Origin of the sequence: Corallococcus sp. BB11-1 (genome assembly GCF_026626625.1) — a bacterium.
Classification (GTDB): domain Bacteria; phylum Myxococcota; class Myxococcia; order Myxococcales; family Myxococcaceae; genus Corallococcus; species Corallococcus soli.
The window spans coordinates 230,687-346,029 of record NZ_JAPNJY010000007.1 but is presented as its reverse complement, the minus strand read 5'-3'; the positions used below and the strand labels follow the sequence as shown (position 1 = coordinate 346,029).

The 115,343-nt window shown below is 70.0% G+C and carries 72 protein-coding genes and 1 tRNA gene (2 of these 73 running past the window's edge); 39 read left to right on the top strand and 34 right to left on the bottom strand.

The window, feature by feature from the left end; genetic code table 11:
• Positions 1 to 15,426 carry the 3' portion of a non-ribosomal peptide synthase/polyketide synthase gene (locus OV207_RS08280; RefSeq protein ID WP_267554010.1) on the top strand. It extends 4,701 nt beyond the left edge of the window, so the window shows 15,426 of its 20,127 coding nt (coding positions 4,702–20,127); its start codon lies off the left edge, out of view; its stop codon occupies positions 15,424 to 15,426.
• Between the two features lie 85 nt (positions 15,427 to 15,511).
• Entirely contained in the window at positions 15,512 to 17,110 is a 1,599-nt protein-coding gene (locus OV207_RS08275) for an MBL fold metallo-hydrolase (protein WP_267554008.1), read from the top strand.
• 32 nt (positions 17,111 to 17,142) lie between these two features.
• Here OV207_RS08275 and OV207_RS08270 read toward each other — a convergent pair whose 3' ends face one another.
• Both OV207_RS08270 and OV207_RS08265 read right to left on the bottom strand, forming a co-directional pair.
• On the bottom strand, positions 17,143 to 18,978 hold the full coding sequence (locus OV207_RS08270) for an ABC transporter ATP-binding protein (protein WP_267554006.1): 1,836 nt from the start codon (positions 18,976 to 18,978) through the stop codon (positions 17,143 to 17,145).
• The gene (locus OV207_RS08265; protein WP_267554004.1) at positions 18,975 to 22,016 is read right to left on the bottom strand and encodes a hypothetical protein; all 3,042 of its coding nucleotides are present in this window, start codon (positions 22,014 to 22,016) and stop codon (positions 18,975 to 18,977) included. Before OV207_RS08265 ends, OV207_RS08270 begins: the two co-directional genes overlap by 4 nt.
• An 826-nt stretch (positions 22,017 to 22,842) precedes the next feature.
• Here OV207_RS08265 and ffh point away from each other — a divergent pair.
• Positions 22,843 to 24,498, top strand: a complete 1,656-nt coding sequence (ffh, locus tag OV207_RS08260; protein ID WP_267554002.1) for a signal recognition particle protein — start codon at positions 22,843 to 22,845, stop codon at positions 24,496 to 24,498.
• 206 nt (positions 24,499 to 24,704) lie between these two features.
• On the top strand, positions 24,705 to 26,825 hold the full coding sequence (locus OV207_RS08255) for an Ig-like domain-containing protein (RefSeq protein WP_267554001.1): 2,121 nt from the start codon (positions 24,705 to 24,707) through the stop codon (positions 26,823 to 26,825).
• Positions 26,826 to 26,898: 73 nt separating this feature from the next.
• Here OV207_RS08255 and OV207_RS08250 read toward each other — a convergent pair whose 3' ends face one another.
• The 12 genes from OV207_RS08250 to OV207_RS08195 form a co-directional block, all read right to left on the bottom strand.
• Entirely contained in the window at positions 26,899 to 27,999 is a 1,101-nt protein-coding gene (locus OV207_RS08250) for a TIGR04552 family protein (RefSeq protein ID WP_267553999.1), read from the bottom strand.
• A gap of 102 nt (positions 28,000 to 28,101) precedes the next feature.
• On the bottom strand, positions 28,102 to 28,584 hold the full coding sequence (locus tag OV207_RS08245) for a toxin-antitoxin system YwqK family antitoxin (RefSeq protein ID WP_267553997.1): 483 nt from the start codon (positions 28,582 to 28,584) through the stop codon (positions 28,102 to 28,104).
• A gap of 230 nt (positions 28,585 to 28,814) precedes the next feature.
• Complete coding sequence (locus OV207_RS08240) at positions 28,815 to 29,708, bottom strand: hypothetical protein (protein WP_267553995.1); 894 nt, start codon at positions 29,706 to 29,708, stop codon at positions 28,815 to 28,817.
• Between the two features lie 234 nt (positions 29,709 to 29,942).
• Positions 29,943 to 32,039 carry an adventurous gliding motility protein GltJ gene (gene gltJ / locus OV207_RS08235; RefSeq protein ID WP_267553994.1) on the bottom strand — a complete coding sequence of 699 codons (2,097 nt, stop codon included), beginning with the start codon at positions 32,037 to 32,039 and terminating at the stop codon, positions 29,943 to 29,945.
• Positions 32,040 to 32,175: 136 nt separating this feature from the next.
• Positions 32,176 to 44,451: a tetratricopeptide repeat protein gene (locus OV207_RS08230; RefSeq protein WP_267553992.1), complete on the bottom strand. Its 12,276-nt coding sequence runs from the start codon at positions 44,449 to 44,451 to the stop codon at positions 32,176 to 32,178.
• A 107-nt stretch (positions 44,452 to 44,558) separates the two neighbouring features.
• On the bottom strand, positions 44,559 to 46,244 hold the full coding sequence (locus tag OV207_RS08225) for a tetratricopeptide repeat protein (RefSeq protein WP_267553990.1): 1,686 nt from the start codon (positions 46,242 to 46,244) through the stop codon (positions 44,559 to 44,561).
• Positions 46,245 to 46,276: 32 nt separating this feature from the next.
• Positions 46,277 to 46,450 carry a hypothetical protein gene (locus OV207_RS08220; RefSeq protein WP_267553988.1) on the bottom strand — a complete coding sequence of 58 codons (174 nt, stop codon included), beginning with the start codon at positions 46,448 to 46,450 and terminating at the stop codon, positions 46,277 to 46,279.
• 34 nt (positions 46,451 to 46,484) lie between these two features.
• The gene (gene cglE / locus OV207_RS08215) at positions 46,485 to 47,123 is read right to left on the bottom strand and encodes an adventurous gliding motility protein CglE (RefSeq protein ID WP_267553986.1); all 639 of its coding nucleotides are present in this window, start codon (positions 47,121 to 47,123) and stop codon (positions 46,485 to 46,487) included.
• 114 nt (positions 47,124 to 47,237) lie between these two features.
• Positions 47,238 to 49,184, bottom strand: a complete 1,947-nt coding sequence (gene gltG, locus OV207_RS08210) for an adventurous gliding motility protein GltG (protein WP_267553983.1) — start codon at positions 49,182 to 49,184, stop codon at positions 47,238 to 47,240.
• 79 nt (positions 49,185 to 49,263) lie between these two features.
• Complete coding sequence (gene cglF / locus OV207_RS08205; RefSeq protein ID WP_120540633.1) at positions 49,264 to 49,527, bottom strand: adventurous gliding motility protein CglF; 264 nt, start codon at positions 49,525 to 49,527, stop codon at positions 49,264 to 49,266.
• A gap of 136 nt (positions 49,528 to 49,663) precedes the next feature.
• A complete protein-coding gene (gene gltE, locus OV207_RS08200) occupies positions 49,664 to 51,103 on the bottom strand; it encodes an adventurous gliding motility TPR repeat lipoprotein GltE (RefSeq protein WP_267553981.1) in 1,440 nt (479 codons plus the stop codon).
• A complete protein-coding gene (locus tag OV207_RS08195) occupies positions 51,103 to 54,693 on the bottom strand; it encodes a tetratricopeptide repeat protein (protein WP_267553979.1) in 3,591 nt (1,196 codons plus the stop codon). The genes gltE and OV207_RS08195 overlap by 1 nt, the downstream gene beginning before the upstream one ends.
• A 304-nt stretch (positions 54,694 to 54,997) precedes the next feature.
• Here OV207_RS08195 and OV207_RS08190 point away from each other — a divergent pair, with 304 nt between their 5' ends.
• Positions 54,998 to 55,648 (top strand): hypothetical protein, encoded by a 651-nt coding sequence (locus OV207_RS08190; RefSeq protein ID WP_193348154.1) that lies wholly within the window; start codon positions 54,998 to 55,000, stop codon positions 55,646 to 55,648.
• A gap of 67 nt (positions 55,649 to 55,715) precedes the next feature.
• The gene (locus OV207_RS08185; RefSeq protein WP_267553978.1) at positions 55,716 to 56,672 is read left to right on the top strand and encodes an ATP-binding protein; all 957 of its coding nucleotides are present in this window, start codon (positions 55,716 to 55,718) and stop codon (positions 56,670 to 56,672) included.
• Between the two features lie 90 nt (positions 56,673 to 56,762).
• Here OV207_RS08185 and OV207_RS08180 read toward each other — a convergent pair whose 3' ends face one another.
• Both OV207_RS08180 and OV207_RS08175 read right to left on the bottom strand, forming a co-directional pair.
• Positions 56,763 to 59,351, bottom strand: a complete 2,589-nt coding sequence (locus OV207_RS08180; RefSeq protein WP_267553977.1) for a N,N-dimethylformamidase beta subunit family domain-containing protein — start codon at positions 59,349 to 59,351, stop codon at positions 56,763 to 56,765.
• A 168-nt stretch (positions 59,352 to 59,519) separates the two neighbouring features.
• Positions 59,520 to 60,713, bottom strand: coding sequence for an aspartate kinase (locus OV207_RS08175; RefSeq protein WP_267553976.1), 1,194 nt, complete (start codon positions 60,711 to 60,713; stop codon positions 59,520 to 59,522).
• A gap of 42 nt (positions 60,714 to 60,755) precedes the next feature.
• Here OV207_RS08175 and OV207_RS08170 point away from each other — a divergent pair, with 42 nt between their 5' ends.
• Genes OV207_RS08170 through OV207_RS08155 form a run of 4 tightly spaced genes read left to right on the top strand, consistent with a single transcriptional unit; the run spans position 60,756 to position 65,389 of the window.
• Positions 60,756 to 61,499 (top strand): ABC transporter ATP-binding protein, encoded by a 744-nt coding sequence (locus OV207_RS08170; protein ID WP_267553975.1) that lies wholly within the window; start codon positions 60,756 to 60,758, stop codon positions 61,497 to 61,499.
• A gap of 40 nt (positions 61,500 to 61,539) precedes the next feature.
• Positions 61,540 to 62,343: an ABC transporter permease gene (locus OV207_RS08165; RefSeq protein ID WP_267553973.1), complete on the top strand. Its 804-nt coding sequence runs from the start codon at positions 61,540 to 61,542 to the stop codon at positions 62,341 to 62,343.
• Between the two features lie 2 nt (positions 62,344 to 62,345).
• Entirely contained in the window at positions 62,346 to 63,914 is a 1,569-nt protein-coding gene (locus tag OV207_RS08160; RefSeq protein WP_267553971.1) for a GldG family protein, read from the top strand.
• Entirely contained in the window at positions 63,911 to 65,389 is a 1,479-nt protein-coding gene (locus tag OV207_RS08155; protein WP_267553969.1) for a DUF4340 domain-containing protein, read from the top strand. The genes OV207_RS08160 and OV207_RS08155 overlap by 4 nt, the downstream gene beginning before the upstream one ends.
• A 4-nt stretch (positions 65,390 to 65,393) precedes the next feature.
• On the opposite strand, the gene OV207_RS08150 is transcribed toward OV207_RS08155, so the two are convergent.
• Together OV207_RS08150 and OV207_RS08145 are read right to left on the bottom strand one after the other, a co-directional pair.
• The gene (locus OV207_RS08150; protein ID WP_193348245.1) at positions 65,394 to 66,098 is read right to left on the bottom strand and encodes a metallophosphoesterase family protein; all 705 of its coding nucleotides are present in this window, start codon (positions 66,096 to 66,098) and stop codon (positions 65,394 to 65,396) included.
• Entirely contained in the window at positions 66,082 to 66,939 is an 858-nt protein-coding gene (locus OV207_RS08145; protein WP_415835057.1) for a nucleotidyltransferase, read from the bottom strand. Before OV207_RS08145 ends, OV207_RS08150 begins: the two co-directional genes overlap by 17 nt.
• A 208-nt stretch (positions 66,940 to 67,147) precedes the next feature.
• Between OV207_RS08145 and OV207_RS08140 the strand changes: the two genes are divergently transcribed.
• The 8 genes from OV207_RS08140 to OV207_RS08105 all read left to right on the top strand — a co-directional run bounded on the left by OV207_RS08140 (position 67,148) and on the right by OV207_RS08105 (position 75,704).
• Positions 67,148 to 68,149, top strand: coding sequence for a hypothetical protein (locus OV207_RS08140; protein WP_267553967.1), 1,002 nt, complete (start codon positions 67,148 to 67,150; stop codon positions 68,147 to 68,149).
• A 28-nt stretch (positions 68,150 to 68,177) separates the two neighbouring features.
• Complete coding sequence (locus OV207_RS08135) at positions 68,178 to 68,720, top strand: RNA polymerase sigma factor (protein ID WP_267553966.1); 543 nt, start codon at positions 68,178 to 68,180, stop codon at positions 68,718 to 68,720.
• A complete protein-coding gene (locus OV207_RS08130; RefSeq protein ID WP_267553965.1) occupies positions 68,717 to 69,511 on the top strand; it encodes a DUF4384 domain-containing protein in 795 nt (264 codons plus the stop codon). The genes OV207_RS08135 and OV207_RS08130 overlap by 4 nt, the downstream gene beginning before the upstream one ends.
• Entirely contained in the window at positions 69,508 to 71,181 is a 1,674-nt protein-coding gene (locus OV207_RS08125; RefSeq protein ID WP_267553963.1) for a caspase family protein, read from the top strand. Before OV207_RS08130 ends, OV207_RS08125 begins: the two co-directional genes overlap by 4 nt.
• An 11-nt stretch (positions 71,182 to 71,192) precedes the next feature.
• Positions 71,193 to 72,152 (top strand): hypothetical protein, encoded by a 960-nt coding sequence (locus OV207_RS08120; RefSeq protein ID WP_267553961.1) that lies wholly within the window; start codon positions 71,193 to 71,195, stop codon positions 72,150 to 72,152.
• A 114-nt stretch (positions 72,153 to 72,266) separates the two neighbouring features.
• On the top strand, positions 72,267 to 73,562 hold the full coding sequence (locus tag OV207_RS08115; protein ID WP_267553959.1) for an AmpG family muropeptide MFS transporter: 1,296 nt from the start codon (positions 72,267 to 72,269) through the stop codon (positions 73,560 to 73,562).
• 145 nt (positions 73,563 to 73,707) lie between these two features.
• Positions 73,708 to 75,345 carry a phosphoglucomutase (alpha-D-glucose-1,6-bisphosphate-dependent) gene (gene pgm, locus OV207_RS08110; RefSeq protein ID WP_267553957.1) on the top strand — a complete coding sequence of 546 codons (1,638 nt, stop codon included), beginning with the start codon at positions 73,708 to 73,710 and terminating at the stop codon, positions 75,343 to 75,345.
• A gap of 2 nt (positions 75,346 to 75,347) precedes the next feature.
• Positions 75,348 to 75,704, top strand: coding sequence for a DoxX family protein (locus OV207_RS08105; RefSeq protein ID WP_267553956.1), 357 nt, complete (start codon positions 75,348 to 75,350; stop codon positions 75,702 to 75,704).
• A 6-nt stretch (positions 75,705 to 75,710) separates the two neighbouring features.
• Here OV207_RS08105 and OV207_RS08100 read toward each other — a convergent pair whose 3' ends face one another.
• Positions 75,711 to 76,592 carry an SDR family oxidoreductase gene (locus tag OV207_RS08100; protein WP_227027043.1) on the bottom strand — a complete coding sequence of 294 codons (882 nt, stop codon included), beginning with the start codon at positions 76,590 to 76,592 and terminating at the stop codon, positions 75,711 to 75,713.
• Between the two features lie 358 nt (positions 76,593 to 76,950).
• On the opposite strand from OV207_RS08100, the gene rpoZ reads away from it, so the two are divergent.
• Positions 76,951 to 77,190 (top strand): DNA-directed RNA polymerase subunit omega, encoded by a 240-nt coding sequence (gene rpoZ, locus OV207_RS08095; RefSeq protein ID WP_120531319.1) that lies wholly within the window; start codon positions 76,951 to 76,953, stop codon positions 77,188 to 77,190.
• Between the two features lie 3 nt (positions 77,191 to 77,193).
• On the opposite strand, the gene OV207_RS08090 is transcribed toward rpoZ, so the two are convergent.
• From OV207_RS08090 to OV207_RS08080, 3 genes are read right to left on the bottom strand one after another with little or no spacing between them, the layout of a single operon-like run.
• Positions 77,194 to 77,700 (bottom strand): NUDIX hydrolase, encoded by a 507-nt coding sequence (locus OV207_RS08090; protein WP_193348140.1) that lies wholly within the window; start codon positions 77,698 to 77,700, stop codon positions 77,194 to 77,196.
• A 37-nt stretch (positions 77,701 to 77,737) separates the two neighbouring features.
• The gene (locus tag OV207_RS08085; protein ID WP_193348241.1) at positions 77,738 to 78,379 is read right to left on the bottom strand and encodes a hypothetical protein; all 642 of its coding nucleotides are present in this window, start codon (positions 78,377 to 78,379) and stop codon (positions 77,738 to 77,740) included.
• A gap of 19 nt (positions 78,380 to 78,398) precedes the next feature.
• On the bottom strand, positions 78,399 to 78,998 hold the full coding sequence (locus OV207_RS08080; protein ID WP_193348139.1) for a hypothetical protein: 600 nt from the start codon (positions 78,996 to 78,998) through the stop codon (positions 78,399 to 78,401).
• 424 nt (positions 78,999 to 79,422) lie between these two features.
• On the opposite strand from OV207_RS08080, the gene groES reads away from it, so the two are divergent.
• The 6 genes from groES (at position 79,423) to OV207_RS08050 (ending at position 85,228) form a co-directional block, all read left to right on the top strand.
• Entirely contained in the window at positions 79,423 to 79,713 is a 291-nt protein-coding gene (groES, locus tag OV207_RS08075) for a co-chaperone GroES (protein ID WP_120600169.1), read from the top strand.
• Between the two features lie 47 nt (positions 79,714 to 79,760).
• Positions 79,761 to 81,416, top strand: a complete 1,656-nt coding sequence (groL, locus tag OV207_RS08070) for a chaperonin GroEL (protein WP_193348138.1) — start codon at positions 79,761 to 79,763, stop codon at positions 81,414 to 81,416.
• 197 nt (positions 81,417 to 81,613) lie between these two features.
• Positions 81,614 to 81,871: a glutaredoxin 3 gene (gene grxC, locus OV207_RS08065; RefSeq protein ID WP_193348137.1), complete on the top strand. Its 258-nt coding sequence runs from the start codon at positions 81,614 to 81,616 to the stop codon at positions 81,869 to 81,871.
• A gap of 100 nt (positions 81,872 to 81,971) precedes the next feature.
• Positions 81,972 to 82,370, top strand: coding sequence for a hypothetical protein (locus tag OV207_RS08060; protein WP_267553949.1), 399 nt, complete (start codon positions 81,972 to 81,974; stop codon positions 82,368 to 82,370).
• A gap of 202 nt (positions 82,371 to 82,572) precedes the next feature.
• Positions 82,573 to 83,955, top strand: coding sequence for a sigma 54-interacting transcriptional regulator (locus OV207_RS08055; RefSeq protein WP_267553947.1), 1,383 nt, complete (start codon positions 82,573 to 82,575; stop codon positions 83,953 to 83,955).
• 55 nt (positions 83,956 to 84,010) lie between these two features.
• Positions 84,011 to 85,228, top strand: coding sequence for a hypothetical protein (locus tag OV207_RS08050; RefSeq protein WP_193348134.1), 1,218 nt, complete (start codon positions 84,011 to 84,013; stop codon positions 85,226 to 85,228).
• Positions 85,229 to 85,334: 106 nt separating this feature from the next.
• Here the strand turns inward: OV207_RS08050 and smc are convergent, their stop codons facing one another.
• Positions 85,335 to 88,943: a chromosome segregation protein SMC gene (gene smc / locus OV207_RS08045; protein ID WP_267553944.1), complete on the bottom strand. Its 3,609-nt coding sequence runs from the start codon at positions 88,941 to 88,943 to the stop codon at positions 85,335 to 85,337.
• A gap of 359 nt (positions 88,944 to 89,302) precedes the next feature.
• Here smc and OV207_RS08040 point away from each other — a divergent pair, with 359 nt between their 5' ends.
• Positions 89,303 to 89,956 carry a hypothetical protein gene (locus OV207_RS08040; protein WP_267553943.1) on the top strand — a complete coding sequence of 218 codons (654 nt, stop codon included), beginning with the start codon at positions 89,303 to 89,305 and terminating at the stop codon, positions 89,954 to 89,956.
• A 31-nt stretch (positions 89,957 to 89,987) separates the two neighbouring features.
• On the opposite strand, the gene OV207_RS08035 is transcribed toward OV207_RS08040, so the two are convergent.
• Positions 89,988 to 91,358 carry a hemolysin family protein gene (locus OV207_RS08035; RefSeq protein WP_193348131.1) on the bottom strand — a complete coding sequence of 457 codons (1,371 nt, stop codon included), beginning with the start codon at positions 91,356 to 91,358 and terminating at the stop codon, positions 89,988 to 89,990.
• A 12-nt stretch (positions 91,359 to 91,370) separates the two neighbouring features.
• On the bottom strand, positions 91,371 to 92,186 hold the full coding sequence (locus tag OV207_RS08030) for a tetratricopeptide repeat protein (RefSeq protein WP_120531330.1): 816 nt from the start codon (positions 92,184 to 92,186) through the stop codon (positions 91,371 to 91,373).
• 62 nt (positions 92,187 to 92,248) lie between these two features.
• Here OV207_RS08030 and OV207_RS08025 point away from each other — a divergent pair, with 62 nt between their 5' ends.
• The 5 genes from OV207_RS08025 to OV207_RS08005 all read left to right on the top strand — a co-directional run bounded on the left by OV207_RS08025 (position 92,249) and on the right by OV207_RS08005 (position 97,600).
• Positions 92,249 to 93,526 (top strand): CapA family protein, encoded by a 1,278-nt coding sequence (locus OV207_RS08025; protein ID WP_267553938.1) that lies wholly within the window; start codon positions 92,249 to 92,251, stop codon positions 93,524 to 93,526.
• A gap of 283 nt (positions 93,527 to 93,809) precedes the next feature.
• Positions 93,810 to 94,901, top strand: a complete 1,092-nt coding sequence (gene prfA, locus OV207_RS08020) for a peptide chain release factor 1 (RefSeq protein WP_193348129.1) — start codon at positions 93,810 to 93,812, stop codon at positions 94,899 to 94,901.
• The gene (gene prmC / locus OV207_RS08015; protein ID WP_193348128.1) at positions 94,898 to 95,761 is read left to right on the top strand and encodes a peptide chain release factor N(5)-glutamine methyltransferase; all 864 of its coding nucleotides are present in this window, start codon (positions 94,898 to 94,900) and stop codon (positions 95,759 to 95,761) included. The genes prfA and prmC overlap by 4 nt, the downstream gene beginning before the upstream one ends.
• 39 nt (positions 95,762 to 95,800) lie before the next feature.
• Positions 95,801 to 97,072, top strand: coding sequence for a UDP-N-acetylglucosamine 1-carboxyvinyltransferase (gene murA, locus OV207_RS08010; RefSeq protein WP_193348127.1), 1,272 nt, complete (start codon positions 95,801 to 95,803; stop codon positions 97,070 to 97,072).
• Positions 97,073 to 97,204: 132 nt separating this feature from the next.
• The gene (locus tag OV207_RS08005; protein WP_267553935.1) at positions 97,205 to 97,600 is read left to right on the top strand and encodes a zf-TFIIB domain-containing protein; all 396 of its coding nucleotides are present in this window, start codon (positions 97,205 to 97,207) and stop codon (positions 97,598 to 97,600) included.
• A 33-nt stretch (positions 97,601 to 97,633) separates the two neighbouring features.
• Here the strand turns inward: OV207_RS08005 and OV207_RS08000 are convergent, their stop codons facing one another.
• The gene (locus OV207_RS08000) at positions 97,634 to 98,479 is read right to left on the bottom strand and encodes a discoidin domain-containing protein (RefSeq protein WP_267553933.1); all 846 of its coding nucleotides are present in this window, start codon (positions 98,477 to 98,479) and stop codon (positions 97,634 to 97,636) included.
• A 191-nt stretch (positions 98,480 to 98,670) separates the two neighbouring features.
• On the opposite strand from OV207_RS08000, the gene OV207_RS07995 reads away from it, so the two are divergent.
• Together OV207_RS07995 and OV207_RS07990 are read left to right on the top strand one after the other, a co-directional pair.
• On the top strand, positions 98,671 to 100,611 hold the full coding sequence (locus OV207_RS07995; RefSeq protein WP_267554407.1) for an ABC transporter substrate-binding protein: 1,941 nt from the start codon (positions 98,671 to 98,673) through the stop codon (positions 100,609 to 100,611).
• A gap of 58 nt (positions 100,612 to 100,669) precedes the next feature.
• Positions 100,670 to 100,742 (top strand) — tRNA-Gly (locus tag OV207_RS07990).
• A 71-nt stretch (positions 100,743 to 100,813) separates the two neighbouring features.
• On the opposite strand, the gene OV207_RS07985 is transcribed toward OV207_RS07990, so the two are convergent.
• Positions 100,814 to 101,263, bottom strand: coding sequence for a hypothetical protein (locus tag OV207_RS07985; RefSeq protein WP_267553932.1), 450 nt, complete (start codon positions 101,261 to 101,263; stop codon positions 100,814 to 100,816).
• 165 nt (positions 101,264 to 101,428) lie between these two features.
• Between OV207_RS07985 and OV207_RS07980 the strand changes: the two genes are divergently transcribed.
• The 3 genes from OV207_RS07980 to OV207_RS07970 all read left to right on the top strand — a co-directional run bounded on the left by OV207_RS07980 (position 101,429) and on the right by OV207_RS07970 (position 104,007).
• Entirely contained in the window at positions 101,429 to 102,526 is a 1,098-nt protein-coding gene (locus OV207_RS07980; protein ID WP_267553931.1) for a hypothetical protein, read from the top strand.
• A gap of 43 nt (positions 102,527 to 102,569) precedes the next feature.
• The gene (locus tag OV207_RS07975; protein WP_267553929.1) at positions 102,570 to 102,761 is read left to right on the top strand and encodes a hypothetical protein; all 192 of its coding nucleotides are present in this window, start codon (positions 102,570 to 102,572) and stop codon (positions 102,759 to 102,761) included.
• 163 nt (positions 102,762 to 102,924) lie between these two features.
• Positions 102,925 to 104,007, top strand: a complete 1,083-nt coding sequence (locus OV207_RS07970) for a helix-turn-helix domain-containing protein (protein ID WP_267553927.1) — start codon at positions 102,925 to 102,927, stop codon at positions 104,005 to 104,007.
• A 115-nt stretch (positions 104,008 to 104,122) separates the two neighbouring features.
• Here the strand turns inward: OV207_RS07970 and OV207_RS07965 are convergent, their stop codons facing one another.
• Both OV207_RS07965 and OV207_RS07960 read right to left on the bottom strand, forming a co-directional pair.
• Positions 104,123 to 104,833 carry an iron-containing redox enzyme family protein gene (locus OV207_RS07965; RefSeq protein WP_267553925.1) on the bottom strand — a complete coding sequence of 237 codons (711 nt, stop codon included), beginning with the start codon at positions 104,831 to 104,833 and terminating at the stop codon, positions 104,123 to 104,125.
• Between the two features lie 80 nt (positions 104,834 to 104,913).
• Positions 104,914 to 105,720: a GNAT family N-acyltransferase gene (locus tag OV207_RS07960; protein WP_267553924.1), complete on the bottom strand. Its 807-nt coding sequence runs from the start codon at positions 105,718 to 105,720 to the stop codon at positions 104,914 to 104,916.
• Between the two features lie 247 nt (positions 105,721 to 105,967).
• Between OV207_RS07960 and OV207_RS07955 the strand changes: the two genes are divergently transcribed.
• Positions 105,968 to 106,504: a hypothetical protein gene (locus OV207_RS07955; RefSeq protein WP_267553923.1), complete on the top strand. Its 537-nt coding sequence runs from the start codon at positions 105,968 to 105,970 to the stop codon at positions 106,502 to 106,504.
• Positions 106,505 to 106,637: 133 nt separating this feature from the next.
• On the opposite strand, the gene OV207_RS07950 is transcribed toward OV207_RS07955, so the two are convergent.
• Positions 106,638 to 107,570, bottom strand: a complete 933-nt coding sequence (locus OV207_RS07950; RefSeq protein WP_267553921.1) for an alpha/beta fold hydrolase — start codon at positions 107,568 to 107,570, stop codon at positions 106,638 to 106,640.
• Between the two features lie 162 nt (positions 107,571 to 107,732).
• A complete protein-coding gene (locus tag OV207_RS07945; protein ID WP_267553920.1) occupies positions 107,733 to 109,727 on the bottom strand; it encodes a S8 family serine peptidase in 1,995 nt (664 codons plus the stop codon).
• 232 nt (positions 109,728 to 109,959) lie between these two features.
• Between OV207_RS07945 and OV207_RS07940 the strand changes: the two genes are divergently transcribed.
• On the top strand, positions 109,960 to 111,186 hold the full coding sequence (locus tag OV207_RS07940) for an erythromycin esterase family protein (RefSeq protein ID WP_267553918.1): 1,227 nt from the start codon (positions 109,960 to 109,962) through the stop codon (positions 111,184 to 111,186).
• A 35-nt stretch (positions 111,187 to 111,221) separates the two neighbouring features.
• On the opposite strand, the gene OV207_RS07935 is transcribed toward OV207_RS07940, so the two are convergent.
• Positions 111,222 to 111,998 carry an SDR family NAD(P)-dependent oxidoreductase gene (locus tag OV207_RS07935; protein ID WP_267553917.1) on the bottom strand — a complete coding sequence of 259 codons (777 nt, stop codon included), beginning with the start codon at positions 111,996 to 111,998 and terminating at the stop codon, positions 111,222 to 111,224.
• A complete protein-coding gene (locus OV207_RS07930) occupies positions 111,998 to 112,672 on the bottom strand; it encodes an SDR family oxidoreductase (RefSeq protein WP_267553916.1) in 675 nt (224 codons plus the stop codon). Before OV207_RS07930 ends, OV207_RS07935 begins: the two co-directional genes overlap by 1 nt.
• Positions 112,673 to 112,977: 305 nt before the next feature.
• On the opposite strand from OV207_RS07930, the gene OV207_RS07925 reads away from it, so the two are divergent.
• Positions 112,978 to 113,982: an Ig-like domain-containing protein gene (locus OV207_RS07925; protein ID WP_267553914.1), complete on the top strand. Its 1,005-nt coding sequence runs from the start codon at positions 112,978 to 112,980 to the stop codon at positions 113,980 to 113,982.
• Between the two features lie 302 nt (positions 113,983 to 114,284).
• On the opposite strand, the gene OV207_RS07920 is transcribed toward OV207_RS07925, so the two are convergent.
• A protein-coding gene (locus OV207_RS07920; protein WP_267553912.1) for an MFS transporter crosses the window boundary here: on the bottom strand, positions 114,285 to 115,343 show its 3' portion. Its footprint extends 168 nt past the window's final position; only the last 1,059 of its 1,227 coding nucleotides appear in the window; its start codon lies off the right edge, out of view; it ends in the stop codon at positions 114,285 to 114,287.

Here is a 115,343-nt window from a genome sequence, read left to right as displayed (position 1 = left end):
TTGCAACAGGCGGGCTCCGACGTCGAGGACCTCTACCCGCTGTCCCCCACGCAGCAGGGCATGCTCTTCCACACCCTGCTCGCTCCCGACTCCGCCGCCTACTTCGAGCAGCTCTCCTGGACCATCACCTCCGCGCTGGATGAGCCGGCCTTCCTGCGGGCCTGGGAGGCCTGCCTCCAGCGCCACACCATCCTGCGCTCCTCCTTCCACTGGGAGGGCCTCCCCACGCCGCTCCAGGTGGTCCACTCGCGGGTGGAGCTGCCCTTCGAGCAGCTCGACTGGAGCACCCTGAGCGAGGCGGATCAGCAGCACCGCATCGGACAACTGCTCGTCCAGGACAAGCAGCGGGGCTTCGAGCTGCGTCGCGCGCCGCTCATGCGTCTGACCGCCGTGCGTCTCGGGGAGAACTCCGTGCGCTTCCTGTGGAGCCACCACCACCTGCTGGTGGATGGCTGGAGCCTCGGCATCCTCATGCAGGAGGTCTTCTCCCTCTACGATGCCCTCCGCTCGGGCCTCCCGCTCCAGCCCGCGCCCAGGGCGCCCTTCCGCGACTACATCACCTGGCTGTCCCGCCGCGACGCTTCCGCCGACGCGTCCTTCTGGCGCACCTACCTGGACGGCTTCGCTTCGCCCACGCCGCTGCCGGCGGACACCCATGCCAGCGTGCTCCCGGGACAGCAGTCCGAACACTTCATCCTGGAGGTGGACCTGTCCGTCGAGGCCACCGCGACGCTCCAGGCCTTCGCGCGCCAGCACCAGCTCACGCTGCACACGCTGGCCCTCGCGGCCTGGGGGCTCGTCCTCTCGCACTACTCCGGCGAGCAGGACGTCGTCTTCGGCAACACCGTCGCGGGCCGCCCTCCGGAGCTGCCCGGCTCCGACACCCTCGTGGGCATCTTCATCAACACCCTGCCCACGCGCGTCCGTCTGCCTTCGCAGGCATCCCCCCTGCTGCCCTGGCTCCAGTCGCTCCAGGCCCAGCAGCTCGAGCTGCGCCAGCACGAGCACTCCTCCCTCGTCGACATCCAGTCGCTCAGCCAGGTGCCCCGGGGCGCCTCGCTCTTCGACTCCCTGCTCGTCTTCGAGAACTACCCCGTCGATGCCTCGCTGCTCGACTCCTCCTCCGCCACGCTCCAGGTGAGGGACGTCCAGGGCTACGAGCGCACCAACTATCCGCTCACCCTCTCCGTCCTCCCCGGACGCCCCCTGCGCCTGCGCGCCTCACATGACGCGCCCCGCTTCCAGACCGCCTCCGTGCAACGGCTGCTCGAGCACTGGCGCAGTGCGATGCTCTCGCTCACGTCCGCCGCGAGCCTGGGCAATGTCTCCCTGCTCTCCGACGCCGAGCGCCGCCAGTTGCTCGTGACGTGGAATGACACGACCGCGGAGTTCCCGGCCGACAGCTGCATCCATCACCTCCTTGAAGCCCAGGCCTCGCGCACGCCGGACGCGCCCGCCCTTGGGTTCGAGGATGTCTGGCTCTCCTACCGCGCTCTGGAGGAAGGCTCGAATCAACTGGCGCACCACCTGCGCTCGCTCGGCGTCGGCCCCGAGGTGCGCGTCGGCCTGTACGCGGAACGCTCCCTCGAACTGATCGTCGGCCTCTTCGCCGTCCTCAAGGCGGGCGGTGCCTACGTCCCCCTCGATCCCGCCTACCCGCGCGAGCGCCTGGAGTGGATGCTGGAGGACTCACGTCCCGCCGTCATCCTCGCCCAGCCCGCGCTGCGGACGCGCCTCCCGGAATCCTCGGGCGCCACCGTGGTGCCCCTGACGCTCGGTGACGAGGCCCTGCGCGCCCTGCCCACGCACGCGCCGGTCTCGCTCTCCACCGCGGACCACCTCGCCTACATCATCTTCACCTCGGGCTCCACCGGCCGCCCCAAGGGCGTCATGGTCGAACACCGCTCGGTGCTCAACCTCCACCGCGCCCTGCGAAACACCGTCTACGCCGGCCTGCCGCTGGGCTCGCGCGTCACGCTCAATGCTCCGCTGGCCTTCGACGCCTCCGTCCAACAGCTCGTCCAGCTCCTCGATGGCCACTGCCTCCTCATCGTCCCGGAGGCCCTGCGCAAGGAGCCACGCGCCTTCGTCGACTGGCTGGGCCAGCAGCGGGTGCAGGCGCTCGACTGCACGCCTTCGTTGCTGCGGCTGCTCCTGCGGGAAGGCCTGCTGGAGGGCGCCCACGTGCCTTCGTTGCTGGTGTCCGGCGGCGAGGCGCTCGACGAGACCACCTGGGAGCAGCTCGCTGTTTCCGAGCGCACGCGCACCTTCAACGTCTACGGCCCTACCGAGGCCACCGTCGACGCCACCACCTTCCGCGTGCGCTCCGGCACCCGTCCCACGCTGGGCGGGCCGCTCTCCAACGTGCGCGCGTACCTGCTGGATGCGCACCTCCAGCCCGTGCCGCTGGGCGTTCCCGGTGAGCTCTTCCTCTCGGGCAGGGGCCTGGCCCGGGGCTACGTGCGCCGTCCGGAGCTCACCGCCGAGCGCTTCATCCCCCATCCCTTTGCCTCCGAGCCCGGCGCCCGCCTCTACCGCACCGGAGACAAGGCCCGCTGGCTGCCGGACGGCACCCTCGAACACCTGGGCCGCCTCGACTTCCAGGTGAAGCTGCGCGGCTTCCGCATCGAGCTGGGCGAAATCGAGGTTGCCCTGGAGAGGCACCCCCAGGTGCGCCAGGCCCTCGTCGTCATGCGCGAGGAAGCGCCCGGTGACCAGCGCCTCGTGGCCTACGGGGTGCCGCCCCCGGGTGGGCAGTCGCCGTCCACCGCCAACGTGCGCGACTTCCTCAAGCAGCAGCTGCCCGAATACATGGTGCCCGCGGCCTTCGTCCCGCTGGAGGCCCTGCCCCTCACCTCCACCGGCAAGGTGGACAGGAAGGCCCTGCCCACGCCGCAAGGCCTCGCCCTCTCCTCGGCCTCCGAATACACCGCGCCTCGCAGCGACACCGAGGCGCGTCTGGCCTCCATCTGGGGGGAGGTGCTCCGCGTCGAGCGGGTCGGCCTGCATGACGAGTTCATGGCCCTGGGTGGCCACTCCCTGCTGGCCATCCAGGTCGTCTCCCGCATCCGCGCCGCCTTCGGCGTGGAGTTCCCCCTGCGCTCGCTCTTCGAGGCCCCCACCCTCGAAGCGCTCGCCACCGCCGTCGAGTCCTTCACCCGCTCCGCCCAGGCCCCCGCGATGCCGCCCCTGCGGCCCGCTTCGCGCGAGCTGCCGCCCCCTCTCTCCTTCGCCCAGCAGCGGCTGTGGTTCCTGGAACAGCTGGAGCCGGGGACCGCCCGCTACAACCTGCCCGTGGCCGTGCGGCTCTTGGGGACGGTCGACGCGAAGGTGTTCGAGCGCGTCTTCCATGCGCTGATCCGCCGCCACGAGCCCCTGCGCACGACGTTCCGGACCGACGCGGACACGTCGTTCCAGGTCATCGCCGCCACGACGGACTTCCGGCTGCCCGTGATGGACCTGACCGCGCTGCCCGCCTCCGCGCGCGAAGCCGAAGCCCTGCGGCTGATCTCCGAGGAGGCCCAGCGCCCCTTCGACCTGGAGCGCGGTCCGCTGCTGCGCGCCACGCTGTTGAAGCTCGACGAGCAGGAGCACGTGGTGCTGCTCAACATGCACCACATCGTCTCCGACGGCTGGTCCATGGGCATCCTGGTGCGCGAGGCGGGGTTGCTCTACGCCGCCTTCTCACAGCGCCAGCCCTCGCCCCTCCCCGAGCTGCCCGTGCAGTACGGCGACTACGCGGCGTGGCAGCGCCAGTGGCTCCAGGGCGAGGAGCTGGAGCGTCAGCTCTCCTTCTGGCGGCAGCAGCTCGCCGGGGCCGCGCCCGCGTTGGAGCTGCCCACCGACAGACCGAGGCCCGCGGAGCAGACCTTCCACGGCGCCGTGCTGAACATGTCGCTTCCCCTGGAGCTGAGCGAGGCCCTCAAGGCCCTGTGCCAGCGGGAGGGCGTCACGCCCTACATGCTCCTGCTGTCCGCCTTCCAGACGGTGCTGCACCGCTACTCGGGCCAGGAGGACTTCTGCGTCGGCTCGACGATCGCAGGCCGCGACCGCGCGGAGTTCGAAGGCCTCATGGGCTTCTTCGTCAACACGCTGGCGCTGCGCGCCCGGCTCGGGGGCAATCCCACCGTCCGTGAGCTGCTGGGGCGTGTGCGCGAGACCACGCTCGGCGCCTTCGCCCACCACCACCTGCCCTTCGAGAAGCTGGTGGAGGAGTTCGACCCCGAGCGCAACCTGGGCCGCTCTCCCATCTTCCAGGTGCTGTTCGCCTTCATGAACATACCCACGGGCGAGCTGAACCTGCCCGGACTGGCGCTGCGGCCCATGGACGCCGCGACGAACGTCTCCAAGTTCGAACTGGAGCTGTCCGTCGGCGACAGCCCCACGGGCTTCCAGGGCACCTTCGTCTACAACACGGACCTGTTCGACGCGTCCACCATCGCCCGCATGGCGGAGCACCTGCGCGTGATGGTGGCGGGCATGGTGGCCGCGCCGGAGTCGCGCCTCTCGGAGCTGCCGCTGCTCACCCCCACCGAGCGCCAGCAGGTGCTGGTGGACTGGAACCAGGAGCGGCGCGAGCTGTCGGAGCCCCCGCTCGTCCACCGCCTCTTCGAGGCCCAGGTGCGCCGCGCGCCCGACGCGCCCGCGCTGTGCTTCGGTGCGGAGACGCTCACCTACGAAGGACTCAACGCCCGCGCCAACCAGCTCGCCTGGCACCTGCGCCGGCTGGGCGTCGGCCCCGAGGTCCTCGTCGCGCTCTGCCTGGAGCGCTCACTGGACCTGGTGGTGGCCATGCTCGCCATCCTCAAGGCCGGTGGCGCCTGGCTGCCCCTGGATCCCACGCTCCCCTCGGAGCGCCTGGACTTCATCGCCTCCAACGCCCTCGCCCCCGTCCTCCTCACGCACTCGTCCCTGGAGCACCTGCTCGACCGCCGGGGCTACGTCTTCCTGATGGACGAGCACGCGGAACGCATTGAGCGCGAGCGCACCGACGACCTGGGAGTCCAGGTGGACGGCGACAACCTCGCCTACGTCATCTACACCTCGGGCTCCACCGGCCGCCCCAAGGGCACGCTCCTGCGCCACCGCGGCCTCTGCAACACCGCCCTGCGGACGCTCGACTTCATGGACCTGGGGCCCGGCCGCCGCCTGCTCCAGTTCTTCTCCTCCGCCTTCGACGCCTCCGTCTCCGAAGTCTTCCCCGCACTCCTCTCCGGCGCCTGCCTCGTGCTCGCCTCCCGCGAGGAGCTCATGCCCGGCGAGCCCCTCCTCAAGCTGCTCGCGGAGCAGCAAGTCACCACCCTCAAGCTCACCCCCTCCGTCCTCGCCCAGCTTGAACCCGAAGGCCTGCGCGGCATCCAGACGCTCATCACCGCTGGCGAGGCTTGCTCCCCGGAGCTCGTCGCCCGCTTCCAGCCCGGACGCCGCTTCGTCAACGCCTACGGACCCACCGAGGCCACCGTCTGCGCCACCGTCAACACCGCCGTGGACTCCCGCCGCGTCTCCATCGGCCGGCCCTTCCACAACGTGCGCGCCTTCGTCCTCGACGCGCACCTGCGCCCGGTGCCCGTCGGCGTCCCCGGTGAGCTCTTCATCGGCGGCGTGGGCCTCGCCCGCGGCTACCTGCACCGTCCGGAGCTCACCGCCGAGCGCTTCATCCCCAACCCCTTCGCTTCAGAACCCGGGGAGCGCCTCTACCGCACCGGCGACAAGGTGCGATGGCTCGACAGCGGCGAGCTGGAGTACCTGGGCCGCACCGACTTCCAACTGAAGCTGCGCGGCTTCCGCATCGAGCCGGGCGAAATCGAGTCCGTCCTCACCTCCCACCCCTCCGTGCGCGAGGCCGTGGTGACGCTGCGCGAGGACACGCCGGGCCACAGGCGACTGGTCGCCTACGTCGTGCCTGCCACCGACACGCGGACGCTCGACGCCAGCACGCTGCGCGACGTCCTCAAGCTGACGCTGCCCGAGTACATGGTGCCCTCGGCCTTCGTCACCCTGGAGGCCCTGCCCCTCAACGCCAGCGGCAAGCTCGACCGCAAGGCCCTGCCTGCTCCGGACGTCTCCCGCTCGGAGTCGAAGCCCGCCTACGTGGCGCCCCGCAACGACGTGGAGCAGCGTCTGTGTGACATCTGGGCCCTCGTGTTGGGCCTGGATCAGGTGGGCATCCACGACAACTTCTTCGAACTGGGCGGCGACTCCATCATCAGCATCCAGGTCGTCGCGCGGGCACGCCGGGCCGACCTCGTGCTGGCCACCCGCCAGCTCTTCCAACACCAGACGGTGGCGCAGCTCGCCCTGGTGGTGAAGTCCACCACCGAGCCGCTGGGTGAACAGGGGCCTGTCACGGGCCCGGTGCTGCTCACGCCCATCCAGCACCACCTGCTGGCGCACGACGCGGCGCACGCCCACCACTTCAATCAGTCCGTGCTGCTGTCCGTCCGTCAGCCCCTGGAGCACGCGCGGCTGGAGAAGGCCCTCCAGCACCTGCTGGCCCACCACGACGCCCTCCGCCTGCGCTTCCGCCAGGACGAAGGCGCGTGGCACCAGGAGAACGTGAGCCCCGACGAGGCGCCCGTCCGCCTGATCCAGGTGGACCTCTCCGCCCTGCCCGCCTCCGAGCAGCTCGCCGCGCTCGACGCCGAGGGCGCGCGGTTGCAGGCCAGCTTCGTGCTCTCCCAGCCGCCCCTGCTGAAGGCCGCGCTCTTCCAGCTCGGTGATGGCCAGCAGCGCCTGCTCCTCGTCGCGCATCACCTGGTGGTGGATGCCGTCTCCTGGCGCGTGCTGATGGAGGACCTGGAGTCCGCCTACCAGCAGCTCCAGCACGGCCCGCAGGCCTCGCTGCCGGCGAAGACGTCCTCGTTCCAGTCCTGGGCGCGCCGCCTCCAGGTCCATGCCCGCTCCGAGGCCATGAAGTCGGAGGCACCGCTCTGGCTGGACGAGGCCCGTACGCAGGTGGCGCCGCTGCCCACCGACAGCTCCGGCGCCAACACGCAGGCGTCCCAGCACGCCATCTCCATCGCGCTCGACGCCGAGGAGACGAAGCTCCTGCTCCAGGAGGTGCCGTCCGCCTGGCGCGCGCAGATCAACGACGTGCTGCTCACTGCCCTGGCCCAGGCCGTCTCCGAATGGACCGGCCAGCCGCGGGTGCTCGTCAACCTGGAGGGCCACGGCCGCGAAGAACTCTTCGACGACGTGGATGTCTCGCGCACCATCGGTTGGTTCACGTCCTTCACCCCCGTGTTGCTGCCCGTGCCCACGAACGGTTCAGTGGGTGAGCGCCTGCGCGCCGTGCGCGACTCGCTGCGCCGGATGCCCCACCGGGGGCTCGGCTTCGGCCTGCTCAAGTGGCTCGGGCCGACGGAGGTGGCGCAGCGGCTCCAGGCCCAGCCCGTGCCCCAGATTGCCTTCAACTACCTGGGCCAGCTCGACGCCGCGGCGGCGTCCAGTCAGCTCTTCTCCTTGAGCACCGACCCGTCGGGCCCGTCCGTCTCACCATCGGGCACGCGGCTGCACGTCCTGGAACTCAACGGCTCCGTCTTCCAGGGCCGCCTCCAGTTCTCCTTCGGCTACAGCACCCACCTGCACCACGCGGCCACCATCGAATCGCTGGCCCAGCGCTTCCTCCACCACCTGCGCGCGCTCATCGCCCTGCGCGCGTCCGAGGACGCCCACCGCTTCTCTCCGGGCGACTTCCCCCTCGCGGCCCTCACCCAGCCGTCGCTCGACACCGTGCTGCGGCAGGCCGGCGCGGACGTCGAGGACGTCTACCCGCTGTCCCCCACCCAGCAGGGCATGCTCTTCCACGCCCTGCTGTCTCCGGACTCCTCGGCCTACTTCGAGCAGCTCTCCTGGACGGTCACCTCCGCGCTGGATGAGCCCGCCTTCCTGCGGGCCTGGAGGGCCTGCCTCCAGCGCCACACCATCCTGCGCTCCTCCTTCCACTGGGAGGAGCTGCCCACGCCGCTCCAGGTGGTCCACTCGCGGGTGGAGCTGCCCATCGAGCAGCTCGACTGGAGTGACGTCCCGGCCGACGAGCAACAGCGCCGCTTCGAACAGCTCCTCGCCCAGGACCGGCAGCGCGGCATCGAGCTGTGCCGTGCGCCCCTCGTCCGGCTGACGGCCATCCGTCTGGCGGAGGCCTCCGTGCGCTTCCTGTGGAGCCACCACCACCTGCTGGTGGATGGCTGGAGCCTCGGCCTGCTCATCAGCGAGGTCTTCTCCCTCTACGAGTCCTTCCGCTCCGGCGTCACGCCGCAGACCGCGCCCAGGGCGCCCTTCCGCGACTACATTGCCTGGTTGCAGCGCCGCGACGCGTCCGCCGACGCGTCCTTCTGGCGCACCTACCTGGACGGCTTCGCTTCGCCCACGCCGCTGCCGGCGGAAACCCACGCCAACGTGGCTCCGGGCCAGCAGACCGAGCACCTCACCCTTGAAGTGGACCTCACCGCGGAGATCACCACGGCCCTCCAGGCGTTCGCGCGCCAGCACCAGCTCACGCTACACACGCTGGCCATGGCCTCTTGGGGCCTCGTCCTCTCGCACTACTCCGGCGAACAGGACGTCGTCTTCGGCAACACCGTCTCGGGTCGTCCTCCGGAGCTGCCCGGCTCCGACACCCTCGTGGGCATCTTCATCAACTCGCTGCCCGCGCGCGTCCAGCTGCCTTCGCACGCCTCGCCCGTGCGGCCCTGGCTCCAGTCGCTCCAGGCCCAGCAGCTAGAGCTGCGCCAGTACGAGCACTCCTCGCTCGTCGACGTCCAGTCCTTCAGCCAGGTGCCTCGCGGCGTCTCGCTCTTCGACTCGCTGCTCGTCTTCGAGAACTACCCCGTCGACGCCTCCATGTCGGGTTCGACGTCCTCGCTCCAGGTGAAGGACGTCCACGGCTTCGAGCACACCAACTACCCGCTCACCCTCTCCGTGCTGCCCGGAGCGTCCCTGCGGCTGCGGGCCGTCTACGACTCGCCCCGCTTCGAGCCCGCGGCCGTGCAGCGCCTGCTCAAGCACTGGCGCAATGCCCTGTGCTCCCTGGCCTCCGCCTCCCGCCTGGGCGACGTCTCCCTGCTCTCCGAAGCCGAGCGCCAGCAGGTGCTCGTGGAGTGGAACGACACGGCCGCCGACTTCCCGGCGGACGCCTGCATCCACCACCTCTTCGAGCAGCAGGCGGCCCTGCGCCCCGACGCCATCGCCGTCGAGTTCGGCGACGCGCGGCTCACCTACCGGGAGCTGGACGCGCGAGCCAACCAGCTCGCCCACCTGCTGCGCTCTCACGGCGTGGGCCCCGACACCCTCGTGGCCCTGTGCCTGGAGCGCTCGCTGGAGCTCATCGTCTCCCTGCTGGGCATCCTCAAGGCCGGTGGCGCCTACCTGCCGCTGGACGCCTCCTATCCCGCCCAGCGCCTGGCCTTCATGCTTGAGGATGCGCCGCCCCGCCTCCTCATCACCTCGGCCGCCCTGCGCTCGCGGCTCCCCGTTCCCGAGCACCTCACGTCGCTCCTGGTCGAGGAGCTGGGCCTCGAAGGACGGCCCACGTCCGCGCCGGCCTCCGGCGTCACCTCGCGCAATCTCGCCTACGTCGACTTCACCTCCGGCACCACCGGCCGTCCGAAGGGCGTGGCCATCGAGCACCGCTCCGTCCAGCGCCTCTTCCACGGCATCCACTACGCGCACCTGGGGCCCGAGGAGACCTTCCTCCTCATCGCGCCCGTGTCCTTCGACGCCTCCACCCTGGAGCTCTGGGGCCCGCTCCTCTTCGGTGGCCGGCTCGTCGTCTTCCCGCCGGAGTCCCCCAGCGACCTGGAGCTGCTGTCGCAGGTGCTGACGCGCCACCGCGTCACCACCCTGCACCTCACCGCGGGCCTCTTCTCCCAGGTGGTGGAGCACAAGCCCGACTGCCTGCGCGGCCTGCACCAGCTCCTCACCGGTGGTGACGTCGTGTCCGCGCCCCACGTCCACCGCGTGCTGGAGACCCTCGGCATTCCCGTCACCGCCTGCTACGGCCCCACCGAGAGCACCCTCTTCACCTCCTGCTTCCGCATGACGAAGCCCGAGCAGGTCGGCGCCGCCGTCCCCATCGGCACGCCCATCGCGAACACCCAGGTGTACCTGCTGGACGCCGCCTTCCTGCCCGTGCCCCCCGGTGTCCCCGGTGAGCTCTTCATCGGTGGCGAGGGCCTCGCGCGCGGCTACCTCTCCCGCCCGGAGCTCACCGCCGAGCGCTTCGTCCCCGACCCGTTCGCCTCCAGGGCCGGAGCCCGCCTCTACCGCACCGGCGACCTCGCGCGCTGGCGCCCGGATGGCGTGCTGGAGTTCCTGGGCCGCCGCGACAACCAGGTGAAGGTGCGGGGCTACCGCATCGAACTCGCGGAGGTGGAGGCCGCCCTGCGGGCCCACTCCGCCGTGAGCGAGGCCCTGGCCCTCGTGCGCGAGGACGTGCCCGGCGACAAGCGGCTCGTGGCCTACGTGGTGCCCCAGCCCTCGGGACAGGCGACCTCGTTCGACCTCGCGGAGCTGCGGGCCTCCCTGCGGCAGCGGCTGCCCGAGTACATGGTGCCCTCGGCCTTCGTCGCGCTGGAGGCCCTGCCCCTCACCGCCAACGGGAAGGTGGACCGCAAGGCCCTGCCCGTACCCGACGGGGCGCTCGCCTCCGCCTCCGAGTACGTCGCCCCCCGCGACGCGACGGAGCAGCAGCTCGCCGCCCTCTGGAGTGAGGTGCTGCGCGTGGAGCGCGTGGGCCTCCACGACAACTTCTTCACCCTGGGCGGCCACTCGCTGCTGGCCACGCGAATCGTCTCCCGCATCCGAGCCGTCTTCGACGTGGAGCTGCCCCTGCGCACGCTCTTCGAGGCCCCCACCCTGGATGCGCTCGCCAGGGCCGTGGACGCCGTCACCCGTTCGGCTCGGACATTGGCCCTGCCGCCGCTGCGTCCGGCGGACAGGACCCGCGCCCTGCCGCTCTCCTTCGCCCAGCAGCGCCTGTGGTTCCTGGACCAGCTCGTCCCCGACAGCGCGCTGTACAACATGCCCGCGCCGCTGCGCCTGGAAGGCACGCTGGACCTGTCCGCGCTGGAGCGCTGCCTCACGGAGCTGGTGCGCCGTCACGAAGTGCTGCGCACGTCCTTCCCCTCAGAGACGGGGCAGCCCCTCCAGTCCATCGCGCCGCCCGGGCCCCTGCCGCTGGAGCGCGTGGACCTGAGCGCCCTGCCGCTCGACGAGCGCGAGGAGGAGGCCCGCCGCCGCATCGAGGCCGAGGTCCGCAAGCCCTTCGCGCTCGCCCACGGCCCCATGCTGCGTGCGCTGCTGCTGAAGCTCGACGAGCAGCAGCACGTCCTGGTGCTCAACCTGCACCACATCATCTCCGACGGCTGGTCCATGAGCGTGCTCGCGCGCGAGGTGGCCGCCCTCTACGAAGCCTTCTCGCAAGGCCTGCCCTCACCGCTGCCCGAACTGCCCGTGCAGTACGCGGACTTCGCGGCCTGGCAGCGCCAGTGGCTCCAGGGTGAAGCGCTGGAGGCCCAGCTCTCCTACTGGCGCCAGCAGCTCGCGGGCGCGCCCCAGGTGCTGGAGCTGCCCACCGACCGGCCCCGTCCCGCGACCCAGTCCTACCGGGGCACCAACCTCACCCGGCGGATGCCCAAGGCGCTGTCACAAGCGCTGGAAGCGCTCTGCCAGCGCGAGGGCGTCACGTCCTTCATGGCCCTGCTCGCGGGCTTCCAGTCACTGCTCGCGCGCTACTCCGGCCAGACGGACGTCGTCATCGGCACGGACATCGCGGGCCGCACGCACGCTGACACCGAAGGCCTCATCGGCTTCTTCGTCAACCAGCTCGTCATGCGCGGCGACCTGTCCGGGGACCCGACCTTCCGTGAGCTGCTGGCCCGCACGCGCCAGGTGGCACTGGGCGCCTACGCCCACCAGGACGTCCCGTTCGAGGAGCTGGTGCGCGTAATCAACCCCGAGCGCAACCTCGCGCACGCCCCCATCTTCCAGGTGAAGCTCGTCCTGCAGAACGCGCCCGTCGCGGAGCTGCGCGTGCCGGGGCTCACCTTCCGGGGCACGGAGAACGACACCGGCTCGTCGAAGTTCGACATCACGCTCTCCATCCAGGACGGCGCCGAAGGCCTGGAGTGCGTGAGCAACTACAGCACCGACCTGTACGACGCTGGCACCATGGCCCGCATGCTTGAGCACCTTCAGGTGCTCCTGGAAGCAGCCGTCGCCGCGCCGGACACGCGCCTGTCCACCCTGTCCCTGCTCACGGAGACCGAACGCCGCCAGGTGCTCGTCGAATGGAATGACACGCAAGCGGAACTCACGGACCCGAGCGTCCATGCCCTCATCGAGGCCCAGGCCCAGCGCACCCCGGACGCCCTCGCCGTCCAGTGGGGTGAGCGGACCCTGACGTACAGCCAGCTCGACGAGCGCGCCAACCAGCTCGCCTGGCACCTGCGCTCGCTCGGCGTCGGCCCCGAAGTCCTCGTCGCACTCTGCGTCGAGCGCTCCCTGGAACTCGTCGTCTCCATCCTCGCCATCCTCAAGGCCGGCGGTGCCTGGCTCCCACTCGACCCGTCCTACCCCGCCGAGCGCCTCGCCTTCATGCTGCGCGACGCCCAGCCCCCCGTCGTCCTCGCCCAGGAGCACCTCGCCGACGAGCTGCCCCTCCAGAACGAGCTGCTCGTCCTGCTCGACTCGGAGTGGGACTCCCTCATCGCCCGTCGCCCCACGCACGCCCCCGACACGCGCGTGCTGCCCGACAACCTCGCCTACGTCATCTACACCTCGGGCTCCACCGGACGCCCCAAGGGCACCCTCCTGCGCCACCGCGGCCTCTGCAACACCGCACGGCGCACCATCGACGCCATGCGACTGCGCCCGGGCAGCCGCGTCCTCCAGTTCGCCTCCATCGGCTTCGACGCCTCCGTCTGGGAGATGGTCCCCGCCCTCATCGCGGGCGCAGAGCTGCACCTCGCATCGCGTGACGAGCTGATGCCCGGAGCGCCGCTGCACCAGCTGCTCCGGCAGCGGGGCATCACCGCCGCCACCCTCACCCCCTCCGTCCTCGCCCAGCTCGACCCACAGGGCCTGGAAGCACTGGAGACCCTCACCTCCGCAGGTGAGGCGTGCACCTCCGAGCTCGTGGCCCGCTGGAAGCCGGGGCGGCGCTTCATCAACGCCTACGGCCCCACGGAGACCACCATCTGCGCCACGCTCGACGCCGAAGTGGAGGCCGGGCGCATCACCATCGGCCGGCCCTTCCAGGGCGTGCGCGCCTACGTGCTGGACGCCTCGCTGCGGCCGGTGCCGGTGGGCATGCCGGGAGAGCTGTGCATCGGGGGCGCGGGCCTCGCGCGCGGCTACCTGGGGCGTCCGGAGCTCACCGCCGAGCGCTTCATCCCCCACCCCTTCGCCTCCGAACCCGGTGAGCGCCTCTACCGCACCGGCGACAAGGTGCGCTGGCTGGCCGACGGCAACCTCGAGTACCTGGGCCGCATCGACTTCCAGGTGAAGCTGCGCGGCTTCCGCATCGAGCTGGGAGAAATTGAATCCGTCCTCGCCTCCCACCCGGCCGTGCGCGAGGCCGTCGTGGCGCTGCGTGAGGTACGGGGCGGCGACAAGACGCTGGTGGCCTACGTGGTGCCCAGGGAAGGCGACCTGTCCGACACGGGCGTCCTGCGCGCCTTCGTCGGAGAGAAGCTGCCCGAGTACATGGTGCCGGCGGCCTTCGTGGTGCTCCCGGCGCTCCCCCTCACCTCCAGCGGCAAGGTGGACCGCGCGGCCCTGCCGGCGCCCACGCTCGAGGAGCGTCGCGGAAGGAAGCCCTACACCCCGCCGGGCACGCCCACGGAGGAGGTGCTCACGCGGCTGTGGGCCCAGGTCCTGGGCCTGGAGCAGGTGGGCATCCACGACAACTTCTTCGAGCTGGGTGGCGACTCACTGTTGTGCGTGCGGCTGGTGGCCATGGCCGCGCATGCGGGCCTCACCTTCCAGGTGAACCAGATGTTCCAGCACCAGACGGTGGCGGAGCTGGCCCCCGTCGTGCGCATCGCGGAGCCGCCATCCCAGGCCGAGCAGGACACCGGGCCGCGGACGCCGCGTGTCGATGAGCAGCTTCCCCTGCTGCCCCACCACCAGTGGCTGGTGGAGACGTTCGACATGGAGACGCAGATCTGGGCCAGCACCATGGTCTGGGACGTGCCTCCAGAGACGCGCGCGGAGCTGCTCCGCGCCAGCGTGGCGCACCTGGGCGAACAGCACGACGTGCTCCGGCTGCGGCTGCACCGCGAGCCCGAAGGCTGGACGGCGCGGATGCTCGCCTCCGCCGGAGCGCCGCACGTCGAGGAGCATGACTTCACCGGGCGCGCGCCCCAGGCCCAGCGCGAGGCCATGATGGAGGTGGGACGCCGACTCCAGTCCCACCTGAGCATCACGCGGGGACCGGCGCTGGCGCTGGCGCTGTGCCGGCTGGGTGGCCCTGGCGCGGACAAGCTCATCCTCTGCATGCACCACTGCATCTACGACGGCTTCTCGCTGCCCATGCTGCTGGCCGACCTGCACGGCACCTACGAGCGGCTCGCCACCGGGCAGCCGCCGCGCCCGCCCGCGGTGAGCGCCACCTACCGTCAGTACATGCTCGCCGTGGCGGCCCACGGTCGGTCCCCGGAGGCCATGCGGGAGGCCCGCGCCTTCTGGCTCGATGAGTCCCGGCTGCGTCCGGGCGCGCCGATGCCGGTGGACCTGGGAACCGGGCCGCACACGGACCTCAACTCGCGGCGGCTCTTCATGCCCATCCCGGAGGGGCTCGCCGGCCGCCTGGCGGACTACGTCCGGACCCACGAGGACGTGTACCTCAATGACCTGCTGCTCTTCGGCCTGGCGCGGGCCTGGGCCCGGTGGTCGGGAGACCAGCCGCTGCGGCTGGACGTGGAGCACAACGGCCGCGCGGGCGTGGTGCCCGGCGTGGACCTGTCGCGCACGCTGGGGCCCAGCACGCTCAAGTTCCCCATGCGCTTCGAGCAGCGCGGCGCGGAGCCGTCGAAGGTGGCCTTCGCCACGGCGAAGCGCATCGTGCGCGAGACGATGGCGCGGGCGCTGGACTTCGGGCTGCTGCGCTACGGCCCTGACGAGGCCGTGCGTCAGCGGCTGGCGGCCTGCGGCTCACCGCAGGTGTTCTTCAACAACCGGGGCGCCACGCTGGGACAGGCGCCACGCAAGGCCCAGGGCCCTGAAGGCGTCGAGTCCTTCGCCTTCCCCCGGCCGGATGGCAAGCCGAGCATCGTCTCGTACGACCTGATGATCGAATGCGACGGCGCCGGACCCGCGATGCAGCTCACCTGGGTGTACAGCGGGGACATCCACCGGGAGCAGACCATCCGCACCCTGGCCGAGGACCTCTACGCCCAGCTCGCCGCGCTGCTCGACGCCTCCTGAACCACCCTCCCATCCCGCCCTGGCGAGCCCCGCCTGAACCTGCTTTCCTGAACCTCCATCCCCCTGCCCCGCCACCGACCCAGTCATGTCCGAGACCCTCTACCGATTGGCAGACCACACCTGTGTTGCCCCGCTCGTCCAGGGCTGGACGGCCTGGTGGATGACCGTGGCCCCCGTTCCGGCCAGCCTGCACGTGCACAAGGCCCAGCTGCCGCTGCTCCAGGCCTACCTGCAGAGCCCGGAGTTCCACGCGCGGGCGTCGAAGGACGCGGCCCTGAGTGGGGGCACCTTCGTCGGCATCGCGCCCGAGCGGGCCGGTGAGGTGAAGGCCCTGCTGCAACAGATGCAGGAGTCGCAGGTGGACCGGGTGCGCTTGGCCGAAGCCCTGGAGGAGTTCCAGGGCTGGCTGGTGGAGGAGGCGAAGGGCCAGTCCCTGGAGCCCCTCTACGAGAAGCTACCGGAGCCCCTGCGAGGCCTGGTCGAGCTCTCGTACGACTACATCAACCGGCCCTTCGTCCGGGTGATGGAGGGGGCGCTGTACCGCGCCGGCTACCACAAGCCCCAGCTCCAATCGCTGCGCCTGCTCCCGCTGGAGTCGGACGCCAGCCGTCCCCACCTCTTCACGACGCCCTACCTGATGGAGCCCGGTCAGATTGACTGGGCGGTGCCCTTCTCCGAGGAGCGCATCAGCCGCCTCTTCGAGACGGACCTGTCCCCCCGCCCGCTCGGCCACCTGCGCGACGTGATGGGCCCCGCCGTCACCCGTGACGAACAGCTGCTGCCCCTGCTCACCGACGCGCCGCCGTCGCGGTACACGCCGTGGGAGGGCCCGGGGCCGCGCGTCCGCTACCTGGGCCATGCCTGCGCGCTGGTGGAGTGGAAGGGCATCACCATCCTCGTGGATCCGGTCATCAGCGCGCGTCCGACCAGCGGGGGCATGCAGCGGCTCACCTTCCACGAACTGCCGCCGCGCATCGACTACGCCCTCATCACGCACAGCCACCCGGACCACCTCGCCATCGACACGCTGCTGCGGCTGCGCCACCGCATCGGCCAGCTGGTGGTGCCCCGCTGCAACGGCTTCCTGGTGGGGGACTACTCCCCCAAGCGGCTGGCCCACTCGCTGGGCTTCCAGAACGTGCTGGAGCTGGACACCTACGAGTCCGTCCCCCTGCCGGACGGTGAGCTCATCTCCGTGCCCTTCCTGGGCGAGCACGGCGACATCGGTCACGCGAAGTCCTCGTACGTGGTGCGCACCGGGAAGCAGCAGCTGCTCTTCGCCGCCGACTCCATGTGCGTGGATGACGCCATCTACCGGCACATGCGCCAGAACCTCGGCCCCATCCAGACGGTCTTCATGAACACGGAGATCGAAGGCGCCCCGCACACCTGGACGCTCGAAGCGCTCTTCCCCAAGAAGCGCGACCGCAAGCTGGAGAAGAACCGGCGCTGCCGGGGCAGCAACACGGGCGAGGGCCTGCGCATCCTGGAGCTGGTGGGCGCCTCGAAGCTGTACAACTACGCCATGGGCCTGGAGCCCTGGATGGAGCACATCATCGGCCCGCCCTGCGCCCCGGACGCACCGCGCATGAAGGAGTCCGACCGGCTGCTCGCCGAGGCCCGCGCCCGGGGCCTGGGCGCGGAGCGGCTCTACGGCGTCACGGACCTCGTGCTGGAGTCCTGAGCGTGGGCCCCGCGCGCCACGCGGGGCTCCGTTCAGCGGTAGCGGGAGGCCTGGGTCTCGTACATCGTCGCGTAGCGGCCACCCCCGGCGAGGAGCAGGTCATGCGGCCCCTCCTCCACGATGCGGCCGCCCTCCAGCACGAGGATGCGATCCGCCATTCGCACCGTCGAGAAGCGGTGGGAGATGAGCAGCGCCATCTTCCCCGCGGACAGCTCACCGAAGCGGTTGAAGACGTCCTGCTCCGCCTTCGCGTCGAGCGCCGCCGTGGGCTCGTCCAGCACCAGCATCTGCGCATCGCGCAGGTAGGCCCGAGCGAGCGCGATCTTCTGCCACTCCCCGCCTGACAGGTCCACGCCGCCCTCGAAGCGCCGGCCCAGCATCTGGGCGTAGCCCAGCGGGAGCTGTTCGATGACCGTGTTCGCCAGGCTCTTCTGCGCGGCCTGCGCGATGAGCTCGGCGTCCTCGGACCGGTCGATGCGCCCCACCGCGATGTTGTGCGTGGCCGTCATCTCGTAGCGCGCGAAGTCCTGGAAGATGACCCCGACCTCGTGCCAGAGGTCCTCCAACGCGTAGTCCCGCAGGTCCACGCCATCCAGGAGGATCTGCCCGCCGGTGGGGTCGTAGAGCCGCATCATCAGCTTCACGAGCGTCGTCTTGCCCTGCCCGTTCTCCCCGATGAGGGCGAGCCGTTCGCCCGGCGCGATGTGGAAGCTCACGCCCTGGAGCGTGGGCTGCGTCCGCCCCGGGTAGGTGAAGGTGACGTCGCGGAACTCCAGCCCCCGGCGGATCGGCCGGGGGACCGGCAGCGCGTCCGGCTTCGAGCGGATGCCCGGCGCCAGCGAGAAGAACGCCAGCATGTCGCGGATGTAGAGCGCCTGGTCCGCGATGCCCGCCCCGGTGACGGACAGCTCCTGGAGGCTGCGATTCGCGCCCGCGATGGCGCCCGCCAGGAACGTCAGCTCGCCCACCGTCAGCTCGCCCCGCGCCGCCTTGTAGACGACGAAGGCATAGGCGCCGTAGTAGCCGAAGGTCCCCACGACGGACAGCACCGACAGCCCGCTCAGCGCCCTCGCCGACAGGGCCACCACGTCGGTGAGCAGCTCGCGCGACAGCGAGTCGTAGCGGCGCATGAGGAAGCTGCTCAGGCCGAAGATCTTCAGCTCCTTCGCGCTCTCCTTGCTGGCGCCCAACTGGCGCAGGTAGTCCAGCTCGCGGCGCTTGGGCGTGTGCCGGAAGTTCAGCGCGTAGACCATCGCGCCGAAGTACGCCTCGCCAATGGCCGCGGGCACCAGGCACACCACGATGTTCAGGAGGATCCACGGAGAGAACACCAGGATGCCCACGCAGAGGCTCACCGTGGTCAGCCCCAGTTGCAGGAAGCGCGCGATGGCAGCGACCATCACCAGCCGGTCCGTCGCCTGCACCCGCGCCCGCTCCAGGCGATCATAGAAGGACGGATCCTCGTACGTGGCCAGGTCCAGCCGCGACGCCTGCTCCATCAGCTTGAGGCTGATGTGGCGCGTGTAGTTCTCCCGCAGGACGACGCCCAGGTAGTCGATGCCGCGCAGCAGCACCGCGCCCAGCACCGCGAGCCCGAACTCGATCGCCACCCAGCGCCACAGTTGCGGGGTCATCCCCGTACCGGCCGCGGAGCTGGCCACCACGTCGTCGACGATCCACCGCGCCACGACGAGCACCGCCACCGGCACCAGCGCCGCCAGCACGCGCAGCACCAACGACCCCAGCACCGTGCGGGGGCCGGACTCCCACACCATCTGGAGCACGGGCAGGATGTTCTTGAGCGCCGCCAGCCGCCCCTGGCGCCGCACCAGCTCCTGGGGCTGGACCTTCGCTTCCGGGCTGCTCATGAGACGTCCTTCATTTCGTAGACCAGGGTCTCCACCCACGCCGTCTGTCGGTGCTGGTGGAAGTGTTGCGACAGGACGTCGTCGCACAGCCGGTTCGTCAGCGCCAGGAACGTCACCCCCAGCGCCCGCCGGTCCGCCGCGTCCACCCCTCGCACCAGCGACTCCGCGGACAATTCAGGCCGGAAGCGCAGCGCCAGCGCCTGGACCTCCACCGGAGCCTCCGCCGCGCACGCCGCGTCCAGCACCGTGCGCGCACCGTCCGCCAGGAGGGTGTTCACGGGAAAGGCAAGGAACAGCGAGGGCAGCAGCTGCGCCCGCGCCCCGGAGACGCCCACCGGCCCCCGCCCTTCGGCGCGCGTCCTCCGGTCCGCGTCCAGCAACGCGGCCCAGTGCTGGAGTGGAAGCTGGCGCATGGCGATGCCCACGAAGCCCGCCAGGACCCCGCCTGACGCAAGAAGCGTCTCGTGCGACGTGGCGTCAGGGCCCGTCCTCAGCAGTCCGGCCCCGGCGTCGTAGCACCCGGCGAAGTCCATCGCCTCGCGTGACTCCCGCGCGCGGGAAGCGGCCCGTTCCAGGCGGGAAATGACTCCGGCGTCCTGGGAGGTGGACGCCCCCCGTGTCACGGCACGCAGGCCCTGCTCCAGCACCACCAGCGCCGCGGCCAGCACCCCATTCTCCGCCGTGTCCACGCCTCGCGGCTCCAGGGGTTGTCGCGTGCGGGTGTCATCGCTTGCGGCCCCCTGTTGCCCGTCCCGGGAAAGGCTCGCGGCCGAGTCCTGCACGGCCTCCAGGCGGTCGCCCAGCGCGGCGGCGTCGAGCAGGCCCAGGTGGTAGGCCGCCAGGGGAGCCACCAGCTCCAGCGCCAGGTCCGTGGGGGTGAGGACGTCATCCCCCACGGGCTTCGCGGAGGCCTCGAAGCGCTCCCAGACCCGCTTCGCCAGCGCGCGGTCGCCGTCCGCCGCATGCGAAGGGAGCGCACGAGGAGCGCGGGCCGTGCGGGCGAAGGCCGCCAGGGGAATCCAGCCGAGCAGCAGCGGCGCGGCCCACGGCAGCGCGGCGGGGTTCGCCCGCCACAGCGCTCCGCCAATGAGCAGCGTGAGCACCGTCGAGCCCCACACCTCCGGAAGCCTGAACGACGAGAGCGCCCGCACCTGGCGGGTCGCCTGCGAATGCGTCGTCCAGTCGAGGATGCGCGAGCGGTCCACGCCCATGCGGTAGAGCGCCCGGACGATGGCGTCGAGCACGATGGTGGTGAAGGGCAGCACGGTCGCCACCGTCATCAGGGTGCCCATGAGGAGGTGACCGGTCCTCCGCCGCACGAAGTGCAGGGCCTCCGTCAGAGAGGACGTGCGAAATGCATCGCGCACCATGGCGCCCACGCCGAGCAACAGCAGGTGCCGGCACAGCCACAGGAGCGTCGCCAGCGCCCAGAACGAGGGCTGGGTCCCTCCGGGGCTCGTCACCCAGCCGTAGGTGATCACGGCCAGCGCGGAGGGAAAGCTCAGGGGGGCGCGCAGGTCGCGCAGCAGCTTCCAGCGATCCAACACGGAGAGCGGCGTGGGCGTGAAGCGCCCGTCCCGTCCCGGCACCCAGGGGAGGATCCACGGCATGAGCTGATAGTCGCCCCGCACCCAGCGGTGCCAGATGCGCGCGGTGCCGGCGAGGTCCGGCGACCGTCCCTCCAGCACGGTGATGTCCTGGGCGAACGCGACCCGTGAGAACATCCCCTCCAACTTGTCGTGGCTCAGGACGGCGTTCTCCGGGATTCGCCCGTCGAGCGCGCGGTGGAACGCGGCCACGTCGTAGATGCCCTTGCCCACGAAATCGCCCACGCCGAACAGGCTCTGGCCCATATTGGGCAGCGCCTGCTTGAGCTCCCGCACGAGCGACACCGGCCAGCCTCCTGACGCACGCCAGGACATGCGCGTGGGGGCCTCTCCCAGCGCGGGCTGGAGCATCGAGTACCCGGACACGACCCGGAGGCCCGCCGCGTCGAAGCGGGCGCGGTTGAGCGGATGGTGCAGCGTCGCGACCAGCCGGGCGGCACTGCCGGGCAGCAGCTGCGTGTCCGCGTCCAGCGTGATGGCATAGCGCGCCGAGCGGACGACGTCGGGGACCTCGCCCACGTAGCTCGTGTCGTGAGCCCCCAGCACCAGCCGGTTGAACTCCTCCAGCTTGCCGCGCTTGCGCTCCCAGCCCATCCAGCGCCGCGACACGGGATTCCAGCGCCGCTCACGGTGCAGCCAGTGGAAGCGGTGCGCCTCCTGGAAGCCATGGCGGGCGTTCAGCTCGCGCACGCCCGCTTCCAAGCGCGCCAGCAGCTCGTGCTCGCCAGGCAACTCCTTCGCGTCCGCGTCGGGGAAGTCGGTCAGCAACGCGAATGACAGCGCTGGCGCGTCATTGCCCAGGAAGTGGTTTTCCATCCGCTGGAACTGGGCGTCGATGTCCTCCCCGCTCGCCACCAGCAGCGGCGTGATCACCAGGGTGCGCGTTTCGGCGCGGAACACCCGCTCAGGGTCCAGCTTCGGCAACACCGGAGGGCGGCGCACGGAGGCGGCCAACAGCCGGTCGACCAGCTCCTGAATCAGCTCGACGACCGGCAGCACCAGCAGCGCCAGCAATCCCAACCGCTGCGACACCGGCAGGCCCTGCGCCGCGAGGAAGCGCTCCAACGCCACGAGCGCGAGCACCGAGGAGCCGATGAGCCCCCCCACGTAGAGGTTCGCCGCGCGGCGCCGAAGCCCTCGTCCGAGCCGCGATGCCCAAGAACGCCGGTAGCCCAATGCCGCTTCGAGCCGGGGCAGTCCCTGGCCCAGCAGGAACATCCCGACGTGCTCCTGGCTCGCGCTTGCCTGGTTCACCGCCTCACGGGCGACCTCCTCCGGGGTTCGCGCCGTGGAGCCCGCGAGCGCCACGCAGACCTCCCGGTAGCGCGCACGCGTGGGCGCATCCATCACCGCGTAGACGCGCGCAGGATCCGTTTCGAGGACGCCGTCCAGGGCATCGGGGACGGAATGGCCCACCGACGGCTGCGACACGGAGACAGGCGTTTCCGGAGGGAGGGGACGACGAACGGGGGACAGCACGTTGGACTCCAGGCCTCTCCCCGGACGCGGCCCCGACCTCCACACCGGGAGAGCGCATCCCACGGGGGGGGAAAACTCCACGCGCCCAGGCAGCCAAGGTGCAGGAGCCGACGCGACCGGCATTTTCATCAGGAGCGGCAATAAACGCAAGACGCGCCAGACGTATCATCCCTGGATAATTGATGCCGGCTTGCAGCAGCAATGATGAGCCATGGAACACGGGTCTACCTGGCTGCCCGGAGCAAGCCTGACGGCGATTTCTGTCATGCAATCAGGCTGCATCTGTATTCCAGAGACATATTGATGCATTGAGTGAACCGCGATGCGGGCCTGCGCGGGACGGGCGGTTCGCGACCCGACATCCTGCCGGGCGAAGCCGGCGAGGACGCCACGGCGCTGGCGTCCCGCGCGGACCGGGCGCGTCAGGCTGGCGCCGCATCCCGGGACCGTGGACGGGAGGGCCTGCCAGGCCCCGGGAATGGTCGAACCACCCGCAGGAGCCAACACGGCTGGAGCCCCGTCCGCCAGGGCCCGACACGGCCCCGGGACCCGCTGGAAAGGCCGTCCCGGGGACGCGGCCAGGGGGGAAGCCAGGGGGAACAGCCCGGTTGGACCGCCGCGGAGGGCCTTCCGCGCCCTGGCGCAGGGAACGCGGGGCCCTGGAGGCACTCCTGGGGGCCCGGGGAGCAGGGGGAAGCCCCCCGATTCCTCCACTGCTGGACGGCCGGGGCTTCCGTGGGCGTCGCATCCGGCGAGGCCCTGTTATAAAGCGCCCCCCATGCTTGAGACCGTCACCAAGGGCTTCCGGGCCGCCAAGAACCGCCTCGCCGGCAAGAGCGAACTCACCCCCGACCTGGTGGACGAGTCGCTGCGAGACATCCGCGTCTCCCTGTTGGAGGCGGACGTCGCCTTCGACGTGGTGAAGAAGTTCGTCGCCCGCGTTCGCGAGAAGGCCGTGGGCGAGGTGGTGCAGACCACCGTCACGGACGCCGGGGGCCAGAAGCGCCGCGTCAGCGCGATGGACCACTTCGTCAAGATCTGCCACGACGAGCTGCAGGCCCTGATGGGTCCGGTGGACACCAGCCTCCACCTGAAGCCCAAGGGTCAGCTGTCCGGCATCATGATGGTGGGCCTCCAGGGCTCCGGTAAGACGACGACGACGGGCAAGCTCGCCAGCCGGCTCCTCCAGGAAGGGCGCAAGCCGTTGCTGGTCGCGGCGGACATCTACCGTCCTGCCGCCGTGGATCAGCTCAAGGTGCTGGGTGAACGGCTGAAGGTCCCCGTCTACCACGAGCCCGGCGTGCCGCCCCCGGAGCTGGCGAAGCGAGGCTACGCGGCCGCGCGCGAGCAGAAGTGCGACGTGGTGCTCATCGACACCGCCGGCCGGCTCGCCATCGACGAGACGCTGATGACGGAGCTGGAGGCCATCAAGGCCAACGTGCAGCCGGACACCATCCTGCTGGTGTGCGACGCGATGATTGGCCAGGACTCGGTGCGCACGGCGGCCGAGTTCGACCGGCGGCTCACGCTGGACGGCTTCATCCTGACGAAGCTGGACGGCGACGCGCGTGGTGGCGCGGCGTTGTCCATCAAGGAGGTGACGGGCAAGCCCATCAAGTTCCTCGGCATGGGCGAGTCGATGGACAAGTTGGAGGAGTTCCGTCCAGAGGGCCTCGCGGGCCGCATCCTGGGCTTCGGCGACATCGTCGGCCTGATGAAGGACTTCGAGAAGGTCGTCGACGAGAAGAAGGCCGAGGACGACGCGCGCAAGCTCCTGTCCGGCCAGTTCTCGATGAAGGACTTCGTCGAGCAGATCCGCATGGTCCGCAAGATGGGGCCGCTGAAGGACCTGCTGGAGAAATTCCCGCTCTTCGGCGACCTCACGGAGCACCTGAACCCGGACGAGAAGGAGCTCACGAAGATCGAGGCGATGTACGACTCGATGACGCAGAAGGAGCGCCTGCGTCCGGACCTCATCAACGCCAGCCGCATCAACCGCATCTCCAAGGGCAGCGGGCGCAAGCCGGAGGAGGTGCGCGAGCTGCTGCAGAAGTTCGGGATGATGCAGCAGGTAATGGGCACCATCGGGCAGAACCCGGGCCTGCTGGGCCGCATCCCCGGCTTCAAGCAGTTGGGACAACTGGGCCAGATGAAGAACATGGACCTGGGCAGCATGTTCGGGAAGGACCCGAAGGCGCTGGAGAAGGCCATGGCGGGATTGGGAGGCATGGGGGGCATGGGAGGTGGAATGCCCATGCAGCTGCCCCAGATTGCGCCGGGCTACACGCCGCCCATGGGCCAGGCCGCGATGGCCAAGGCCCGCCTGATGGGCTACGCGCCGCCCGCGGTGGGCAAGACGGAGGATCGCGACGCACTCAAGGAGCGGCGCAAGAAGGAGAAGGAGAACAAGAAGAAGAACCGCAAGAAGAAGTAGTCCGCTTCCAGCGGTGCCCGAAGTCCCCCTGCCCGTCCGTCCCCACCGAAGCCCGGGGGCCGGCGGGCAGACGCATTTCCAGGTCCGGCGAGACAGGCGAAGCACTCGGCCATCCCGCAGGCCGGACGCCCATCCTCCCTTCAGGACGGCCGTGCCAATCTGTCGGGTAGGGACCGACCGGAACATCCCTTGCAGAAAGTGCCCCCATGCCCCGTTTGAAACTCCTGATGTTGTTGAGCTGCATCGGCTTGTCCCCCGCGTGCATCGAAATTCCGCCCCTTGAAGCCCCCGTGGACGACGTCCAGCCGGATCCCAACGCCGACTTCACGCTGTCCGTGAGCACCTCGCAGGAGCAGGTCCTGCCCGGCGGAACCCTGGGCTGTGAGGTCCAGTTGGCGTGGGCGGGGGTGAAGGGAGGAGACGTCACGTTGAGCCTCCTCAATCCCCCGAAGGGCGTCGAGTTCCAGCCCACCACCCTGCGCGCCGAAGAGACGCGCAAGGCGTTGAGCATCCGCATCGGGGCTGACACGCCGCCGGGCCCCCATACCGTGACGCTTCAGGGAAGGAGCGGCGCGGTCACGAAGGAGGCCACGCTGGCGATGACGGTCGGGAAGGCCGGTGACCTGATGGTGAACTGGGTCGTCCCGACGCCAGGCAAGGCCTATACGAACGGGCCGCTGCTGCTCCAGTTCACGGTGGAAGGAGGCTCCGCGGAAGCGGTGGAGATCCTGAAGGACGCCAGCGTGCTGGCGAAGCCGACGGGAACCCCCTTCGCGTACACCTGGGACACGACGCAGGAGGCAGAGGGCTCCTACCAGCTGTCAGTCCGGGCCATCCGCGGAGGGGCCACGTTCATCAGCGCACCGCGCACGGTCGTCGTGGACCGTACGGCGCCCACGGTGAGTTCCTTCCTGCCCGCCAGGAACGCGGCAGCGGTGGGAGTGCACGAGTCGATTCAAGTCACGTTCAGCGAGCCCATGAATCCGCGCACGCTGACGGATGCGTCCGTGCAGGTCACGGCAAGCGACAGCGCTCCCATCGACAAGTCCGTCAACCTCTCAGCAGACGGAAGGACGCTGACCGTCACGCCCATCAATCCACTGGTCGCCCCCAATACCCTCCACGTGGAGTTCACGAACCTCGTGGGCCTCGTCATCACGGACCTCGCAGGCAACGAAGTGGTCGATATGCCTGCGTGGTCGTTCTCGGTGCCGACGTGGCTACCCCTGGGAGGGGCCATCAGCGCGGTCCCAGGCAACACGTCGGCGGAAGGTGTCGTCTTGAAGATGGACCGCAACGATCGACCCGTGGTCGCCTGGGCTGAGTCAGATGGCGCGACCAAGAACATCTACGTTGCGCGCTGGACGGGAAGCAATTGGAGCATTCTGGGAGGAGCGTTGAGCGGCATGGGCACGGTGGGTACGAATGCAACCCGCCCGACCCTGCTCATCGACAATGCCAATCAACCAATCGTCGGCTGGCAAGAGGAGGCCGGGCCTGGCCTGGACGATTCCATCTTCGTCCGCAGGTGGACTGAGAGAGGATGGGAGGCACTGCCATCTATTTCCCTCTTCCCTGGGGACTTTGCGATATCCACCCCTTCCCTTGCTTTCGAGTCGAACGCGACGTTGCATCTCTACGCGCTCAACAGCGGTGATGCGATCGCACAAATCGGCCACTATCAATTGACGACTGGAAACTCAGCCTGGACGCGAACTTCTCTCCCTAGGCCCAGTGAATCTCCGCGTGTCTACTCACTTTCCACAACCTTTTCGGGCTCCAAGGCCTTTATCGCATACAGCGTCCTTGACCTTTCGGGGACAGGCGATGGTCGCAGGGGTGTCGCCGTCTCTGAAAACGATGCGCCACCGCTAGGAGATGGAGTGCTTGGCGAGACAGCGTGGTCTCCTTCCGTCTCACTCGATAGCAACAGCCGCCCTTGGATCACATGGGCTGAATCGGCTTCGAGCCCTGAGTCCGATGGATTGATCTACTGGGCTCGATGGGAGGGCACGGCGTGGACCACACCCGTAGCCATCAGCTCAACATCGACGGGCAACCACGAGCCAGCATTGGGCATGAGCACTGGGGCTCCGCATGTTCTCGCGTGGAGTGGAATCATCAACGCAGAAAGGAGCATTTTCGTCAGCCGATGGATTGGCAATCAGTGGCACGGCTTTGACCGTCCGATTGATGCCCTGGCGGACACGGGCACCCCTGCATTCTCGCCCTCGATTGCCATGGATGCAGACGGCCAGCCACTGCTTGCATGGGTCGAACAAAGCGCGCTGTCAGCAAGCATCTACGTTTCCCGACTCAACCACTAAGGTCCATCAAAGCCACTACGGAGAGCATCGTTTTGGCAGCAGCGCGTGCCTTTGCAATCGGTGGCGGCACGAATCATCCCTGGCGCTTGGGCACGACCAGTCCTCGACTCAATCGGTTGAGGACCCGTCGTTTCTGCCTGCGCTTGTAGCTCTCGTGGGCATTGTCCCCGGCCTCGTTGCGGCGGGCCGTTTCCTCATCCGCAATCTGGAACTCCACCAATGCGAATGTCACCCGCCCCTTTCGAAGGCGGGTGTCGTTTTCAGGAGGAGGGAGGTACGGGTCCATCCGCAGAGGGAGGTCCACGACGAAGTTGAGGACCTGATAGGAGCTGCCCGAGAAGGCATTCCCTGTACGGTCCTCGCGATCCTCGAAGTCACGGTCGAGATGAAGCTGGGGGATGAACTGCTCGAAGTGGGGGTTCTCCGCGAGCAGTCCCTTGAAGGGCAGCAGGGTGTTCTCGGTCTGCCCCGGAACGACGAAGTTGAATGGGAACAACCGCTGCGTGAGGAAGTAGAGCACCGGGAGCAGGTCGGCACGCGCACGGGTGATGACCCGGAACCGCGTACGGTCATACACCTGGGCCGCGACGGTCTCCTTCTTCGCGATCAGCTTCGTGACCAGGGAGTCACGGGTCTTGATGGAATGGGCGAACTCCACGACGGGAAGACCCAGTTCCTGCATCTCGCGCGCAACGCCCAGCACCTTTTCCGTAACCATCTCCGCAAGTTCGGCTTCGGAAGCCGCCAACCGGAAGAGCAGGTCACGCCCTTCGATGTGCTGGATGACGTGCATCACCTTCAGGACGATGCAGGCGATCCGCCGGTAGCGCGCGAGGCCCTTCGCCCCGGAGGCGAACAGGAAGAGGTCATGGATTTCCTGGGGCTGGGCCACCGCGTCAGCGACCCGGTAGTCAAAGGTCTTGCGGAGGTACTCCACTGCATCCGCGAGCACCGTTCGGGCCCAGGCGTCGTCGTAGGACCGCGACACGTCCAGCTGACAGAGGCGAAGAAACCGGTCCACCTCATCCCGGGTCTGGAAGTGCATACGCCGCCAGTCAATGACGGAGCCACCTCGCAGGATGAGCCGGATGCGCTCAAGTTCACGCAATCCCATCTGCGGCACCGGGCAGACAGGAATGGCGGAGAGGACGGGAACGAGGGAAGGGGCCTTCACGATGCTGTTCCTAGCCGGCTGGAGCCCCAAGGGAAAGCCCCGCAATGCGAAGGGCCCCAGCCTGGGAGCAGGCAGGGGCCCTCGCTGCCGCATCCTGCTCGGCTACTTGACCGCGACTTCCTTGCCGTTCTCGAAGCGGGCCTGGTGGACGATCTTCCCGTCCTCGCTCAGTTCCTGCACCACGCCGTTCTTCAACCCGTTCTTGTACTCCTCGACGAACTGGGGCTTGCCGCTGGCGAAGTAGAGAAAACGCTTCCCGTGGTAGTTGCTCTCACGGAACTCCGTCTTGCCGTACTCCTTGCCGGCCTCGTCAAAGAAGGACCAGGTGCCGGTCTTGAACCCGTTCGCATACTGCCCCACCGACGCCTTCTTCCCGTTGGCGTGGAACGAGCGGTAGGGGCCGTGCGCGACGAAGCTGCCTCCCGCGAGCTCCTGCTTGCGGCAAAAGAGTCCCTCCTCCTTGGAACCGGACTGCCGGGTCCCTTCGGGGCAGGTCAACTGGGTCGTGGTCTCGCCAGCAAAAGCGACAGGAGAAGCGAGAGCCAACCCCAGGGTGAACATCCGCATCAGCTTCTTTGACTGCATGGAGTCTCCTTTTGAAGTCGCCGGAATGCCCGTGCGCGCACCCGACAAGACGAGGAAGCGCTGAACGAAATTCATCTCGAACCCACTCGCGTTCCCGAAGGATGAACCGAAGCCTTCGTGAGTACCGTGATGGACTCAAACGAAGAGCCCCGCCCCAAGATTCCTGGGCGGGGCTCCATGGTGCTGCAGGTGATGGACGACTCGAACCTCAGCCCTCCATCACTCAGTGCTTAGTAGTTGGACTGGAAGCAGAAGAAGTTGCCGCCCGTGAAGTAGTAGCCCAGGGAAGCCGTGTTGGACGCAGGCAGCACGCAGAGGTTGGCAACGATGTCCGCGCGGTCACGGTTCGTGCCGGTGACCGTGTAGTTGCCCGAAGAGGAGCTGATCGACACACTGGTCGGCTGACCATCGACGAGAACGTAGAAGAACCCGTTCAGTTCGGCGGCGGTGGCCGGGAAGGGGGTGCTCGAGTACGCAGAGATGTTGATCTTCACGCGCTTGGTGGTCGAGGAGCCGCAGAAAGTCGTATCCGTCGTCACAGCGCCGGTCCCGACCTTGAAGATGATCGGACCCGTGGTGCCCAGCGCCGCCTTGTTGGAGAACTTCTCGTAGTTCACGCAGGTCGGGGCCGGAGGCGGCGAGCAGGTGCCGCTGTAGCAGGCCGAGCCGTACGCGCAGGTCGCCTTACCCTCGCCGTTGCAGGTGGCCGGAGCGGGGCTGCACACGCCGGTGGACGTGTTGCAGGTCTCGCCCGTGGCGCAGTCGGTGTCCTTGGTGCAGCCCGTATTGGAGCCGGGCTCTTCGCAGCGCTTGGACACGGTGCCGCAGACCTGGCCCGTGGTGCCGTTCTGCGAGTTGCAGAGCTCAGAGGTCGCGCACTGGCAGACCTTCGCCGTGTTGGTCGAACCCTGGAGCGGGGCGCAGTTCTTCTCCGCGTCGGGGCAGTCCGAGCCGCTTTCGCAGGTGTCCATGCACACGCCCGCGGCCGTGTTGCAGAAGCCGGAGGCGCAGTCGGTATCGGACGTACACGACTCGGTCGTCGTCGCGTCATCGCCACAGGCGGTCAGCGCCAGGCTCATCGTGCTCACCGCGGCGAGCATCACCATCATCTTGCGAAGCTGCATTCGGAACTTCCTCCTGGATTGGTACGTCGCCCGGTGCCTCCGGCCACAACTCCAGGCACCGGGTATTGAAGTCGAGCGGGCTTTAGTCCTCTCGCTCCAGACGTGTCAACGAGTGTCGACCGACCTTCCTACGACACCGCCCCAGAGAAATTCACTGTTCACAAAAGCGCACAAACCCACCGCACGCCACAGCGACATCGCCGTCATATCTGGCGGCGATGTCGCGCTTCCATTTCAGAACGTGAACGGGAAGTCGATGGGGTCGCCCTGCTTCTGGTGCTTCGGGAAGGACCACCCCTTGATGAGGCCGGTGATGCAGGTCGCCATGTGGCTCGTGCGGAACTCATCCGTGCGGCACGACACGCTGCTCGTCTTGCCACTCGGCTGGACCGTCCAGCGCATCACCAGCTTGCCGCTGAGCGACGGGTCCTTCTGCTTCTGCTCGTTCACGCACTTCACGATGGCCGGCTTGTTGTTCAGCACCACCTGCATGATGTCCGACTGCTGGAGGCGATCCAGCGTGCCACCCCCCGGCTCGGGCGGGATGTAGGCGGTGGTCGTCGTCTTGCCCGCCGGCTTCGTGCTGGCCGGCGTCTTCTTCGTGCCGAACAGCTCGTCGAAGTCGTCGTCCCCTGAAGCCGCGGCAGGCGCGGCCGAGGGCTTCGACACGGTGATCGCCTCCCCGTCATCCTCACGCTGGCGACTGCCACTGTTGCCAGAACCAGGACGCCGCTGGTTTCGCGGCTCCACCTTCGCCACCACCGTCGCCGTGTTGGGCGGGGTCGCGGGAGGCGGCGTCACCACGGCGGGAGGCGGCGTCGCTGCGGCCGGGGCCGCTGCCACGGCGGGCGCGGTGGCTGGAGCGGCCCCAGCAGCGGGCGCACCCGCGGCAGGCGTTCCCGCCGCCGGAGTGCCTTCCACCGGCGCCGCGGCGGGCGCGGTCGCCGCGACGGCCGCGGGTGGAGGCTGCGCCACCACGGGAGGCGGCGGCATGGGCGGCAGCTCCGCCGGGCGCGTCGCCACCTGGGCCGGTGCCTCCGGGGGGCGCTCGGTCGAAGAGCCTCGCGTGAGGGCGACGACCGCGGCCACCGCGATCACCAGCACCCCCGCCGTCACAGCGACCAGCATCCCCGTGCGGCCCTTGGAGCCCGTGGGAGCCGCCGCGGGCGGCGGATAGGCCGCGGGATAGCCCGGAGGCGGGTAGCCCTGGGGCTGCTGCCCGTAGGGCATCTGCGCCTGCTGCTGGGGATAGCCCTGGGGCTGCTGCGCGTACTGCGGCACGGGCTGCTGCGGCGCGTAGCCCTGCGGCTGCGGCGCGTAGCCCTGCGGCTGCGGCGCGTAGGCGGCGGGCGCGGCCATCCCCGGAGCCGCCCCCATCATGGCCGGAGACGACTTCGGCTCCGGCGGCGGCATGGGCACGTCCAGCAGACGTGACTGCGACAGCGGCTCGCGATCCAGCGAGGGCGCCGGACGCGGAGGCGGCTTGGTGAGGGCGTCGTTCTCCTCCTTCACCAGCGAGGCCAGCACGCTCGCGGCAGAGGGCTTCCAGCCCACCGGTTCATCCGGTGCGGTGGAACCGCCGCCCAGGCCTGGACGGGTGCTGCCCGCGCTGAAGGCGGACTCCACCGGTCCCGCGGCAATCGTCGGCGACGACGTGGAGACCGGCGCGGGCGCGACGATGACCGGCTTCGCTGGACGCGGCGCCAGCACCGACGCCAGCTCCGCCGTCTCCGAGAGGGGAATCCAGTCGCTGAAGCTCGAACGCCAGCAGAGGTTGTCGGGGCCCACCTCGCCCCGGTCCCAGGCGTCCTTCACCTTCTCCACCGACCAGGGGCCCACCTGCTTCTCGTCGATGGCGACGTACCACTCGTGCGACGCCGCGGCCTTCGCGTCGTCCGGCGAGGGCTCGGCCGCCTCGGCTTCCGCGAGCTTGCGCACCGTTTCGGCCTTCGCGGCCTTCACGGCTTCGGCTTCCGCGTCGCGGGCCTGCGCCTTCTGCGAACCCGTGCTCAGGACCTGGTCGAAGACGGCGCCAATCTCGTCCTCTTCCACGTCCGTGAAGAGGCCGCCTTCGGGCGGCGTGCCCAGTGTGGCGGGCAGCCCCGTTCCGGACGACTCGACGATGCGGGGCGCGTTGGAGTCCGCCGCGCCAGCCTTCGCTTCCGTGGCCGCGGGGGTGTCCGCCCCTCCCTCCTTCCCCGCCGATGCTCCGGCGGGCCTCACCAGGATGGTGTGACCACACTTCTTGCAACGAAGCTTGACCCCCTTGGGGCCAATCTTGTCGTCGCTGATCATGTACTGCGCGCGGCAGCTGTCGCAGACGAAACGCATCGTTCCCGTAAGCCTCAGAAATGACGGGCGAAATCCCGTCGGAATCGTAGAAGTGGCCACCGGGTGAGATCAAGGACACCCGCCTTGAACGCCCGCCTGCTTTCAACGCTTGAACCCTCGCGCCGGTCTGAGGGCACTATTTTCGAGCCTGCACTTCCACGTGTGTGCCTACAGCCACACGCAGCTCCTGCAAGTCTTCGGACGTCGCAAACACCAACAACTCCCGCAGCTTGGTGCGGGAGGGGACGCGGAACGACGACCCCGTCTCCCCCTGGACCATGCGGCGCACGGGCTCCAGTTCGCCCGCGGCGAAGAGGCCCGCGCGCGACGCGGTGAGCTCCGCGCCCTCCAACCAGTTGCGCACATCCTGCGGCGTCGCCGTGGGCAGGTAGGCCCTGGCGACCTTGGCCAGGGCGGCCCGGTCCGGCTCGCTCAGGCTCTTGTGGAGCAGCTGCCGCTCCACGTCCACCAGCCGCGGATCCACCGTGAAGCGCACATTGCCCACCACCAGGCTGAGCGCGGCCTGCACCACCGCCTCCAGCCGCTCGGGGGCGACGCGCTGGCTGAACGCCAGCTCCGGACGGGCCAGGGCCAGCGTCCGACCCAGGAGGTAGTACACCTCCTTCTGTCCCTGCTCCGCGAAGTACTTGCCGCCCACACGCACGCACGCGGGATGCGTCTGGAGCAGGTCCACGTTCACGAGCGGCTCGGGGGCCGGTTCGTTGGAGCGCTTCGCCAGCCGCTCGCGCGTGGCCACGAGGAAGGGCGAGTACAGCTCCACCGCCTCCATGTTGAAGAGCCGCGCGACGTAGCGGTAGTGGTTGACGTGGTACTCCTGCGCCGTCGCCACGTCGATGCGGTGGCGCTTCGGGACCAGCTGGTACTGCGGGAAGGGCACCGCGTACAGGTGTCCCGCCTTCTCGAAGAGCAGCCCCAACAGCTCCGACAGCGGTCCCCGCACCTTCGGGTGGAAGAGCGCCGTCTGCCACAGCCGGTCCGTCAGCGGACGCTGCGCCAGTTCCTTCTTCTTCGCGTAGGGCCCCAGCTTGGTGAGGATCTCCTGCTCGTCCTCCCCTGCCTCGCCCAGCAGCCCCGACACGGCCTGCGCCGCGAGCCACGCGGCGTCGTAGTCCTTGCGCACCGCGGACAGCCGCACCAGATGGCCCACCACCTTGCGCGGGTTCTCCGTGTTCGGCAGCGCGCGGCGCAGCGCGACGATGGCCTCTTCCTCGCGGCCCGGCATCTGGCCGGCGACCTCCGCGAACGTCTCCTGGATGCCCGCGTCGTCCGGCATGCCCTTCGCCGCGACGCCGTAGGCGGCCACCGCGCCCTCCGGGTGCTTGAGCACCTGGAGGTACAGGTCGCCCAGGGCGCGCCACAGCGTCATGCGAGCGGGGTGCGTGTCCGGCGTCTTGGGCAGACGCGAGAGCATGCGCGTGTAGTTCTCCTCCAGCACCTTCCACTGGCGCGCGCCACCGAGCAGCGCCTCCAGCGCGCTGAAGGCCTCCACGAAGCGATGGTCCAGGTCGAGCGCGGCGTTGAAGGCCTGCGTCGCGCCCTCCACGTCCTTCAGCTCGTCGCGGCGGATCTCCCCCAGCGCGAACCACACGCGCTTGGCCTTGTGCGGCTCGGACGCGAGCTCGGGCAGCGACAGCATGCGCCCCAGCACGTCCGCGGCCTTCTGGCCCTGACGCGTCTCACGCAGCAGGCGGTAGAGCGCGTCCATCACCTCCGGCGCTTCCGGATGCGTCTTGAGGGCGCCGCTGAACGCGTCGATGGCCATGTACGGGTCGTGCAGCTCGTCCCGCGCGATGCGCCCCAGCTCCAGGTAGACCTTGACCTTCGCCTCGCCCTCCAGGCTGTTGACGAGGTCCTGGCGCAGCTCCGCGGACTTCTCGTAGCGGCCCGCCTTGTCCATCAACGCCACCAGCGCCCGCAGCGTCGGCTCGTGCTGCGGGTCGATGGCGATCGCCTTCTCGAAGTGGTTCTGCGCGCGGTCCGCCTGGCCGAGCGCGGCGTGCACGTCACCCAGCTGCCAGTAGACCTCCACCACCTCCAGGTCCGTCAGCTCCTCGCGGTGATGGATGAGGATGGTCTGGAAGACCTTGAGCGCGTCCTCGTACCGCTTCGCCTGCACCAGCAGGTTGCCGTAGCCCTCCAGCGCGGGCAGGTACGTGGCGTCCAGGCCGTAGGCCTTCTCGTACGAGCTGAGCGCCTTGTCGCGCCGGCCCAGCTTCTCCGTCACGTAGCCCAGCCGGTACAGCTGGCGGCAGAGGTCCTGGGCGACGGCGGCGTCCTTCTCCGCCATGGCCTTCTCCGCCATCTTGCGCGTGACGATGTCGAGCATCCGCTCCGCGGACGACCAGTCCTCGCGCGCGATGTAGACGTCCGCCAGGGGGCGGGCCGCCTCCAGGCTGTCCGGGATGTGCTTGAGGGCCTCTTCCCAATAGTGGGTGGCCGCCTCGCGGTCCTCGCGCGTCTCCGCGTGGTAGCGCGCGACGTCCAGCAGGGCGCGGCCCTTGGCGGCCGGATCATCCGTCTGCTGCGCTTCCTGCAGCAGCGTCTGCTCGTAGCCGCCCCAGTCCTTCTCCTGCTCCTGGATGCCCTTGAGGGCGCGGATGGTGGGCAGGTGGCCCGGGTCGATGGCCAGCGCCTGCTGGTACGCGTTCCGGGCGCTGGACATGTCCGACAGCATGTCCTCGTTGATCTTCCCCAGGCGGTGCCACAGCTCCACCGCCACCGGGTCGGTGCCCACGACCTGCGCTTCCTTCTGCAGCATCTCCAGCGCGAAGGGCCAGTTGCCGCTGCGCTCGTAGAGGTTGCCCAGCGCGTGCAGGGCCTGGCGGGACTCGGGGTCCGTGGCGAGCGCCGCGTGGTAGCTGTTCACCGCGCGGTCCACCACCTTGAGCTGCTGGTACTGGACGTTGCCGATCTCCACGTACAGCTCCGCCTGCTCCTGCGGACTGGTGGCGAGCGCGAGCTGCCGCTCGTACGCGGAGATGAGGTCCTCCCACCGGGCCTGCGCGCGGCGCAGCCGGATGAGGGACTTGATGGCCGGCACGTTCTGCGGGTCGATGGAGAGCACGCCCTCCACGCACGCGTCCGCGTTCGCCGGGTTCTGGTACGTGTCCTCCCAGATGGTCGCGCTGCGGAACAGGACGCGGACCTTCTCGCGGTAGTCCTGGCTCAGCTCCAGCATCCGCTCATAGATGGCGAGCAGGTCCGCTGGCTGATCCAACCGGATGTGCAGCCGCTCCAACGATTCCAGCGCCTCGCGGTTGACGGGGTCGAACTCCAACGCCATCCGGAACGCGGAGACCGCGGACTCGTCGTCCTTCAGGTCGCGCTCGTAGACGGTCGCCACCTCCACCTGGATGCGCGCCCGCTCCTCGGCGGACGACGCGAGGTCGCGCGCCCGCAGCAGCGTGGTGGCCACGTCGCGGTGGGCCCCGCCCCGCCGGTACAGGCGGGTGAGGACGCCAAGCGTCTCCTGGTCCGGCTCCAGCTCCAGCGCGCGCAGCAGGGCGCTGGCCGCTTCGATGGGGTCCTCCAGCGTCTCGTCCCAGACGCGGGCGATCTCCTTGAGGATGCCCTTGCGCGCCTCGATGGAGCCCGCCGCTTCCAGCTTCTGCTCCAGCGCGACGACGTACTCGCGGTCCCGGCCGCGACGCTGGAACACCGCCGCCAGCCCGTCCAGCGCGGTGGCGTTGGTGGGGTCGAACTCGAGGATCTTCCGGAACGCGGCCTCGGCGGCCTGCGGGTCATCCAGGCGCGTGTCGTGGATGCGCGCCAGCGTGACGTACAGCCGCTCCGCGAGCGGTCCGCGGGGCAGCTCGTCCGCGACCTCCTCGTACACGGCCGCCAGCTCCTCGTGGCTGCCCGTCTCGTCCGCGAGGCGCTCCACCTCCTCGCGCAGGCCGTCCTCCGTCGCGTCCAGTTGCAGCGCGCGGCAAAGCGCCAAAAAGGCCACGTCCTTCTGGCCCAGGCGCTCTTCCTGCACCCGGGCGATCTCGCGCAGGGCCGCCAGCTTCTCCTCGTCGGTGACGAGGTGGGGCATGTAGCGGTCCATCACCGTCGCGTACGCACGCCAGTCGTTGTGCGTGCGGTACAGCGTGCACACGCGCTCGTAGGCCGTGCGGTTGGCCGGATCCAGCTCCAGCACCTTCTCCAGCGCGCCGGCGGAGAGCTCGGGCTTGCCGCCCTGCCCTTCCCACAGCTCCGCGACCGTGAAGTACGCGGCGATGGCCGGGTCACGCTCCTCGGTCTGCAGGTGCACCTGGACCTTGAGCTCCAGGGCCCGCACCGCGTCGTTCCACGCGCGCAGCGACACGGACAGCGCGTAGACGCGCTCCAGGTCGGCGACCACGTGCGGCTCGACCTCCAGCGCGCGGCGGGCCGCGTCCAGCGACTCCTCGCGCCGGCCCATGCCCGCGAGCACCTCCGCCAGCCGCAGGCGCAGCGCCTTCACGCCCTCGCTGTTCTCCTGCAGCGGGATGAGGCGGCGCAGCACGCCCACCAGCTCCTCGCGCTGGCCCGTCTCGTCGTACAGCTCGCGCAGCGTGTCCAGCACGCCCCGGTGCCGCGCGTCGCGGTCCAGCGCCGCCTTGAAGTACGGCACCGCCGCTTCCGGCTGCTTGAGCAGGCGGTACACCACGCGGCCCAGGCGCTCGTTGAGGCGCACAACCTCGCGCGGATCCAACGTCAGGGCCAGGCGGCCTTCGAGCAGCTCGCGCAGGTCCTGCGGACGGTCGGCCCGCTCGTACAGCGACTCCAGCGCGGAGAAGACCTGCTCGTTGCGCGGGTTCTTCGCCAGGAGCTCGCGGTACAGGTCGATGGAGCGGCCCAGGTCCGACAGCCCCTCGGCCGACACCTGCGCCATCTTGCCGAGCACGCGGTCGCGCTCACTGCCGACGACCTTGTCCGCCTGGAGCTTCAGGATGCCGTAGAGCTTCTCGGACGCACCCGCGCCCTCGTAGATGCCCTCCAGCAGCCGCGCCGACGCCAGGTGTCCCGGCTCCAGCGCGAGGATGGCCTCGTAGGCGCTCGCCGCGCGGTCCGGGCTGTCCAGCCGCTCCTGGTAGAGCTGCCCCAGGCGGAAGAGGAAGCCCAGCTTGTCCGCCGTGGTGGTCGCCCCGGTCGCCAGCGCTTCCAGCACGCCGGCCAGCTCCGGCCACGCCTCCAGGTGCAGGTAGAGCCGGTCCAACGCGACGAGCGAACGCTCCTGCACGGAGGCGTGCAGCGTGCGCGCGCGCTCGAAGTAGGACACCGCGCGGTCGGGGTCGCGCAGGCGCGTCTCCAGCACCTGCCCCAGCTTGAGGCACACCTGGGCCGCGTCCGCCGCCTCGGCGATGCGCGGCAGGGCCTCTTCGTAGAGCACCACCAGCTCGTCGTAGCTGCCCGCGACGTCGGTGGCGTTCTCCAGCCGGCGGCGCACCTCGCCGTCGTTCGGGTCCTCCTTGAAGCCGCGGTAGAGCGCGAGGAAGGCCAGCTCGCTCTCGCCCTGCGTCTCGCGCAGCGTGGCCAGCTCGCCGAGCAGCTGCTTGCGCTCGACCGCGTCCGGGGACACGCCCACCCGCGTCTCAATCAACTGCGCCAGCCGCATGACATCGCCGCTCGCACGGAAGGCGCGCAGCAGCGTCTCCACCGCCAGCAGGTTCTGGGGCTCGCGCGCCACCAGCGCTTCCATCCGGCCCACCGCGCCCGGGTGGTTGGGCTGCACCGACAGCACCTCGCCGTACAGCGCGAGCGCGCCCACCTTGTCGAGCAACTTGGACTCGCGCACCGTCGCGAGGCGGAACTTCAGCTCCAGCCCCTCCTCCGTCGGCATCAGCGCGATGCGCCGCGCGAGGACGTCCGCGAGCTCCGGCCAGCGCTCCTGCGTCTGGCAGAGCCCTTCCATCCGCGCGAGCGCGGCGGCGTCATCCGGCTTGAGCTCCAGCAGGCGCCGGAACGTGGCCAGCGCCCCCAGCGTGTCCTTGAGCTGCTCCTCCTGCAGCGCGCCAATCTGGAAGAGCACCGTGGCGCGACGCGCCGGCTCCTCCGACAGCGCGAGCTGACGGCGCAGCACCTCCAGCAGCTCCGACGGCCGGCCCTGCGACGCCACCAGCCGCGCGGTGCCATCCAGGGCCTCGTTGTCCGTGGGCTTGAGCTCCAGGACGCGCTTCCACGACGCCAGCGCCTCGGCCGGCTCGCCCAGGTCCACCTGGAGCCTCGCGAGCGCGCGGTACAGCTCCGCGCGGGCGGCGTCGCCCGCCTTGGGCGCGACCTCCATCAGCACCGCGCACAGCTCCTCCGGCGCCTCAGCCTTGTCCACCAGCGAGACGCACAGCTCCAGCGAGCGCGGATCCTCCGGCAGCTCACGCAGCGCGCGCGTGGCGGACAGGAACGCCATCTCCGCGTTCTCCAGCGCGGTGGCGTAGATCTCCGAGATGCGGCGCAGCAGCGCGGCGCGCTCCTGCGGCACGGCCTCCGCGGAGGCCCGCGACTCCAGCATCTCCACCTGCTTCAGGTGGTTGCCCACCGACGCGAAGACGGGCTCCAGGGCGCTCGCCGCCGCGCCTCGCAGCGGGCTCTCCGAGCGCGCCAGCTCCTCCAGCGCGCCCACCGCGCCCGGGTGGCCCGCGCGCCGCGCGAGGACCGCCTGGTACAGCTCCAGCGCGCCGCGCGGATCATCCAGGCGCGAGACCTTCAGGCGGCCCAGGCGCACCCGCAGGTCCGACGCCTCCTCCTGCGCGTCGCGCGCATCCGCCATCTGGATTTCACGCTCGACGTGCTGCGCGAGCTCCGCCCAGCGCTCCATGTCCGCGAGCACGCGGCCCAGCAGCTTCAGCGCGTTGGCGTTCTCCGGCCGGCGCTCCAGCACCTCGCGGTACGCCTGCGCGGAGAGCGACTTGTCCGCCAGCGTCTCCTCGGCCAGGTGCGCCAGCTCGAAGAGCAGGTTCACCTGCGAGGCGGGGTTGCCCTCCGCGGCCACCTGCCGGCGCATGACGAGCGCCAGTTCCCGGTGCGCGCCCGTGCGGCGATGCACGCGGGCGATGGCCTCCAGCACCGTCTTGTTCATCGGGTCGCGCCGGCTCACCTGCTCCCACGCGCGCACCGCCAGGTCGTAGCGCTTCAGGCGGTTGTCGTAGATGGCCGCCAGCCGCCGCCACAGGTCACCCGCCAGGGGCTCCGCGGGGTCGCGCTCCAACTGATCCTCGTAGGCCGCCCCCACCTCCTCGAAGGAACCCGAGTCCGCCGCGAGCCGCTCCAGCTCGTCGCGCACGGTGGCTTCCGCCGGCTGCTCGTTGAAGGCGCGCAGGCGCGCGACGAAGGCCAGCGACGTCTGGCCCAGGCCCTCGCGCAGGATGGCGATCTCCTGCAGGCGCTCCAGCCGCTTCTCCGGCGGCACTCCAGGCAGGAGCACCTCCAGCACGTCCACCAGCTTCCGCGTGTCGTTGAGGCCCCGGTAGACGGGCTCCAACAGACGGGCGGCCTCCAGCCGGGGGCCGTCGTGCGCGAGCAGGCGCTCCAGCCCCGCCACCACCTGGCCGTCGCCCGGCGACAGCTCCAGCAGCCGGCGGTAGACGGGCAGCGCCTCCGAGGGGCCGACTTCCTTCTCCAGCAGCTGCGCGCGGCGCAGCAGGTACGCGCGCCGGCCCGGCTCGTCCGGCGCGAGCTCGGCGAGCTGATCCAACACGTCCGCCTGCTCCACGAAGCGGCGCGTCTTGGCGTACAGCTTGTCGAGCGCGAGCAGCCCCTCCGGCACCATGCGCAGCGCCAGCGCGGAGCGGAGGACCTCGATGGCCTTCGCGTCCTCGCCCGAGCTCGCGTACGCCTCACCGGCCTTGAGCAGCAGGCCCAGCCGCGTCTCCGGGTCCGTGGCGAGCTGCGCCTGGCGGGCGTAGACCTCCGACAGGCTCTTGGCGTTCTGGCCCTTCTCGTACAGCCGGGACAGCGCCTCCAGGGCCTGACGGTCCTGCGGCGCATCCAGCAGCAGGTTCTTCCAGAGGCGCGTGGCCTCCTCGGGCTGATCCAGGCTCTCGCGCAGCTCCGCCGCGCGGCGCAGCATCTCCAACGCCACCGGGTCGCCGGAGGTCAGGTCCACCGCGGCGCTCTCGTAGATCTCCGCCAGGACCTCGTGGCTGCCCGTCTCGCGCGCCAGCCGCTCCAGGTCCGGCCGCACGCCCTCGCGGTCCAGCCCGTTGGCGAACGCCTTCACCGCCGCCATGAACGCGAGCGACGGCTGCTGCATGTCGCGCTCGTAGATGCGGCGGATCTCCCCCGCGAGGATGATCTTCTCCACCGTGAGCGCGGACTCCATCCGCGTCTCGCGCAGCGCCACCCGGCGGGCATGGTCGCCCACCTGCTCCAGCACCTTGTCCAGCACCTCCAGCGCCGCCCCGCTCGTGGGCACCGCCGCCTTCACCCAGGCCTCCAGCGCGGCGCGCGCGCCCGGATGGCCGGGGTCCTCGGTCAGGATGCGCTTGTAGAGGCCGAGCGCCGCGTTGGCGTCATCCAGCTCCGTGCGCAGCAGCTCCGCCAGACGGAAGGACACCTCGCGGCCCTGCGGGCTCTGCCCCTCCTGGTTGCGCCGCAGCGCGAGCGTCCACGCCAGGTCCTTGGAGCGGTTGAGGTCCGTGTAGAGCCGGTCCAGCGCGGTGGCGGCCTCGCGCTGCGCGGGGTCGCGCTCCGCGATGGCGCGCCACGCGGCGGCGGCGCTCTCCTTGTCGGTGAGCTTCGTCTCGTGCAGCAGCGCGGCCTCGCGCAGGCACACGAGCTGATCCGCGGGCTCCTGCGAGGCGGCCGCCAGCTTCTCCAGCACCTCCGCCAGCGCCGCCCACTCCTCGCCCGCCCGGTGCAGCCGCTGCAGGGCCCGCAGGCTGTCGAGGTTGCCCGGCTCCAGCGCCAGCAGCGCGCGCAGGGCCTTCACCGCCCCGGGCCGGTCGTCGAGCTTCTTCTCCTGCACCTCCGCCAGCTCACGCAGCAGCGCCGCGCGGGCCGGGCCCACGTCGCCCTCTTCCGTCAGCTCGCTGATGATCTCCGCGAAGCTGTCGAGCGAGTCCGCGTCCTCCGCGGCCTGACGCGCGGCGGCCCGCAGGCCCGCGTCCGCCGGGGCCATGCGCAGCGCCCGGGCGAGTGACGCGAAGGCCAGCTCCGGCTGCCGCAGGTGCGCCAGGTGCACCTGGGCCGCGGAGCGCAGCGCCTGCACCCGGCCGGCGTCGTCGCGCGCCACTTCGGCGAGCACGTCCAGCGTCGCCACCAGCTTGCGGTGCTCCTTCGTGCGCTCGTACGCGGGAATCAGCGCGCGCGCCGCCGCCTCGCGCGACGGGCCCGAGGCCAGCATCGCCTCCAGCGCCGCGAGCGCGTCCGGATCCGACGGTCGCTGCCGCAGCAGGTCCGCGTAGCTCTGCACGGCCTCCGCGCTGCCGTCCTGCGACCCCTGCAGCAGCTGCGCACGACGAAGCTTCAGCCGCGACACGTGGTCCGCGTCACCGGCCGTCTCCGCGAGGCCAATCATCCGCGCCAGGGTGTCCCCCAGTTCGCGGTCCATGCCCGCCTTTTCGTAGAGTTCGGCGAGGCGCGGCAGGTGCCGGCCCTCCTCCGCCCCGTGCGTGATGGCGGACTGGAGCGCCTCCGCGGCCTGCAGCGGACGGCCCAGCTCCACGTTGAGCTCCACCAGGCGCAGCAGCAGCTCCAGCCGCTCCGGCCCGCGCGTGGCGTGGATGCGCTTGCGCAGCAGCGTCTCCGCGTCCGCCGAGCGGCCCGCGCGTCCGTACAGCCTGACGAGGCGCTGGAGCACCTGCGGCGCCTCGGGCGCGCGCGACAGCGCGGCCTCCAGCGCGGTGATGGCCTCCGCGGCCATGCCGCCCTCTTCGGCCAGCACCGAGGCCTCGGAGAGCAGCTGCACCGCCAGGGCCGGATCCTCGGCTTCGGTGGCGAGCGTGCGCAGCACGCGTCCCAGCTCCGCGTGGGCGGACAGGTCGCGCGCCAGACGCGCCGTCTCCGCTCGCCCCGCTTCGTCCCTGGGCTCCTCGCGCACCATGCGCAGCCGCGTGTCGAAGGCGGCCCGGCTGTCCGCGAGCTGCTTCTCGTGGATGCTGGCCAGCACCGTCAGCAGCCGCTTGCGAGTCGCCGCGTCCGTCGTGGAGTCCAGTTGCTGCTGGAGCGCCGCCACCTGTCGCTGGTGGTCACCCGTGCGGCCGTAGTGGTTCGCCAGCGCCTCGGTGAGCTCGACCGTGCGCACGCCACCGGCCGCCAGCCGCTCCAGCCCGCCCACCACCACGCCGGTGGAGACGTTCTCCGCGAGCAGCGCCAGGAACAGGTCCGCCGCGTCCGACTGGCGGTTGAGCCGCTCCGCGTACAGCTTCGCCTGCCGCGCGGTCCACTCGTTGCGCTCGAGCTGCGACTCGGCCAGCGTCGCGAGCTTCGCCGCCAGGGACGCGGCCTCGTCGAACTTCGACAGCGCCACGCACAGCGCCTGGAGCCGCTGCACCGCCTGGGCATCCTCGGGCGCCAGCTGCACCCACTGGCGCACCAGCGCTTCCAGCTCCTCCGGGGGCGCGCCGGACGCCTCGCGCCGCGCGATGTCCGTCTCCAGCCGCGTCTTCGGATCATCCGCCAGCGCCGCGGCCGCTTGCAGCGACTTCACGGCCTCGCTCGCCGCCGAGTCTCCCGGTACGCGCGAGAGCACCTCGCGCCACGCGGCCTCCGCGCGCACGGGGTCCGCCAGCGGCCCCTGGAGCAGCTGCGCCAGGTGCCGCCACAGCGCCACCGCGACCGCCGGAGGCGCCGCGGCCTGCGCGGCCCGCAGCAGCGCGTGGGCCAGCGCCGGCTGCGCGTTGGCCTTCTCCGCGTGCTCCACCACCGTGTTGAGCAGGAGCGGACGCCCCGGCTCCAGCTCCAGCGCGCGAGCGAGCACCTCGAAGGCGCCGCGCTCGTTCTCCTGCTCCTCGAACATCAGCGCCAGCGCTTCGCAGAACGCCACCCGCTCCGCGCGCGGACGCGGCGCGAGCATGGCCAGCTCCAGGAGCGGCAGCACTTCGTCCAGCTTCTCGTCGTCCGCCAGCAGGCGCGACAGCTGGAAGGCCGCGAGCGCGTTGGTGGGCTCCAGCTTCAGGGCCTCTTCCAGGTGCCCGCGCGCCGCGTCGGGGTCCTTCAACTGCTGCATGCACAGGTCCGCCAGGCGCAGCCGCAGGCTGGCCTGCTGCGCGCGGTCCTTCACCGTGCCCAGGTAGCGCTCCAGCGTGGCCACCGCTTCCAGGTAGCGCTCCTGGCCCAGCATCAGCTCCGCGGCCAGGCTGGCCGCGTCCGCGCGCGAGGGGTCCGCCGCCACGGCCTTCTCGAAGGCGACCAGCGCCCCGGCCGCGTCGTTCATCCGCCCCAGCTTGAGCGTGCCCACGCGCAGCCACAGGTCCACCTGCGCCGTGCGGTCACGCGCCTCGCCCGCCATCGCCTCCAGCTGCACGATGGCCGGGGCGTGGTCGCCCGCTCGCGCCGCCATCCGCTCGATGAGCGTGAGCGCTTCGGGCATGCCCGGCCACAGCAGGAAGCAGCGATCCAGCGCCTCCTTCACCTTGGCGGCGGCGGTCGGGTCGTACCAGGCGAACAGCTTCGCCACGAGCAGCGACAGCCGCGCGGCGCTCTTGCGGTCGCGCTCCTCCAGCGACATGCCTCGCAGCATGCGCACCTTGTCGCGCCACACCTGCTCGAAGCGCTGCATCGCGCGGGTGGCCTTCTCCGCGCGCGCGTTCTGCGGATCCAGCTCCCGCGCCACGTCCAGCACCTGCTGCGCCAGCGCGTGCTCGGTGGGATCATCCACCAGCCGCTCCGCGAGCCCGGCGTACTCCTCCGCCATGCCCGCGTCGCCCAGCGCCGCGCGCTCCCGCTGCAACGCCTCGAAGGCCGGCTGGAAGCGCTCTTCGCTCAGCAGCAGCTGCCGGACCCGCCGGAACGTCGCCCGGTCCGGCTTCACCCGGGCCGCGCGCTGCAGGCAGAGCACCGCGCGATCACGCCGGAAGAGCTTCTGCTCGTACAGGTCCGCGGCCTTCAGGTAGTGGCCCGCGCTCTCCTCGCCCTGCGTGGCCGCGCCCAGCCGCTCCAGCACGTCCACGAGCGCCGCCGAGTCCTGGCGGATCTCATGCAGCCGCTTGAGCCCGCGCAGCGCGGGCATTGGATCCTTCGCGACCAGCAGCGCGCGCTTGAGCAGATCCTCCGCGCGGGCTGCGTTGCGCTGCCGCTCGTGCGCGAGCTCCGCCGCGCGGCACAGCAGCCGCGCCGCCTCTTCCGTGGGCACGTCCCGCGAGCGCCCCTCGTACAGGCGGATCAGCTCCTCGACCCGGCCGGATTTCTCCAGGGCCGCTTCGGTCTCGACGAAGGAGCGGTCATCGGTCACACGCAGCGTGGGACGCGCAGGGGTGGAAGGCAGTTCCATGATGCTCGGGGGCCAGGGGGGTGAATGAAACAGGGGCGCCAGCGGCCGGAGTGTACCGGCCGCGGGCGCCCCCGGGCAATCGCGCAAAACCCGTCAACCGATGGGATTTATTGGCTTTCTTGCTCGCCAGCCGAGGAAGCATTTTCCGTCGACGCCGCCACGCCATCCGCGTCGTCACCGGCTTCCGACTTGTCCGCCGCGGGGGGCGTCGCCGGGGCGTCGGGCAGGGCCTTCGCCCGCTCCAGGCCCGCGCTGTCGTTGAGCTGCGTGTACAGGGCGACAGCCTTGTCCCGCTGCTGCAGCTCCTCCGCGATCTGCGCGGCGCGGGGCAGGTCGCCCAGCTTCTCGTACAGGGGCAGCGCCTTGTCCTTGCGGCCCGCCTGCGTCCACGTCTCCGCGGCGGCGGCCGTGTCGCCCAGCAGCTCCAGCCACCGGGCACGGCCGGCGGGCTTCTGCTCCTGTTCGGCGCGCGCCAGCTCACGCTGCGCCAGCTCCTTGGCCTCGTCCTCGAGGGTGAGCCGCTGCATGAAATGGAACGCCTTGGGCGGAGGCAGGGGGCTCAGCACCTCCACCGCCTCGCGCCGCTGGCCCACGGCCACCAGCAGGGTCGCCGCGCCCAGCCGGTCACCACGCTCCACCAGGGCCTTCACCTCCAGGCCCCGGATGCGGTTGGCGCTCGGCAGATCCCGCGCGCGCTCGTACGCCTTGCGCGCCAGGGTCAGCTTGTTGGCGCGCTCGTACGCGAGCGCCGCCTGGTCGAACTGGCGCGCGCGCTCGTACAGGCGGGCGACGTTCTCGAAGTCGGCCTTGGCGACGTAGTGCTCCATGAGGAGCTCGTACGCGCCCGCCTTCTCCAGCGTGGGGCCAATCTGATCCGGAGGCAGCGTGCCGACGAGGCGGCGGGCCGCGTCGTTGTCCTGTCCGGCCAGCGCCGTGCGCAGCGCGCTCTTCAGGTCCCCGCCCGCCTCGAACAGCCGGGTGGCGTCCGCGAAGCCGTTGTTGCGCTCGTACAGGCGCGCGGCGTCACGCGTGCGGCCCATGCCTTCCAGCTGGGTCGCCTGCTCCTTCCAGTCGCCCGTCAGCTCCGGCATCGGCGCGCGCTCGGGGCGCTCACCGCGGGCCGGACGCTCGCCACGCTCCGGACGCTCGGCCCGGGGCGGACGCTCACGACGCTCGCCGGCACCGGCGGCGCCACGCTCCGGGCGGTCGCCGCGCGGAGGACGGTCAGAACGCTCCCGGCGCTCGCCAGGGCCGCCCCGCTCCGGACGCTCGGAACGCTCGCGCGGCGCCTCGCTCCGGGCAGGCGCCTCGGGCTCCGGCGTCGGCTCGCGGCCGCTCAGGGTGAAGGCCGCCTGCGAACGCTCGCGGTCACCCGCGGCGCGCCAGACGCGTCCCACCAGCGTCATCACGTCCAGCCAGGCCCCGTGCTTCTCCTTCGCGGGGTCCACAACCGGTGCCGCCGGAGCCGCTTCGGCCGGCGCGGCGCCTTCCGCCGGCGCGGCACCCTCGCCAGCGCCTTCGGCGGCAGGAGCCTCCGCGGAGGCCTCCGCCGGAGCCGCGGACTCGGTGCCTTCCGTCGTCGCCGCCGCTTCCGGAGCCGCGGCGCCCTCTTCCGGCAGGGCCGGCTTGGGCTGACGCTGCACGCGCAGGAGCGTGGTGATGAGACGACCGCGCGTGTTGAGGTCCAGGTCGTCCAGCGACTTGAGGTTCATGGGCCGCAGCGAGCGGACGATGGCCTCCAGCGGACCCTTCTCCGCGGCGAAATCATTCTTGGAGAGCGCCTTCTCCAGCACGCTCAGCTCGGCGATGACGCGCTGGCCCGGACCTACCGGACCCGCATCACGGTCGCGGCCTCGGCCTTCGCCCCGCCCGCGCCCTTCACCACGGCCACCGCCGCCAGGACCGCCACCACGACCGCCGAAACCACCCGGCCCGTCACGGCGAGGCCCCTGACCCGGCGCGCCCCCGTTCGGACCACGTCCACCCGGACGCGATCCACCGCTTCCATTCTCCTGAGCCACGTGAATCTCCCGCTAGAACGCGTAGCGAATGTTGGGCGCGATCGCGAACCCGAAGGCGCCCTTGGAGGCGAGGTAGTTCCCCGTGACCTCCAGCCCCACCGAGAAGTGGCGCAGCCGCGTGTAGTACTCCACTCCGGGCCCGGCAAACACAAGAATGTCGGAATCCGGGAGGAGCTTCTTGGGGGAGAACATCGCGTACCCCGCGCCGGCGCGGGCGTAGATCCAGGTGCGCTTGACCTCCTGGCTGTCGGCGAAGCCCACCAGGCGGGCGCGCAGGACGGCGCCCGGCACCAGCATGGTGAAGTCACCGGAGGCCGCGCCCTGCGAGTAGCCGATGTACTCGGCCCCCGCCGTGTTCGCGGAGCCCATGAAGAAGACGCCCAGGGACAGGCGCTCCCCCAGGTCGACGCCCAACTCCACCTGGGCCATCTGCCCGGACGAGAAGGGCCGGGGCCCCTGCGACGCGGGGGGGTTGGCGATCCACGACGGGCCGCCGTACACCGCGAAGTACACACCGCGCTCGACCTCGTCGAAGGTCACCGCGGGCCGATCCCCCGCGGCGGAACCGGCGCTGGGGGTCTCCTGGGCGGCCGCCACACCGGGGACGAGGAAGGCGGCGCACAAGGCGAGAGGAGCAAGGACTTTCTGCATGGAAGGCAGCCTGGGGGGGCAGGACTCCCGCGGGGACGGGAGCAGGAAGTGAAGAAGCGGGCAGCCCTGTCGCCAGGGCCGCCCGCGTGGGACACGGTTGAAGTGGAGTCTAGGCTAGTCGCCGGCCTGCTTGAAGATGAACGGGTACGTCACGATCACGGAGCCGCCACCCTTGGGCTCCGGGAACTTCCAGGTGCGCACGCGGCCCGCCACGCAGGTCTCCAGGTCCGAGTTGCCCGCCGTGGACTGCGCGACGTTGGACGTGGCCACCGAGCCCGTGGCGCTGATGATGAACTTCACGGAGACCTTGCCGCCCAGCTTCGGGAAGCGGTTGAGCAGGCTCTCGTAGCAGTAGCGGATCTGCCCGCGGTTGCGCTGGATGACCTGGCGGATGAGCTCCTTGTCCAGCGAGCCCATGACCTCCGGGTCCGAGGACGTGATGCCCACGTCCACGCTCTGCTTGCCGCCGAGCGTGCCCACGCCGGTGCCGTAGCTGCCGCTGCCGCCGCCACGGCCCTTGGTGCCGATGCCGCCGATGCCGATGCTGTCACCGGTGCCGCCGCCACCACCGCCGCTGCCGCGCAGCCCCAGGCCGCCGAAGCCGCCCGCGTCGCCCGCCTTCGCGCCGAACATGTTGCCCATGGCGCTCTTGAGCTCGCCGCCCAGGCCCGCCTTGCCGAAGATGGTGGAGATGCCGCCCTTGCCGCCGCCGAAGATCTTCGCGGTGAGGGCGCGCGCCTCGTCCTTCTTGTTCGGGTCGCCCTTGGGCGCGGTGCGGTTGTTGGCCTTGGGCGCGTCCTTCTTGCCCATCTGGCCTTCGTCGCCGCGGGACTTCTGGGCCATCTCGCCCGACTTCTTCTCCTTCTGCTGGTTCAGCTTCTCCAGGAACTTGTTCTTCTGGGTCTCGGGCGCCTTGATGATGAGCTTCGCGATGCGCGCGTCGTTCCCCGCGAGCTCGTCCGCGTACTCATCCCCTTCCCCGCTGCTGTTCATCGAGTGGATGACGAACGCGGTGGCGATGAAGAACATCACCAGGAAGATGTTGAGCGCCGTGTAGTCCAGGTTCTCGCCCAGCGGCACGACCACGCGCTTGGGCACCGCCTGGAACTGCGCCTCCAGGGTGACGCCGCCCAGGTCCACCCAGAAGAAGTCGTCCGCCTCCAGCGTCAGCGCGTAGGCGTCGCCGTCGCTGCTGGCCTTGCCGGACTCCATCACCGCTTCCAGGTCGAGCGTCTCGCCCTTGCGGGTCAGCTCGCCCTTCATCTTGCGCGCGAAGCGCACGGTGAAGGACTGGCCGTCGGTGCGCAGCACCTCGAAGGACGGGCCGCCCAGCTTGGCGTCGCCCATCACGAAGTCCACGTCCTTGGCGCTGCCCACCGTGAAGCCCTTCTTCTTGCCCGGAGGCACGAAGAACTCGCCCACGCGCTGGTCGCCCCAGAGCAGGCGCAGCGACACGCCCTGCGGGCCGTTGGACTTGGTGCGGCGCACGGTGCGCACGCGCGGCGCCTCTTCTTCTTCCTCCGCCGCGGACTCTTCCCGCGCGGGGGCGGCGGGCGCCACGACCTTGTTCTTCTGCGTGGGCGCGACCGACGCATCCATCGCGGCGGCGGGCGCCGGCGGCGCGGCGACGGGCGCCGCAACCGGCGCGGCCACGGCCTGCGCGATGGCGGCGGCGGGAGCCACGGGGGCCACGGTGGCGTTCTTGTCGGTGGGCGCGTCCGCCTGGGCGACGGCGGCGGCCAGGTTCACCGCGGCGACGGCGGCCGGGTTCTCCAGGCGGATGGTGGTGCCACCCACGCGGACCTCGTCACCGAAGGAGACCTGCCCCTTGTTGACGCGCTTGCCGTTGACGTAGGTGCCTTCGACGCTGCCCATGTCGATGATGGACATGGAGCCGTCGCCGGCCACTTCGATGACGGAGTGGATGCGGCTGACCTTGTCGTCCTCCAGGCACAGGTGCGCGGAGGAGAGACGACCAATCTTGATGATGTCGCGCTCGTAGTCCTTGGTGGCGACCAGCGTGTCGCCCTTGAAGACCTTGAGTGTCAGGGGTACGGCCATGAAGGGGGCTCCCGGTTCGCTTACGCGCTCGTTGGACAACGGCTCTGGCGGAAGGTTCCCGCCGGCAATTCGTGAGGAATTACAGCTCACCCACGGACTGCATGACCTTGTCCTCGAAGTCCTCGCGGATGCGGATGAGGTTCGAGTGCTTCACGGACTTGCGAGCCTCGACGTACTCACCATCCGGCTTCGTGAGGTCGCCTTCGATGGTGTCGTCCTCGAAGTCGACCGTGGACGTCTTCTGCATCTTGGCGCCACCACCGCCCGCCTTGTCCCCGCCCTCATCCTGGGCGAAGGCCGGAGCCACCGACAGCGTCACGCACAGCATCAGCCACTTCCGCATCCTGCCTCCACGAGGAGCCCCTTCCCGGGCCCACTTGTTCCGCACGGCAACCCCCGCGAAACGCCGGGGGCTCACAAGGTTCGCATCATCCCGAGCCGCACCGCCAGCGTGAAGCCACTGGCGGGCTTCTCCCACATCACAGCAGGTCGTCGGTGGGCTCGTCCGCGTCCACCGGGGCTGCATTCTTCTGGGCAGGCGCGGCTGGCGTGCCTCCCGCCGGGGTGGCCGCGGCCGGCTGGTTGCCGGTGGCGGCGGCCGGGGTGGCCTTGGGCGCGGTGCCGTCACCGGACACGGGCGTCGCGGCGTTGGGCGCGGGCTGGCCCTTCTGTCTGGCCTCCTCCGCCTTCATCGCGGCCTGCTGCTGGGCCTGGAGCGCCTCCATCTGCTTGGCCTGCTCCTCGGCGGCCTTCGCCTCGCGCTTGGCCTGCACGATGCTCTCCGCTTCGCGCAGCAGGCCGAAGACGGGGGCTTCGGCGTTGAGCGCGACCTCGCCGCCCGCCAGGGCGACGTACTTGCGGTACAGCTCCACCGCGCGCTCCGGGGCGTCCTTCACCTTGTGCAGGATGATGCCGCGGTTGAGGTACGTGGCGCCCAGGTCCGGGTTGAGCTTCTCCGCCTCGTCGTACTCCTGCATGGCCTTGTCGTACTGGCCCTGGCCCTTGAGCGCGATGCCCAGGTCCACGTGCGCGGCGGCGTTCTTGCCATCCGACTGCAGGATGCGGCGCAGGTGCTCCTCCGCGCCGGGGAAGTCCTCCGCGTCCAGCGCCAGCTGCGCCAGCGCCACGTGCGACGGCACGTAGTCCGCCTTCGCCTCGAGCGCGCTCTTGAACTGCACGCGCGCGCCCGCGTTGTCCCCTTCCCGCTGGAGGATGAGGCCCACGGCGTGGTGCAGCTCCGGATCCGTGGCGTCCAGCTTCACCGCGCGCAGCGCGACGAGCTTCGCCATGGCCAGCTGCTTGCGCTCCAGGTAGCTGCGGATCATCACCTTCAGGGCGTTGGTGTTCTGCGGGTCGCGCATGAGCGCGGCGCGCGACAGCTCCATCGCCTTGTCGTGGTCGTTGTTCTGCCGGTAGATCTCCGCCAGACGGGCGCGCGAGCCGGCGTCGTCCGGGTAGCGCGTGAGCACGTCCTGGTAGAGCGCCACCGCGCCGGCCACGTCGCCGGAGTTCTGGCGCATGATGGCCAGGTTGTCCGACGCCTGCCGCAGGGACGGCTTCTTGGTGAGCGCCGCCTGGTAGCGGGCCTTCGCCTCCTCCGGCTTGCCCATGCGCTCGGCGATGACGCCCAGGTTGTACTCGGCCTCCGCCAGGTTCTGGTCCGCCTCCACCGCGGCCCTGAACTTGCGCTCCAGCGACGGGTAGTCGAACGCCTTGGCCTTCTTCTGCGCGTCGAAGGACTTCACCGCGTCATCGAACAGCAGCATGGCGCGGTTGGAGATGGACACCGGCCCGGTGGGCGCGGCGGAGGGCTTCTCCACCGCCGGCTTCACGGCCGACTGGGTGGAGGAGCAACCGACGGCGGTGAGGGCCAGCGAGGCCAGCAGGAGGGCGGGGCGGAACGGGTGCGTGCGATTCATTAGAGGAAGTCCTCCGGCTCCTGATCATCAACGGTCTTCTTGGGCGCGCTGCCGTCCTTGGACGCGGCGGGCTTGGCGATTTCGGACTCGGTCTGCTGACGCAGCTGGTTGGTGAGCGTCGACAGGTCCTCGTTGAGCGCCTCGCTCTTGGCCAGCTTCTCCGGCTCGGGCTTCGCCGTGGGGGGCGGGATGTCCTGCACGGCCGCGAGCATGTCGCCCGCGAGCACGAACTCCTTGTGCTTGAGCGCCAGCTTCTCCTCCAGGACCTCCGGGTACTTGTCCGGCGCGTACGTGGTGCGGAGGATCTTGAGGCTCGCCGCGGCGCAGTCGTTGAACACGCCCAGCTCGCGGCTCTTGGCGACCGCGCTGGAGAAGGCCTCGGTGGCCTTGTCCTTGAGCGGCTGCGCCTGGTTGGCGAACTCGTCGCGCAGGGCCTGCTGCGACTCCTCGTCCAGGCCGCGCGGCATGGGCGCGTTCACCACGATCTCCGCCATGTGGTCGTACGCCAGGCCAATGCGCTGCAGCGCGCAGATGGCCGGCTCCGGGGCGCCCAGGGCCACCGTCTGCACGTACTTCTTCTGGACGACCTCCAGCGCGCGGCCCTTGTCGGCCAGCGAGCCCTTGAAGCGCTCCGGCGACGGCGGCACGCCCCAGTACAGCTTCAGGCGCCGGTACTCCACCCAGTCCGGCTCGATGGCGAGCAGGTTCGCCTGCGCGGCGGCGGCCAGGGCGGGCTTCTCCAGCGAGGCCTTCTGGTTGCGGCCCAGCTGGTCGAAGTACTCGAAGATGCGCTTGTTCATGCGCGACACGTCGCGCGGCTTCTTCATCTTCTCGTAGATGGCGACGATGCGGCCTTCCGCGTTGAGGAACTTGCTGGACGAGCGCATGTTGTCGCGCTCGTACTCCTCCAGCAGCTTGATGGCCTTCATGTACGCGCCCTGCTTCACGTGCAGGTCCACGATGGAGAGGAACACCCCTTCGGCGTCCTTCGACTTGGGCCACAGCTCCAGGTAGTACTCGCGGTTCTTCAGCGCCTGCTTCAGCTGGCCCAGGCCCTCGCGGTAGGTGGACGCGTTGAACAGGGCGATCTGCGCCTTGGACTCGTCCCACTTCTGCACCACCGCGGGCTTCGCGGGGGAGTCGTTGGCGGCCTGCTTCGCCTTCGCCTTGGCCTTCGCCCTGGCCTTCGCCTTGGCGGCGGGGGCCCCGCCCTTCTCGCTCAGGCTGCGCTCATAGCCGCGCACGTAGAGCTCGTAGGTGGAGGCCGCCTCTTCGAAGTCACCGATGGCCTCCAGCGCCTCCGCGTTCGCGTAGATGGAGTCCGGCACGTACTTGGACCGGGGGTACTCCGCGAACAGGCGCTTGCGGACCTCGATGGCCTTGTCCAGGCTCTTCGCCTTGTAATAGTCGACGGACGCGTTGTAGAGCGCCAGGTCCGCGATCTCCGTCTGCGGGAAGTCGTGGACGAAGTTCAGGTACGCCTCGGCCGCCTTGGAGAACTCCTTCTTCTCCTCCAGTTGGCTGACCAGCTTGAACGACGACTGTTCAATCAGCTTCGCCAGGTCGTCGCGGAACTTGCCGACCGCGAGCTTGTCGTTCGCGTAGAAGCGGCGCGCCCACTCGTTCACCTTCGCGAAGTCCTGCAGCAGGTTGTACGAGTCGAGGATGAGGTTCGCGGCGATCTCACCCGCGCGCTGGCCGTCCTCGAACTTGTACTCCGGGTGGCCGAGCGCGATCTCACTGAAGCGCAGCACGGCTTCGTCGAAGTGGTTGTGGCGGTAGTAGATGTTCGCCGCCTTGAAGGCGATCTCCACGCGCTTGTCGCCCTTGGGGACGTACTTGAGGTAGCGCTCGCACGCGTCCAGCAGCGACTTCTTCAGCGTGGGGATGGTGATCTTCTTGGTGATGTCGGTGCCGGCCGACTCGCTCTTCGCCTCGCCGCGGGCCTCGGCCGACTTGACGACCTCGTCGTAGGCGAGCACCGCGTTGTAGGAGGCGTTGCTCAGCCACTTGCCCGGCTTGCCCGGCTTGGGCTTGCCCTTGTCGTCCTTGGCCTCCAGCACCTTGGCGTCCTGGAGGACGACGAGGGTGTAGTTGGCGGCGGCCTTGTCGAAGTTCTGCAGGTTGTCGTTGAGGAGCTCCGCCCAGAAGAAGCGCAGGTCGTACGCCTTGGGGTTCTCCGGGAAGAGCGTGAGGTAGTCGCTGTACACGGCGTCCGCGTACTTGAAGGTCTCCTCGTTGCGCGTCTTCTTGCCCTCGTTGTGCCAGGTGACGGCGAGGTTGGAGAGCGTGCGCTCGGACAGCTCCTTCGCCTCCGCGAGCGCCTTCTTGTCCTTGTCGTCCTTGATGACGCCGGAGGACTCCACGTCCTTCATGATCTTCACGAGCCGGCGCACCTGGGCCACGGTGCGCTCCTTGTTGCCCATGCGAAGGATGCAGTCGACGATCTTGCCCTGGAAGCCGGGGGACTCCGGCGACAGCGGCTTCTCCTTGATCAGCGCGTTGTACGTGATGGCCGCTTCGCGGTCCTTGCCGTCGCCGTAGTACAGGTTCGCGAGCTGCTTCATCATCGCGAAGCGGTCCTCCGGATTGGTGGCGACCTTGCCGAAGTCCGCGCGGGCCTGCGTGACGTCACCCTCGCGGGCGAAGGAGCGCACGTAGTCGGCGCGCGCCTCACGCACGAGCGAACCCTTCGCCTTGCTCTTGCCGTCCTTCTCCACCGCGGCGGCACCCGCCAGCTCGCCGTAGAGGACCACGGTCTTGTACTTGTCCTTCGCGGACTCGTACTCGCCCATGTTGAAGTAGCACCAGCCCTGCTTGTAGAGGGCGAAGGCGTAGACCTGGTTCTCCGGGAACTCGGCGGCCTTCTTGTAGGCCGCGAGCGCCTTCTCCAGCTCCGGGCGCTTGCCCTTGGAGTTGTTGAAGTAGTACTCGCCGAAGGCGAAGTACGCGTCCGGGATGTACTTGGACGTGGGGTGCTTCTCGATGAGGCGCTTGAACGCGACGAGCGCCTTCTTGTCCTGGCCGTCCTCCATCAGGTACTGGCCGAGGAAGAAGAGCACTTCGTCCGTGCGCTCGAACTTCGGGTACTCCTGGACGATCTTCGTGTACTGCTCGACGGCGTACTTGCCGTTCTCCTTCACCTTCGCCATCAACTCCGCCTTCTCCGCCTTGGCCTTCTGCTGGGCCGCGGCGTCGTTGCGGTTCATGGCGACGATGAGCTCGTCGTCCTTCCGGTTGGCTTCGAAGAAGAAGAACTTCGACTCCTCCCAGTAGAGCTCGCCCAGGCGGAACAACAGGCTGGGGGCCTCCTTCTGATCAGGAGACAGGGAGATGATCTTCCGCAGCGATTCGATCTGTTCGCGGCGCTTGGAGGCGACCTGCACCTCCACGCCCAGGCGGAACTGATCATATTGCAGCGTGGGAGCGGCCTGCTGGGCTTCCTTCGGGCGCGTGATGTCGCCGGCGAGGGACTTGTCCACGGTGGTCGTGGACTTCTTGCCCAGGTCAGCGTCGCGCAGTGCTTTCTTCTCCTGGGCCGAAGCCATGGAAGTCAGGAGAACGAGGCAAACGAGTAACGAGCGGCGCATGGTCTTCCTAGGAGCGAGGGACCGGCGTTCCCGATGGCCTGCCTGCTTGGCAAGTGTCCGGGAATCTTCGGGAATTTCCATGAGGGGACCCGTACTATGCGCGGTTTCCGCAAGGCGGGTCAACTTGGACGGACGGACGTCTGGTCCGTTGGATAGCAGGCGGGAAAACTTCAATTTCGCTGTGCTCGGGAGGCGGCCAGCCGGGGGTTGAACAGTGGCCGGAAGGTTGCGATGAGGGATCCAGGGAGTATCAGAAGCGGGCGGTCGGAAGACTGGCCGCCCTGCCTGGAGCCGTTCGCGGATCATGAGCCTTCTGCCGGAGAGCGCCAGCTTTGAAGAGCTGGTGCAGGACTACTACCTCGCGGTGCGTGGCGCGGGGCTGATGTTGTCCGCGTTGGATACCCAACTCGTCACGGCGTGGGCGCAGGAGGGGGTTCCCTTCGAGGTGGTGGCGCGCGGCATCTCCCGTTCCGCGGAGAAGGCGCTGTGGGACGCGCGCCCCGGGGAGCCGGTGCTGCGATCACTCCGCGCGTGCCGGCGCCAGGTGGAGACGGAGATCCGCAAGTACCGGGACCTGTCCGCGGGCCAGGGCGAGGAGGCCGCCCCGACGGTGAAGAAGAAGGCGGCCCGCTCCTGGGAGGAGGTGCGCCACGCCCGGCTGTGCGCGGCGCTCCGGGCCCTCACGGAGCGTGAGGCCGCCCTGGCGCCGAGAGTGCACCGGCTGCTCGACACGGTGCTCGCGTGCGTGCCCCGGGAGCCCGCGGCCATGGATCAGCAGGAGGCGTGGGCGCTGCTGGTGCTCCTGCGCGCCCTGCCCTTCCCGGAGCGCCGCACGGTGTGGCGCGACGCCCGGACGGGCGAGCAGCAGCTCATGACGGCGCGGGCGCGGCGGGTGTCGCGGCGCTTCCGGCTCCAGGCGGCGGTGCGCCGGCGGCTGGACATGAAGGAGACCTGAGGGGTTGGGTCCCTTTCGCGCGCCTGAACGGAAGTCCAGCGGGCTGACGGGCAGGGAGGGCGGTGGTATGGCTGGTCCCCAGATGGCTCCCAAGGCGAACGGCGAGGCGTGCGGGGTGTGCGGTGGGCGGACGTACCTCATCGAGCGGCGCGGGGAGCTCGCGTCGGCCCGGGTGTGTACGTGCTCGGAGGAGTGCCCGGTGTGTGGCGGGCGCGGGCACATCCTGGTGGAGAAGGAAGGCACCTTCAGCAAGAAGGTGGGCGCGCGGACCTACGAAGTGCTGCAGCCGTGCATGTGCACGCTGCGACGCAAGCGGGTGGCGCTCTACAACGACGTGCAGATGCCGGGCGTCATGGCGCACGCGTCGTTCGACAACTACCGCCCCTTCAACGAAGCGCAGGACCGGGGCCGAGGCGTGGCGATGCACTTCGCCCACCAGTACGTGAAGGGCGCCACCAACAAGGGCTACGTGCTGAGCGGCCCGGTGGGCACCGGCAAGACGCACCTGCTGGCGGCGACGCTCGGGCACCTGGTGCTGGAGATGGGCGTGCGGGCCCGGTACGTGGAGATCTCCCTCCTCTACGCGACCATCCGGCGAGGGTTCCAGGACGGCAAGAGCGGCGGGGAGATCATCGGGCCGCTGTCGGAGGTCGAGGTGCTGGCCATCGACGAGCTGGGCAAGGGGCGTGGCAGTCCCTTCGAGATGGAGACGCTCGATGAGCTCATCGCCCGGCGCTACAACGCGGGGCGCACCACGCTGTTCGCGACGAACTACTCGCTGGAGCCGGAGCGCAAGGGCGCGCGCAGCACCGCGCCGACGGGCTACCGCGCCACCGACGACGCGCGCACGGCCATGAAGGACGCGGAGCTGCTGCGCGAGCGCGTGGGTGAGCGCATCTACAGCCGGCTGTGCGAGATGTGCAGCTTCGTGGAGCTGCCGCGCGACACGCCGGACCGGCGCCGCACGCGGCAGGAGATGGACGCGCCTCCGCCCCTGGGCGGGATGCGCAACACCGGGCGCTGAGCGGCGCCGCGCCCGGCTCCAGCGGCGCTCCAGGCCCGCGCCCTGCCCCATGGCCGGGCGGACCGGAGCCCGCCCGCGTGGCTCAGCCCCTCAAGGCGTGATGGCGCGCAACAGCGAGTTGCCGGCATCCGCCACGTACAGCGTCCCGTCCGGGCCCACCGCGAGCCCCGCCGGCAGCACCAGCTGCGCCTCCCGGCCCGTGCCGTCCGCATGGCCGTAGCGGCCGCTGCCCGCGAGCGTGGTCAGCTTCTCCGGCTCCCCGGCCGCGTTGAACAGCAGGCGGCGCACGCGGTAGTTGCCAGGGTCGGAGATGGCGAGCGAACCGTCCGGCAGCAGCGCCAGGCCCAGGTACGGCAGGAGCTGCGCGCCCGACGGGGCACCGTCGCGGAAGCCGGGCGTCGAGCCGGCCACCACGGAGGTGACCCCGTTGCGCACGCGAAGCACCCGCGCCATGCCGCTCTCCACCACGTACAGGGTGCCGTCCGCCGTCTGCACCGCCGCGGACGGGCGGTAGAGCCAATCCCCCTGCAGCGTCGTCACCGGGTTGCCCGGCAGCACCATGTCGATGCGGCGGATGACGCCGTTGTTCAGGTCCGCGACGAGCAGCCCCGTGCCGTCCGGCGTGAAGGACAGGCCCGCCGGCTGGTTGAAGGCCGACGCCAGGGCCAGGCCGTCCTGGTAGCCGGGCCCGGTGCCCGCGAACACCTCCGCCTTGCCCTCCACGGGGATGCGGCGGATGAGCGCGTTCTCCGTGTCCGCCACGTAGATGTTCCCCTGCGCGTCCGCGGCGATGCCCATGGGGCCGATGAGGCCGGTGAGCACCGTGCGGATCTTCCCGTCCGCCGACACGCGCTTGACGGTGTTGCCCAGCGAGTCCGCCACCGCCCAGCCACCGTCCGGCAGCACCGCGACCGCGAGCGGCGCGCCCAGCTCATCCGACGCCACCTTGCCGCCCGCGCGGCAGCGCTTGCCGGGCTCCCCCGCCACCGTGTGTACGGCCTGCGCGAAGGGACCCTGTGCCTGCGGCATCGCCGGAGGCTGGAACTTCACCAGGTCGTCCGGCACCTTCCGGCCCAGCGCCTTGTAGAGCACGTTGGCCACGATGCGGGCCGCGCGGGGATCCGGCACGCGGTCCGCCACCCCGGCCAGCTTGTGCACGAAGTCGATGCCGCCGGAGGAGAACACGTACGCGTCGCCCTGCTTGCGCACCACCATGTGCCCGAAGCCGAAGCCGCCCTGGAGCGACAGCGTGGGGGACTCGGCGAGCACCTCCACGCCAGCGGGCTGGCGACCGTTGTTCACCAGCTGATCCACTTCGTAGCCGTTGGCCATCCACAGCGTGTCGCCCGCCTTGAGCCCCGTGCCCGCGAAGGCCCAGTGGTCCGGCGCGGTGATGACCATCGGGAAGGGCCACTGGTGCCAGCGCGCCGCGAACTGCACGCCCAGGAGCGCGTTCTCCGGCCGGGGCGCGGGCAGGTCGCGGAACTTCACCGTCCTGCGCTGATCCTTGTACGGATCCGCCGCGTGGCCCTTGTAGCAGGTGACGACGCGGCGCTCGCGGCCGTCCGCGGCCGGCTCGTAGCGCACCTGCCAGTAGGCGTTGTTCGCGCCCAGGTTCAGCAGCGACCGCCCCTCCGACAGCGCGCGGTCCGCGTGGTCCCGCTGCTTGGAGGACCAGTACTCGTCATGGCCGGAGAGCACCAACGCCTTCGCACCACGCAGGAAGTCGTAGCTTGCGTCCATGTCCTCGTCGGTGAAGTAGCCCACGTCCAGGTCCTGCGCCTCCAGCCACATCACGAGGCTCAGGTCGTCCAGCATCAGGTGCCCGGAGCCCTGCCCCCGGTAGTAGGGCCGGTCGTACGAGGACTTGAAGGCGCGCGCCACGCCGTGCGCCTTCATCACGCCCTTCTGGTCGTCGTACAGGCTGGTGCCGCCCCAGGTGTTGTAGGCCGCCCAGTTCGACGTCGGGATGAGCACCGCCACCTCGGAGCGGGGGTTGGCGTCGCGCACGAAGAAGGGCACGTAGCGCGAGGGCTGGTCCTCGCGCACCAGCTTCACCACGTACACCCCGCGCACCCAGTCCTTCTGCACGGGGATGTCCAGCGTGGGCGACCAGCCGCAGGCGATGACGCCCGTCGTTGGATCCGCCGGGCAGTCCGCCTGACGCGTGCCCTTCACCGGGCCGCCCCGCGCGACCTCCCTGGCCCCCACGCCGCCGTAGTAGCCCAGGCGGTAGATGAACCACGTGAAGCTCTTCGCCTCCGACAGGGACACCGCCACGCGCAGCGACTCGCCGTGGGTGAGGGTGGCCTGGAGGGGGTAGCCCTCGATTTCGCGCTGGTTGGCGTTCTTGGTGATGCGCCAGTTGGCGGTGCCCTTCTTCTGGTTCTCCTTGCGCACCGCGTCCGCGTCTCGCGCGGGCAGCGAGGAGCCGCCGTCGGGCAGCGTGCCCGCGTCCGGTTCGGCGTCCGGGGTGCCCGCGTCGTATTCGGGCACGACGACGCCACCGTCCGGCCCGGTCGTCACGCCACCGTCATCGGTGTTGAGGGGCGGCTCGTCGTGGCGGTCGCCGGGAGGCGGCGTGCCCGGAGCAGGACCTGAGTCCTTGCACCCCATGCCTCCCGTCACCAGGAGCGCCAACACCACCCCCAGGCCCATCCACCGACGACCTTGTCGCATTCCCTACCCTCCCACCCGGGTGTTCAGGAGCGGAGGGTAGGCATCGACTTCGGGGAGGGAAGCGCCCTTCCCTTCATGGGTACGGAAGTTCGACAGTTCTTCCCCTCCGATACCCCTCGGGTCGGGCAAGCCACCGGATCAACAGAGGATCACCGCGTCAGCCGTCTGTCAGCCACCCAGCAGTTCCCGGTGCAGGCGCGCCGTCAGCGGCTTGAGGTGGGCCTTGTCCACCCACAGCGTCACCTGCAGCGGCGAGGTGCTCACGGCATGCACCCGGGCAGACAAGGCCTCGGCTGCCGCCAGGGCCTTTCGCAGCGGCACCCAGTCCGCGTTGAGGCCCACGCCGACGCAGGTGACGGTGCCCCACCCGTCCTGCCAGGACACCTCCGCGCCAAAGCGCGTGGTCAGCTCGCGCTGGAGGGCCTCCGGGCCATGCACGTCCGCGAGCGGGACCGCCAGGAACGTGCGCCCCGGGGCGCCCGGCAGCCCGTCGTGCGCGAGCGTGCGGCCCCTCACGGCGCGCGCGTCCAGGAACTCCAGCAGCTCCTGAAGGGACACGCTGGAGGTGGCGACGAGCACCGCCATCTCCGCGTCGGCCGTCACGCCCTTGATGCGGCTGTCGGTGGGTACGGCCAGCTCCTGCACGGCGGTGCCGGTGCCCTGGCCGTGGGCGGTGCGCGCGAGGATGGTGATGCCGCGCGCCTTGGCCCACTCCACCGCCTGGGCGTTGAGCACCTTGGCGCCAGCGCTCGCCAGCTCCTGCATCTCGTCGTAGCTCAGGGACTCCAGCTTGCGGGCGTCCGGCACCACGCGGGGATCCGCGCTGAAGACGCCATCCACGTCCGAATAGATTTCACACGCCTCCGCCTCCAGCGCCGCCGCCAGCGCGACCGCGGTGGTGTCCGAGCCGCCGCGCCCCAGCGTGGTGACCTCCTTCTTGTAGGACACCCCCTGGTAGCCCGCGACGATGACGACCTTGCCGTTCGCCAGCTCGTCCTGGATGCGGTAGGGGCGCACCTCCACGATGCGCGCCTGCGCGTGCGCGTCGTTGGTGATGATGCCGCTCTGGCTGCCGGTGAAGCTGATGGCCGGCACGCCGTGCTCCTGGAGCGCCATGGACAGGAGCGCCATGGAGATGCGCTCGCCACAGGTGAGGAGCATGTCCAGCTCACGCCGGGGCGGGTCCGCCGACACGCCCTTGGCGAGCGCCAGCAGGTCGTCCGTGGTGTCGCCCATGGCGCTGACCACCACGACCACCTGATACCCCGCGTCCCGCTTCTCCTTCACGCGACGGGCGACCTTGCCGAGCTTCTCCGCGTCGGCGACCGATGAGCCGCCGTACTTCTGAACCACGATTGGCATCCACGCCTCGCTTCCCGGGCAGTGTAAAGTCCGCCCCCGCGCATGCCAATCACCGAGAACCCCATCATCGAGGTGCGCAACCTCACCCGGCGCTACCGCGATCGCGTGGCCGTCCAGGACCTGTCCTTCACCGTGGGTGAGGGGGAGATCCTCGGCTTCCTCGGGCCCAACGGCGCGGGCAAGTCCACCACGATGAAGATCCTCACCGGCTTCCTGCCCCCTTCCGAGGGCAGCGCGAAGGTGGCCGGCTTCGACGTGTCCACCCACCCGATGGAGGTCAAACGGCGCATCGGGTACCTGCCGGAGACGCCGCCGCTGTACCCGGAGCTGACGGTGCACGGCTACCTGACGTTCGTCGCGGCGCTCAAGCAGTTGCCCGGCCGCGCCGTGCGTGCGGAGGTGGAGCGCGTGGCGGGCCTCACCGGCGTGAGCGACGTGCTGGGCCGCGTGCTCCAGAACCTGTCCAAGGGCTTCCAGCAGCGCGTGGGCATCGCGCAGGCGCTGCTCGGCTCGCCGCCGGTGCTCATCCTGGACGAGCCCACGGAGGGCCTGGACCCGGCCCAGCGCGCGGAGCTGCGCGCGTTGATCCGCGGCCTCGCGGGCAGGCACACGGTGCTCCTGTCCACGCACATCCTCCCGGAGGTCACCGTGACGTGCCAGACGGTGCTCATCCTCCACCAGGGCCGCGTGGTGGCCCACGACGCCATCGACGCGCTCGCGAAGTCCCACGGCCAGGCGGAGCACGCCTCGCTGGAAGAAGTCTTCATCAAGCTGACCGCCGCCTGAAGCGCGCCACTCCCCTTCCCCCTTCGAGGACTCACCGCGCATGCGCACCGCCCTGGCCATCGCCCGCAAGGAGCTGGCCGTCGCCTTCACCACCCCCTGGGCCTACGCCGTGTTCACCGCGATGGCGGCGCTCTCGTCGTTCTTCTTCGTCAGCCTGCTGGAGCAGTTCCAGCAGGTGCAGTCGCTGGCGCGTGAGCACGGCTGGAGCCGGCTGCCCCCGGACTCGGTCGTCTACCGCAACCTCACGGACGGCGTGGTGGTGCAGCTGTGGGGCGTGGTGCTCATCATCACGCTCTTCGTCGCGCCCTTCCTGTCCATGCGGCTGTTCGCGGAGGAGAAGCGCCAGAAGACGTTCGCGCTGCTGCTGACGACGCCGGTGCGCCCGGTGGACATCGTGCTGGGCAAGTACCTGGGCGGCCTGGGCCTCATCTTCGTCACGCTGGGGCTGACGCTGGTGTTCCCGGTGCTGCTGTCGGTGGTGGGCTCGGGCGCGTCCGGGCCCGCGCTGGAGTGGCCCACGGTACTGCTGGGGTACGGGGCGGTGCTCCTCTGGGGCGCGACCTGCATGGCGGTGGGCCTGTTCATCTCCGCGCTGACGGAGAGCCAGATGCTGGCCGCCTTCCTCACCTTCACCGTGCTCCTGCCCTGGATGTTGCTGCGCGGCGTGGCGCAGTCCACGGCGGAGCCCGCGCGCTCCTTCCTGAACTACCTGTCCTTCGACACCCAGTTGCACGGGATGATCCAGGGCGTCCTGGAAGTGCAGGCCCTGGTGTTCTTCGCGTCCGTCATCCTGTTCTCCCTCCTGCTCACCCACCGCGCGGTGGAAGCGCAGCGTTACGCGTGACCATGAGAGCGACCCACGCCACCCGGGTGCTGGGGCCCTTCGGCCTGCTGCTCCTGCTGTCCAGTCCCTTCACCCTGTTCCTCACCTCCGGCAGCGTGGGGCTCGCCGTGGGCAAGGCGGTACTCGGCGCGGCGATGCTCGCGGCCTACGTGGCCGCGCACCACCGGGAGCTGGGCCGCGCGGGTTCACGCCGCACGGGGCGCTTCCTCGCGTCCACCGTGCTCACCACGCTGGCCGTGCTGGGCGTGCTCGTGGCGCTCAACGTGCTCGCGTTCCGGAAGAACCAGCGCTGGGACCTGACACGGGCGCGCATCTTCTCGCTCGCGCCGCAGACGCTGGAGACGCTCGCGGGCCTGAAGGAGCAGGTGCACGTCCTGGCGCTCATCCCGCCCACGCACCCGGCCTACGGGGACCTGGAGGAGCTGTTCCGGCGCTACCATGAAGCGGCGCCCCAGAAGTTCGACGCCGCCTTCGTGGATCCCCGCCGCGAACCCGCGCTGGCCGCGAAGTACCAGCTCAAGGACGGCCAGACGCTGGTGGTCGTCTCCCGTGGGGAGGGCGAGTCCGCGCCCCACACCACCCTGCCGGTTCCCGCCGAACAGGAGCTGACCAACGCCCTGCTCCAGCTGGGCGCGGCGGGCGCGCAGAGGGTGTACTTCCTCGAAGGCCACGGCGAGTGGCCCCTGGAGACGCCGCACGGGCCCCAGGGCCCCGGCGACGGGCTGTCGGAGTTCCGCCGGCAGCTGCTCCGCGAGGGCTACCGCCCCGAACCCCTCAACCTGCTGGGCAAGCAGGAGGTGCCTCGCGACGCGGGGCTGTTGATCATCGCGGGCGCGAAGGAGGACTACACCGCTCCGGAGGTGGCGGCCCTGCGCACCTACCTGGGCGAGGGCGGGCGCCTGCTGTACTTCACCGACGTGGGCGCGGCGGACGGGCTGGGCCTGCTGCTCGCGGACTACGGCGTGCAGGTGGACGAGGGCGTGGCGGCGGACTCGCAGTTCAACGCGGGCAACCCGTTCGTGCTCGTGTCGAACTTCTTCGGCAAGCACGTCATCACCCGCCCCTTGCAGGAGCGCGCGTTCAACGTGCAGCTGCCCACCGCGCGCAGCCTCACGCTGCTGCGCGAGGGCTTCCTTCCCGGCGTCACGGTGGAGCCCGTGCTGCTCACGTCCCCCTATGCGTGGGTGGAGACCCGGCCCCAGGAGGACACCACCCCGTCCGACGGCGAGAAGATGGGGCAGCTCACGCTGGTGGCCGCCGCTTCGCGGGACGCGCGCGGCGCGCAGGCCCGACGCTTCGACGAGGCACGGCTGGTGGTCCTGGGGGAATCGGAGCTGCTGCTGGATCCGAACTGGGGGCATGAGGCCAACCGCAACCTGGCGATGAACGCCCTGGGCTGGGCGTCCCATCAGGTGGAGAAGATCACCCTGCGCCCTCCGGACCGCGAGACGTCCACCGTGGAGTTGAGCGACGGGCAGATGCGGACGCTGCGCTTCGTCTCCACCGACCTGCTCCCGCTGTCGCTGCTGGGCGTGGGGCTCGCCGTCTGGCTGTCCCGGAGGAACCGGTGAGGGCTTCGGCGTTCGTGGTGCTCGGGCTCGCGGCGCTGGGGCCGTGGGCGTGTTCGCGTGAGTCGGAGAAGCCGCCCGCGCCTCCCCGGCTCTTCGCGACGGAGGCCGCGGAGCCGGTGCGTGGCGCCCCGGCCCCGGCGGCGCCCGTCTTCACCCACCTGACGGTGAAGGCCCGGGGCGCCACCACGGAGCTGGAGCGGACCGCCGAGGGGTGGCGGCTCACCTCGCCCGTGGAGGCGAAGGCGGACCCCTATGCTGTCGACGCGATGGTGCAGCAGCTCACCACCGCGAAGTTCAAGGCCACGGTGACGGCGTCGCCAACGGACGCGGAGCTGAAGAAGTTCGGCCTCACCTCCCCCTCCTTCACCGTGACGGCGCGGGCCTATGTCCCGGACGTGAATGGCGGCGGCGCGCAGGACCCTTCGCGCCAGCGCACCGTGACGCTGTCGGGTGGAGACGAGAACCCCTTCGACGGCTCCGTGTACGTGCGCCGCGACGGCGACGCGGCCGTCTACGCCGCCGAGGGCGTCGTGCGCTGGTCGCTCGACAAGGGCCCCTTCGAGCTGCGGGCCAAGGAGTTCCTGGGGCCGCTGGACACGGCGGCGCTCCAGTCCATCGAGGTCACCGCGAAGGAACACGCGTACGTGCTGACGCGCGACCCCGACGGCAAGACGTGGCGGATGGTGAAGCCGGAGCCCACGCGCGCGAACGCCAGCCGCGTGACGGAGCTGCTCACCGCGTTCACCGGGCAGCAGGCCCTGTCCTTCCCCGAGGACACCCCCGCCGCGCGGAAGGCCCTGGGCCTGGATGCCCCCGCCGTGGATGCGCGCTTCGTGCCTTCAACGGGAGAGCCCATCCGGGTGCGGCTGGCCCAGGTGACCCGGGACGGCGCTCCCGTGGTCCATGCCCTGCGGGAGCAGGGGGGGCGCGCCACGCTCGCGGAGGTGGATGCGCGCGCGCTGACGACGCTGGACGTGGGCGTACCGGAGCTGAAGGACCGGCGCGTGCTCAACTTCCCGCGCGAGGCCGTGCGGCGCCTGGAGTTCCATCCCGGCGGCAAGGCCGCGCCCCTGGTCGTGGCGCGCGGCGCGTCCCCGGAGGGCGGCTCCGACGCGTGGCGCATCGAGGGTCCCGACGGCGGCCCCGCGCGGCACTTCCGCGTGGTGAAGCTGCTGGGGTCGTTGGAGTCGCTGAAGGCCGCCGCGTTCGGTGAGGCGAACGTGAAGCGCTGGGAGCGCTACGGCATTGGCGCCGCGTCCCGGAGCGTGGTGCTGCGCGACGCGGACGGGCGAGAGCTGGCGCGGCTGTGGCTGGGGAATGCCGTTCCGGAGCAGGACGAGCGGCTCTATGCGCGGGGCTCCGGACCGGACCTGCTGGAGGTCTCCGCGAGCGCCGTGGCGGGGCTGCCCACGAGCGCCGCGGACCTGAAGGACGCGCCCCCCGGAGGTCCGGACGGCGGCGCCGCCACGCCTTGAAGCGCTACACCTCCATCAAGGCGAAGCGCTGCTCGGGCGTGAACTTGGTGAGCAGCGGCATGGCCACGTTGAACACGGGGATGCCGCTCTTGGTCTTGCCTTCGCGTGCGCCGTGGTGCGCGTGCCCGTGGAAGACGTAGGCCGCGCCGTAGTGGTCAATGGGCATCGACAGGCGGCTCGTCCCGAGGAAGGGGCGGATCTCGATGTTCTCCCCCTCCAGCGTGTCCGGGATGGGGGCGTAGTGCATGATCACGACCTTCTTCTCCGTGTCCAGGTGGCTGAGCGCCGCCTCCAGCTTGAGCGACTCCGTGACGGCCTCCTGTACGAAGGACTTCGTCTGGCCCTCGCCGAACGCCTGCAACGTCGCGTTGCCGAAGCCTCCGCCGAAGCCCTTCACGCCCGCCACGCCGAGGACCTTCTCGAAGATGAAGTGGTCCCCGTCGAGGATGTGCACCCCCACCTTCGACAGCTCCGCGCAGATGTCCTTCACCTGCCCGTGCTCGTAGTCGTGGTTGCCCAGCACCGCGGCGCAGGGAACGCGCAGGGCCGACAGCTCCTCGGCCAGCACCTTCCCCTCCTCCAGCATGCCCCGATCCGTCAGGTCCCCGCACAACAGCAGCAGGTCCGCTGAAGCGTTCACCTGCTTGACGAGGTGACGGAAGCGGCCGTGCTGGTCGTCCCGACAGTGAAGGTCACCGACCGCTGCCAGCCGTATTTTCGAGCTCGGATCTCGCGCCACGCACGTCCCCCTCGGGTCGTTCTTGTTCGTCCCACGCCCTGCCGTCCCCAAAGCCCCAGTGGTGGATGTCCACGTGGTAGTTCACCTTGGACACCAGGTTGCCGCGGCACAGGCGCTCGTCCCAGCTGCCGTCGCGCACCGTCTGGAGCGTGCGGCTCATCAGCTCCGTCATGACGTAGTTGGGGATGATGTCGCGCTCGCTGGGATAGGCGAAGCGGAACATCATCAGGTGGCTGAGCAGCACCTCCCAGTAGCGATCAAAGCGCCGGAGGATGCGGTCCCAGTCCATCTCCCGCCCCGCCTTGAGGATGAGGTGGTTGATGTCCGCGCCGTCATAGCGCTCGCGCTCGGTGACGAAGGCCTTGGACCAGATCATCTCCTCGGCCGGAGCGATGAGGCACTCGTAGCCGAAGATGGTGGCCTTCTTGGCGTTGGTGAACCACTCGTCGTCCACCGTCGCCACGCCGTTGCCGGAGGAGAAGATGAAGTCGACGAAGTAGTCGCCCTTGTACGCCTTGTAGATCCACACCTCGTCGTGGTGCTCGGTGCGCCACCCATCCTTCTCCAGGACCTCCAGCGCGCGGATGGCGTCCGCCTTGCGCGGGAACAGGTCCAGGTCCTTGGTGTCGCGGTAGATGCCGGTATAGGTGGCGTAGGCATAGGCACCGCCCACCACGAAGGGCACCCCGGCCTCATGGAGCAGGCCGACGGCTCTGGCGCGGGCGTTGATTTCGTCCGGCGCGCGCTCACGCTCAGCCAGCGCGGCGTCCGTACCCATGTCCCCGGGATGGTTCGGGTGTCGTTTTTCCATGGGCGAAATCTAGGGATGCACCCTTTCAGCTGTCGGGCAGGCGGGCGTGGGCGGCCGGAGAGCAGGCGAGCAGGTTCCAAGCAGCGGGTTTCATTGAAACTTTTCGCTTCAAGCGAGCGCTCTTTCTGTTTTTCGCACGGCCTGTGTCCATGGGAGCGAAGTCCCTGCCGCACGGCCCGCACGCCGGGCCCTGAAAGGACACCCCACCATGCTGCGCAAGAGCCTGCTGTGTGCCGCCTCCCTGCTGTTCGCCTCCGGTTGCGGCGACGACGCCGGGTCCTCCGAGGACACGTTCCGGGACGGCCTTCCCTCCAAGGAGATGATGCAGGTGAAGGCGCCGAAGGAGGACGGTCAGGGCCTGACGTCGAGCGGCCCCTCCGCGATGTTCGGCCAGGGACAGAAGTCCGAGTACTACCAGGCGACGGTGAACGCGGCGGTGACGGTCAATGGCGGCACGGCATGGGTGCTCACCCTCATCGAGCAGATCGTCAAGCACCCGCCGACGACGCTGGAGGAGAACAAGGCCGTGTGGGGGCCGCACACGGACGCGCTGAGTCCCACGACGTGGCGCCTGACGGTGACGAAGTCAGGGGACGCGTCGTTCTCCTGGGTGCTGGACGGCAAGGCGAAGGTGGACCCGGACAGCGCCTTCAAGGCGGTGCTGTCCGGCGCGCAGACGGTGACGGTGGACGCGGACGGCGAGCGTCAGCGGGGCTACGGCTCCGGCGAGCTGTTCATCGACTGGGACGCGGCGCACGGCCTGCCGGATGCGGACCCGAAGACCGTGGGCACGGCGGAGATCCGCTACTCGCGCCTGAACGCCACGGCGGAGACGACGGTGGAGGCGGACTTCCGCCAGGTGCGCGACGAGAAGAACCCGGAGCGGCGCATGGACGGGGACTACCGCTACAAGGCCACGTCCACGGGCGGCGAGCTCGACTTCGCGTTCCGTCAGGACATCGACAAGGACTCGCAGCGCACCGCGCTGGAGCGGGTGAGCATCAAGAGCCGCTGGACGGCGACGGGCGCGGGCCGCGCGGACGTCCGGGTGTCGGAGGGCGACCTGAAGGCTCCGGCCACCTTCAACGAGTGCTGGGACGCCAACTTCCTGAGCACCTACTTCCAGTTCGCCGCGGACGTGCCCCTGGGGTACGGCCGCGAGGAGACGGCCTGCGGCAGCTTCACCTCGGCGGTGTACTCGTCGCTGTGAGGCGCCTCGCGGTAGACTCCCGCCGCACGTGACCGGACCAACCCCGCTGGCCCTGAAGGTGGTGCCCCCCCGGCCTGAACAGGACCGGCGGGCCGTCCTGCGCGACTTGTATGTGAAGTACGGCGGCAGCGTGCGGGAGCGCTGCCGCTACCTGCTGAAGGACGCGAGCCGGGCCGAGGACGCGATGCAGGACGTCTTCGCCCGCGCGCTGGTGCACGGGGATTCGTTCCGCGCGGAGGCCTCTCCGCTCACCTGGTTGATGAAGATCGCCACGCACCACTGTCTCAACCAGCTGCGCTCGGAAGGGGCGGCGTGGCGGCGGTGGTTCGCCCGGGACGAGGCGGCCCGTTCGGAGGGCCACGGTGGCGCGGAGGCGATGGAGACGCGGGACCTGGTGCGCAAGCTGCTGGCGCGGGTGGACGCGGAGACGCAGGCGGCGGCCATCCACTACCACGTGGACGGGATGACGCTGGAAGAGGTGGCCGCGGTGCTGGGGCGTTCGGTGCCCACGGTGCGCAAGCGGCTGGAGCAGTTCGCACGGCTGGGTGGAGAGGAGCTGAACGTCCGATGAGCGCGCACGAGTCGAACTGGACATTGCGCCGCCTGCGCGTCGGCGAGCTTCCCGCCCCGGAGGCCCTGCGCGCCCGGGAACATGCCGACGCGTGCGAGGCGTGTGGTGCCGTGCTCCGGTCCTTGTCGGAGGAGCAGACCGCGTTCGAGGCGGAGGTGCCCTTCGAGCGCTTCGAGGCGGGCGTGGAGCGCTCGCTGGCCCGGCAGGCCAGGGCTTCGGCGGAGCCCGGGAAGCGGACCGCATGGGCAAGGCCGCTGATGGTGGTGGCGGCCTCCGTCTTCGTGCTGGTGCTGGCGCGTCCGCTGCTGGAGACCGGTGGGGCGTCCGGCACGGTGGCGCGGCCCGTGACGGGCAACCGGCTCAAGGGCGGCGCGGGCGCGGAGCTTCGCATCGGTGGCGGTGTGGAACCACAGCGCGTGGCGAGCGTGGACGCGCCGGAGGCCCTGCGGCCCGGTGAGCGCGTGCGGCTGGGCTACACGCCAGCGTCGCACCGCTACGTGGCGGCGCTGTCGGTGGATGCGCAAGGCGAGGTGACGCCGCTGTATCCGGAGTCGGGGGACAGCCTCGCGGTGGAGCCGGGCGCGGGGCAGCACTGGTTGCCGGAGAGCGTGGAGTTCACCGGCGCGGGTGCGGAGCGCGTGGTGCTGGTGCTGACGGATGCGCCCGTGTCGATGGACGCCCTGAGCGACGCGGCGCGGAGGTCCTTCGCGGCGGCCGGACGGGATGTCACGCGCATGGCCCCACTGGACGTCGCGGGCGAGCAGACCCAGTGGATCCTGCTCAAGCCATGAGCGACCTGCCCGTGCAGCGTGGCGCTCCCAAGCCAGCACGGCCCGCGGGGCTTCGCGTCCTGGCGCCCGCGGTCCTCGTCCCGGCCCGTGCCTGGGCGGGAGGGCTGGCGCTCGCGTTCGCGCTGCTGTCCACCGCCGCGCACGCGGACACGCTGCGCCGCTTCGCGCTCATCGCCGGCAACGACACGGGGGGCAGTGACACCCGGCCCCTGAGCTACGCGCGTGACGATGCGCGCAAGATGCACGACCTGCTCACGCGACTGGGCGGCGTGGCCCCGTCCGACGCGAAGCTCCTCCTGGACGACGACGCGAAGGACTTCCTCACCGCCCTGTCGGAGCTGGAGCAGCGGGCGCGCGCGGCCCGGACGCGCGGGGAGCGCACCGCGCTGTTCGTCTACTACTCCGGCCACGCGAAGGACGGAGCCCTGCGCCTGGGTGACTCGCGGCTCGCCTTCGACGCGCTCAAGCGCCGGCTGGCGGATGCGGCCGTGGACATCCGCATCGCCATCCTGGATTCGTGCCGCTCCGGCGCGCTCACGCGGACCAAGGGCGCTCGCAGGGCGCCCGCGTTCGACGTGGAGTCCGGCGCCGCCCGCGATGCCCGGGGCGTCGTCATCCTCACCTCCAGCGCGGCGGACGAGGACTCGCAGGAGTCGGACGCGCTGGGCGGCAGCTACTTCTCCCACCACCTGGCGAGCGGCCTGCTCGGCGACGCGGACCGCAGCGGCGACGGTCGGGTGACGCTCTTCGAGGCGTATTCGCACGCCTACGCCCGCACCGTCGCGGACACCGCCGACAGCAGCGCCGGCCCGCAGCACCCCACGTTCAGCTACGACCTGGCGGGCAACGGAGACCTGGTCCTCACCGACCTGCGCGCGAGCGCCGAGGGACTCGTAGTCCCCGGCCATGCGCCCGCGGGCGCCTACTACTTCGTGGATCCGGGCGGACTGGTGGTCGCGGAGCTGGACAAGACCGCGGACACGGAGCGCCGCGTGGCCCTGGCCCCCGGCACCTACCGCGTGAAGCGCCGGCTCAGCGACAGGCTGCGCATCGGTGACGTGGAGGTGGCTCGCGGACGGACCACGGTGCTGGAGGAGCCGCGCCTCAAGGACGCTCCCTTCTCCGACGACCCCGTGAAGGGCGCCGGCAGGGGTCAGGACGCGTGGTGGGCCTTCGGCCTCACGGGCGGCTACCAGTCCTTCTTCGACGCGGCCACGCGCCAGTCGCTCTTCCTCTCCGTGCCGCTGTTCGGCGCGGAGGCCGAGCTGCACGACTACTTCCGGCGCGACTGGGTCTGGGGCTTCGACGCCTCCATGGGCGGCACGCGCAGCGTCCTCGCGCTGCCCACGCTCGCGGGGCCCGCGTACCGCTACTCCGTGGTGAACCTGGGAACGAGCCTCACCACCGAGTGGCCCCTGGGCCGCGTCTCACCGTTCGTGGGCGGCCGGCTGGCGTACCTCATCCTGGGCCGCCAGTTCGAGGACGCGGCGTTCCCGGATCAACGCTTCGCCATGGTGTCACCGGGCCTGGTGGCCGGCGCCAGATTCCAGCTCACGCGCCGGCTCCACCTCACCACCCGGGGTCGGGCGCAGTACCTCCAATACACCGTCGATGCGCAGCGGTCCCTGGGCTACTGGGAACTGGCGGCGCTCCTCACGTACGCGCCATGAGGGAGCACGCGATGCGAAACCGGGTTCTTGCCCTCCTCTGCCTCCTCGCGGTCGCGTGCGGCGGCGACTTCTCCAACGACGACCTGGAGTTCCAGAACGCCCTGCCCCAGCGAAAGGACCTGGCCGCGATGCTGCCGGACTCCGCCACGCGCACCGGCCAGGGAACCGGCACGCGCAGGAACGGACTGGCCTTCCAGGTGCTGGGCGGCACGTCCGCGCTCGCGGTCCAGGCCTACGAAGTGGGCACGCAGTTCAACGCCAGCGTGGACGCCCTGCTCACCCTGCTGGAGCTGTTCCGCGGACTGCCCCCCACCATGCGCGAGACCGACCGCCGCATCTGGGGCCCCTTCCCCGCGGACGACCACCCCGGCCACGAGCTGCGGCTCGTGATGGAGCGCCAGGGCACCGACTTCGCCTACCGCCTCCAGTTCCGCCCCCGGGGCGCGGGCGAGGACGGGTGGTGGACCTACCTGCCCGGCACCTTCAAGGCGGACGGCGGCATCCGCAAGGGCACGGGCGCGCTCGCGCTGGACCTGAAGGCGGCGCGCGCGAACGGCTTCGACACGCGCGAGGCGACCGCGCTGGACCGGCTGGACATCCGCTACCAGACGAAGGCGCGGCCCACGAGCGTGGAGCTGCTCTTCACGGGCGCGGGGGCAGCGCTGCCGCTCACGCGCTATGCGTCGCGCCAGGTGCCGGAGGGGCTGGGGGAGATGGCCTTCCGGCTGCCGGGCCAGGAGCTGATCCCCGGCGGGCCCCTGGAGACGCTGGACATCCTGGCGCGCTGGACGCCGGATGGGCGGGGCAAGCTGGTGCTGACCATCCTGGAGGGCGACGCGAAGGGCGCGAAGTACACCGAGTGCTGGGACGCGGCGACGCGCATCACCTTCCTCCAGCGCAACTGGGACTTCCTCAACCCCACCGAGGGAGACGCGGCCTCCTGCCCGGACGTGTCCGCGCTGGGGCCGTAGCGAAAACCGCCCGGGCCGGTGCCCGGACAGCAGCCGGGCGGACATTCCCTGGCCGTTGGCAGGTGACGCGCGGGACGGATTCTCTATGCTGGCGGCTGTTCTCCCGCGCCCTCCATGCCCAATTCCTCGCTTCTCACCGTCTTGAAGAGCCGGCGCATCTGGCTCCTGATGGCCGTCGGCTTCGCGTCCGGCCTCCCCCTGTGGCTGACCGGGGTCACGCTGTCCGCGTGGATGAAGAACGAGGGGGTGAACCTCAAGACCATCGGCATCTTCAGCCTCGTGGCGCTGCCCTACACGTTCAAGGTGCTGTGGGCGCCGCTGATGGACCGCTACACCCTGCCCTTCCTGGGCCGGCGGCGCGGGTGGATGCTGCTGACGCAGGTGCTGCTCATGGGCGCCATCGCCGCCATGGGGCTCGTCAACCCGAAGGACGCCCCCATCGCGATGGCGTGCATGGCGGTGGTGGTGACGTTCCTGTCCGCCAGCCAGGACATCGTCGCGGACGCGTGGCGCACGGACATCCTCACCCTGGAGGAGCGCGGGCTGGGCAACTCCCTGTACGTCACCGGCTACCGGCTGGGCATGCTCGTCGCGGGTGGACTCGCGTTCGTCCTGTCGGATCAGCTTGGCTGGTCCAGGACGTACTACGTGATGGGCCTGCTCATGGGCGTGGGCGTGGTGGCCACGTTGCTTGCCCCGGAGCCCCAGAGCGTGCGGCCTCCGCGCAACCTGCTGGACGCGGTGGTGAAGCCCTTCGTGGACTACTTCCGGCGCGAGTACGCGCTGGGCGTGCTCGCGTTCCTGGTGCTCTACAAGCTGGGGGACGCCATCGCCGCCAGCATGGTGACGCCGTTCTACATCGAGCTCGGGTTCTCCAACACGGAGATTGGCGCGCTCAGCAAGACGCTGGGCATGCTCGCCACCATCGGCGGCGGCCTGCTGGGCGGCGTGCTGATGGTGAAGCTCAGCATGCGCCGCGCGCTCTTCATCTTCGGCGCCGCGCAGGGCCTCACCAACCTGGCCTTCCTGGCGCTGGCGCTGGTGGGCAAGAACGACCTGATGCTCGCGGCCGCCATCACCGTGGACAACGTGTGCACGGGCCTGGGCGTGACGGCGTTCGCGGCCTTCGTGATGTCGCTGTGCCACAAGAGCTTCAGCGCCACGCAGTACGCGCTGCTGTCCGCGCTGGGCACCATCGCCAACCGGCTCATCGGTTCAGTGTCCGGCTACCTGGCCACGTGGATGGGGTGGCCCACGTTCTTCGCCTTCACCGCGGCGGCGGCCATCCCCGCGCTGGTGCTGCTGACGTTCCTGCCCGAGCACGCGGCCCAACCCGTGGAGGACGAGCCCCCCGCCCCGGAGGCCATGCCGCCCACGGCCCCCACGGCCTCCGTCGCCGTGGCCCGCTGACGGCTACCGGACGCGCGCCCCCCGTCCGGCCGATACGCGCTCCCGCCCGCTATTGGACGAAGCGCGCGGGCCGGGTGCGGGGATGGACAGGGGGCGTGACTTCGCCTCCCCATCCCAGGGCGCGCACGGCTAGTGTGGCCCGGTCATGGCCCATCCCTCCGCTGGCAAGCCCCTTTCGCGTGACCTGCTGATCAACCCCGAGAAGCTGCGCAGGCAGTACGCCTCCGACGTGCCGGACTCGTCCGTCGCCGAGCAGCGCGTCGCCTTCGGCACCTCCGGCCACCGCGGAAGCGCCGCGCGCCGGAGCTTCAACGAAGCGCACATCCTCGCGGTGGCGCAGGCCCTGTGCGAGTACCGCAAGCAGCAGGGCTACGACGGCCCGCTGTTCCTGGCCATGGACACCCACGCCCTCTCCGAGCCCGCCCAGCGCACCACCCTGGAGGTGCTCGCCGCCCACGGCGTCGAGGTGCGCTACACCGACGGCGCCACGCCCACGCCAGTCATCTCCCACGCCATCCTCACGTACAACCGGGGCCGCACGAGCGGGCTCGCGGACGGCATCGTCATCACCCCGTCCCACAACCCGCCGGAGGATGGCGGCATCAAGTACAACCCGCCCAACGGCGGCCCCGCCGACACCACCGTCACGTCCCTGGTGGAGCGCCGCGCCAATGAGCTGATGGCCGCCGGCAACAAGGACGTCCGCCGCGTCACCTACGAGAAGGCGCGCGGCAGCAGCACGGTGAAGGAGCACGACTTCATCACCCCGTACGTCAAGGACCTGGCGAACGTGGTGGACGTGGACGCCATCCGGGACGCGAAGCTGAAGCTGGGCGCGGATCCGCTGGGCGGCTCCAACCTGGACTACTGGGACCCCATCGCGGATCGCTACAAGCTGTCGATCTCCGTGGTGAACCGCAAGGTGGACCCCACGTTCGGCTTCATGCCCGCGGACCATGACGGGAAGATCCGCATGGACTGCTCGTCGCCGTACGCGATGGCGAACCTGGTGCAGCTCAAGGACAAGTACGCGCTGGCGTTCGGCAACGACACGGACTCCGACCGCCACGGCATCGTCACCCGCAGCCAGGGGCTGATGAACCCCAACCACTACCTGGCCGTCTCCATCGGCTACCTGTTCCGCAACCGCCCGGGCTGGAAGCAGGACGCGGCGGTGGGCAAGACGCTGGTGAGCAGCAGCCTCATCGACCGCGTGGCGAAGGACCTGGGCCGCCGCGTGGTGGAGGTGCCGGTGGGCTTCAAGTGGTTCGTGGACGGGCTGCTGGACGGCTCGCTGGGCTTCGGCGGCGAGGAAAGCGCGGGCGCGTCCTTCCTGCGCACCGACGGCACCGTGTGGACCACCGACAAGGACGGCATCATCCTGGACCTGCTCGCGGCCGAAATCCTGGCGCGCACCGGCAAGGACCCCGGCGAGCACTACCAGGAGCTGGCCCAGAAGTTCGGCGCGCCGCTGTACACGCGCATCGACGCGCCGGCCACGCCCGCGCAGAAGGCCGTGCTCAAGAAGCTGTCGCCCGACGCGGTGAAGGCCACGTCGCTGGCGGGCGAGCCCATCACGCAGCGCCTCACGCGCGCCCCGGGCAACGACGCGGACCTGGGCGGCCTCAAGGTGACGACGGAGAACGGCTGGTTCGCCGCGCGCCCCTCCGGCACCGAGGACGTCTACAAAATCTACGCGGAGAGCTTCCGCGACCAGGCGCACCTGGACACCATCGTCCAGGAGGCGCGCGCCATCGTCGGGGAGGCCTTCGCCGGAAAGTAGCCATGACCGTGAAGCTCCTCCTCCAGTTCGTGCTCGCGCTGTTCATGGTCGTCGCGGGGGTGGCCCACTTCCGCAAGCCGCGCATGTTCATGAGCATCATGCCGCCCTACCTCCCGTACCCCCGGGAGCTGGTGCTGCTCAGCGGCGTGGCGGAGGTGCTGCTCGGCGTGCTGCTGGTGGTGCCCCAGACGACGCGGCTGGCCGCCTGGGGGCTCGTCGCGCTGTTCGTGGCGGTGTTCCCCGCGAACCTGCACATGGCGCTGCACCCGGAGCAGTTCCGGAAGATTCCCAGGGCGCTGCTCTGGCTGCGGCTGCCGCTGCAGGGCGCCCTCATCCTGTGGGCGCTCTGGTACACCTGACGCGGCTCAGCGCCACAGCGGTGCGTGGTCCTCGATGTACTGGCGCACCGTGCGCGTGGGGCGCCCCAGGAGGTTCGTGAGCGTGGGGTCCACCTGCTCCGCCTTGCCGAAGCGCAGCCCCACGTGCATCAGCGTCTGCATGCCCAGCTGGCCCCAGGACAGCCGCCGCTGGTGCAGGTGGCGCACGTAGCCGGGCACCGACGCGGGCACGTAGCGGATGGGCCGGCCCAGCACCTCCGACAGCACCGACGCCACCTCGTCGAACGTCACCGCCTCCAGGCCGGTGAGCGTGAACGCGCGGTTTCGCAGGGACGTGTCCAGCATCGCCCGCGCCGCCACCTCGCCCACGTCGCGCACGTCCACGAAGGCCACCTTGCCGTGGCCCGCGGGCATGTAGAGCCGGCCGTCCTGGCGGATGTCCTCGCGGTACGCGTCCCCCAGGTTCTGCGCGAAGAAGGCCGGGCGCAGGAGCGTCCACCCCAGCGCCGAGCGCTTCAGGTGCTCCTCCACCGCGTGGTGCGGCGCCCACGCGCTGCGCTCCGCGCCCGCCATGGACAGGAACACCACCTGCTTCACGCCCTGCGTGACGGCCGCGTCCACGAAGGCGTTGAGGGTGCCTTCCGCGTGGGCGATGGCCGGCGGACGCATCAGGAACACGCCGCGCACGCCCTCCAGCGCGGGCAGGAACGTCTCCGGGCGCAGGAAGTCCAGCGGCACCGGCGTCACGTCCCCGTCCATCTCCTTGAGGAGCGCCACGGTGTGCTCCGGCGACTTCACCGCCGCCCGCACCGCCACCCCCTCCGCCAGGAGCGCCCGCACCACCGCCCGCCCCACGTTGCCCGTGGGCCCCGTCACCAGCACCGGCCCGTTCACGGCCTCCCCCTCCATGACGCCCCCCACCCGCCCGACACGCACCGGGGATGGCCGGCGCCGCAGGACTCCACTGCGCTCATGCGGGACCTCCTCTCGTGAACCCCACCCCCGGGAATCCCGGGGCACATGGGGGCGACCGGGACCCACCCTGGCGTCCCATTCCTCCCTCGGAAAACGCACCTCCGGCGATCCGTTGAGGGCTCCCATCTCAAATTCCGGAAGTTGAGAATCAGACGTGGGTTAGCGAACAACAGGGGGCTGGGAGCGTCGGCTGGTGGGCGGCGGAGGGGCGCACCATCCTTCCTTGACTCGCCCGGGGGTGCTCTTTAGGTTCAGAGGCTTCCACCGGCTCCCACGCCAAGAAGGATGTTCCATGGCTCGCGTTACCGTTGAAGACTGCCTCCCGTACGTGGACAACCGGTTCGCGCTGGTGCTGCTGGGCGCCAAGCGCGCGCGCCAGCTGATGGCCGGCGCCCGGCCCATCCTGGAGACGTCCAAGAACAAGCCGCCCGTGCTCGCGCTGCGCGAGGTCGCCACCCAGCGCGTGAAGTTCGACCGCGACGTGCGCGAGGCGCTCTCCGGCAAGTACACCGCCGAGGAAGCCAAGAAGTAGGCTTCAGCCTTCCCGCTTCACCCCGGTTCCCTCCCCCGTCAGGGGAGGGGCTCCGGGCGCGGAAGAGGCCGAGGACGCCAGGCCCTGGGCGCGCATCCAGCGCAGCGCCCGGCCGGCGACGGCCTTCTCCCCCTTGTAGCCCAGCGCGGGGATGAGCCCTTCCAGGGGCAGCCAGCGCACCTCGTCCACCTCCACGCGCGGCCCCGGCAGCGGCCCCAGTTCCCCCGCCTCGTAGCGGAAGAGGAAGAAGTGGACGCGCTTGAAGATGCGCTGCCCCCGGAACTGGTAGACGTAGCGGATCTCCCCCAGCGGCGCGAGCAGCGCCACGGACAGGCCCGTCTCCTCCCGCACCTCGCGGTGGGCCGTCTGCTCCGGCGTCTCCCCCGGGTCCACGTGTCCCTTGGGCAGCGCCCACAGGTGACGTCCGTGCGGACGGATGACCACCACCTCCCAGGTGCCGGCGCTGCTGGCCCGGATGACGATGCCTCCTGAGGATGCCTCGCGCGGCATGGCCCCACCCTACCCGAAGCGGACGGCGGCCGGGCCATCAACCGCCGTGCGCGAAGTGGCGCAGCTTGGCCTCCGCGCCCAGACGGTACGCATAACGCAGGTCGCCGAGGAGCCGATCCAACCGCCGGCCCACGACGTGCTCCATCAGCCGCGCGCAGAAGCGGCGGGACACGCGGTTCGCCTCCTCGTAGCGCCAGCGCTCCTCCGCCGACAGCCGGGGCTGGTACGCCACGCGATCAAAGAGGCGCTGGAGCAGCTCCCGGGCCCACCCGACGACGCCCTCGCCCCAGCGGTGCAGCAGGCACACCACGAACTTGTCCACCTCCGCCTGGGCCTCCAGCTCCAGCAGCGACACCGTGCGCTCGTAGTGCGCCGTGTGCGCGACGTAGAGGAAGTGGCTGACCCCCTCCGTCACCTGGCAGTAGCCGTCCAGGTCGCCATCCAGCACGGAGCCCACGGGGCTCGCGTCGTAGCGCTCCAGGCGGGCCAGCAGCGCCGGGGACAGGTAGAGCGCCAGCTCCAGGCCGCCCTGGGCCTCCAGCACCAGCAGCTCCTCCGGCGCGCGCCCGGTGCCGCCCAGGAGCGCGGCGGCCTCCGAGCCCACCACGAAGGACTCCGCGCGGGCCTCGCACCGGAAGCCGTAGATGGCCTCCAGGTGCGCCTGCAGCCGCCCCACCAGCACGGGGGGTTGCTCCGCGTCAGTTCGCAAGCGGCCCCTTGCGCGGCACCCAGCCGGCGTCCACCAGCACGCGCTCCAGCTTGTCGCTGCCGGTGCGCACCCAGGACTCGTAGACGCGCAGCGCCCCCGCGGGCCCCGCGCTCACCAGCCCCCGGGCGCTGATCTCCTCCAGCACCTCCGCCAGCGAACGGAACTTGTCGCACAGCTCCCGGTACACGCCGGTGAAGCCGCCCGCGGGCACCAGCTCCGCCACCTGGCCATACGCGGCCCCGCCCATCTGGATGTAGTAGTCCGGGCCCACCATCCCCTGCTGCAGCGCGCCGGAGAAGAAGCCCACCTTGTAGAGCGACACGTCGCCCAGCCGCCGCAGCGTGCGGATGCGCTCCTCGCGCTCCTGCTGCAGCGCGCGGTGGTACAGCTCCGCCAGGGGCTCATGCTCCCGCCGGCCTTCCGCGTCACGGCTGAACAGCTTGTCCGAGGCCGCGAACTCCGCCAGCAGGTTCACCAGGTAGAACTCGGTGGACGCGTTCAGGGCCACCCGCTGCCGGGCCGTGACTTCCAGCAGCAGGTCCCGGAAGAACTCCTTCAGCGAGGAAGAGGACGTCACCAGTCCGCTCATCGACCACACCTCCCGAGGGTGCCTGGAAGTCGCCCACGACCTCCAGGGGGCTCTGCGAGCAAGCGTAGTCACGTCGTCCCGCGCCGGCAAAGCGTCCCCAAGTCTTATCAAGGACTTACGCTGGCACTCGGCCCAGGCGAGTGCCAACCCGACGACAGCGGAGGTGCCCTGCCGGGCAGGCGTGGCGGGTGGGGAATCTTCCGGGAAAAGTGCAGGCGGGACGGGTGTTTAGCGGCACACCCACCCAAGGACCGACGTCGCTTGACGAGGTGAAGTCCCTGGTTATTATCCGCCGCGACCTGGCGTTAGCACTCACGAGGTGCGAGTGCCAAAGCCGGCGGCCATCAGGCCCTTTTTCAACCCCAGCGGCCTCCCGGACCGGACCCCATCCGGCCCGCCAGACCGTGGTTCACAGGAGCAAGCCATGAAGATTCGTCCCCTGCAGGATCGGCTCATCATCAAGCGCGTCGCCGAGGAGAACAAGACCAAGGGCGGCCTCTTCATCCCCGACACGGCCAAGGAGAAGCCCCTCGAGGGCAAGGTCGTCGCCGTCGGTAACGGCAAGGTGCTGGAGGACGGCAAGGTGCGCGCCATGGACATCAAGGCCGGCGACACCATCCTCTTCAGCAAGTACGCGGGCACGGAGATCAAGCTGGACGGCGAGGATCACCTGATCCTCCGCGAAGAGGACGTGCTGGGCATCATCGAGAAGTGAAGCCCGCCGCACCCTTTTCCACCTTCCACTTCTAGAGGATTCAGACCATGGCGAAAGACATCATTTTTGAAGTGCGCGCGCGCGACGCCATTTTGCGCGGCGTGAACATCCTGGCCGACGCGGTCAAGGTGACCCTGGGGCCCAAGGGCCGCAACGTCGTCATCGAGAAGAGCTTCGGCTCCCCCACCATCACGAAGGACGGCGTGACGGTGGCGAAGGAAATCGAACTGGAGAACAAGTTCGAGAACATGGGCGCGCAGATGGTCAAGGAGGTCGCGTCCAAGACCTCCGACGTGGCCGGTGACGGCACCACGACGGCCACCGTGCTGGCGCAGGCCATCTTCCGCGAGGGCGCGAAGCTGGTCGCCGCGGGCCACAACCCGATGGACATCAAGCGCGGCATCGACAAGGCCGTCGCGGCCATCACGGCCGAGCTGAAGGTCCTGGCGAAGCCGACCAAGGGCAACAAGGAGATCGCCCAGGTCGGCACCATCTCCGCGAACGGTGACACCACCATCGGCCAGATCATCGCGGACGCGATGGAGAAGGTCGGCAAGGAGGGCGTCATCACGGTCGAAGAGGCCAAGGGCCTGGAGACCACCCTGGACGTCGTCGAGGGCATGCAGTTCGACCGTGGCTACCTGTCCCCGTACTTCGTGACGGATCCGGAGCGCATGGAAGTCGTCCTGCAGGACCCGCTCATCCTCATCCACGAGAAGAAGATCTCGTCGATGAAGGACCTGCTCCCCATCCTGGAGCAGGTGGCGCGCGCCGGTAAGCCCCTGCTGATCATCGCCGAGGAAGTGGAGGGCGAGGCCCTGGCCACCCTGGTGGTGAACAAGATCCGCGGCGTGCTGAACGTGGCCGCCGTGAAGGCGCCGGGCTTCGGCGACCGCCGCAAGGCCATGCTCGAGGACATCGCGACGCTCACCGGCGGTGAGATGATCGCCGAGGACCTGGGCATCAAGCTGGACACGCTGACCATCAACCAGCTGGGCCGCGCCAAGCGCATCACCATCGACAAGGACAACACCACCATCGTCGACGGCGCGGGCAAGCAGGAGACCATCGAAGCGCGCGTGAAGCAGATCCGCACGCAGGTGGAGGACACCTCCAGCGACTACGACCGCGAGAAGCTCCAGGAGCGCCTGGCGAAGCTCGTGGGCGGCGTGGCCGTCATCAACGTGGGCGCCGCGACCGAGACGGAGATGAAGGAGAAGAAGGCCCGCGTGGAGGACGCGCTCAACGCGACCCGCGCGGCCGTCGAGGAGGGCGTGGTGCCCGGCGGCGGCGTCGCCTACATCCGCTGCCTCAAGGCGCTGGACGGCCTGAAGCTGCTGGACGGTGAGAAGTCCGGCGTGGACATCATCCGCCGCTCCGTCGAGGAGCCCCTGCGTCAGATCGTCGGCAACGGCGGCCTGGAGGGCAGCGTGGTGGTGAACAAGGTCAAGGAGGGCACGGGCGCCTACGGCTTCAACGCCGCGACCGGGACCTACGAGGACCTGCTGGCCGCGGGCGTCATCGACCCGGCCAAGGTGAGCCGCACCGCGCTGCAGAACGCCGCGTCGGTCGCCTCGCTGATGCTGACCACGGAGGCCATGGTCGCCGAGCGTCCGAAGGCGGACGACGACAAGGGCGGCGGCGGCGGTGGCGGCATGGGCGGCATGGGCGGCATGGGCGGTATGGGCGGCATGGGCATGTAGTCGCCCTCCCCTCCCCTTCGTTCCACGGGGATGGGAATCGGTTGAGCCCGGTGGCCTCCGGCACCCTTTTCGGGTTCCGGGGGCCGTCGTGTTTCAAGGGGCCAGGCACGCCCCGCTGGCGTGGCGTGCCGCGCAACCGGCCCTTACTTTTGGCATCTGGAACGACGTAGGACTCACAGCCCTTGAAGGAGGATTCCGTGAAGCCCGTGAAGATCTACACGACGACCTATTGTGGCTTTTGCGTGCGCGCGAAGGACCTGCTCAAGCGCAAGGGCGTGGACTACACCGAGGTGGACGTCACCGGGGACGACGACGCGCGCGCGAAGCTGGTGGAGATGAGCGGCGGCCAGCGCACCGTGCCGCAGATCTTCATCGGGGACACGCACGTGGGCGGGTACTCCGACCTGGCGGAGCTGGACAAGCAGAAGAAGCTGGACCCGATGCTGAGCGCCTGAGGGCAGGCGGGCGACCGGGCCCCGGCTTGGGGGCGTCGTCGCCCGCCGCCGTGCCTACCTTCCCGCCATGGAGCATCCACCCATCTCACGGGAGGAACACATGGCGGGCGGACAGGAAACCACGGGCACCCGGGACGAGCACCACGACCTCATCAGCACGCTCTACCACCTGCTCAAGGGCGCGTCGGTGAGCGAGCAGTACCTGCGCGACGCGGAGGCCGCGGGCGACCAGGAGCTGGCGCAGCTGTTCCGCGACTGGCAGGACGAGCAGCGCAACCTGGCCGAGCGCGCCAAGAACCTGCTGGGCGCGCGCATGGTGAACGCGCAGGCCGGCACCGGCCGCGCGCCCGCGAAGGGCAAGGGCAAGGCGGGCTCGGCGCGCGAGGTGCGGAGCCCGACGAACGCCAGCGTCAGGTCCGGCGGCGGCCCGGATGACGACTCCGTGGATGAGCAGTCCAAGGAGTCGTTCCCCGCGAGCGACGCACCCGCGAAGTACTGACGCGCACGGGCACGGAGGGAGGCGACACGACGTCCCCGGTGGGGCGCGGGGCCGCCGCCCTTCTGTCTTCACCTTCAACGGACGATTCCGAGGCCACTTCTTCCTCTTGCCCCCTGTGTCCAGTCCCCCCTAAACAGGCGGGACGAGGGCGGGGAGGGGTGCTTCTGCCCCCCGCGACCCGTGCGACGAGGGGTCAGGGATCATGATTGACAGACCGGATGTCACGGAAACCGTCCAGGCGGAGCGCGAAGGGCAGTCCACGCGCGTTCCCCTCCATGAGTGGACGGTGGAGGTGGTGGGGGGTCCGGACAAGGGCAAGAAGGTCACCACCCGGGACTCCCTGGTCCGCGTGGGCTCCGACGCCGCGGGGGACCTGGTGCTGAGCGACCCGACGGTGAGCCGCCGTCACCTGGAGGTGGAGCGGCTGCCGCAGGGCCTGCTGCTGCGCGACCTGGGCAGCCGCAACGGCACGTTCCTCGATGGCCGCCGGGTGCTCCAGGCCTTCGTCACCAGCGGCGACAAGATGGAGCTGGGCAAGACGAAGCTCGCGGTGAAGCTGGCCGCCCGCGCGACGGAGGTGGAGGTCACCGGCACGGAGTCCTTCGGGCAGCTGGTGGGCAGCTCGGAGAAGATGCGCTGGGTGTTCACGGAGCTGCGCCGCATCGCGCGCGAGGACATGAACCTGCTGCTCGAAGGCGAGACGGGCACCGGCAAGGAGCTGGCCGCCCGCGCGGTGCACCAGCACTCGCTGCGCCGCCACGGGGCCTTCAAGGTCGTCGACTGCAACCTCATCTCCGAGGAGAAGGCGGAGCGCGAGCTGTTCGGCGGGCTGCGCGCCGGGGAGCACGAGGACAAGGGCGCGCGCGGCATCTTCGAGGCGGCGCGCGGCGGCACCCTCTTCCTGGATGAAGTGGGCGAGCTGCCCCTGTCCGTGCAGGGCAAGCTGCTGCGCGTGCTGGAGACACGCGAGGTGCCGTCGCTGGACGGCCAGCCCGTGGCGGTGGACGTGCGCGTCATCGCCTCCACGCACCGCAACCTGGAGGAGGACGTGCGCCAGGGCCGCTTCCGCGCGGACCTCTACTTCCGGCTCGCGGTGGCGCGCGTGCGGCTGCCGCCCCTGCGCACCCGGCGCGACGACATCCCCACCCTGTCGCAGGCCCTGTCGCGCGGCATGAAGGCGGCGCTGGAGCTGACGCCGCAGACGCTCGCGCTCTTCGAAGGCTACGACTGGCCGGGCAACGTGCGCGAGCTGCGCAACGTGCTGGAGCGCGGCGCCCTCATGCAGGAGACGGGCAACACCAGCTGGCTGGACTTCCTGGCGCACACGCCCAAGCGCGCGGAGGGGGCCGAGCCCGCCACCAACGTGGCCGCCATCGTCAGCGGCATGCCGTACCACGAGGCGAAGGACCGGGTGCTCGCGGACTTCGAGCGCCTGTACTTCGCGGAGATCATGCGCGAGGTGGCCTTCGACATGAAGGCCGCCGAGCAGCGCACGGGCCTCTCCATGCAGAGTCTCTACCGTCTGTTGAAGAAGAACGGGCTTCGTCTCAAGGACCTCAAGAACGCCGAGGGCCTGGAGAAGTGAGTGCCCCTGCGCAGTCCCAGTCCCCACACGCTCCAAACCGGGAGAACCCCTCACCATGATGCGACGTCTCGCCGTTGCCTCCGTCATCCTCACCGCCGCCTGTGCCGGTACGCAGAAGACCGGTGACGCCCCCGCCGATGGTCAGAAGCCGCTGTCGAAGGAGGAGCGCCTGCGCATCACCAACCAGCCTCCGTTCGACCTGGCGTCCTGCTTCCCGCGCGACCAGGAGCTGCCCTCCCCCGCGAACGAGGGCGTCCTCGTGGGCGCGCTCCTGAGCGTCCGCCCGAACGTGCTGGAGTGCCTGGTGGACCCCGCGAACCGCGGCCCCGCGGCCAGCACCAAGGTGACGGTGAAGACGACCGTCAACGCCCAGGGCGGCACGCACGCCATCACCGGGGAGAACCTCAGCCCGGCCGGCCAGCAGTGCATCCAGCAGGTGCTGGACACGCGCGTGAAGCCCGCGCCGCTGGCGGCGGACGCCAAGCCGGTGGAGGCCACGTACGACTTCGACCACTCCAACGCCAACAACCCCTCCGTCACGATGGGCATCAACGACGGCTCTGACTTCTCCGGCACGGTGCGCCTGGCGGAGAAGAGCTGGTGCGAGTGCTTCAACGGCTTCAAGGCCTCCACGCCGCCGGTGCTGGCCGCCGACATCCACATCATGAAGGGCCAGGGCAACCCCGCGGAGGTCGTCTTCAAGCCCTCCGGCAGCACCGAGGGCGACCAGCTCGCCTCGTGCCTGCAGGCGAAGGTCGCGGCGACGCCCGCGAAGTCCAGCACCGAGCTGAAGTTCCCCTACCGCTTCGTGTTCTTCAACTCCCAGGCCCCGGTGGAGGCCTCCGCCAGCCTGCCGCCGGAGCTGCGCTTCTTCCAGTTGGAGCTGGCGCGCACCCAGTCCGCCGCCGCGTCCGCCATCTCCTTCGGCGCGCGCACCAACGCGGCGGATACGTATGACGCCGTCGTGCAGAAGTACTCGAAGACGAAGGACTACCGGCTCTTCGACGAGCTGTCCGCCAAGTGCAACGCGCTGGTGGAGTCCGCCACCGCCTGGGTGTCCGCGCTCAAGGCGCAGGAGACGGTGGACCAGACGACGCTCGCGCTGGTGCAGGAGCTGAAGGCCAAGGAGGAGGGCTGGGCCCCGGTGGAGACGGCCAGCCAGGAGGCCCTCAGCAACACCCAGAAGGACCTGTCGGCCGCCCAGCAGCGTCTGGCCGCGGACCAGGGTGCGTGCCCGAAGAAGAGCTACAACGCCCCCGCCAAGAAGAAGTAGGCGCAGGGCATGGCCGCCCGCGTGAAGCGGGCGGCTGGAAATGAAACGGGCGCTCCGGGGAACTTCCCGGGGCGCCCGTCTTCTTTCCAGCTTCACCTGCCCCGCGCTACGAGGCGGCGGGGACCTTGTCGTCGTTGTGCGCGGAGGCCTCGCGCATCTTCACGCTGACGAGCTTGGAGATGCCGGGCTCCTCCATGGTGACGCCGTACAGCGTGTCGGCGATCTCCATGGTGCGCTTGTTGTGGGTGATGAGGATGAACTGCGACTGGCTGCTCATCTCCTTCACCATGTCGTTGTAGCGGCCCACGTTGCCTTCATCCAACGGGGCGTCGACCTCGTCCAGGAGGCAGAAGGGCGTCGGCTTGATGAGGAAGATGCCGAAGATGAGCGCCACGGCGGTGAGCGCCTTCTCGCCGCCGGACAGCAGGTTCACGCTCTGGAGCTTCTTGCCCGGCGGCTGGGCGACGATCTCCACGCCCGGCTCGCCGTTGGGCCCTTCCTGGGTGAGCACGAGGCTGGCCCGGCCGCCGCCGAACAGGCGCGGGAAGATGGCCTGGAACTTGTCGTTCACCACGTCGAAGGTCTGCTTGAAGCGCTCGCGGCTCGTCGCGTCGATGCGGACGATGGCCTCGCGCAACTGGCTGATGGACGCCTGGAGGTCCTGGCGCTGCGCGGACAGGAAGTCGAAGCGCTTGGACAGCTCCGCGTGCTCGTCGATGGCGGTGAGGTTGATCTCCCCCATCTTCTCCACCTGCGCGCGCAGGTCCTTGAGCTCCCCCTCCACCTCCGCGGAGAGCGTGGGCAGCAGGTGGTACTGGTGCAGCTCCGTCGCCAGCTCCAGTTGGTAGCGCTCGCGGATGCCGGCGGCCAGGTGCTCCAGCTCCAGGGCGATTTCGCGCTCGCGCAGCGAAATCTGGGACAGGCCCTGCATCAGCTCATCCAGCCGGCCGCGCAGCTCGCGGAAGGCCGTGTCCTGCTCGCGCACCTCCGCGGTGGCGCTGGTGTACGCCGCGCGGCGCGTCTCCAGGGCCTCCGCGGCCACGCGGTGCTCCTCCGCCCGCTGCTCCCGGGTGGCCTCCAGCTCCGCCAGGCGGCGCTCCAGCGCCTCCACCTTGGCGCGGCCCTCCGTGGACGCACCCTGCAGGCGGCTGGTGCGCGCCTCCATGTCCCGGCGCTGCGCCACCAGGCTCTCCAGCTCCTTGCGCGCGGACTCGCCGCGCTCGCTGCCGGCGGCCACCTTCACGCGCAGGCCCATCAGGTCCGAGGCCGCCGTGTCCGCGCGCTGGCGCAGGCCCTCCAGCTCCCCGGCGTACTGGCGCACGCGCTCCTCGCGCGCCTCGCGGTCCGCCTGGCCGTGGGCCACCTCGCCCCGGCTGGACTCCTCCTCGTTGGTGAGCGCGGTGTGGCTCTGGGCGAGCTGCCCCTCCTCGCCCTCCAGCGCGCGCAGCCGCTCGCGCACCTTGGACAGGTCCTCGCTCGCCTTGTGGAGGTCCTTCTCCTGGCTGGCCAGGTTGACCTCCTCCGCGTGCTGCTCCTTGCCCAGGCCCTTGAGGACGGCCTCCGCCTGCCCCATCTGCTTCTGGAGCGTGTAGTGGCGGGTCAAGATCTCGTTGTAGCGCTCCTCCACGCGGGCCACTTCGGACGCCAGCTCCGCGATTTCGCGCTTCTTCTGGAGCGCGCCCACCGCCGCGCCCTCGCGCTCACCGCCGGTGATGGTGCCGTCGGCGCGAAACACCTCGCCCTCCAGCGTCACCAGCGTGCAGGGCACGGGGGTGGCCTCCGCGTACTCGCGGGCGGCGAGCAGGTCCTGGACGATGACCACGTCGCCCAAGAGCAGCCGCATCACCGGCTCCAGGGCGGGCTCGCAGGACACCTCGCGCAGCGCGTGCGCGAGGACGCCCGGGCGCGACAGGTCCGGCTCCACCACGGCGCGGAGCACGTCCCCGGTGGGCACGGGCAGGAAGGTGCCCCGCCCTTCCGCGTGGCCCTTCAGGTACTCCACCAGCTCCAGGCCCTTGTCGCGGCTGTCCACGATGACGTGCTGGAGCCGCTCGCCCAGGGCGGCCTCCACCGCGCGCTCGTAGCGCGGCGACGTCACCGTGAGCACATCCGCCACCAGGCCGAAGATGCCCTGGTCCCGGGCCGCCTCCGCCGCGCGCACCATGACGGCGCGCACGCCCCGGTCGAAGCCGTCGTAGTTCTTCTGGATGTCCTCCAGGGAGGACAGGCGGCTGCGCTTGTCGCTCAGCTCCTCGCGCAGCGCGATGACCTGGACCTCGTTCTCCGTGAAGGCCTCGCGCGTGCGGGTGAGGGCCTCCTCCTCCTGGCCCCGGCGCTCGGCCAGCTCGGACGCCAGGTGGCGGGTGTCCTCCACGTGGCGGGCCGCCTGCGTGCGCACGCCGTCCAGCTCCTGCTCCTGCGCGCGCAGGGCCTCCACCTCACCGGCCAGCTTGGCCCGGCGGGCCTCCAGGTCGGTGCGCTGGCGCGCCAGGTTGGTCAGGTTGCTCTCGTGGTTCGCAAGGCGCGTGGCCACGGCGACCAGCCCGGCCCGCTCCTGCTCCAGGCGCAGCGAGATTTCCGTCTGGAGGACGGAGACGCGGCGCTGCTCCTCCAGGGCCACCGCCATGGCCACTTCGTCTTCCTTGTACGACCCGGCGATGCCCGACAGCTCCGCCTCGCGGGCCGTCATGGTCGCCACCATCTCCGCCTGCCGCGCGAGCAGTCCGTCCAGCTCCGCCTGCGCCTGCGCCACGCGGGTGCTGGTCTCCTCGAAGTCGCGCCGGCCGTACGCCAGCTCCTGCGCGTCGCGCTGCGCGGCGCTCTCCAGCGCGTGCACCTCTCCGGAGAACTGCTGGAGCGCCGCCCCTTCCGCGTCCAGCTCCACGCGGCGCCGGGTGATGACCTCCTCCAGCTCCTTCACCCGGTCCAGGCCCTCGCGCTCCTCGCCGCCCAGGTTCTCCAGCCGCGACTGGAGCACGCGCTTCTCCGCCATCAGCTCCAGCGAGCGGTGGCTGGCCGAGTGCAGATCAATCTCCCGCATGCGCGCCTTGAGCTTGCGGTACTTCTCCGCCTTCTTCGCCTGCTTCGACAGCGTGTCGAGCCGCTTCTCCAGCTCGCCCGTGATGTCGTTGACGCGCAGGAGGTTGGCCTCGGTGGCCTCCATCTTGCGCTCGGCGGCCTTGCGGCGGGCCTTGTACTTGGTGACGCCCGCGGCCTCCTCCAGCAGGTGCCGGCGGTCCTCCGGCTTGCTGGAGACGATGAGGCCCACGCGGCCCTGCTCGATGATGGAGTAGGCCTTGGTGCCCACGCCCGTGCCGAGGAACAGCTCCGTGATGTCCAGCAGGCGGCAGACCGTCTTGTTGATGAGGTACTCGGAGTCGCCGTTGCGGAACAGGCGCCGCGTGACGGTGATCTCCGAGTAGCCCTGGTACTGCGGCGACAGCGTGTCCGTGTCGTCCACCAGGAAGGTGAGCGACACCTCCGCCATGGACAGGGGCGGCTTGTTCTCCGAGCCGTTGAAGATGACGTCCTCCATCCCCCGGCCGCGCAGGTTCTTCGCGCTCTGCTCACCCATCACCCAGCGGATGGCGTCCACGACGTTGGATTTGCCACACCCGTTGGGGCCGACGACGCCCGTGACGCCTTCGTCGAACGAGAAGACGCTCCGCTCCATGAACGACTTGAAGCCGGTGATGTCCAGGCGCTTGATTCGCATGCCAGCGGGCTCCCTACGAGGCGACGGTGAGGCGGATGGAAAACACGCGCGGGGCCGGAAAATCGGCCTCGCAGCGATCGGCAGGAGTACCAGCCACCCCACCGGTGATCAAGGGTGACACTGCACCGCGTGACCCTACGTCCAGTGCTACAGGTTGGTGTGCGAGCAGGCTCGCACCACCCTTGCAAAGCAGCCGACCCACCCTACCTTTCATTCCATCTTTCCGGAGGCGTCCTACGTTTCAGCCCTTGCTAGCCCTGTCGCTCCTCGTGGGCGCGTCCCCGACGTCCCAGGTAGCACCCCGGTCTGACATGGTGGTGGCGGCCACGCCGGCCCCCTGTCCGAACCCCTGGTTCCCCATGGAGGAGGGTCTGGCGCTGACGTACCGCGCCGGCCGGTCCTCGGAGCTCGTCCTGACGACGAAGGACGTCGTGCCGGCGCCGGACGGGACGGTGAAGGCCACGCTGGCGGTGAGCCTCAAGGGGCGCAGCGGCCAGACGGACCTCACCTGCGACGCCACGGGCGTGCGCACGGGCCTGGGCGGCCTGGAGGGCACGCTGCTGTCCGCGTCCGGCATGGACGTGCAGGTGGTGAACGCGGAGGGCGCCGCGGTGCCGGCCCCGTCCGTGATGGTGCCGGGCGGGACGTGGAAGAACAGCCTGTCGGTGAAGCTCCAGCCGCCGGCGAAGAAGGGCGGCCTGCGCCCCACCATCGCCACGACCTTCGACAAGGAGGCCACGGTGCTGGGCGAGGAGGAGATCACCGTCCAGGGGGGCACCTTCAAGGCGCTGAAGATCAAGAACATCACCACGGCCCGCGCAAGCCGCCCCGGTTCGGAGGGGCGCTCCATGGAGAGCCTGATGTGGTTCGCGCCCGACGTCGGCATCATCAAGCTGACGACCGACGGCGAAACCAACCTGGAGCTGCTCAAGGTGGACCGGCCCAAGGCCAAGGTGCAGCCGGCCGCGCTGAAGGGCGGCGCGAAGAAGAAGGCCGGGGCCACCAAGGGCTGAGCCCCGGACAGGGCCGGCCTTCCAGCAGCGCCTACGCCGTCTCGCCGGACGGCACGGGCGGCTCCGCGGGGCGGCTGCCGCCGGGCGCGACGGGGCGCGACTGCGGCTCCACCGTCACGCGCACGACGCGCGGCCCGTCCACCTCCTCCACGAGGATGCGCCACATGTCGAGCTTGAGGTGGTCGCCCTTCTCCGGCACCCGGCCCAGCTTCGTCATCAGGTAGCCGGCGATGGTGGTGACCTCACCCTTCTCGTCGTCGCTCAGGTCGAAGTCCACGTCCAGCTGCGCTTCCAGGTCGTCCAACTGCGCGGTGCCCGGCAGCTCGAAGCGGCCGCCCGGCAGCGCCCGGACCTCCTCCACGCGCCGCCCCAGCTCCGCCACGTCGCCCACCACCTCCGCCACCACGTCCGCGATGGTGACGAGGCCGGACGTGCCGCCGTGCTCGTCCACCACCATGGCGATCTGCCGGCGCCGGCGCCGGAACTCCGCCAATAGCTGCTCCAGCGTCGCGTTCTCCGGGATGAAGAGCACCGGCCGCTGCACCTGCGACAGGCTCCGCAGCTCCCCGCGCGACAGCAGGAAGAACAGGTCCTTCACGTTGACCACGCCCTCGACGTCGTCGAGGTTGCCCCGGCACACCGGCAGCCACGTGTGCCCGGACGCTCTCGCGTCCACCACGTTCTTGTCGAGCGGCTCCTCCACGTCCAGGTAGCGCATCTGGTTGCGGGGGACCATCACCTGCCGCGCCGTCTTCTGCGCCATCTCCAGCGCGCGCTCCAGCAGCTCCGCGCGAGCCGTGGTGATGGCGCCCGCCTGCGCGGACGAGTGCAGGATGAAGCGCAGCTCGTCCTCGCTCGTCGCCTCGTGCGACTCGCCGGCCGAGTGCAGGCCGAAGGCCTTGAGCACCAGCGATGCCAGCCAGTTGAGGAAGCGGATGGCCGGGTAGAACAGGAAGTAGAACGCGCGCATGGGCAGCGCCACCGCGAGCGTCGTCTGCTCCGCGCGCTGGATGGCGAGGCTCTTGGGCGCCAGCTCCCCCAGCACGATGTGCAGGAACGTGATGATGCTGAAGGCGATGACCACCGACGCGCTGTGCGCGAGCGTGGACGCGGCCCCCTCCGGCACCAGGCGCGTCAGCACCGGCTCCAGCAGGTGCGCGAACGCGGGCTCACCCAGCCAGCCCAGGCCCAGCGACGCGAGCGTGATGCCGAACTGCGTGGCGGACAGGTACGCGTCCAGCTCGGTGACCATCTTCAGCGCCATGCCCGCGCCGGGCGTGCCTTCGTCCACCAGGGACTGGAGGCGCGTGGCGCGAATCTTCACGATGGCGAACTCCGTCGCGACGAAGAAGCCGTTCGCGACGACCAGCAGCATCGCCAGCCCCAGGAAAACCCATTCCATGTTGTGCTTCCCTCAGAAGAGGGCTTCGAAGTCCGGATCGCCCTTGAGCACGTCGAACATCGGGTCGGCGGACAGCCAGCCCAGGACCTTCTGACGGTCCGCCGCCAGCGCCTTCTGCAGGTACTGGACGGAGTCCTTCGGACGGCCCCACAGCGCGTACAGCGCCGCCAGGTTGTAGTTGAGCAACAGGTCTTCGGCGTTCAGCGCCCGGGCGCGCTCGTAGGCGCGCTCCGCTTCGGCGTAGAAGCCCTTCTGGGCGTAGCAGATGCCCAGGTCCAGCTGCGCCTCGAAGTTGTCCGGCTCCAGCCGCACCACTTCCTTCAGCTGCGTGATGGAGGAGCGGTAGTCGCCCTCGTCCATCATCAGCGCCGCCAGCTCGTGCCGGGGGAAGGCGTCCTGCGGATCCAGCTCGATGGCGGACTGGAGCTCGCGCATCGCCTCCTCCACCCGCCCCTGGTCCGCGTACGTGAGGCCCAGGTTGAGGTGGGCGTCCGGGTACTCCGGATCCAGCTCGATGGCCTCCTTGTACTCCTCCACCGCCATCTCGCTGGCGTGGGTGGAGAGGAAGCAGGCCAGGTTGTAGTGCGCGGTGGCGCTCTCCGGCTCCAGCTTCAGCGCGGTGAGGTACTCGCCCAGCGCCTCGCGGAACTGCTTCTTCTCCGCGTAGACCGTGGCCAGGTTGTCGTGCGCGTGCGCCGACGTGGGGTCCAGGTCGATGGCCTTCCGGAACTCCTTGATGGCCTCGTCCAGCCAGCCCCGGTCCGCCAGCTCGATGCCGCGGGTGTTGTGCTCATCGGAAAGAGCAATGTTGTCCTTTTCCCGGGCCATGGAGCGCGCGGCAATCTACGCGCCGCGCAATCACCCGTGCAAGGTAGAGTTTCCCCTTGCCCATGCGCCACGCCGCCCTGCTGCTCCTCCTGACGCTCGCCGCCTGTCACCCGCGACCGCTCACCCCCACCTCGCCGCCCCCCGGGCTGCCGACGCCGCCGCCCTCCCCCACGGGCCCCACGCGGGACGAATCCGGCGGGTCCGATACCGGACAGCCCGGCCCGGCCGCCTCCGGCCCCCAGGCCGGCCAACCCGCCGTCCGTGCGCCCGTGCGCCCGGTGACCCTGGTCGTCGGCGGCGACGTGACGGTGGGCCACCACTACCAGACGTACTTCGACGAACAGGTGGGCAAGGGCCGCTCGCGCGAGGAGATGTACGCCTACGGCTTCCGCGAGGTGCGGCCCATCGCGGACTCGGGCGACCTGTTCGTCGTGAACCTGGAGTGCCCGTACACGGACTCCACGCAGAAGCTGCCCAAGAACTTCAACTTCAAGGCGCGGCCAGAGCTGGTGAACGTGCTCAAGGCCGGCAACGTGGGCGTGGTGAGCCTGGCCAACAACCACCTGATGGACTACGGCGAGCAGGGGCTGCTGGACACGCTCACCACGCTGGAGGCCGCGGGCATCCCCTTCTTCGGCGCGGGGCGGAACCTGGCGGAGGCACGCCGCCCGGCCATCCTCACCGTGGGCGGCCTGCGCGTCGCGTTCCTGGGCTACTTCTTCCTGGGCACGCGCAACATCGAGCCGCCCCAGGTCTACGCCACGGACACCACGCCGGGCGTGGCCGGCCACTTCTCCGACGTGGAGGTGATGGAGCGGATGATGGTGGAGGACATCACCGCCGCGAAGGCGCAGGCGGACCTGGTGCTGCCCTTCTTCCACTGGGGCATTGAAGGCCGCACCACCCCGGAGCCGTACCAGGTGCGGCTGGCGCACGCGGCCATCGACGCGGGCGCGGCGGGCGTGCTCGGCAGCCACCCGCACGTGCTCCAGTCCATGGAGCTGTACCGGGGCGCCCCGGTGGTCTACTCGCTGGGCAACTTCGTGTTCGGCGGGAACTGGAACCCCCGGGACAAGCGCAGCGTCCTGTGGCGGGCGCGCTTCGGGTCCACGGGCTATCTGTCCAGTGACGTGCTGCCGCTCAGGACCGACCGCTATCCGGAGTTTCCCGTCCAGCCGGTGCCCGTGACGGGTGCCGAGGCCGAAGGGGTGATGACGCTGCTGCGCACCGCGTCCCAGGCGCCGGGCCTGGAGCGGATGCTGCCCGCGCTCGACCCCGACGACGCCGGGGGAGCAGGGGCCCGGCCGCTCCCCTCCTCCAATGTCCGAGGGGGGGAGTAGCCTGGGTGCTACTTGTTGTTGCGCTGGCCGCGCTTGAAACGGTTGCGGCGGCGCTTCAGCTGCGCCTTCCGCGTCTTGGCGCGGTTGGCGAGCTTCTTCTTGGAACGATTTCCCTTCTGTGCAGGCATGATCGAAGGCTCCGTGTTGGGCGTGAATCGGGCCGCACCGGGCGGCGACGGGGGGCGTTCTTACATGCCCATGCCCAGACGGCCAAGGTTTTCCTTGACGCCCACGGCCCTTGCCACGGGGCGGCCAAAGGGGCAAGACGCCCCGGGACCCACGCATGATTGACAAATTGGAAGAGGTCGAGCGCCGCTTCGAGCGGCTCACGGCCGACCTGTCGAACCCCGAAATCCTCGCCGACACGGCGAAGCTCCAGAAGGTCTCCAAGGAGCGCGCCGCCCTGGAGCGGCTGGTGGAGACGTTCCGGGCCTACCGCAAGGTGCTGGCGGACCTGTCGGAGGTGGAGACCTGGCTGTCCAGCTCCGACCCCGACGAGAAGGCCTACGCGCGCGAGGCCCTGCCCGGCCTGAAGGAGCAGCGCGAGGTGCAGGAGTCCGCGCTGAAGATCCTCCTGCTGCCCAAGGACCCCAATGACGAGAAGAACGTCATCCTGGAGATCCGCGCGGGCGCGGGCGGCGACGAGGCGGCCCTCTTCGCCGAAGAGGTGATGCAGATGTACCTGCGCTACGCGGACCGCAAGGGCTGGAAGGCGGACATCCTGGACATGAGCGCGGGCAATGCGGGCGGCGTGAAGGACGCCACCGTGACGCTGTCCGGCGACGCCGTGTTCAGCCAGCTCAAGTACGAGTCCGGCGTGCACCGCGTCCAGCGCGTGCCGGCCACGGAGACACAAGGGCGCATCCACACCTCCACCATCACCGTGTCGGTGATGCCGGAGGCGGAGGACGTGGACGTGCAGATCAACCCGGCGGACATCGAGATGCAGGTGATGCGCTCCACGGGCGCCGGTGGCCAGAGCGTCAACACCACGGACTCCGCGGTGCGCCTCATCCACAAGCCGTCCGGCATCGTGGTGAAGTGCCAGCAGGAGAAGAGCCAGGGGAAGAACCGCGCCATGGCCCTGCGCATGCTGCGCGCGAAGCTCTACGACATGGAGCAGGAGCGCATCCGCAACGAGCGCGACTCCATGCGCCGGGGCCAGGTGGGCACGGGCGACCGCAGCGAGAAGATCCGCACGTACAACTTCCCGCAGGACCGGCTCACGGACCACCGCATCGGCCTCACCGTGCACAACCTGCCGGCCATCATGGTGGGCAACGTGGACGAAGTGATTACCGCCTGCCGCACGCACTACCAGGCGGAGGCCCTCAAGGCGCAGACGGGCAGCGGGCGCCCCTCCGGCGAAGCATGAGCGACGTCTGGACCATCCGCCGGGTCCTCACCTGGACGACGCAGCACTTCGAGAAGCGTCAGGTGGACGCGCCCCGGCTCACGACCGAAATCCTGCTGGCGCACGTGCTCAAGACGGGCCGCGTGCGCCTATACGTGGACCTGGACCGGCCCCTGGCGAAGGAGGAGCTCACCGCGTTCCGGGCGCTCATCGAGCGCAGGCTCGCGGGCGAGCCCACCAACTACCTGACGGGCACGAAGGAGTTCTACAACCGCCCCTTCAAGGTGGACGCGCGCGTGCTCATCCCCCGGCCGGAGACGGAGCTGCTGGTGGAGGCCCTGCTCCACGCGGTGCCCCGGGACGCGCCGTCGCGGGTGCTGGACGTGTGCACGGGCTCCGGCTGCATCGCCATCAGCGTCGCGGCCGAGCGCCCCCAGGCCACCGTGCTCGCCACCGACCTGTCCCCGGACGCGTGCGCGCTGGCCACGGAGAACGCCCAGGCGCTGGGCGTGGCCGACCGCGTCACCGTGCTCCAGGGCGACCTGTTCAGCCCCCTGCCCCCGGACGCGCGGTTCCAGGTGGTGGTGTCGAACCCGCCGTACATCGACTCGGGGGACATCGCCGGCCTGTCGGCGGAGGTGCGCCGCGAGCCCCGGCTGGCGCTGGATGGCGGGCCGGATGGCCTGGTCGCGTTGCGGCGGGTCATCCAGGGCGCGCGGCGGGTGCTGGAGCCTGGCGGACTGCTTGCATTGGAGATGGGGGACACCCAGGGCAGCGCCGTCCTGGAGCTCCTGCGGGCCGCGGGGTACGCGGACGCGCGCGTGGAGAAGGACCTGGAGCGGCGTGAGCGCATGGCGTTCGGGACACAGCCCGCGGCCTGAGGGCCACAGGGCCGAGGCCCGGAAGAGACACGGGAAGACATGGACAAGATCGTTCTGAAGGGTGGCACCCCGCTGCACGGTGAGGTGGAGGTGTCCGGCGCGAAGAACGCGGCGCTGCCCATCCTCGCCTCCGCGCTCCTGGCGGATGGCACCACCACCTTCCGCAACGTCCCGGACCTGGCGGACGTGAAGACGATGCTGGCGGTGCTGCGCACGATGGGGTGCGAGGCCGAGCGGCTGACGGGCAAGAAGGCCGACACCTGTGAAATCAGCATCACCGGGGACATCACCCCGGAGGCCCCCTACGACCTGGTGAAGACCATGCGCGCCAGCGTCCTGGTGCTGGGGCCGCTCGTCGCGCGCTTCGGCCGGGCGCGGGTGTCCATGCCGGGCGGGTGCGCCATTGGCGCGCGGCCCATCGACCAGCACCTCAAGGGGCTGAAGGCGCTGGGCGCGGACATCCACCTGACCGAAGGCTACGTGGAGGCCCGGGCGAAGCAGCTCAAGGGCGGCATGGTCAACTTCGACGTCATCACCGTCACCGGCACGGAGAACGTGATGATGGCGGCGGTGCTCGCGAAGGGCCGCACGGTGATGGAGAACTGCGCGCGCGAGCCGGAGGTGGAGGAGCTGGCGCGGGTGCTCAACAAGATGGGCGCGAAGGTGGAGGGCGCGGGCTCGTCCGTCATCACCATCGAGGGCGTGGAGTCCCTGAACCCGGTGGACCACGCCATCCTGCCGGACCGCATCGAGGCGGGCACGCTGCTGGTCGCGGCGGCCATCAGCGGGGGCAACGTGCTGGTGAAGCACGCCCGGCCGGAGCACCTGGACGCGGTCATCGACAAGCTGCGCGAGTCGGGCTGCACGATTACCGCGGAGGGCGGCGGCCTGCGCTGCAAGGCGCCCAGATCCCTCAAGTCGGTGAACATCACCACCACGGAGCACCCGGGCTTCCCCACCGACATGCAGGCGCAGTTGATGGCGCTCATGACGGTGAGCCACGGCACGTCGGTCATCTCCGAGAACATCTTCGAGAACCGCTTCATGCACGTGCCGGAGCTGCACCGGCTGGGTGCCGACATCACCATCCAGGGGCACACCGCGGTGGTGAAGGGCGTGAAGGGCCTGAGCGGGGCCCAGGTCATGGCCACCGACCTCCGGGCCAGCGCGTCCCTCATCCTGGCGGGCCTGCGGGCCGAGGGGCAGACCGAGGTCAGCCGCGTCTACCACCTGGACCGGGGGTACGAGCGCCTGGAGCGCAAGCTGCGCGGCCTGGGGGCGGACATCCGACGGGTGAAGGAGCGGGCCTGAGCCCTGGGGGCTGGTCGAACGCCCATTGCCAACAGAAGCAGCCGCATGGGTTGCATCCGAATTTTCGGGCGACCTATCATTCTCCATTCACCGGGGAGCACCGCTCCCCTTTTCCGGAGAATGAGCCGCCCCATGGATTGCCCCGCTGGTTGCGACGTCGAAATGACTGATCTCGAGGGAGATCACGAGACGTTGCGGGAATGTAAAGAATGCGGCGGGCTGTGGATCAACGTCGCGGACCTCAACCGGATCCTCCTGCACAACAACCTGCTCGGGCTCGAAGGCCAGGGCGGCAAGGTGGACGCCGAGGCACTGACCGGGAACTGCCCCGACTGCAAGGTGGACCTGGTGCGCGTCGACGGCGGCGACCGGGCACACCCCCTGCATTTCGACTCCTGCGAGTCGTGCGGCGGCATCTTCCTGGAGTCGGAGTTCGCGGACGCGGCCGACGCCAAGCAGGCCGAAGCGAAGATCATCACCTTCTTCCGCAACTTCGACTCGAAGCGGAAGACCCGGGCCGCCATCTAACCGGCCGGCGCCCGGGCCCTGTCCCGGACGTCGTCAGGGATGGCTGCGGAAGTCGCTCCCCCACTCGGCGGGGAGCGCTCCCTCCAGCGCCAGCGAGGCGGACGCCTTCGGCCCCTCGCCGGCCTGGCTGCGCTCGAAGGCCACCGGCACCCGGCCCTTCTTGGGGATGTCCAGCGTCACGCGGCTGCCGGACACGGTGTAGGTGCCGGTGACGACCGTGGTGGGCTCCGGCGTCTCCAGGGGCTCCAGCGAGAAGCGCCAGGTGCCGTCCACGAAGAAGGACAGGAAGCGCTCCGGGGCGCCCTCGTGGCCACCGAACCAGGTGCCCAGGAGCGGCGCCACGCGCGCGTCGTACTTGAAGCGGGTGGCGAGCGCGGGCGCGTTGAGGGGCTTGCCGCCCGAATAGAGGACCAGGTCGGTGATGCACACCGGCGCGCCCTCCTTCGTGCCGGGGAAGCGGTCGGCGACCTCCAGGATGAAGCGCGCGCCGAACAGCGGCTGCGTCAGGGGCACCGCCTGCAGGCCGCGCTTGTCCTGCACCGTGACGCTGCGCGAGGCCTCCACGCTGGTGAGGGTGAACTTGCGCACCCGGCCGTTGGCCTTGAAGGCGTCGCGGGACGTGCCGTCGCCCGTGTAGACGCGCACCTCGTCCAGGGTGACGGGCTCCTTGAAGCCGATGATGACGTGGGCGGGCTTCTCTCCTTCCGCGCACCACGCGGTGGTGTCGCGGCCGTCCAGCAGGTTCAGGGGCGAGTAGTGGGCCGGACGCGCGTCCTTCTCCACGTAGGCTTCCGCCTGGGCATAGCCGGGGGCGACCGGCGCGGCGGCGAGGACGGAGGGGGCGGCGAGCAGCAGGGAGGCCACGGACAGGCTTCGCATGGGGCGCATTCTGGATCGTCCCCACCCCGGGGCTCCAGTCCGGGTGCGCACCTTCCGCCACCATCGGACCGGAAGCGTCCGGAAGGCTTCGGCGGGGGCCCGGATGAAAGCGCCCCGGCGGGGGTTGGGGGTGCTTGACACCCGGACACCCCCGGGCCGACAAGGCGATGCGACCTGAGGAGGAAGACGTGATGCGACGTTGGGGCTGGGTCTGTGTGCTGGGGCTGGGTCTGGGGGTGGCCGCCTGCAAGAAGGACGTTCCGCAGGAGGTGGACGCGGGCGTCGTGGAGACGGGCCCCACGGCCCTCACCGAACAGGAGCCCAACGAGCGTCCGGACCAGTCGCAGGCCCTCACGCGCGACAGCGTGGTGACGGGGGGCCTGACGGCGGAGCCCAACAAGCTGGACGAGGACTGGTACCGGCTGGCCCCGGGCACGGCGCGCATCGCGGACGTGACGGTGTCCGGCCTCCCGGGCGGGGACATCAAGCTGGACGTCTACGACCAGGACCGCAACCGGCTGGTGGGCGTCAACAGCGACGGCGAGGGCAAGGGCGAGCGCCTCCCCAACCTCTTCGTGGAGAAGGAGCGCTGGGTGGTGGTGTCGCCCGCGCGCAAGGGGATGGGCGGGGCCTACACCCTGGAAGTGAAGTACCGCGCCCCCAACGACGGCGAGGAGCGCGAGCCCAACGACCGCGCCGTGGACGCCGCCGCCCTGCCGCTGGGACAGACGGTGACGGCGTTCCTGGGGCACTCCGGAGACGAGGACTGGTACCGGGTGGAGCTGCCCGACACCGGCACGCCGGGCGGTGAGGCCCCCGCGCAGGCCCCCGGGGCGCCCGCTCCGGCGCCGACGCCCCCCGGCGCACCGGCCCCCACGGGCGCGGCCGTGCCGCCTCCGTCCGCGCCGGACGAGACGCCGGTCATCGACGACGGCACGGCGCCCTCCCCCACCCCGGAGGGCACCTTCGGGGGCAGTGAGCCGCCGGCCTCGCCCCCGGAGCAGCCCGCGGGGGAGATCGCCAGCGAGGCGGCCGCCTCCGCGGTGGTGGACGCGGGCGTCGCGCTTCCGCCCGAGGTGCCGTCGGTCGCGCTGAAGATTGAGCTGTCCGCCGTGGAGGGCGTGCGGCCGGAGATCTCCGTGCTGTCCGCCGCGGAGGCGCCGCTGTTCACGCTCCAGGGCAAGGAGGGCGAGCCGCTGGCGCTGCGCAACATCGGCGTGCGCGCGACGGACCGGGTCGTCTACCTGGTGGTGAAGGGCGGCTGGGTGGGCGCGGGCAAGGCGCAGCGGCGCACGTTCAACGCGCAGGTGCCCTACACGCTGACCGTGTCGCAGGAGGAGGCGGGCGCGCACGCGGAGCTGGAGCCCAACGACGAGCTGCTCAAGGCCACGCCGCTGACGGGCGCGGGCTACCGCGAGGGCTTCCTGTCGCCCAAGTCGGACGTGGACCACTACGTGCTGACGACGCGCGAGCCCATGCTGGCCCGGGTGGAGCTGACGGGCGTGGACCGCCTGGACCTCACGCTGTCCATGGTGGAGCCGCCGCAGGGGGACGGCCAGAAGGAGACGGTCCTGCTGAAGGCGAACGACGGCGCGCTCAAGGAGCCGGAGCGGCTGAACAACGTCGCGTGCAACGGCACCTGCTACTTCCGGGTGGAGGGCTCCTTCCGCAAGGTGGGCGGCAAGTTCGTGAAGGACTTCGAGAACGCGGAGCAGCCCTACCGCATCACCGTCACCACGGTGCCGGACAACGGCAGCGAAGAGCGCGAGCCCAACAACACCGGCGAACGCGCGCAGGACCTGGAGCCAGGCAAGGCGGTGCGCGGCACGGTGTACCCGGCGAAGGACGTGGACTACTTCCGGGTGGACCTGTCCGACCGGCCGGTGCGCACCTCCCTCACCGCCACCCTGCTGGGCATCCTCAAGGTGGACGTGGGGCTGTACCTGCACCGCGTCCAGCCGGACGGGAAGCTGTCGCTCGTGCAGACGTCCGACCGGGCCAAGGGCGACCAGCCGGAGACCATCCGCTACAGCGCCGAGCCGGGCGTCTACCTCTTCGAGGTGCGCGACGCGCGCAACCGCGAGGCCAACTTCCAGGACTCGTACCAGCTGACTGTTGAAGAGGGGGAGTAGCGCCCACTTCTGATTGACAACCTCGAAGCGCGCCCCTACTTTGGGTCTCGCTTCGCCTGCGGTGGTAGCTCAGTTGGTAGAGCACGAGCTTCCCAAGCTCGGGGTCGAGGGTTCGAATCCCTTCCGCCGCTCACTCGTAAAGGCCGGTAGTTCCTGAGGAAACCCAGGACTACCGGCCTTCGTGTTTCCGGGCCCGGGCTCCTCAGTAGCTCTTGCTGTGCTCGACCTTCAGCGCCCCGTCGTTGAACGGGAAGTTCTTCCCCAGGCCCTTCTTCGCGTCCTTCATGGCGGAGGCCTCGTCGGTGCCAAACCCGACGCCCATGGCGCGCCCGGCGCAGCCCGCCTTGGTGACTCCGGCGGACAGCACCACCAGGTACCGGCCCAACGGCTCCTTGGACTTCTTGAGGTTGTCCTTGTGGTGGAGCCGCTTCAGCGTCGGGTACCGCGCCCGGGCCTTCTCCTCGGCGGCAGCGCGGACCTTGTCGCCCTCACCGACCTCCACCACGTAGCCGAGCGCGCTCGCGCAGCTTCCCTCCGTCGTGACCACGACGAGCGTGTGGATGCTGTCCGCGGCAAGGGCCGGTGCGGCGCCGAGAAGCAGCGCGGACACCAGCGCCAGACGCGGTACGGGCTTCAGCATGGACATCGACATGGGTGTTCCTCCTCGGCGGCAAACTGCCGACTGTACCGGCGCCACCGCTCTCACGCCCTGCTCAACGCGCACGCCCTATTTTTTTCACTCTGGCTGACTAATTGTGTTTTCTTTGTATTCCAGTTCGTGGACTGGGAAAGGCTCGTCCACCCCAAGGAGCGTCACGTGAAGCTTTGGAACGTTGGAGCGCTGGTGCTGGTTGGCATCCTCACGGGCTGTGCCCCGCCAGAGCTGGAGGCCCTGCCGGCGGAGCCTGAAGCGGCCCTGGACTCTCAATCCCAGGCGCTGTCCTACCCCAACGGGAGCAGCCGGACGGTGGTGTCGCGGCGCGTCGTCTACAAGAACGCGTCCGGCGGCTACCAGGCGGCGGCGGGCTTCGAGCAGTTCCGCGCGGCCGGCGCCTCCGACGGCACGCTCCACACCATCCGCATCGCCCAGGTGGAGGCCCCCAGCGTGCGTGAGGCCATCGTCTTCATGACCGCCGGGCAGAAGATTTCGAGCAGCGGCCACTCCAGCGGCGTGACGGGCCAGTCCTCCAACTGGGACGCGTCCTGTGACGGCGTCTCCTGCGCCAACGTGGTCCTGGATGGCCGCTCCCTGGCCATGAAGCTCCATGCCCTGGGCTGGTTTCCGCCGGGGAGGACGCACCTGTCCGTGGTCAACGACAACAACTTCGACCACCTGTTCGACAGCGACACGAAGCAGCGCATCGTCAACGGGTTCGTCCACTGGCTCCAGGCCCAGGTCCGGCCCGAGACGCGGTCCATCTACCTGGCGGGCAGCTCCCGCGGCGGGTGTCTGGTGATGCGCATCGCCCAGGCGCTCCGCGCCAACACGGCGCTGGATGGCATCAACGTCTACGTGTCGTCGCTGGATGGCGTGTGCAGGAACAGCCAGGGCGAGCTGGGCACGTTCGACACCAAGGTGAACAACCCCGTGCGCCCCTGGGGCACGTTCTACGGCGCGTGGGCCACCAACCTGTCCGCCCAGTTCCCCCGCCGCGACAGGCTGCACATGTATCAGGTGGTGGGGGGACAGGAGGTCGCGCCGGCCACCGGCATCCGCGCCTTCTCCGGGTACGCGGGCGCCACGCCTCCCTCGACGGGCAGCCACCTGGACTGGGGCTGGTACAAGCAGACCTGGGTGAAGTGGCAGCACAAGGAGATTGGCAACCCGTACACCGACCCGAGCACGTCGGAGCAGCCGCTCGCCGTCTCGGAGACGATTGACGCGCAGCTCACCTGGCTGGACGGCCTGCTGTAATCGAGCGGGTGCTGATACGCCCCAGGGCGGAGGAAGCACCGCGATGAACGAGCACGACATCCACGAAGCATGGCCTGCCCTTCGCGCGGAGCTGGAGGAGATCGGCGCGAAGGGCTGGACCGAGTTGGTCGGGATGAAGGTGGCGTGGGGCCGCGGCACGTATTGGCTGGCGCTGGGGGAGACGTTCGCGCCGGCGCCGGGAACCATCGAGGGGCTGGATGCGTTCCTGGGCTGAAGCACGGGCAGGGAGCCATCAGGCCCGAGGCGAATCACACCCTCCCCTGTCAATCCCCCGCAGGGGTGAGGGACAGGATTTCAGTCCGTACCTATGGATGAGAGGTCGCCACATGCAAAACTGTGGCGTGGCCACAGCCTCGGGAGGGCGGATGTCCGGTTCAATGAATCTCAATACCCACGAGCTCATGCTCAGGGACAGGGTCATCTCGGCGCTCAACAGCTCCCTGTCCTTCCCCCAGGTCCTCGAAGCCGCGCGAGCGCCCCTCCTCGAGCTCGCTCCGTCCGACTCCGTGGCCCTGTGCCTCATGCGGACCACGCCTGTCCTCGACTTCAAATGGCTGGTGCCGGGCCACCCCATCCCCCTGCTCGAGCATTACGCCAGCGTGTCCGACCATGACTTCGTCCGGGCCCCCATCTTCGCCCGGCCCAACGAGGTCATCCTCGATGAGGAGATGCTCCCTCGCAGGGAGTACGAGCACAGCCTCCTGTATCAACGCAGCCGGGAGCTGGGGCTGGGCCTGGAGCACGTCATGGCCGTCCTGCTCCCCATCCGCCCTGACTTCCTCGGCGCCCTCGCGCTCTACCGGACCCGGCGACGCTCCTTCTCCTCCCGGTGCGCCGCCATCCTCTCCAGCCTCAACCCGCACCTGGTGAACGCGGTGCGCAACTGCAGCGACGTCCAGAGCCTGGCCACCGGCGCCCAGCTGCTCGAAGAACTCTACGGCCGCCCCGACACCGCGGTTCTCGTCGTGGAGCCTCCCTCCCGCGTGGTGATGTGCTCCAAGCACGCCGGCTTCCTCCTGGAGCGGTGGTTCACGCCCTCTGACCTCCACTCCTCCGGACTCCCCCTGCCGCTCAAGGAGCGGCTGGATGCCCTGATTCTCCTGGGCGCGGATTCGCGGCTCGAGAAGAACGTCTGGTACTCCCACCAGCCGGATGGCTACCGCACGGTCCGGTTCATCGAGCTGCCCGCCCGCGAGGGGCCGCGGCAATGGGCCCTCCTGATGAACGAGCTCCCCATGTCCATCCCGCTCCCCGTGGACATGAGGCGCAAGCTCACCTCCAGCGAGGCCAACGTCGCGAAGTACCTGCTCCGCAGCTGGTCCAGCGAGCAGATCGCCAGTGAGCTTGGCATCAAGGTCTTTACCGTGGATACCCACGTGCGAAACATCCGCGAGAAGCTGGGCATCGACAGCCGCATGGACCTCCTCTACCTGGCCGCCCGCTTCAACAAACCCGTCTGAGGCCGCAGGCACGCCCCCGCGTCTGGAAGGGGCGGCTTCAATGGAACACATGGGAAGGCGCCTCCCGAAGGCCAGGGGCTGAACGGGAGGTTCTCCCTCTTGCCTGCGGTTGTCTCTACTTCGGGAGCGGGAGGCCGGAGGGGTCCCCCTGCCGGAAGATGCCCGGGTAGATGCTCCGGGTGGCCCGGGCCGAGAAGAGGATCGCCGCCTGCTCCTCCGGGTCCGTCAGCCGCCCCAGGATCTCCGCCATCTCCGCCACGTGGTCTCCGTCCAGCGCCCCATGGCTGCGCAGGAACGTCACCGACTTGTGGATGTTGGGAATGGACGCCACCGCCTGCAGTCGCTCCGCCCCCACGCCCGCCCGAGTCTGCGACAGGTACTCCAGCACGTACGCGGTCCCCAGCACCGCCGTCGGCACGCCCGAGCGCGACGTGAAGAAGTTCCACCCCGTGTAGGCATCCACCGCCGGGCTCCGCGCCGCCGCCTCCACCTGCTCCTGCGAGCACCCCAGGTTCTTCAGGTCCGACAGCAACCACAGCTCGTGCCCCCGCTCCTCCCCGGCCTTCTGGATCAACAACTCCGCCAGCTCCAGGTGCCGTCCCAACCGCTTCAGCCGCTCCCCCGCCTCGCCGAGGATCGGCGTGCTCCAGCGGGCGTAGTGATACGTCTGGATGAGGTAGTGGATGTATCCCGCCGCGTCGATGGTGCCGTTGAAGAGGCGGCTGGCGTCGGGATGCGCATCCACGGCCGCCACCAGCCCTCGCGCCTCCTCGTCCAGCACCGCCACCCACTGCGTCCCCGTCTGACTCTCCGTTTGTGTTTGCACGTACGTCTCCCGTCCGGGGCGCGTTGGGCTCCCGGTTGTTGCGTGTTGAAGGTGAAGGGAAGGAAGAAACCGCCCCGGGCCTAGACGGCGGGGCGCGCGCCGTTCTCCAGCGCGAGGAAGCGCGCGACGGAGTCCGCCGGGATCTCATCGAGCGCGATGACGAGCGGCAGCGTGAACCACTGGAAGTACGTGTCGAAGAGCGGCTGCGCGATGAAGCGCGCCCCCAGCGACCGGGCGAAGAGCGAGGGCGCCCTGGGCAGCCGCAGTCCGTCCAACGCCCCCTGCTCCGCCTGCGCCCGCTCCTGGGGCGTGTAGAAGGGACTGCGGGGCTGCGCCGGGGCCTGCCACGGCTCAGGCACGCCCACCCGCCAGCGCGGACTCAGCCATCCCCGGGAGGCCGCCACCCGCCACGACAGCAGCGCGTCCTCGCGCGAGTCCGTGTCCAGGTTCGCGGACGCGATCCAGTGCGTCACCCCGCGCCGCCGGCTCTCCACGTACATGCCCGCCTGCAACCACGAGACGGCCTCGGAGCGCCGCCACGGCTCCAGCACGCAGAAGCGCGAGGGCTCCGCGATCACCATCTCCGGCTGGATCACCCCGGAGAGGTCCACCCGCTGCTCCATGTCGATCCCCACCGTTCCGCCCTGGCTCGCCGCCATCTCCGGGTTGGGCAACAACAGCCGCAGCGTCGCCACGGGCTCGGCGTCGGCATAGACGAGCAGGTGCACCGTCGTGTCGAGCGTGTCCAGGGACGTCACCTCCCGCCGCGAAGCCGACGGCTGCCCGGACAGCAAGCCCAGCTCTCCGCCGAAGACAGCCCAGCGGACGCGAGCCGCGTCATCGACTTCCCGCTGCGTGGTGGCAACCCGCCAGTGCATGCACGTCATGAATCTTCTCCCGGTAGCGAAGCGGGGCCGGCGTCACGCCGCCCTCCCCCATTCATTCGCCGCGGGTGACCCGAGTTCGAGCACGGCCTGCGCTTTCAAGCCCTCACCGGCGCGGGACCCCGCCAGTCCGAAAGGCTCCCCGGTGGGTCACGGCAAGCGCAACAGCTGGGGACCTTGGGCGTGTCCTTCCCCTGTGCTGGAGCAGCAGTTGGACGCGGGAGTCCCTGGCACGGCATAGACTGACGCCATGAGCACGCAGCGACCGCTTCCGCCCATCGACGCCCCCGCCGCTCCGGAACACCTGGAGGCCCTGCGCCAGCACGAGCGCGCCCTACCCCCGGTCCCCACCGTGGCCATGGCCTGCGTGTTGGTGGGAGCGGCACTGGCGCAAGTCGTGTGCCTCCTCATCGCGGAAGAGAACCTCCGCGTCCTGTACCACCAGTTCACCGTCGACATGCAGATGGGCAAAGGGCCGCTGGCGCCCGCTCAGCTCTCCGGCTGGGAGTCCACGTCCCTCAAGCTTGGGGCCTTCGCACAGCCCGCCATGCCCTGGGTGCAGAACATGGGCGCCCTGTTCTTGTACTTCATCTCCAAGACCTTCTCGGCCACGGCACGGGCGCGCGGGTGGTTCCGGCGCGCCTTCCTGGCCCTGGGCGGGCTGGGACTCGCGGTGGCCCTCCTGCCCATGCGCGACGAGTACCAGTCCTGGGGCATGGTTGCTGCCGCGGTGGGAGCCATCGTGGCGGGCCTGATGCTGTGCGCCCCCAGTGCCCCCGAGCCGTGAGCCGCACGTCCGCGGTGACTGGAGGGTCCAGGCCACGGCGCCGCTGCGGCTGTCGCCCGAACGGATTGAGCGCGCTCCACGGACCGTGGCCTTGAAGCCACGCCCAGGCCTGGTCTGGCCCCTCCCCCAGGAGCTACCAGAGAGAGGGGTTGGCGGGAGGCGCGTCCTCCAGGAAGGGCGTCACCATTGCTTCGAGCACCTTCACCTCCCCTGAGATCCCGATGTGGGAGGTCGCGGGGAGGATCACCAACCGCGCAGCGGGAACCTTCGTGAGCATCCCGGTCGTGGCCGCCTCTTCATCGCCTCCGCCCCGCAGCTTGAACATCGCCACCGCGTGCTCCAGCTTCACGCCGTCCGCGTCCCCCACGATGACCATCGTCCTGGCTGGAATGGCGCGCATCTGGGCGTCGGTGATGTTCTGGTCGTTGATGTTCAACACCTTCATCTTCTCGACGTAGGCCTCGAACGCCTTGGGCTCAGCCGTGTGCTTCTTGAACGCGGCTTCAATCGGAGAGCCCGCGAACGCCTCGGCGCGCAGGCCCTCAATCGCCTTGAGCACCGCGGGGTACCAGCCGTCCTGACGGTAGGTGGCGGACAGCGAGACGAGCTTGTTGACGAGCGTCGGGTGACGCAGCGCCAACTGGAGCGCCACCCCTCCACCCTGGGAGTAGCCCATCACATCCGCGCGCTCCACCTTCAGGGCCCGCAGCAATGCCGCGGCGTCATCGCCGAACTGCTCGTAGGACATCTTCCGCGACGTGTCCGCGGTCCGACCGTGGCCCTGTTGATCAAAGACAATCACCGGGCGCTTCGCGGCGAAGGCCGCCGCCCAGGGCTTCATGGAGTCGGTGGAGAGGAAAGCCCCGGGAATCAAGAGCAGCGGAGGTGTCTTGGACTTGCCCAGCTCTCCGTACACTTCGTAGTAGAGCTTCAGGCCGTTGATGGGCAGGTGGCCACTGCGTGAAGGGGCCGGCCCTTGCGGCTTGGACGGCGGAGGCGACGGCTCCGCGGCCACGGCCGCCATCCCCATGGCAACGAGTCCCATCACCACCATTTGTCGAATCATCCGGCTCGCCTCCTCGAAAGAGAACGCGCCGCTTATGCCCCAGCGGACATGGAGCGTCGACGGGGCGCTTCCGCGATGTGGAGCACTTCACACCGTCAGGAAAAGAAGAAGCCCAGCAACCCGGTGGGGTTGCTGGGCCTCTAAGCGCGCCGTCCGGGAGGACTACCGGACGATGTTCAGCGCGGTGTCATCAAGGAAGAAGCTCGTCTGCAGCGACGAGTCCTCCGTGCCGTTGAAGTAGATGCGCACGGTCTGGCCCTTGTACGCGGCCAGGTCGAACGTCCGCTGCACGTAGGCCGTGCCCTTGTCCAGGTTGCTGTAGGTGGCCAGCGTCGCCAGCACCGTGCCCGCGCTGTTGCGGACCTGGATGGCCAGCTTGTCGTAGGCCGTCGTGCTCGTCGTCTCCGCCGTGGTGATGCGCGCCCAGAAGCTGAACGTGGCGCTGCACGCCGTGGAGGGGATGGCGACGTCCTGGTACGCGAACTCGGTGCGCGTGGCGCCGTAGCCGTTCAGATAGGCCTTGTACGTGCCCGTGCGCGGCGCACTGCCGGACGTGGTGCCGTCGATGACGCCCGACGAGGTGGTCCAGCCCGTGTTGCCGCTCTCGAAGCCCGCGTTGAGCAGGAGCTGCTGGGAGATGGAGCACCCGCCCGTGCCGTTGTTCACCGTCACCGACACCGTGGCGGACGTGCCCACGTTGTTCGCCGCGTCATACGCCTTCGTGGTCAGCGCATAGGTGCCGTTGGCCACCACCGTCGTGTTCCACGCGAAGCTGTACGGCGCGGCCGTCGCCGTGCCCAGCAGCGTGGTGCCCGCGAAGAACTCCACGCGCGACACGCCCACGTTGTCGGAGGCGTTGGCGCTCAGGCTCGCGGTGCCGCTCAGCGTGGCGCCGCCCACGGGGGCGGTGATGGACGTCGTCGGCGGGGTGGTGTCACTGCCGCCGCCGCCGGTGATGAAGAGCGTGTACAGCAGCCGGTTGGGCGAACCCGTCCCCGGGCTGGTGACCTTGTTCGGCGTGGCGTTGTTCACCAGCGCGTCGCGCACCTGCGCGGGCGTCGCGGTGGGGTTGGCGCTCAGGTAGAGCGCCGCCGCGCCGGCCACGTGCGGCGCGGCCATGGACGTGCCGCTCATCGAGGTGCTCGACGAGTTGCCCGAGTTCGAGGTCGAGGTGATGCTCGAGCCCGGCGCGAAGATGTCCAGGCACGTGCCGTAGTTGGAGAACGACGAGCGGCCATCGCTGCTGGTGGTGGAGCCCACGGTGATGGCGTTGGGCGCACGGGCCGGCGAGTAGTTGCAGGCGTTGGCGCTGTCGTTGCCGGCGGCGACCACCGTCGTGACGCCCGCGGCGATCAACCGCTCCGTCGCATCATCAATGGCCTGGATGGCCACGTCGCCCAGGCTCATGTTCGCGACTGCGGGCTTGATGTGGTTGGCGGCCACCCAGTCGATGCCGCCAATGACCTGCGCGTCGTTTCCGTAGCCCGTGCAGTCGAGCACCCGCACGCCGTGGAGGGTGACCTTCTTCGCCACGCCCCAGGTCGTGCCGCCCACCGTGCCCGCCACGTGCGTGCCGTGGCCATGGCAGTCGGAGGGGTTGTTGTCGTTGTCGATGAAGTCGTAGCCGTCACCGGTGCGACCGGTGAAGTCGGTGTGGGTCAGCCGGATGCCGGTGTCGATGACGTACGCGTGCACGCCGCTGCCGTCGACGTTGTAGGTGTAGGAGCTGTTGCGCGGCAGGTCCCGCTGGTCGATGCGGTCGATGCCCCAGGTCGCACCCGTCTGCGTCGCCGACACGTGGATGAGGCCGTTCTCCTGCACGTACGCCACGCGCGGGTCGGACAGGAGGCGCTGGGCCTCGGCCTCGCTCATGTTCGCCAGGAAGCCTTGGATGGTGTGCTCATAGGTCCGCAGCACCCTGCCCCCGTTGAGGGACACCAGCTCCCGGGCGATGTTCGTCGCCCCCTGCTGCCGGACCTCCTGCGTGGAGTCGCGCAGGACGACGATGTACTCGTTGGGGATGGCCCGCTCACGGCGGATCATCTGCGCCGTGTGACCGAACTGCTCGCTGCCGGACTCCTGTCCCTCTGGCATCGGGCCGCATGCCGCGGCCAGCAAGGAGAGGGCACTCACCGCCTGGGTCAGTTTCAGTTTCATTCGGCCTCACCGGAACGTGCGGGCCCCGGAAAGGAGGCCCTCGCACAGCCAGTGGAATTAGCTTTTCTTGAAAAAACGGTCAATCCCGTGAGGACTGTTAGCGTCCTTCTTCGCACGCGTGGGGCGGCCAGCAGGCCGAAGACGTTGGTCCGGTAGCGCCTCTTGACCATCAGGCGGGGGCGCGCCAGTGAATGGTATGACGCGGCATTCCTCGTCATGGAAAGGGCCGCGAATGAGATACCTCCTGCTCCTGCTGCCTTTGCTTTCGGCTTGTGCCTCCACCTCCAGGAGCACACCCGCGCAGGAGGCCGGGGCGCTCTCCGACGCCGACCGGATCGTTCGCGACCTTTGCGACAAGCGGCTGGCCCTGCTTGGCGAGGAATCCCACCACGGCAGTTCCAGGACCCTCACCTTCAAGGTGGAGTTGACCCGCAGGCTCGTGGAGGAGTGCCAGTTCGATGCCTTCTTCATCGAGGCAGGCACCTATGACTTCCTCCGCATCCAGGCGCTGCTGAAGGAGGGCCAGCCCGTCAGCCAGGAGACGGTCGCCGACGCGATCGGCTGGATGTGGGCCAACCAGGAGATGACGCCCCTGATTCCGTTCCTCACCGAGCGGATCAACGCGGGAACGCTCGTCGCTGGAGGGATTGATGATCAGATCAACCGAGGCACCTACGCGCAGCGCGAGATGTGGCGGGACCTCATCCCCTTCCTGGAGGGCCCGAGGCAGGCCGAGTGCGGGACGGCCCTCGAGCGGCACATGACCTGGAAGTACGATGAGGCCCACCCGTACACGCCGGAGTCCGCGCAGTTCATCCTGGGCTGCTGGAAGGAATTGGAGTCCGTGCTCTCCAGGCCCGGAGCGGCGGCGACCCCGAAGGCCCAGGGCCAGTTGCAGATGGCCCGCAACATGGTGCGGTTCTCCGCCCGTGTATCCGCCGAGAAGACCCGGGCCCTGACGCAGACGGCCGGGACCCGGGACTGGCTCGGCTACAATGATCGCGACCATTCCATGTTCATGAACCTGGAATGGCTCCTGTCCCAGTCCCCCACGCCCAGGAAGGCCATTGTCTGGCTCGCCACCATCCATGCGGCAAGGGACCTCACGGGCCTGGATACGGACGACCGCCACGCGATTCCCGTCGGGTCCTATGTCCATGAGAAGTTCGGGGAACAGGCCTTCGTGCTTGGCTTCTCCGCGGGCTCCGGGAGCCATTCGCTGGGCAGCAGCGGTCGCACCTATGCCATTGCGCCCGCGCGCGCCGACTCCATTGAGGGCGAGGCGTTGTCTGGCCACACCTCCGACACCCGGTATCTGGATGGGAGCCAGCTGCGTGCCCTCGGGCCCAGGGTGGCCCGTCCCTTGAGCTACGCGTGGGCGACGGCCTCCTGGGCAACGGTCATGGACGGGCTGCTGATCTTCCGGGAGGAGACCCTCCCGCACCCACTGCCCCGCTGACCCCCATCAGGGAAGCGGCGCGGCAGGGGCCTGCGTCAGAACGGGGGCAGGTCGGAGGCCAGATGCGACGACAGCCCACCGTCCATCACCAGGCTGCTCCCGTTGACATAGCCGCCGAAGGGCCCGACGAGGAACGCCACCTGGCCCGCGACCTCTTCCGGCGTCCCGAAGCGCTTCACGGGGATTCTCTCCAGCAGGCGCTGGCGTGAGTCCGGGGGCGCCTTCGCCAGCATCTCCGTCTCGATGTAGCCAGGACAGACCGCGTTGCAGGTGATGCCGTAGGCCCCCCACTCCGCGGCGATGGCCTTCGAGTAGCCCACGATCGCGTGCTTGGTGGCCGCGTAGGTGGACGACTGCGCCCCCCCGAAGAGCCCCATGATGGACGCGATGTTCACGATGCGGCCGTACCCCGCGGCCTTCATGCGGGGCAGCGCCCAGTGACACAGGTTGCGCACGCCCTCCACGTTCACGCCGAACAGCAGGTCCCATTCAGCGACGCTCACCTCGTCCACGCGATGGAACGGCCCACCCATGCCCGCGTTGTTCACGAGCACCCGGGGCACGCCCAGCCGCGCTTCGAGCTGGTCGAGCGCTGAGGTCACGTCGTCCTTGTTCGCGACGTCGCAGACCAGCGGCCATGCGCGGCCCCCTGCCGCGATCAACCGCTCCTGGAGCTGTGCCAGCGCGAAGGCGTCGCGAGACAGCAGCGCCACCTCGAACCCGTTGCGTGCCAGCACGGTGGCGATGGCCGCGCCAATCCCGCGGCTGGCCCCGGTGACGACGGCGACAGGGGCCTTCGGTTGCGCCTCCATCAGAGGACTCCGCGGGGCGGGAGGAGGCGGACCTCGTCGACCCGCACGTTCAGGGGCTTGATGGAAACCTCCCAGATGCACTGGGCCACGTCTTCCACGGAGAGCATGTCCGCGGGGCTGAACTCCGGCCGGGACTTCCAGAAGGAGGTGTAGACGGCACCGAGGGACAGGAGCGTGGCGCGGATGCCCAGCTCCTTGCCCTCCTCGTTCAGGACGCCGGTCAGCCCACGCACCCCATGCTTGGTCGCGGCGTAGGCTCCGTTCATGGGCAGCGTGAGGTGGTCGCTCACGGACCCGATGTGGATGATGCGGCCACCGCCTCGGGGCTTCATCCGCCGGAAGGCCTCACGCGCGCACAGGAACGTCCCGGTCAGGTTCACGTCGAGGCACCTGTTCCAGTCCTCGAGGGACGTCTCATGGAGGGGCGTGAAGACCCCGACGCCCGTGCAGTTGACCAGGACCGAGAGGGGACCCTCCAGCCCGACCTCCGCCTTGTCGAACAGCGACTTCACGGAGTGCTCGCGGGTGACGTCCACATGCAGCGTGTCCGGGGTCTCCGTCACCACGTCGTTCGCGGCGCACAGCACGCGCAGGCCCTCCGCGCGCAATTTGTGGACGACGGCGCGGCCGATGTCGCCGGTCCCTCCAACGACGATGACGTTCCGGATGCTCAAGCGCCGTGCCCCTTCCCTGAGGTCGCTCTCGCGAGCCCCGTGGGCAGGGTAGTACGGAAAAGCGGGCGACATCCGGAAGTCCTACAGGATGGGGGCGTCCTGGAAGTGCTGGCGCTTGTGTCATGGGCCGTCCTATCCGGATCGCGCGTGGGTCACCCTCCCATTGGCGGCCCGAAAGTCGGGACACGGCCTTGCTGGCGGTGGGTGCGGGCTGCCTCATTTTCAGCCGACAGTGACTGCGGCACTCTGCACACCTCAGCGCTCTGTGGACCCATCCCCACCTACGAGCGCGCGGAGGAACATCCATGCGCAGTCTCAAGACACTTCCCGTCGTTGCCCTTCTCTTGATGGTCGCTGTTGGGTGCGGTTCGGAATCGGCTACGGGCTCGGCCGAGTTCGTCATCGCGATGCAGGAGTTCGCGGCGACGCCGGGTTCCGTCGTTCGTGTCACGGCCACCGTGACGGGCACCGGCTTCGAGCAGAGCCAGGATTTGACCCAGACGAGCGGCACCTGGGGCGGCACCGTCCAGGGCATCCCGGCGGGCACCGGCCGCGTCGTGACGGTGACGGGCTACGACGGCGCGAACAAGAAGCTCTACGAAGGTCAGGCCACGAACGTCACCATCTCCGAGGGCCAGACGACGCTCGTCGCCATCACGCTGCAGGACCTCACGACGCCGCAGAACGTGCCCAACGATGTGCCCATCATCGACGCGGTGACGGCGTCCGACACCACGGTGACGGCCGGCGGCCAGCTCACCCTGAGCGTCAGTGCGCATGACCCCGTGGTCGCCGACACGCTGTCCTACACCTGGACGGCCAGCGCCGGCTCGCTGTCGAGTTCCACCAGCACCACGACCATCTGGACGGCGCCGACCTCGCCGCAGACCGTGACGCTCACCGTGACCGTGCGCGACACGCGCGGCGGCGTCAGCACCGCGCGGCTGACCGTGACGGTGAACGCCGCCATCGTGGGTGGCGGCGTCGACATCCAGGTGAGCTTCAACACCCCGCCGCTCGTCATCTCCGTGACGGCCTCCGAGGGCCGCGTGCGGCTGGGCCAGAGCACCTCGCTGGCGGGCAACGCCTTCGATACGAACTTCGATCCGATGACGTTCGCGTGGACCGCCGCCTGCCCGGGCACCTTCTCCAACCCCACGGGCATGACGACCCAGTTCACCCCGTCCAGCGTGCCTGCGGAGGCTTGCAACAACTGCGGCATCACCTACACCGTCCGGGACAACCACGGCGGCGAGGCCGTGGGCACGCTGTTGCTCTGCGTGGTGCCGGCCGGCTCCTACACGCCGTAACCCCGTCCCGCCTCTCCGCATCCAGGCCGCGCCCGTCCGGACACCGACGCCGGAGGGGCACGTCGCGGACACAAGCGGGGTTACCCGCTATCGCCTTGATTTCCCTCGGGATCATCATCCCCCGAGCCCCTTCTGCTTCGACTCGAGCGCTCACCTCCGCACGTCATCCCCCTCCCGTCACGACGGGGTCGGGCGAGGCGTTACCCCGCTGGGACTCGCGCGGGAAGGCCGACAGCGCCTCGACCTGCGTCGGGCTGCGCTCCTCGTGAACCGTGCGGAGGGCGCCACGCCCCCGCCTCCGCTCACACTTGCGGTGCTTCCCCCAGCTTCCCCTGGGGGTCCGCCGACGCCATCAGCCAGATGACGAAGCCGCCCAGCGCCAACGCGCAGCCCACCCACCCCGTGGACGGCCAGCCCAGCCCGGCCGCCACGGCCATGCCTCCGAGCCACGGGCCCACCGCGTTGGCGACGTTGAAGGCGCTGTGGTTCAGCGCGGCGGCCAGCGTCTGCGCTTCACCCGCCACGTCCATCAGCCGCGTCTGCAACACGGAGCTGAGTCCGCCGCCGCAGCCCACCAGGAAGACCACCAGCGTGATGGACCACGGGTGAGAGGTCGCCATCGGGTACAGCGCGAGCGAGGCCGCGCTCCACAGCAGCAGGCCACCCGCCGCGCGCATCTGGAAGCGATCCGCGGCCCAGCCCCCGAACAGGTTGCCCACGGTGAGCCCCACGCCAAAGACACCCAGCACCGCGGGGATGACCTCCGCGCTGACGCCCGTCACCGCGAGCAGCGTGGAGGCCAGATAGGCGTAGACCGCGAACATGCCTCCGAAGCCAACGGCCCCGATGCCCAGCGTCAGCCACACCTGACGACGCTTGAGGGCCCCCAGCTCGCGCAGGGGGCTGGCCTCCGGATGGGGTGGATCCCTGGGCGCCAGGGCGAAGACCAGGACCATGGTCAGCACCGCCAGCACCGCGACCGTGGCGAAGGTCCAACGCCAGCCGAGCAGCAGGCTGAGCGTGTTGGCGAACGGCACCCCCATCACCGTGGCGATGGTCAGTCCCAGCAGCACGCGCGAGACGGCCTGGCTGCGTCGCGCTCGCGGCACCACGGAGGCCGCGACCAGCGCCGCGACCCCGAAGTAGGCGCCGTGCGGCACCCCGCTCAGGAAGCGGAAGGCGAGCATCCAGCCGTAGGTCGGCGCCAGCGCGCTCAGGCCGTTGGCGATGGCGAACATGGCCATCAACGCAATCAGCAGGATGCGACGGGACATCCGCGCGCCCAGCACCGCCAGCACCGGCGCTCCGATGACCACTCCCAGGGCATAGGCGCTGATGACATGGCCGGCGGTCGGCTCGTC

Coding starts and splice junctions, on each gene's coding strand:
- OV207_RS08275 (WP_267554008.1), top strand. CDS start 15,512: ATGTCCGAGACCCTCTACCGATTGGCAGACCACACCTGTGTTGCCCCG.
- OV207_RS08270 (WP_267554006.1), bottom strand. CDS start 18,978: ATGAGCAGCCCGGAAGCGAAGGTCCAGCCCCAGGAGCTGGTGCGGCGC.
- ffh (WP_267554002.1), top strand. CDS start 22,843: ATGCTTGAGACCGTCACCAAGGGCTTCCGGGCCGCCAAGAACCGCCTC.
- OV207_RS08255 (WP_267554001.1), top strand. CDS start 24,705: ATGCCCCGTTTGAAACTCCTGATGTTGTTGAGCTGCATCGGCTTGTCC.
- OV207_RS08245 (WP_267553997.1), bottom strand. CDS start 28,584: ATGCAGTCAAAGAAGCTGATGCGGATGTTCACCCTGGGGTTGGCTCTC.
- OV207_RS08240 (WP_267553995.1), bottom strand. CDS start 29,708: ATGCAGCTTCGCAAGATGATGGTGATGCTCGCCGCGGTGAGCACGATG.
- gltJ (WP_267553994.1), bottom strand. CDS start 32,039: ATGCGTTTCGTCTGCGACAGCTGCCGCGCGCAGTACATGATCAGCGAC.
- OV207_RS08230 (WP_267553992.1), bottom strand. CDS start 44,451: ATGGAACTGCCTTCCACCCCTGCGCGTCCCACGCTGCGTGTGACCGAT.
- cglE (WP_267553986.1), bottom strand. CDS start 47,123: ATGCAGAAAGTCCTTGCTCCTCTCGCCTTGTGCGCCGCCTTCCTCGTC.
- gltG (WP_267553983.1), bottom strand. CDS start 49,184: ATGGCCGTACCCCTGACACTCAAGGTCTTCAAGGGCGACACGCTGGTC.
- cglF (WP_120540633.1), bottom strand. CDS start 49,527: ATGCGGAAGTGGCTGATGCTGTGCGTGACGCTGTCGGTGGCTCCGGCC.
- gltE (WP_267553981.1), bottom strand. CDS start 51,103: ATGAATCGCACGCACCCGTTCCGCCCCGCCCTCCTGCTGGCCTCGCTG.
- OV207_RS08195 (WP_267553979.1), bottom strand. CDS start 54,693: ATGCGCCGCTCGTTACTCGTTTGCCTCGTTCTCCTGACTTCCATGGCT.
- OV207_RS08190 (WP_193348154.1), top strand. CDS start 54,998: ATGAGCCTTCTGCCGGAGAGCGCCAGCTTTGAAGAGCTGGTGCAGGAC.
- OV207_RS08185 (WP_267553978.1), top strand. CDS start 55,716: ATGGCTGGTCCCCAGATGGCTCCCAAGGCGAACGGCGAGGCGTGCGGG.
- OV207_RS08180 (WP_267553977.1), bottom strand. CDS start 59,351: ATGCGACAAGGTCGTCGGTGGATGGGCCTGGGGGTGGTGTTGGCGCTC.
- OV207_RS08175 (WP_267553976.1), bottom strand. CDS start 60,713: ATGCCAATCGTGGTTCAGAAGTACGGCGGCTCATCGGTCGCCGACGCG.
- OV207_RS08170 (WP_267553975.1), top strand. CDS start 60,756: ATGCCAATCACCGAGAACCCCATCATCGAGGTGCGCAACCTCACCCGG.
- OV207_RS08165 (WP_267553973.1), top strand. CDS start 61,540: ATGCGCACCGCCCTGGCCATCGCCCGCAAGGAGCTGGCCGTCGCCTTC.
- OV207_RS08160 (WP_267553971.1), top strand. CDS start 62,346: ATGAGAGCGACCCACGCCACCCGGGTGCTGGGGCCCTTCGGCCTGCTG.
- OV207_RS08145 (WP_415835057.1), bottom strand. CDS start 66,939: ATGGAAAAACGACACCCGAACCATCCCGGGGACATGGGTACGGACGCC.
- OV207_RS08140 (WP_267553967.1), top strand. CDS start 67,148: ATGCTGCGCAAGAGCCTGCTGTGTGCCGCCTCCCTGCTGTTCGCCTCC.
- OV207_RS08130 (WP_267553965.1), top strand. CDS start 68,717: ATGAGCGCGCACGAGTCGAACTGGACATTGCGCCGCCTGCGCGTCGGC.
- OV207_RS08125 (WP_267553963.1), top strand. CDS start 69,508: ATGAGCGACCTGCCCGTGCAGCGTGGCGCTCCCAAGCCAGCACGGCCC.
- OV207_RS08120 (WP_267553961.1), top strand. CDS start 71,193: ATGCGAAACCGGGTTCTTGCCCTCCTCTGCCTCCTCGCGGTCGCGTGC.
- OV207_RS08115 (WP_267553959.1), top strand. CDS start 72,267: ATGCCCAATTCCTCGCTTCTCACCGTCTTGAAGAGCCGGCGCATCTGG.
- pgm (WP_267553957.1), top strand. CDS start 73,708: ATGGCCCATCCCTCCGCTGGCAAGCCCCTTTCGCGTGACCTGCTGATC.
- OV207_RS08105 (WP_267553956.1), top strand. CDS start 75,348: ATGACCGTGAAGCTCCTCCTCCAGTTCGTGCTCGCGCTGTTCATGGTC.
- OV207_RS08100 (WP_227027043.1), bottom strand. CDS start 76,592: ATGGAGGGGGAGGCCGTGAACGGGCCGGTGCTGGTGACGGGGCCCACG.
- rpoZ (WP_120531319.1), top strand. CDS start 76,951: ATGGCTCGCGTTACCGTTGAAGACTGCCTCCCGTACGTGGACAACCGG.
- OV207_RS08090 (WP_193348140.1), bottom strand. CDS start 77,700: ATGCCGCGCGAGGCATCCTCAGGAGGCATCGTCATCCGGGCCAGCAGC.
- OV207_RS08080 (WP_193348139.1), bottom strand. CDS start 78,998: ATGAGCGGACTGGTGACGTCCTCTTCCTCGCTGAAGGAGTTCTTCCGG.
- groES (WP_120600169.1), top strand. CDS start 79,423: ATGAAGATTCGTCCCCTGCAGGATCGGCTCATCATCAAGCGCGTCGCC.
- groL (WP_193348138.1), top strand. CDS start 79,761: ATGGCGAAAGACATCATTTTTGAAGTGCGCGCGCGCGACGCCATTTTG.
- OV207_RS08060 (WP_267553949.1), top strand. CDS start 81,972: ATGGCGGGCGGACAGGAAACCACGGGCACCCGGGACGAGCACCACGAC.
- OV207_RS08055 (WP_267553947.1), top strand. CDS start 82,573: ATGATTGACAGACCGGATGTCACGGAAACCGTCCAGGCGGAGCGCGAA.
- OV207_RS08050 (WP_193348134.1), top strand. CDS start 84,011: ATGATGCGACGTCTCGCCGTTGCCTCCGTCATCCTCACCGCCGCCTGT.
- smc (WP_267553944.1), bottom strand. CDS start 88,943: ATGCGAATCAAGCGCCTGGACATCACCGGCTTCAAGTCGTTCATGGAG.
- OV207_RS08040 (WP_267553943.1), top strand. CDS start 89,303: ATGGAGGAGGGTCTGGCGCTGACGTACCGCGCCGGCCGGTCCTCGGAG.
- OV207_RS08035 (WP_193348131.1), bottom strand. CDS start 91,358: ATGGAATGGGTTTTCCTGGGGCTGGCGATGCTGCTGGTCGTCGCGAAC.
- OV207_RS08030 (WP_120531330.1), bottom strand. CDS start 92,186: ATGGCCCGGGAAAAGGACAACATTGCTCTTTCCGATGAGCACAACACC.
- OV207_RS08025 (WP_267553938.1), top strand. CDS start 92,249: ATGCGCCACGCCGCCCTGCTGCTCCTCCTGACGCTCGCCGCCTGTCAC.
- prfA (WP_193348129.1), top strand. CDS start 93,810: ATGATTGACAAATTGGAAGAGGTCGAGCGCCGCTTCGAGCGGCTCACG.
- prmC (WP_193348128.1), top strand. CDS start 94,898: ATGAGCGACGTCTGGACCATCCGCCGGGTCCTCACCTGGACGACGCAG.
- murA (WP_193348127.1), top strand. CDS start 95,801: ATGGACAAGATCGTTCTGAAGGGTGGCACCCCGCTGCACGGTGAGGTG.
- OV207_RS08005 (WP_267553935.1), top strand. CDS start 97,205: ATGGATTGCCCCGCTGGTTGCGACGTCGAAATGACTGATCTCGAGGGA.
- OV207_RS08000 (WP_267553933.1), bottom strand. CDS start 98,479: ATGCGAAGCCTGTCCGTGGCCTCCCTGCTGCTCGCCGCCCCCTCCGTC.
- OV207_RS07995 (WP_267554407.1), top strand. CDS start 98,671: ATGCGACGTTGGGGCTGGGTCTGTGTGCTGGGGCTGGGTCTGGGGGTG.
- OV207_RS07985 (WP_267553932.1), bottom strand. CDS start 101,263: ATGTCGATGTCCATGCTGAAGCCCGTACCGCGTCTGGCGCTGGTGTCC.
- OV207_RS07975 (WP_267553929.1), top strand. CDS start 102,570: ATGAACGAGCACGACATCCACGAAGCATGGCCTGCCCTTCGCGCGGAG.
- OV207_RS07970 (WP_267553927.1), top strand. CDS start 102,925: ATGAATCTCAATACCCACGAGCTCATGCTCAGGGACAGGGTCATCTCG.
- OV207_RS07960 (WP_267553924.1), bottom strand. CDS start 105,720: ATGACGTGCATGCACTGGCGGGTTGCCACCACGCAGCGGGAAGTCGAT.
- OV207_RS07955 (WP_267553923.1), top strand. CDS start 105,968: ATGAGCACGCAGCGACCGCTTCCGCCCATCGACGCCCCCGCCGCTCCG.
- OV207_RS07950 (WP_267553921.1), bottom strand. CDS start 107,570: ATGATTCGACAAATGGTGGTGATGGGACTCGTTGCCATGGGGATGGCG.
- OV207_RS07945 (WP_267553920.1), bottom strand. CDS start 109,727: ATGAAACTGAAACTGACCCAGGCGGTGAGTGCCCTCTCCTTGCTGGCC.
- OV207_RS07940 (WP_267553918.1), top strand. CDS start 109,960: ATGAGATACCTCCTGCTCCTGCTGCCTTTGCTTTCGGCTTGTGCCTCC.
- OV207_RS07935 (WP_267553917.1), bottom strand. CDS start 111,998: ATGGAGGCGCAACCGAAGGCCCCTGTCGCCGTCGTCACCGGGGCCAGC.
- OV207_RS07925 (WP_267553914.1), top strand. CDS start 112,978: ATGCGCAGTCTCAAGACACTTCCCGTCGTTGCCCTTCTCTTGATGGTC.